Annotated in this window: 110 protein-coding genes and 4 pseudogenes (1 of these 114 running past the window's edge); 63 read left to right on the top strand and 51 right to left on the bottom strand. The window is 63.4% G+C overall.

All coding sequences use genetic code 11. The annotated features are described in order from the left end of the window. On the bottom strand, positions 1 to 352 hold the 5' portion of the coding sequence (locus FJW10_RS19110; protein WP_181177585.1) for a DoxX family membrane protein. Its footprint begins 20 nt before the window's first position; only the first 352 of its 372 coding nucleotides appear in the window; the start codon lies at positions 350 to 352; the stop codon falls past the left edge of the window. Positions 353 to 671: 319 nt separating this feature from the next. On the opposite strand from FJW10_RS19110, the gene FJW10_RS19105 reads away from it, so the two are divergent. Beyond that, complete coding sequence (locus FJW10_RS19105) at positions 672 to 1,109, top strand: VOC family protein (protein WP_140901218.1); 438 nt, start codon at positions 672 to 674, stop codon at positions 1,107 to 1,109. A gap of 128 nt (positions 1,110 to 1,237) precedes the next feature. Next, positions 1,238 to 1,633 (top strand): Rid family hydrolase, encoded by a 396-nt coding sequence (locus FJW10_RS19100; RefSeq protein WP_140901259.1) that lies wholly within the window; start codon positions 1,238 to 1,240, stop codon positions 1,631 to 1,633. Between the two features lie 225 nt (positions 1,634 to 1,858). On the opposite strand, the gene FJW10_RS19095 is transcribed toward FJW10_RS19100, so the two are convergent. Both FJW10_RS19095 and FJW10_RS19090 read right to left on the bottom strand, forming a co-directional pair. Continuing rightward, positions 1,859 to 3,151, bottom strand: coding sequence for an FAD-binding oxidoreductase (locus FJW10_RS19095; protein WP_140901217.1), 1,293 nt, complete (start codon positions 3,149 to 3,151; stop codon positions 1,859 to 1,861). A 120-nt stretch (positions 3,152 to 3,271) separates the two neighbouring features. Next, a complete protein-coding gene (locus tag FJW10_RS19090) occupies positions 3,272 to 3,628 on the bottom strand; it encodes a RidA family protein (RefSeq protein ID WP_246674309.1) in 357 nt (118 codons plus the stop codon). Between the two features lie 280 nt (positions 3,629 to 3,908). Here FJW10_RS19090 and hutC point away from each other — a divergent pair, with 280 nt between their 5' ends. The 9 genes from hutC (at position 3,909) to FJW10_RS19045 (ending at position 12,259) form a co-directional block, all read left to right on the top strand. Then, positions 3,909 to 4,685, top strand: coding sequence for a histidine utilization repressor (hutC, locus tag FJW10_RS19085; RefSeq protein WP_140833273.1), 777 nt, complete (start codon positions 3,909 to 3,911; stop codon positions 4,683 to 4,685). Next, entirely contained in the window at positions 4,682 to 6,004 is a 1,323-nt protein-coding gene (locus FJW10_RS19080; RefSeq protein ID WP_140901216.1) for a UbiD family decarboxylase, read from the top strand. Before hutC ends, FJW10_RS19080 begins: the two co-directional genes overlap by 4 nt. After that, on the top strand, positions 6,001 to 6,654 hold the full coding sequence (locus FJW10_RS19075) for a UbiX family flavin prenyltransferase (protein ID WP_140833277.1): 654 nt from the start codon (positions 6,001 to 6,003) through the stop codon (positions 6,652 to 6,654). Before FJW10_RS19080 ends, FJW10_RS19075 begins: the two co-directional genes overlap by 4 nt. Beyond that, the gene (locus FJW10_RS19070; RefSeq protein ID WP_246674308.1) at positions 6,644 to 7,426 is read left to right on the top strand and encodes an aspartate/glutamate racemase family protein; all 783 of its coding nucleotides are present in this window, start codon (positions 6,644 to 6,646) and stop codon (positions 7,424 to 7,426) included. The genes FJW10_RS19075 and FJW10_RS19070 overlap by 11 nt, the downstream gene beginning before the upstream one ends. 11 nt (positions 7,427 to 7,437) lie before the next feature. After that, the gene (locus tag FJW10_RS19065; RefSeq protein WP_140833696.1) at positions 7,438 to 8,544 is read left to right on the top strand and encodes an FAD-dependent oxidoreductase; all 1,107 of its coding nucleotides are present in this window, start codon (positions 7,438 to 7,440) and stop codon (positions 8,542 to 8,544) included. Continuing rightward, positions 8,528 to 8,830, top strand: a complete 303-nt coding sequence (locus FJW10_RS19060; protein ID WP_140833279.1) for a (2Fe-2S)-binding protein — start codon at positions 8,528 to 8,530, stop codon at positions 8,828 to 8,830. The genes FJW10_RS19065 and FJW10_RS19060 overlap by 17 nt, the downstream gene beginning before the upstream one ends. Beyond that, positions 8,827 to 10,224: an FAD/NAD(P)-binding oxidoreductase gene (locus tag FJW10_RS19055; RefSeq protein WP_140833281.1), complete on the top strand. Its 1,398-nt coding sequence runs from the start codon at positions 8,827 to 8,829 to the stop codon at positions 10,222 to 10,224. The genes FJW10_RS19060 and FJW10_RS19055 overlap by 4 nt, the downstream gene beginning before the upstream one ends. Position 10,225: 1 nt before the next feature. Beyond that, on the top strand, positions 10,226 to 10,756 hold the full coding sequence (locus FJW10_RS19050; RefSeq protein WP_140833283.1) for a TIGR02444 family protein: 531 nt from the start codon (positions 10,226 to 10,228) through the stop codon (positions 10,754 to 10,756). A gap of 108 nt (positions 10,757 to 10,864) precedes the next feature. Then, the gene (locus tag FJW10_RS19045) at positions 10,865 to 12,259 is read left to right on the top strand and encodes an amidase (RefSeq protein WP_140833285.1); all 1,395 of its coding nucleotides are present in this window, start codon (positions 10,865 to 10,867) and stop codon (positions 12,257 to 12,259) included. Positions 12,260 to 12,398: 139 nt separating this feature from the next. Here FJW10_RS19045 and FJW10_RS19040 read toward each other — a convergent pair whose 3' ends face one another. The 9 genes from FJW10_RS19040 to FJW10_RS19000 are packed head-to-tail and all read right to left on the bottom strand — an operon-like array spanning position 12,399 to position 22,410. After that, positions 12,399 to 13,424, bottom strand: a complete 1,026-nt coding sequence (locus FJW10_RS19040; RefSeq protein ID WP_140833287.1) for a 2-dehydropantoate 2-reductase — start codon at positions 13,422 to 13,424, stop codon at positions 12,399 to 12,401. Positions 13,425 to 13,427: 3 nt separating this feature from the next. Then, positions 13,428 to 14,951: an acyl--CoA ligase gene (locus FJW10_RS19035; protein WP_140833289.1), complete on the bottom strand. Its 1,524-nt coding sequence runs from the start codon at positions 14,949 to 14,951 to the stop codon at positions 13,428 to 13,430. Positions 14,952 to 14,986: 35 nt separating this feature from the next. After that, positions 14,987 to 16,765, bottom strand: a complete 1,779-nt coding sequence (locus FJW10_RS19030; protein ID WP_181177584.1) for a gamma-glutamyltransferase — start codon at positions 16,763 to 16,765, stop codon at positions 14,987 to 14,989. 10 nt (positions 16,766 to 16,775) lie between these two features. After that, on the bottom strand, positions 16,776 to 17,555 hold the full coding sequence (locus FJW10_RS19025) for an SDR family oxidoreductase (protein WP_181177583.1): 780 nt from the start codon (positions 17,553 to 17,555) through the stop codon (positions 16,776 to 16,778). Positions 17,556 to 17,568: 13 nt separating this feature from the next. After that, on the bottom strand, positions 17,569 to 18,579 hold the full coding sequence (locus FJW10_RS19020) for a transketolase C-terminal domain-containing protein (RefSeq protein ID WP_140833295.1): 1,011 nt from the start codon (positions 18,577 to 18,579) through the stop codon (positions 17,569 to 17,571). Further along, on the bottom strand, positions 18,579 to 19,538 hold the full coding sequence (locus FJW10_RS19015) for a thiamine pyrophosphate-dependent dehydrogenase E1 component subunit alpha (protein ID WP_181177582.1): 960 nt from the start codon (positions 19,536 to 19,538) through the stop codon (positions 18,579 to 18,581). Before FJW10_RS19015 ends, FJW10_RS19020 begins: the two co-directional genes overlap by 1 nt. Before the next feature lie 32 nt (positions 19,539 to 19,570). Then, positions 19,571 to 20,005 carry a VOC family protein gene (locus tag FJW10_RS19010; protein ID WP_140833299.1) on the bottom strand — a complete coding sequence of 145 codons (435 nt, stop codon included), beginning with the start codon at positions 20,003 to 20,005 and terminating at the stop codon, positions 19,571 to 19,573. 9 nt (positions 20,006 to 20,014) lie between these two features. Then, positions 20,015 to 21,034, bottom strand: coding sequence for a CobW family GTP-binding protein (locus tag FJW10_RS19005; RefSeq protein ID WP_140833301.1), 1,020 nt, complete (start codon positions 21,032 to 21,034; stop codon positions 20,015 to 20,017). Beyond that, positions 21,031 to 22,410: an amidohydrolase gene (locus tag FJW10_RS19000; protein WP_281405132.1), complete on the bottom strand. Its 1,380-nt coding sequence runs from the start codon at positions 22,408 to 22,410 to the stop codon at positions 21,031 to 21,033. Before FJW10_RS19000 ends, FJW10_RS19005 begins: the two co-directional genes overlap by 4 nt. Before the next feature lie 101 nt (positions 22,411 to 22,511). Here FJW10_RS19000 and FJW10_RS18995 point away from each other — a divergent pair, with 101 nt between their 5' ends. The 4 genes from FJW10_RS18995 to FJW10_RS18980 all read left to right on the top strand — a co-directional run bounded on the left by FJW10_RS18995 (position 22,512) and on the right by FJW10_RS18980 (position 25,717). Beyond that, a complete protein-coding gene (locus FJW10_RS18995; protein ID WP_181177580.1) occupies positions 22,512 to 23,192 on the top strand; it encodes a GntR family transcriptional regulator in 681 nt (226 codons plus the stop codon). 79 nt (positions 23,193 to 23,271) lie between these two features. Further along, positions 23,272 to 24,102 (top strand): ABC transporter substrate-binding protein, encoded by an 831-nt coding sequence (locus FJW10_RS18990; RefSeq protein WP_181177579.1) that lies wholly within the window; start codon positions 23,272 to 23,274, stop codon positions 24,100 to 24,102. A 61-nt stretch (positions 24,103 to 24,163) separates the two neighbouring features. After that, positions 24,164 to 24,940: an amino acid ABC transporter permease gene (locus tag FJW10_RS18985; protein WP_140833309.1), complete on the top strand. Its 777-nt coding sequence runs from the start codon at positions 24,164 to 24,166 to the stop codon at positions 24,938 to 24,940. Positions 24,941 to 24,943: 3 nt separating this feature from the next. Continuing rightward, the gene (locus tag FJW10_RS18980) at positions 24,944 to 25,717 is read left to right on the top strand and encodes an amino acid ABC transporter ATP-binding protein (protein ID WP_140833311.1); all 774 of its coding nucleotides are present in this window, start codon (positions 24,944 to 24,946) and stop codon (positions 25,715 to 25,717) included. Positions 25,718 to 25,744: 27 nt separating this feature from the next. Here the strand turns inward: FJW10_RS18980 and FJW10_RS18975 are convergent. Together FJW10_RS18975 and FJW10_RS30985 are read right to left on the bottom strand one after the other, a co-directional pair. Beyond that, a pseudogene (locus FJW10_RS18975) lies at positions 25,745 to 25,897 on the bottom strand (IS5/IS1182 family transposase); the annotation flags it as partial. A 49-nt stretch (positions 25,898 to 25,946) separates the two neighbouring features. Further along, on the bottom strand, positions 25,947 to 26,075 hold the full coding sequence (locus FJW10_RS30985) for a hypothetical protein (protein ID WP_281405131.1): 129 nt from the start codon (positions 26,073 to 26,075) through the stop codon (positions 25,947 to 25,949). 397 nt (positions 26,076 to 26,472) lie between these two features. Here FJW10_RS30985 and FJW10_RS31055 point away from each other — a divergent pair, with 397 nt between their 5' ends. The 8 genes from FJW10_RS31055 to FJW10_RS18935 all read left to right on the top strand — a co-directional run bounded on the left by FJW10_RS31055 (position 26,473) and on the right by FJW10_RS18935 (position 35,529). Continuing rightward, on the top strand, positions 26,473 to 26,805 hold the full coding sequence (locus FJW10_RS31055) for a DUF982 domain-containing protein (RefSeq protein ID WP_348639760.1): 333 nt from the start codon (positions 26,473 to 26,475) through the stop codon (positions 26,803 to 26,805). Positions 26,806 to 27,053: 248 nt separating this feature from the next. Beyond that, positions 27,054 to 27,272: a hypothetical protein gene (locus FJW10_RS18965; protein ID WP_140901212.1), complete on the top strand. Its 219-nt coding sequence runs from the start codon at positions 27,054 to 27,056 to the stop codon at positions 27,270 to 27,272. Positions 27,273 to 27,709: 437 nt separating this feature from the next. Next, complete coding sequence (locus FJW10_RS18960) at positions 27,710 to 28,453, top strand: Crp/Fnr family transcriptional regulator (protein ID WP_140833698.1); 744 nt, start codon at positions 27,710 to 27,712, stop codon at positions 28,451 to 28,453. Next, the gene (locus FJW10_RS18955; protein WP_140833315.1) at positions 28,453 to 29,523 is read left to right on the top strand and encodes an HWE histidine kinase domain-containing protein; all 1,071 of its coding nucleotides are present in this window, start codon (positions 28,453 to 28,455) and stop codon (positions 29,521 to 29,523) included. Before FJW10_RS18960 ends, FJW10_RS18955 begins: the two co-directional genes overlap by 1 nt. Positions 29,524 to 31,043: 1,520 nt before the next feature. Next, positions 31,044 to 32,804 carry a thiamine pyrophosphate-dependent enzyme gene (locus FJW10_RS18950; protein ID WP_140833317.1) on the top strand — a complete coding sequence of 587 codons (1,761 nt, stop codon included), beginning with the start codon at positions 31,044 to 31,046 and terminating at the stop codon, positions 32,802 to 32,804. A 12-nt stretch (positions 32,805 to 32,816) separates the two neighbouring features. Next, the gene (locus tag FJW10_RS18945; RefSeq protein ID WP_140833319.1) at positions 32,817 to 34,808 is read left to right on the top strand and encodes a protein-L-isoaspartate(D-aspartate) O-methyltransferase; all 1,992 of its coding nucleotides are present in this window, start codon (positions 32,817 to 32,819) and stop codon (positions 34,806 to 34,808) included. Positions 34,809 to 34,862: 54 nt separating this feature from the next. Then, complete coding sequence (locus FJW10_RS18940; protein ID WP_140754205.1) at positions 34,863 to 35,066, top strand: hypothetical protein; 204 nt, start codon at positions 34,863 to 34,865, stop codon at positions 35,064 to 35,066. 151 nt (positions 35,067 to 35,217) lie between these two features. Further along, positions 35,218 to 35,529 carry a hypothetical protein gene (locus FJW10_RS18935; protein WP_140833321.1) on the top strand — a complete coding sequence of 104 codons (312 nt, stop codon included), beginning with the start codon at positions 35,218 to 35,220 and terminating at the stop codon, positions 35,527 to 35,529. A 499-nt stretch (positions 35,530 to 36,028) separates the two neighbouring features. Here the strand turns inward: FJW10_RS18935 and FJW10_RS18930 are convergent, their stop codons facing one another. Beyond that, positions 36,029 to 36,319, bottom strand: a complete 291-nt coding sequence (locus FJW10_RS18930; protein ID WP_181177578.1) for a hypothetical protein — start codon at positions 36,317 to 36,319, stop codon at positions 36,029 to 36,031. Between the two features lie 149 nt (positions 36,320 to 36,468). On the opposite strand from FJW10_RS18930, the gene FJW10_RS18925 reads away from it, so the two are divergent. After that, positions 36,469 to 36,672, top strand: a complete 204-nt coding sequence (locus FJW10_RS18925; protein WP_140833323.1) for a DUF2934 domain-containing protein — start codon at positions 36,469 to 36,471, stop codon at positions 36,670 to 36,672. A 169-nt stretch (positions 36,673 to 36,841) separates the two neighbouring features. Here FJW10_RS18925 and FJW10_RS18920 read toward each other — a convergent pair whose 3' ends face one another. Beyond that, entirely contained in the window at positions 36,842 to 37,444 is a 603-nt protein-coding gene (locus FJW10_RS18920; protein WP_140901211.1) for a diguanylate cyclase, read from the bottom strand. Further along, complete coding sequence (locus FJW10_RS18915) at positions 37,434 to 37,646, bottom strand: hypothetical protein (protein WP_140901210.1); 213 nt, start codon at positions 37,644 to 37,646, stop codon at positions 37,434 to 37,436. The genes FJW10_RS18920 and FJW10_RS18915 overlap by 11 nt, the downstream gene beginning before the upstream one ends. Before the next feature lie 212 nt (positions 37,647 to 37,858). Here FJW10_RS18915 and FJW10_RS18910 point away from each other — a divergent pair, with 212 nt between their 5' ends. Next, positions 37,859 to 38,461: a response regulator gene (locus FJW10_RS18910; protein ID WP_181177577.1), complete on the top strand. Its 603-nt coding sequence runs from the start codon at positions 37,859 to 37,861 to the stop codon at positions 38,459 to 38,461. A gap of 52 nt (positions 38,462 to 38,513) precedes the next feature. Here the strand turns inward: FJW10_RS18910 and FJW10_RS18905 are convergent, their stop codons facing one another. Then, positions 38,514 to 38,945, bottom strand: a complete 432-nt coding sequence (locus tag FJW10_RS18905) for a hypothetical protein (RefSeq protein WP_140901209.1) — start codon at positions 38,943 to 38,945, stop codon at positions 38,514 to 38,516. Positions 38,946 to 39,280: 335 nt separating this feature from the next. Between FJW10_RS18905 and FJW10_RS18900 the strand changes: the two genes are divergently transcribed. Genes FJW10_RS18900 through FJW10_RS18890 form a run of 3 tightly spaced genes read left to right on the top strand, consistent with a single transcriptional unit; the run spans position 39,281 to position 44,271 of the window. Next, positions 39,281 to 40,336, top strand: a complete 1,056-nt coding sequence (locus FJW10_RS18900; protein WP_140833330.1) for a chemotaxis protein CheB — start codon at positions 39,281 to 39,283, stop codon at positions 40,334 to 40,336. Next, positions 40,290 to 43,862, top strand: a complete 3,573-nt coding sequence (locus tag FJW10_RS18895) for a CheR family methyltransferase (protein ID WP_140833332.1) — start codon at positions 40,290 to 40,292, stop codon at positions 43,860 to 43,862. The genes FJW10_RS18900 and FJW10_RS18895 overlap by 47 nt, the downstream gene beginning before the upstream one ends. A 34-nt stretch (positions 43,863 to 43,896) precedes the next feature. Then, complete coding sequence (locus tag FJW10_RS18890) at positions 43,897 to 44,271, top strand: response regulator (RefSeq protein ID WP_140833334.1); 375 nt, start codon at positions 43,897 to 43,899, stop codon at positions 44,269 to 44,271. Positions 44,272 to 44,282: 11 nt separating this feature from the next. On the opposite strand, the gene FJW10_RS18885 is transcribed toward FJW10_RS18890, so the two are convergent. Further along, entirely contained in the window at positions 44,283 to 44,645 is a 363-nt protein-coding gene (locus FJW10_RS18885) for a response regulator (protein ID WP_140833336.1), read from the bottom strand. 302 nt (positions 44,646 to 44,947) lie between these two features. Then, the gene (locus FJW10_RS18880; protein WP_140833338.1) at positions 44,948 to 45,442 is read right to left on the bottom strand and encodes a hypothetical protein; all 495 of its coding nucleotides are present in this window, start codon (positions 45,440 to 45,442) and stop codon (positions 44,948 to 44,950) included. A gap of 209 nt (positions 45,443 to 45,651) precedes the next feature. On the opposite strand from FJW10_RS18880, the gene FJW10_RS18875 reads away from it, so the two are divergent. Next, positions 45,652 to 45,975, top strand: coding sequence for a hypothetical protein (locus tag FJW10_RS18875; RefSeq protein WP_140833340.1), 324 nt, complete (start codon positions 45,652 to 45,654; stop codon positions 45,973 to 45,975). A 243-nt stretch (positions 45,976 to 46,218) separates the two neighbouring features. On the opposite strand, the gene FJW10_RS18870 is transcribed toward FJW10_RS18875, so the two are convergent. Then, complete coding sequence (locus FJW10_RS18870; protein ID WP_140833342.1) at positions 46,219 to 46,425, bottom strand: hypothetical protein; 207 nt, start codon at positions 46,423 to 46,425, stop codon at positions 46,219 to 46,221. Positions 46,426 to 46,651: 226 nt separating this feature from the next. Then, on the bottom strand, positions 46,652 to 46,924 hold the full coding sequence (locus FJW10_RS18865) for a hypothetical protein (RefSeq protein WP_140833344.1): 273 nt from the start codon (positions 46,922 to 46,924) through the stop codon (positions 46,652 to 46,654). A 189-nt stretch (positions 46,925 to 47,113) separates the two neighbouring features. Between FJW10_RS18865 and FJW10_RS18860 the strand changes: the two genes are divergently transcribed. The 9 genes from FJW10_RS18860 (at position 47,114) to FJW10_RS18820 (ending at position 56,315) form a co-directional block, all read left to right on the top strand. Then, on the top strand, positions 47,114 to 48,220 hold the full coding sequence (locus FJW10_RS18860) for an SDR family NAD(P)-dependent oxidoreductase (protein WP_140833346.1): 1,107 nt from the start codon (positions 47,114 to 47,116) through the stop codon (positions 48,218 to 48,220). After that, positions 48,217 to 49,290: an NAD-dependent epimerase/dehydratase family protein gene (locus FJW10_RS18855; RefSeq protein ID WP_140833348.1), complete on the top strand. Its 1,074-nt coding sequence runs from the start codon at positions 48,217 to 48,219 to the stop codon at positions 49,288 to 49,290. Before FJW10_RS18860 ends, FJW10_RS18855 begins: the two co-directional genes overlap by 4 nt. Next, the gene (locus FJW10_RS18850) at positions 49,287 to 50,579 is read left to right on the top strand and encodes a TIGR04295 family B12-binding domain-containing radical SAM protein (RefSeq protein WP_140833350.1); all 1,293 of its coding nucleotides are present in this window, start codon (positions 49,287 to 49,289) and stop codon (positions 50,577 to 50,579) included. Before FJW10_RS18855 ends, FJW10_RS18850 begins: the two co-directional genes overlap by 4 nt. Then, positions 50,564 to 51,664: a glycosyltransferase family 4 protein gene (locus tag FJW10_RS18845; RefSeq protein WP_140833352.1), complete on the top strand. Its 1,101-nt coding sequence runs from the start codon at positions 50,564 to 50,566 to the stop codon at positions 51,662 to 51,664. The genes FJW10_RS18850 and FJW10_RS18845 overlap by 16 nt, the downstream gene beginning before the upstream one ends. A gap of 2 nt (positions 51,665 to 51,666) precedes the next feature. Then, positions 51,667 to 52,794 (top strand): glycosyltransferase, encoded by a 1,128-nt coding sequence (locus FJW10_RS18840; protein WP_140833354.1) that lies wholly within the window; start codon positions 51,667 to 51,669, stop codon positions 52,792 to 52,794. Continuing rightward, positions 52,791 to 53,885, top strand: a complete 1,095-nt coding sequence (locus FJW10_RS18835; protein ID WP_140833355.1) for a glycosyltransferase — start codon at positions 52,791 to 52,793, stop codon at positions 53,883 to 53,885. Before FJW10_RS18840 ends, FJW10_RS18835 begins: the two co-directional genes overlap by 4 nt. Further along, positions 53,882 to 54,991 (top strand): glycosyltransferase, encoded by a 1,110-nt coding sequence (locus FJW10_RS18830; protein ID WP_140833357.1) that lies wholly within the window; start codon positions 53,882 to 53,884, stop codon positions 54,989 to 54,991. Before FJW10_RS18835 ends, FJW10_RS18830 begins: the two co-directional genes overlap by 4 nt. A gap of 23 nt (positions 54,992 to 55,014) precedes the next feature. After that, positions 55,015 to 56,049, top strand: a complete 1,035-nt coding sequence (locus tag FJW10_RS18825; protein ID WP_140833700.1) for a UDP-glucuronic acid decarboxylase family protein — start codon at positions 55,015 to 55,017, stop codon at positions 56,047 to 56,049. 80 nt (positions 56,050 to 56,129) lie between these two features. Then, a complete protein-coding gene (locus tag FJW10_RS18820; protein WP_140833359.1) occupies positions 56,130 to 56,315 on the top strand; it encodes a hypothetical protein in 186 nt (61 codons plus the stop codon). On the opposite strand, the gene FJW10_RS18815 is transcribed toward FJW10_RS18820, so the two are convergent. After that, entirely contained in the window at positions 56,316 to 58,064 is a 1,749-nt protein-coding gene (locus FJW10_RS18815; protein WP_140901208.1) for a hypothetical protein, read from the bottom strand. Between the two features lie 157 nt (positions 58,065 to 58,221). Here FJW10_RS18815 and FJW10_RS18810 point away from each other — a divergent pair, with 157 nt between their 5' ends. The 11 genes from FJW10_RS18810 to FJW10_RS18760 all read left to right on the top strand — a co-directional run bounded on the left by FJW10_RS18810 (position 58,222) and on the right by FJW10_RS18760 (position 67,118). Then, positions 58,222 to 59,325, top strand: coding sequence for an inositol-3-phosphate synthase (locus FJW10_RS18810; RefSeq protein WP_140833363.1), 1,104 nt, complete (start codon positions 58,222 to 58,224; stop codon positions 59,323 to 59,325). After that, the gene (locus FJW10_RS18805; RefSeq protein ID WP_140833365.1) at positions 59,322 to 59,918 is read left to right on the top strand and encodes a histidine phosphatase family protein; all 597 of its coding nucleotides are present in this window, start codon (positions 59,322 to 59,324) and stop codon (positions 59,916 to 59,918) included. Before FJW10_RS18810 ends, FJW10_RS18805 begins: the two co-directional genes overlap by 4 nt. A 15-nt stretch (positions 59,919 to 59,933) precedes the next feature. Then, a complete protein-coding gene (locus tag FJW10_RS18800; RefSeq protein WP_140901207.1) occupies positions 59,934 to 61,034 on the top strand; it encodes a glycosyltransferase in 1,101 nt (366 codons plus the stop codon). Continuing rightward, positions 61,034 to 61,837: a sugar phosphate nucleotidyltransferase gene (locus tag FJW10_RS18795; protein WP_140833369.1), complete on the top strand. Its 804-nt coding sequence runs from the start codon at positions 61,034 to 61,036 to the stop codon at positions 61,835 to 61,837. Before FJW10_RS18800 ends, FJW10_RS18795 begins: the two co-directional genes overlap by 1 nt. Before the next feature lie 2 nt (positions 61,838 to 61,839). After that, positions 61,840 to 62,601: a TIGR04290 family methyltransferase gene (locus tag FJW10_RS18790; RefSeq protein ID WP_140833371.1), complete on the top strand. Its 762-nt coding sequence runs from the start codon at positions 61,840 to 61,842 to the stop codon at positions 62,599 to 62,601. Then, positions 62,594 to 63,529: a beta-xylosidase gene (locus FJW10_RS18785; protein ID WP_140901206.1), complete on the top strand. Its 936-nt coding sequence runs from the start codon at positions 62,594 to 62,596 to the stop codon at positions 63,527 to 63,529. The genes FJW10_RS18790 and FJW10_RS18785 overlap by 8 nt, the downstream gene beginning before the upstream one ends. Positions 63,530 to 63,547: 18 nt before the next feature. Beyond that, positions 63,548 to 64,609, top strand: a complete 1,062-nt coding sequence (locus FJW10_RS18780) for a glycosyltransferase (protein ID WP_140833375.1) — start codon at positions 63,548 to 63,550, stop codon at positions 64,607 to 64,609. Further along, positions 64,609 to 65,601 (top strand): GNAT family N-acetyltransferase, encoded by a 993-nt coding sequence (locus FJW10_RS18775; RefSeq protein WP_140833377.1) that lies wholly within the window; start codon positions 64,609 to 64,611, stop codon positions 65,599 to 65,601. The genes FJW10_RS18780 and FJW10_RS18775 overlap by 1 nt, the downstream gene beginning before the upstream one ends. Positions 65,602 to 65,651: 50 nt before the next feature. Beyond that, on the top strand, positions 65,652 to 66,509 hold the full coding sequence (locus FJW10_RS18770; RefSeq protein WP_246674306.1) for a class I SAM-dependent methyltransferase: 858 nt from the start codon (positions 65,652 to 65,654) through the stop codon (positions 66,507 to 66,509). A gap of 60 nt (positions 66,510 to 66,569) precedes the next feature. Beyond that, a complete protein-coding gene (locus FJW10_RS18765; protein WP_140833379.1) occupies positions 66,570 to 66,788 on the top strand; it encodes a hypothetical protein in 219 nt (72 codons plus the stop codon). A gap of 144 nt (positions 66,789 to 66,932) precedes the next feature. Further along, positions 66,933 to 67,118 (top strand): hypothetical protein, encoded by a 186-nt coding sequence (locus FJW10_RS18760; RefSeq protein ID WP_140833381.1) that lies wholly within the window; start codon positions 66,933 to 66,935, stop codon positions 67,116 to 67,118. 104 nt (positions 67,119 to 67,222) lie between these two features. Here FJW10_RS18760 and FJW10_RS18755 read toward each other — a convergent pair whose 3' ends face one another. Continuing rightward, positions 67,223 to 67,783 carry a sigma-70 family RNA polymerase sigma factor gene (locus FJW10_RS18755; RefSeq protein ID WP_140833383.1) on the bottom strand — a complete coding sequence of 187 codons (561 nt, stop codon included), beginning with the start codon at positions 67,781 to 67,783 and terminating at the stop codon, positions 67,223 to 67,225. A gap of 154 nt (positions 67,784 to 67,937) precedes the next feature. Further along, a complete protein-coding gene (locus FJW10_RS18750) occupies positions 67,938 to 69,863 on the bottom strand; it encodes an APC family permease (protein ID WP_140901205.1) in 1,926 nt (641 codons plus the stop codon). Positions 69,864 to 70,037: 174 nt separating this feature from the next. On the opposite strand from FJW10_RS18750, the gene FJW10_RS18745 reads away from it, so the two are divergent. Further along, positions 70,038 to 70,580, top strand: coding sequence for a hypothetical protein (locus FJW10_RS18745; protein ID WP_140901204.1), 543 nt, complete (start codon positions 70,038 to 70,040; stop codon positions 70,578 to 70,580). A 40-nt stretch (positions 70,581 to 70,620) separates the two neighbouring features. Beyond that, on the top strand, positions 70,621 to 71,184 hold the full coding sequence (locus FJW10_RS18740; RefSeq protein ID WP_140833389.1) for a hypothetical protein: 564 nt from the start codon (positions 70,621 to 70,623) through the stop codon (positions 71,182 to 71,184). A 193-nt stretch (positions 71,185 to 71,377) separates the two neighbouring features. Here FJW10_RS18740 and FJW10_RS18735 read toward each other — a convergent pair. The 7 genes and pseudogenes from FJW10_RS18735 to FJW10_RS18710 form a co-directional block, all read right to left on the bottom strand. Then, positions 71,378 to 72,053 (bottom strand): annotated as a pseudogene (locus FJW10_RS18735) (SMC-Scp complex subunit ScpB). A 2-nt stretch (positions 72,054 to 72,055) separates the two neighbouring features. Beyond that, a complete protein-coding gene (locus FJW10_RS30980; RefSeq protein ID WP_246685876.1) occupies positions 72,056 to 72,298 on the bottom strand; it encodes a DUF1403 family protein in 243 nt (80 codons plus the stop codon). 31 nt (positions 72,299 to 72,329) lie between these two features. After that, positions 72,330 to 72,959 (bottom strand): annotated as a pseudogene (locus FJW10_RS18730) (DUF1403 family protein); the annotation flags it as partial. Between the two features lie 159 nt (positions 72,960 to 73,118). Continuing rightward, positions 73,119 to 74,564 (bottom strand): hypothetical protein, encoded by a 1,446-nt coding sequence (locus FJW10_RS18725; protein ID WP_140901203.1) that lies wholly within the window; start codon positions 74,562 to 74,564, stop codon positions 73,119 to 73,121. Positions 74,565 to 74,670: 106 nt separating this feature from the next. Beyond that, entirely contained in the window at positions 74,671 to 75,462 is a 792-nt protein-coding gene (locus tag FJW10_RS18720; RefSeq protein ID WP_246674305.1) for an AraC family transcriptional regulator, read from the bottom strand. A 262-nt stretch (positions 75,463 to 75,724) separates the two neighbouring features. Then, positions 75,725 to 76,039 carry a hypothetical protein gene (locus tag FJW10_RS30495; RefSeq protein WP_181177576.1) on the bottom strand — a complete coding sequence of 105 codons (315 nt, stop codon included), beginning with the start codon at positions 76,037 to 76,039 and terminating at the stop codon, positions 75,725 to 75,727. Between the two features lie 17 nt (positions 76,040 to 76,056). Continuing rightward, a pseudogene (locus tag FJW10_RS18710) lies at positions 76,057 to 76,980 on the bottom strand (DUF932 domain-containing protein); the annotation flags it as partial. Between the two features lie 819 nt (positions 76,981 to 77,799). Here FJW10_RS18710 and FJW10_RS18705 point away from each other — a divergent pair. Then, positions 77,800 to 78,087, top strand: a complete 288-nt coding sequence (locus FJW10_RS18705) for an AlpA family phage regulatory protein (RefSeq protein ID WP_140833449.1) — start codon at positions 77,800 to 77,802, stop codon at positions 78,085 to 78,087. Here FJW10_RS18705 and FJW10_RS18700 read toward each other — a convergent pair. From FJW10_RS18700 to FJW10_RS18680, 5 genes are all read right to left on the bottom strand, one after another. Next, a complete protein-coding gene (locus FJW10_RS18700) occupies positions 78,050 to 79,306 on the bottom strand; it encodes a site-specific integrase (RefSeq protein ID WP_140901202.1) in 1,257 nt (418 codons plus the stop codon). The two genes, FJW10_RS18705 and FJW10_RS18700, sit on opposite strands and share 38 nt — an antisense overlap. 292 nt (positions 79,307 to 79,598) lie before the next feature. Beyond that, positions 79,599 to 81,164 carry a glutamine-hydrolyzing GMP synthase gene (gene guaA / locus FJW10_RS18695; RefSeq protein WP_140833453.1) on the bottom strand — a complete coding sequence of 522 codons (1,566 nt, stop codon included), beginning with the start codon at positions 81,162 to 81,164 and terminating at the stop codon, positions 79,599 to 79,601. A 70-nt stretch (positions 81,165 to 81,234) separates the two neighbouring features. Beyond that, entirely contained in the window at positions 81,235 to 81,873 is a 639-nt protein-coding gene (locus tag FJW10_RS18690; protein ID WP_140901201.1) for a 5'-methylthioadenosine/S-adenosylhomocysteine nucleosidase, read from the bottom strand. A 3-nt stretch (positions 81,874 to 81,876) separates the two neighbouring features. After that, positions 81,877 to 82,338, bottom strand: a complete 462-nt coding sequence (locus FJW10_RS18685; RefSeq protein WP_140833457.1) for a PaaI family thioesterase — start codon at positions 82,336 to 82,338, stop codon at positions 81,877 to 81,879. Between the two features lie 94 nt (positions 82,339 to 82,432). Beyond that, positions 82,433 to 83,722 carry an RsmB/NOP family class I SAM-dependent RNA methyltransferase gene (locus FJW10_RS18680; RefSeq protein ID WP_140901200.1) on the bottom strand — a complete coding sequence of 430 codons (1,290 nt, stop codon included), beginning with the start codon at positions 83,720 to 83,722 and terminating at the stop codon, positions 82,433 to 82,435. Positions 83,723 to 84,049: 327 nt separating this feature from the next. Between FJW10_RS18680 and FJW10_RS18675 the strand changes: the two genes are divergently transcribed. Continuing rightward, the gene (locus tag FJW10_RS18675; RefSeq protein ID WP_140643940.1) at positions 84,050 to 84,727 is read left to right on the top strand and encodes an MIP family channel protein; all 678 of its coding nucleotides are present in this window, start codon (positions 84,050 to 84,052) and stop codon (positions 84,725 to 84,727) included. A gap of 68 nt (positions 84,728 to 84,795) precedes the next feature. Here the strand turns inward: FJW10_RS18675 and katG are convergent, their stop codons facing one another. Next, positions 84,796 to 87,009 (bottom strand): catalase/peroxidase HPI, encoded by a 2,214-nt coding sequence (gene katG, locus FJW10_RS18670; RefSeq protein WP_140901199.1) that lies wholly within the window; start codon positions 87,007 to 87,009, stop codon positions 84,796 to 84,798. Positions 87,010 to 87,184: 175 nt separating this feature from the next. On the opposite strand from katG, the gene FJW10_RS18665 reads away from it, so the two are divergent. Continuing rightward, the gene (locus FJW10_RS18665; protein ID WP_140901198.1) at positions 87,185 to 88,093 is read left to right on the top strand and encodes a hydrogen peroxide-inducible genes activator; all 909 of its coding nucleotides are present in this window, start codon (positions 87,185 to 87,187) and stop codon (positions 88,091 to 88,093) included. Between the two features lie 45 nt (positions 88,094 to 88,138). Here the strand turns inward: FJW10_RS18665 and FJW10_RS18660 are convergent, their stop codons facing one another. The 7 genes from FJW10_RS18660 to FJW10_RS18625 form a co-directional block, all read right to left on the bottom strand. Further along, positions 88,139 to 89,206, bottom strand: a complete 1,068-nt coding sequence (locus FJW10_RS18660) for a calcium:proton antiporter (RefSeq protein ID WP_246674313.1) — start codon at positions 89,204 to 89,206, stop codon at positions 88,139 to 88,141. 131 nt (positions 89,207 to 89,337) lie between these two features. Next, a complete protein-coding gene (locus tag FJW10_RS18655) occupies positions 89,338 to 89,961 on the bottom strand; it encodes a poly-gamma-glutamate hydrolase family protein (protein ID WP_140833484.1) in 624 nt (207 codons plus the stop codon). 10 nt (positions 89,962 to 89,971) lie between these two features. Continuing rightward, the gene (locus FJW10_RS18650; protein ID WP_140901196.1) at positions 89,972 to 91,738 is read right to left on the bottom strand and encodes an AMP-binding protein; all 1,767 of its coding nucleotides are present in this window, start codon (positions 91,736 to 91,738) and stop codon (positions 89,972 to 89,974) included. Positions 91,739 to 91,807: 69 nt separating this feature from the next. Next, positions 91,808 to 92,506 (bottom strand): ATP phosphoribosyltransferase, encoded by a 699-nt coding sequence (hisG, locus tag FJW10_RS18645; protein WP_140901195.1) that lies wholly within the window; start codon positions 92,504 to 92,506, stop codon positions 91,808 to 91,810. Then, positions 92,503 to 93,621, bottom strand: a complete 1,119-nt coding sequence (locus tag FJW10_RS18640) for an ATP phosphoribosyltransferase regulatory subunit (RefSeq protein ID WP_140901194.1) — start codon at positions 93,619 to 93,621, stop codon at positions 92,503 to 92,505. Before FJW10_RS18640 ends, hisG begins: the two co-directional genes overlap by 4 nt. A gap of 178 nt (positions 93,622 to 93,799) precedes the next feature. After that, positions 93,800 to 95,305 (bottom strand): histidine--tRNA ligase, encoded by a 1,506-nt coding sequence (gene hisS / locus FJW10_RS18630; protein WP_140901193.1) that lies wholly within the window; start codon positions 95,303 to 95,305, stop codon positions 93,800 to 93,802. 73 nt (positions 95,306 to 95,378) lie between these two features. After that, the gene (locus tag FJW10_RS18625; RefSeq protein ID WP_140901192.1) at positions 95,379 to 96,017 is read right to left on the bottom strand and encodes a DNA-3-methyladenine glycosylase I; all 639 of its coding nucleotides are present in this window, start codon (positions 96,015 to 96,017) and stop codon (positions 95,379 to 95,381) included. Positions 96,018 to 96,228: 211 nt separating this feature from the next. Between FJW10_RS18625 and FJW10_RS18620 the strand changes: the two genes are divergently transcribed. Further along, positions 96,229 to 96,969: a L,D-transpeptidase gene (locus FJW10_RS18620; RefSeq protein ID WP_140833497.1), complete on the top strand. Its 741-nt coding sequence runs from the start codon at positions 96,229 to 96,231 to the stop codon at positions 96,967 to 96,969. A gap of 372 nt (positions 96,970 to 97,341) precedes the next feature. Continuing rightward, entirely contained in the window at positions 97,342 to 98,262 is a 921-nt protein-coding gene (locus FJW10_RS18615) for a bifunctional 5,10-methylenetetrahydrofolate dehydrogenase/5,10-methenyltetrahydrofolate cyclohydrolase (RefSeq protein ID WP_140833499.1), read from the top strand. Here the strand turns inward: FJW10_RS18615 and glcF are convergent, their stop codons facing one another. From glcF to FJW10_RS18590, 4 genes are all read right to left on the bottom strand, one after another. Continuing rightward, positions 98,263 to 99,588, bottom strand: a complete 1,326-nt coding sequence (glcF, locus tag FJW10_RS18610) for a glycolate oxidase subunit GlcF (RefSeq protein ID WP_140901191.1) — start codon at positions 99,586 to 99,588, stop codon at positions 98,263 to 98,265. 9 nt (positions 99,589 to 99,597) lie between these two features. Then, positions 99,598 to 100,803, bottom strand: a complete 1,206-nt coding sequence (locus FJW10_RS18605; RefSeq protein WP_140901190.1) for an FAD-binding protein — start codon at positions 100,801 to 100,803, stop codon at positions 99,598 to 99,600. Between the two features lie 274 nt (positions 100,804 to 101,077). Beyond that, positions 101,078 to 102,574 carry an FAD-linked oxidase C-terminal domain-containing protein gene (locus tag FJW10_RS18595; RefSeq protein ID WP_140901189.1) on the bottom strand — a complete coding sequence of 499 codons (1,497 nt, stop codon included), beginning with the start codon at positions 102,572 to 102,574 and terminating at the stop codon, positions 101,078 to 101,080. Positions 102,575 to 102,737: 163 nt separating this feature from the next. After that, complete coding sequence (locus FJW10_RS18590) at positions 102,738 to 104,060, bottom strand: DUF3422 family protein (protein ID WP_140901188.1); 1,323 nt, start codon at positions 104,058 to 104,060, stop codon at positions 102,738 to 102,740. 207 nt (positions 104,061 to 104,267) lie between these two features. Between FJW10_RS18590 and FJW10_RS18585 the strand changes: the two genes are divergently transcribed. From FJW10_RS18585 to FJW10_RS18575, 3 genes are all read left to right on the top strand, one after another. Then, entirely contained in the window at positions 104,268 to 105,071 is an 804-nt protein-coding gene (locus FJW10_RS18585; RefSeq protein ID WP_140901187.1) for an FCD domain-containing protein, read from the top strand. A 21-nt stretch (positions 105,072 to 105,092) separates the two neighbouring features. Further along, a complete protein-coding gene (locus tag FJW10_RS18580; protein WP_140901186.1) occupies positions 105,093 to 106,229 on the top strand; it encodes an alpha-hydroxy acid oxidase in 1,137 nt (378 codons plus the stop codon). A gap of 113 nt (positions 106,230 to 106,342) precedes the next feature. Beyond that, positions 106,343 to 107,110: a metallophosphoesterase gene (locus FJW10_RS18575; RefSeq protein ID WP_140901185.1), complete on the top strand. Its 768-nt coding sequence runs from the start codon at positions 106,343 to 106,345 to the stop codon at positions 107,108 to 107,110. Between the two features lie 42 nt (positions 107,111 to 107,152). Here FJW10_RS18575 and FJW10_RS30975 read toward each other — a convergent pair whose 3' ends face one another. Beyond that, complete coding sequence (locus FJW10_RS30975; protein ID WP_263481599.1) at positions 107,153 to 107,284, bottom strand: hypothetical protein; 132 nt, start codon at positions 107,282 to 107,284, stop codon at positions 107,153 to 107,155. Positions 107,285 to 107,624: 340 nt separating this feature from the next. After that, complete coding sequence (locus FJW10_RS18565; RefSeq protein ID WP_140901184.1) at positions 107,625 to 108,323, bottom strand: type 1 glutamine amidotransferase; 699 nt, start codon at positions 108,321 to 108,323, stop codon at positions 107,625 to 107,627. An 85-nt stretch (positions 108,324 to 108,408) separates the two neighbouring features. Between FJW10_RS18565 and FJW10_RS18560 the strand changes: the two genes are divergently transcribed. The 4 genes from FJW10_RS18560 (at position 108,409) to FJW10_RS18545 (ending at position 112,585) form a co-directional block, all read left to right on the top strand. Continuing rightward, on the top strand, positions 108,409 to 109,056 hold the full coding sequence (locus FJW10_RS18560) for a hypothetical protein (protein ID WP_140901183.1): 648 nt from the start codon (positions 108,409 to 108,411) through the stop codon (positions 109,054 to 109,056). A gap of 132 nt (positions 109,057 to 109,188) precedes the next feature. Next, entirely contained in the window at positions 109,189 to 109,923 is a 735-nt protein-coding gene (locus FJW10_RS18555) for a 16S rRNA (uracil(1498)-N(3))-methyltransferase (RefSeq protein ID WP_140901182.1), read from the top strand. A 154-nt stretch (positions 109,924 to 110,077) separates the two neighbouring features. Next, positions 110,078 to 111,451, top strand: coding sequence for a glutamate--cysteine ligase (locus FJW10_RS18550; protein ID WP_140901181.1), 1,374 nt, complete (start codon positions 110,078 to 110,080; stop codon positions 111,449 to 111,451). 102 nt (positions 111,452 to 111,553) lie between these two features. After that, positions 111,554 to 112,585: a DUF937 domain-containing protein gene (locus FJW10_RS18545; protein ID WP_140901180.1), complete on the top strand. Its 1,032-nt coding sequence runs from the start codon at positions 111,554 to 111,556 to the stop codon at positions 112,583 to 112,585. The last annotated feature ends 220 nt before the right edge of the window (positions 112,586 to 112,805 follow it).

Below are 112,805 nucleotides of genomic sequence, written 5' to 3'. Positions count from 1 at the left end.
CCGCTATGAGCAGCAGTGCCGCCGCGAGCGAGAAATTGATCAGGATCATGTAAAAATGTCGGTCCCGTTCCGGCCCGCTATACATGAACATATTGTGGTAGAGCGGGGTCGCCACCACGAGGAAGGCGATCAGCACAGCGACTGCCGGCACTATCCAGTATCCGCCGATCAGCGCCAGGCCCGCCGCGGCCTGAGCCGCAAACCCGGCAGCCATGATCGGTGCCGGCAAAAGCCAGCCATAGCTGGTTTTCACCACCGTGATCCGCTGTTTGAAATGCAGGAAGTGCCGCGCGCCGGCAATCAGGAAAAACCCGCCAATGATGACCCGGCCAATCACCTCAAGTGTCGACACCCGCTCCTCCCTAAAAATAATATTTTTTCTACTACCTTAATATATCTCTTTAATCAAGATAGCACCCGAATTTGTCGATGGAGAACGCCTCTCTTGCCACTTGCCGGGATCCCGTTCCCGGGCCAGGGACACCAAGACGCTCCCTGCATCACCGCTCAAGCACTGGGTAAATGGCAGTGAAATCAATAGCATGACGACCATCAAGGCCGCTCATTGAGCAATCGCCCGTCAAAAATATTATTAACGATCATTTTTAATATGGAAATTGACTGCCTGTACGTATAGCAATGTCCCAGGCCGATCAATCGCGGAGGATACGATGAAGTTCAACCACAGCATGGTGCGCGTGCGCGATCTGGATGCTGCCCTGGACTTTTACGTGCACAAGCTCGGGCTCGTCGAACTGAAGCGCATGGAGAACGAAAAAGGCCGCTACACTTTGGTCTTCCTCTGCGCCCCCAACGATATCGAGGTCCTCGGAGGCAATGCGCCTCAGATCGAGCTCACCTACAATTGGGATATCGAGGACTATGGATCGGCCCGGAACTTCGGGCACCTGGGCCTGGAAGTGGACGACATCTACGCGGTCTGCGATCGGCTGGTGAAGGGCGGCGTTACGCTGAGCCGGCCACCGCGAGATGGTCGCATGGCGTTTGTCCGATCGCCCGACCTCATTTCGATCGAACTGATGCAGAAAGGTACGCCGCTACCGCCGGCGGAGCCTTGGGCGTCGATGCCCAATTCCGGTGCTTGGTGAACCGACCGCCTGAGGGCAAATAGGGCGCAACCGGCCGGGCCAATCTGACTTTGGACGCCCTGTCAGGTCGCGCAAGGGTCACGCCTCCTCCCATGGGCAGCATCACTCAACCAGAGGCAGAAATTTTCATGCGCAATCGAATCTTTTCCGGGGCCGCGTCCGAAGCCATCGCCGGTTACGCAAAAGCCGTCATCGACGGCAGGACCATCCACGTCTCGGGCACGACTGGACGCGATCCAGTCACAAACGAGTTTCCCGAGGACCCGGCCCAGCAGGCACGCAATGCCCTGTCGTCGATCAACGATACTCTTCGCCAGGCGGGATCGAGCCTGGCCGATGCCGTCGTCAGCCGCGTCTTCGTTACGGACGCCGAGGCGGCATCGGCCGTCGTACCGGTTCTTGGTGAGGTCTTTGGCGACATCAGACCTACAAGCACCTTTCTCATCTGCCAGATTCCTGCGTCCGGCGCGCGGGTCGAGATCGAGATCACCGCGTCCAGAGATGGCTCCGTAGTCCCGGGCTGAACGGATAGTTCAGGAAGCGGAGCGCTCCGCTTCCTGGCTGCGTGGCTACTGCTCCTGGCGACCACCCTTCAGGTCTGCCCGGCTGAGCTGTCGGATTAGCAATCGTCACCATTTGAGGCGGCTGAAGCGCCCATCATCAGATTGAAACCAAGACCCGGTTAGGCGCGAGCCCGCAACAAGTTGCGGCGAGAGGATCCCACCGCCAAACACCCTGTTCCGCAGTGCTTATATTGCCTTCGACGATACCCAGTTTTTTACGAAGCGCGTTGGCGACAAGGCCGAAATGTCGACGGGCGAGCGCCGGCCAGCGGCGAGATTCGAGAGGACCTTTCCGGCCATCGGCCCCGGCCCGAAGCCGTGGCCGCTGAACCCTGTTCCAACGAGCATGCCTGATACGCCTTCGACGGGACCCAGGACCGGAATGACATCCGGCATTGTGTCGATGATCCCCGCCCAGCAGGTCTCGATCCGCAGATCGGCCAAGATCTTGAAGAGCCGGGAAAACTCTCGGCTTGCCTGCTCCACGCGAAAGAATTCCGGACGCGGGTTGTCGCGGCTGGGCGGAAAGTCGGCGACAGGCAAGTGCGCCCGCGAGGGAAAGAGCCGCTTGATCGGCGCGAGATAATCTATCCGTGCCGCATCGGGATTGGACCTTCGTGTGGCCTCGTACCATCGCATATGACGCCAGGAATCGAGCCGCAGGTCGTATTCACCTCCCGCGACAGATATAACATAGGCTCCGTTCAGATCCTGCCGGATGCCGGTATGTTGACCCGAGACGCAGGCCGTTATGCGCGGTTCGGACCTCGCCACCGTTCTTGCGACCGTCGCCCGGATGAACTCCTGAGGCAGATCCAGTCCCGCCTTCCTCAACAGGACGGCACTCCCGGCTCCCGCGGCGATGATCACCATGTCCGCGCGGTAAAGCCGATCGCGGATCTGAACACCGGAGACTTTTCCAGCGCTGGTTTCGATGCGCGTGACCGGCTCACCGAAAGCGAATGCTGCTCCGGCTCTGAGCGCCGCTTCAAAAAATGCGCGGGTCGCTCGAGCAGGCTCGGCCTTCCCGTCACTGGGTGTGTACATCGCTCCGACCATGCCGCAATCGGTCGCCAGCTGAGGCACCAGCGCGTAGGTTTCCGTTGCCGACAGCATCCGCGTGTCGAGGCCAAATTCTTCGGCCGCGCGCTTCTGCCAGGCACGCCTGGAAACAAGATCCGCCTCGCTGAACGCCAGCGACAGGTTCCCGCCCTGCCGCCACCCTACCCGGCACCCCAGTTCCGCTTCGAGCCCTTCCCATATCGACAGGGCGCCGATCATCAATGCAAGCTCTCGAAAGTCGCGGTTCTGCTGGCGGACAAAGCCGAGGTTGCGGCCGGATTGCGCCGACCCAGGTGCGTCTCGCTCCACAAGCAGGACACGCATTCCATTCCTGGCGGCATAATATGCCGCGGAGCATCCGACGATGCCCCCACCAACAACGATCACGTCCCAGTCGCGTGTGGATATCGCTTCCATCAGGCCGCCGCGTCACTGTCTTCTGCAGAGAAAGTCGAATCGCTCGAGCGCCCGATCATCGAGGACCTTGGCAGGCATGCCGCGCGAAAGACATCTCATCCATCAATAATGGCTGACCGCTCACCGCAAGGCCGTGACCATGATTTCCACGGTAAGAGCAGGGTCCGCCAAGCGTGACTCCACGCAGGCGCGGACGGGCTTGCCGACATCGGCGACCCATGCCTCCCACACTGTATTGAGCTCGTTGAACGTAGCGGTGTCGGCCAGCCAGATCTGCGCACTGACGAGATTCGCTTTGCTGGTGCCTGCTTGGGCGAGGTGATGATCGATCCTTTGAAGTATCTCTTTTGTCTGTGCGGTGACGGTACGGCCGCGCGTCTGGACCGCGGTTAGGCCAGCCAGAAAGACGAAGCCACCCGCCTCCACGGCAAGGCTCATGCGATTGTTCTCGTCATGTCGAACGATGCCGCTGCTCATTCCCACCTTCCTACACCAGAGGGTATTTCAAATTCATATATTATATTTCTAGCTATATGATAGGGTAAGTGATTGGTTGCCGTTGTCAAGCGGGGCAGGATTTGCAACTTGGCGAAGCGACATGGTTTCCCCAACGGCCTCAGATTTCGCAGATTTCCGTTAAATTGGCCGCTAATTCCAGCCTCGCCATGATCAACGCGAATTAAATGACGCTGGACAATCCGCCCAAACTCGTCGTATCAATCCGCCCAACATATGATATTACAATGGGAGCGAGAGGATGGCGAACGAACTTCAAAACTCGCAGCCCCTTTACGAGCAGATCAAGACGGCCATCGAAAAGCGCATACGCGGAGACGAATGGCCCGCCGATTTCCGGGTGCCTTCCGAAGAATCTCTGGCCGAGGAATTCGGCGCCTCCTCCCTGACCGTGCGCCGGGCCCTGCGGGAGCTTCAGTCGGAAGGCATGCTCGTTCGCATCCAGGGTCGCGGCACTTTCGTCGTCGGGCCCCGGATGCAGTGCGCCATATTTGATCTGCCCGACGTCTCGGAGGAAATCGCCCTCAGTGGCGGCGTGCATACCAGCGAAGTGCTCTTTCTCGGCTTTGTGCCCCCCGAAAGTCCGTTCGCCGGCATGCTGCCCCTGCCCTACGACGGTCCGGTCTGCCATTCACGCCTGCTTCACAAGGAGGACGGAACGCCCATCCAGATCGAGGATCGCTTCGTCAACCCGGCGGAAGCTCCCGACTATCTGAAGCAGGACTTCACCCGCATCACGCCTCACGCCTATCTCCTGCGGGAAACCGAAGTGACCTATGTCGACAACACGATCCGGGCGATCCGGGCCGACGAAGAAAGCAGGCGTGCCCTCGAGATCGACGGCAACCAGCCCTGCCTTCTGCTCGATCGCCGTACGTGGCGCGAAGGCGTGCCCGTGACCCGCAGCCGCTTCCTCTATCCGGGCGATCGTTACCGGTTGCGCAGTTCGCATGAAGCCACCCCGAACCGCGGCACCACGCAGCAGCGCAATGCCGCGGCATCCAGGAGAATCCGATGAGAGACTACGTTGCCCGCTTGCGTGAACGCGGCGACCTGCTTGTTGTGGGCAAGGAGATCGACCCGTTCCATGAACTGGCTGCCGTCACCCATGTCGCCCAGAAGCGCTGGGGCAAGCCGATCCTTTTCACCAACGTCAAGGGCACACGCTTTCCCGTCGTTACCAACGTTTATGGCTCGCGCGAGCGCTTGGCAGAGGTGATCGGTATCGATTCCACCGATTTCTGCCGCCAATGGAGCAATCTTGCCAATCTCGGCTCGGCAAGCGTCGGCGAACCCTTCGTCAAGGTCGATGACCCGGAACTGACCGAATGCAAGCTGTCTGATCTGCCGCTCATCACATACTCCGATCGCGACGCCGCGCCCTATTTCACCTCGGCCATGTTCATTGCCAAGGATCCTGAGACGGGGATCGGCAACCTGTCCTATCACCGCTCGATGTATGTGAGCGACAGCGAACTGCGCTGCCGCCTGGCGCCGCGCCATCACCTCACCATCTATCATGAGAAGGCAGAGAAAATGGGCAAGCCGCTGGAGGCGGCGATGTTGATCGGCGCGCCGGCGACATCCTTCCTCACCGCCGCGGCTCCGCTGCCCTATGACGTGGACGAACTCCAGGTCGCGGCGCGGCTGAAGGGCAGCCCCATCGCCATGCGCAAGTGCAAATATATCGACCTTGAGGTTCCGGCCGACACCGAAATCGTCATCGAGGGCCGCTTCCTGCCAAACGAGCGCCGGCCCGAGGGCCCGTTCGGCGAATTCATGGGTTACTACGTCCCTGAAGGCCCGAATGCGGTGTTCGAGGTTTTGGGGGTGACGGTGCGGCGCGACGCCATGTTCCACAGCATCCTGTGCGGCTCGGCCGAAGAGGTGCTGACGCTGGAACTGTCGGTGTCCGCCAACATCTTCCAACGGTTGAGCGCGGCACTGCCCGGCATTCTCGATGTCACCTGCCAGCCCTTTGTCAATCATGCCGTGATCAAGGTCGACCAGCAGTTCGAGGGCCACGCCCGCCAGGTAATGCTCGCCACCATCGGCGCCGAGCCGATCTGGGCCAAGGTGGTCACCGTCGTCGACGAGGATGTGGACATCTACAGCATGGATGACGTGATGTGGGCGACCTTGACCCGGTGCCGCCCAGACAAGGACATGATCATCATTCCCGACACGCCTTCCTTCTATCGCGACGAAGCCAAGGATCATTGGGGGCGCCTGCTTGTCGACGCCACCAAGCCGTTCCACCGCAGGGCCGAATTCGAACGCAAGAAAATCAGGCTTGCCGACAAGGTCGATCTCGCGAACTGGTTCGAAAACGCGTGAGCGGACCTGCTTCATACTGGCATGGCGGCACGGGCGAGCCACAGCCTCCCCGCATCATCGTCGGCATCAGCGGCGCCTCCGGCGCCGTCTATGGCATCAGAGCGCTGGACCAGCTCAGGGCCGCCGGCGTCGAAACCCATCTGATAGTGACGCGGTCGGCGCATCTGACGCTTTCCCAGGAACTCGGCATGCGTCCTGCGGAGATCGCCGAACGGGCCAGCGTCTACCACAATGTTCAAAACATCGGCGCCTCGATTTCCAGCGGATCCTTCCGGACGCTCGGCATGCTGATCGCGCCCTGTTCCATCAGGACGATGTCCGAGATCGCCACCGGCGTCACCTCCAGCCTGATGAGCCGCGCGGCGGACGTGGTGTTGAAGGAACGCCGTAAGCTTGTTCTGATGCTGCGCGAGACTCCGCTGCATCTCGGCCACCTTCGGACAATGACCGCGCTCGCCGAGATGGGTGCGATTATCATGCCGCCCGTTCCCGCGTTCTACGCCAGGCCACGCTCGCTTGAAGAGATGGTGGACCATAGCGTCGGCCGCGCGCTCGACCTGTTCGGCATCGACAGCGGCAAGGTGGCGCGGTGGGATGGAATGAGCGTCGACCGCGAAGCCTGCCCGAAACCCGGCGGCGATGCCTCCTGAAGCAGAGTCCTTACCGATGCAACCTGTCATAAATATCGAGCAAACCGCTGATCGCCCGCGCCGCCGTCCGGTCCACGGCGCGCATATCGGCATTATCGTGCTCGACACCGGGTTCGAGCGCCTTCCGGGTGATGTCGCCAATGCCCTGACTTGGCGTTTCCCGGTACAGTATCATGTTGTCACCGGAGTGCGCCCACAGGATGTGATCGAGGGCGCGCCCGAAAAGGCCTTGCCGGCTTTTTACGACGCTATCGACCGGCTGACCGAATTGGGCGTGGACGGCATCGCCACCAGTTGCGGGTTCCTGGCGATGGTACATCCGCAATTGCGCGCCTACAGCGGAGTGCCGATTGCCTCATCGAGTCTGATGCAGATTCCACTCGTGCTGCAGACATTGCCGGCGGATAAGACTGTCGGCGTCATCGTTTCGGATCGCAAGTCCATCACGGACGAGCATTTCATAAATATCGGTGCTCCTGTCGGCCTTCCACTCGGCGAGCTCGCCTTTGACGGGCCGATCCGCGCCAACATGCGCAACAACGCCTCCCGGGTCTCCTATGCGGCACAGGAGCGCGACGCTCTGGAGACTGTGGAGCGCATGCTCGCCGAAACGCCGTCGATAGGCGCCCTGGTCAGCGAATGCGCCAATCTTCCTCCCTATTCGCGGGCAATCGAGAAGACCTTCGGCGTGCCTGTCTACGATGTCGTGTCGCTCGTCGAGTGGCTTCACGCAGGCTTGAGGCCTCGCGGTTTCCACCCGGAAACCTCCTGAAGCACACCGCGATGGAGGCGTACGACCTGATCGTCGTGGGTGGCGGCCTCGTCGGGGCAGCCCTTGCATGGGGCGCGCAGACTGCAGGAGCCAACGTCGTCCTGCTCGATGAAGGCGACCAGGCCCATCGCGCCGCTCGCGGCAATTTTGGCCTTGTCTGGCTGCAGGGAAAAGGCGTCGGCACCCCGCCCTATATGCAGTGGTCGCTGCACGCAGGGCGCATGTGGCCGGGATTTGCCGCAAGGTTGAGCAATGCCGTTTCTTTCGACATCGGATGGCGGCAACCTGGCGGGCTGCAATTCTGCTTTAGCGAGGCGGAGCTGAACAAGCGCCGCGACGTCATCGCGCGCACAAAGGCCGATGGCGGCGACATCGACATGTCCATCCTCGACCGCGCCGACTTGCAGGCCCTGCTGCCCGGGATCGGCGACGACGTGGTTGGCGCTTCGTTTTCCTCGCTCGATGGCCACGTCAATCCGCTGTATCTGCTACGCGCGCTGCAACAAGGGTTGCAGGACGCCGGCGGCCGCTATCACCCGGGGTTCCGGGTCGAGCACATCGCCATCGAAAGAGATGGGTTCAAGGCAGTCAGCCGCACTGGCAGGGTCGCCGGCAGGCGGATCGCCCTGGCCGCTGGTCTGGGCGCGGCCAACCTCGCCAAGCATGTGGGGCTTTCAATGCCGGTGAGGCCCGAGCGGGGACAGATTGTCGTCACCGAACGAATTAAGCCATTCCTGCCCTATGCCACCAACTGCATCCGGCAATCGGTCGAAGGCACGGTCCTGCTGGGCAGCAGCCATGAAGATCGCGGTTTCGACGAAGGAACAGATGTACCCATCGCAGCCGCGCTGTGCAGGACGGCAGCCCGCGTCTTTCCGGCGCTTGCCGAGGCCACGGTGGTGCGCAGTTGGGGTTCGTTGCGCGTCATGACGCCTGACGGCCTCCCCATCTACGAGGAATCCGAGCGTTTTCCAGGCGCCTTTGCCGTCACCTGCCACAGCGGCGTCACCCTCGCCAGCGTCCATGCGCTGGAGATCGGTCCGGCGCTGGCGAAAGGTCGGCTGCCCGAACATCTTTCGAGCTTCACAAGCGGCAGGTTCGATGTTCACCAGGGTTGAACGAAGCTCCGCATTGCCCCCGGGCGGTAGTGTCCTCGATTTCGAGGGCTCCCAGGTTCCTTTCCGGTCCGGCGATAGTGTCGCCGCTGCGCTGCTGGCAGCCGGGATTTCGCCCTTCAGGGAAAGCCCTGTCGATGAAAGTCCGCGCGCGCCCTATTGCATGATGGGCGCGTGCTTCGAGTGCCTGGTCGAGATCGACGGCAAACAGAACCAGCAATCCTGCCTGACAAGGGCCCGCCCCGGCATGGCCGTCAAGCGCCAGCACGGTGCGAGGTCGCTCGTATGAATGACCCGTGGGACGCCATCGTGATCGGAGCCGGACCTGCCGGAATGACGGCGGCCGCAACGCTGTCCGAAGGCGGCGCCCGCACGCTCGTTATCGACGAACAGTCCGCGCCCGGCGGCCAGGTCTACCGCGCCGTCGAACGCAACGCGGACAATGCGGCCCTTTTGGCTGTGCTCGGCGCGGACTATGCAGGCGGCGCCGCGCTGACGGTCAGGCTGCGCGCCAGCGCGGCTGAGTTGCACTTCGACACGAGCGCCTGGCGCATCGATGCCGACGGCACAGTCTGGATCAAAGCTGACGGTAAGGTCGAGCAGCTGCAGGCAAGGACCCTCGTCATCGCCTCGGGCGCGATGGAGCGGCCGGTTCCGGTGCCCGGCTGGACACTGCCGGGAGTCATGACGATCGGCGCCTTGCAGATCATGCTGAAGGATGCGGGCCTTCGCCCCTCCGGACGCCTTGTGCTGGCCGGCTGCGGTCCGCTCTTCTACCTGTTCGCGGTCCAGTGCCTCGAAGCCGGCATTTCCGACCTGGTCCTTCTCGACACTGCGGAGCGCGCCAATCTCATCCCCGCGCTGCGGCATCTGCCGAAAGCCGTTTTCGGCCACGGTCCGGGTTACCTTCGGAAGGGCCTGGGACTGATGGCTGCGTTGCGCCGGCGCGGCGTGCAGATCCACCGCCGGGTTTCCAACCTCCGTATCGATGGCGCCGAGCGCGCAAGCGCCGTCAGCTTCCATGCCGGCACTCGCCCCTTCCGCATCGAGCTCGACCTGATTGCCTTGCATGAGGGCGTGATACCAAGCCAGCAGATAGCCAGGTCCATCGGCTGCGCCCATAAATGGGATGAAGGGCAACAGTGTTTCCTCCCCGTCCTCGACCCGATGGGGGAAAGCTCCATTCCTGGTATCTTCGTCGCCGGCGACGGCGGCGGCATCATAGGCGCGACGGCCAGCGCCGATGCCGGCGCGCTGTGCGCGCTGGCGATCCTCAAACGTCTCGGCAAGATTACCGAAACTGAATTTGCAAGACGAAAGGCCGTCGCGCAGCAGGCCCTCGACGCCCACCTGACGATCAGGCCTTTCCTCGACCGGCTCTATCGTCCGCGCGACGAAGTGCTCGCTCCGCCCGACGAGGTGGTCGTCTGTCGTTGCGAGATGGTTCGCGCCGGCGCCATTCGCGATGTCGTGCGGCAGGGCTGCGTCGGCCCGAACCAGACCAAGGCCTTCGTGCGATCAGGCATGGGCCCTTGCCAGGGCCGCATGTGCGGTCCCACTGTCAGCACCATCGTGGCCCGCGAAACCGGCCAGACCCTCGACGCGACAGGATATTATCGTGTCCGCGCGCCGCTCAAGCCTGTCACGATCGGCGAACTGGCCAGCCAATACGGAGAGGAATGACGTGAGCGACCGGCCCTCCTCCGCACAAGCCGCATGGGCGTTCATGCTCGATTTCTATCGGCGCCAGGGCGTGCCGGAAGCTTGCCTTGTCCTCCAGGACGAGGCGGGCGTCGACGTGGTGGAGATGCTGATGCTCGTTCATGCCGACATAACTTTGGGCAAGCGCCTTTCGGGCGGAGAGATCAAGGCGCTGCGAGCCGGAACCGCGGGTTGGCGTAAAGACGCGGTGCTGCCTTTGCGCGCCATAAGGCGCAAACTGAAGGCCGCGCGCCAGGACACCGCTGAAAGTGCGAAGGAACAGCTTCGTACCGAGATTAAGAAGGCGGAGTTGCAGGCGGAACGGCTGCAAGTCGATTTCATCGCACGCTGGCTGGAGAACGCGGCCGGCGCCGGTCCGGCACTGGAAGCGACCCTGTCGGACCTTGTTCCGGCACGCAGCCGAAACAGCGCGATCGAAAGCGCGCTGGCGCGCATTCTCGCGGCGGCAGAAGCTGCCCGTGTCGCCTCCCCGCACCCACCGGCCGATCGCTAGACGTCGTGTCACGCCTAGAGGATCGCGCGGTGCCGGACGAAAACCGATTGAATCACCCACGGCTTTGACGATTTCGCAGGCCGTATGATTGCAGGAGACTGACTTCCGATGACCATTCCGGCCGATCCGCTCGATCGCGGTGGCATAAGCCACTTCGGGCGCCGGCTGCGCGCCGGCGAGACGACAGCCGTCGCCGCGACCGAAGCCTATCTGGCGCGGATCGCCACCCTCGATCGCCAGTTGCAGACCTATGAACACGTGGCGGCATCAGCCGCGTTGCAAGCCGCCAAGGCCGTCGACGAGGCATTCGCCCGTGGTGCCGATTTCGGCCCCCTGATGGGCGTGCCCGTCGCGGTCAAGGACATCATCGCCGTCGACGGAATGCCGACGACGGCCGGCTCGGATATCGATGTCTCTGACCTGATCGGCGGCCCGGGCGGCTTCATGCGCGGCCTTGCCGCCGCCGGCTGCGTCGTCATCGGAAAGACCAAGGCCGTCGAGTTCGCAATGAGCGGCACGGGCGCCAATTACCGGCGGGGCACGCCGCGCAATCCCTGGGACGCCGCCGTGTTTCGACTGACTGCCGGCTCTTCAAGCGGGTCGGCGGCCGCCGTCGCGGCGGGCCTTTGCGGATTTGCCATCGGCACCGACACCGGTGGCTCGATCCGCGGTCCGGCTGCGTTCTGTAGCGTGTTCGGCCTGAAGCCAACGGCGGACATCTGGCCGATGGATGGCTGCTTTCCGGTTTCTGCGACGCTCGACACCATCGGTCCGCTGACCCGTTCCGCCGAGGATGCCGCTATCGTCTTCGCCGCTCTTTGCGGCACTCCCGTACCATCAGCCGCAGCGATCGAAGGAGTAAAGCTCGGCCGGCCCCGGATCCTTTTCGGCGACCGTCTGGACGGCCGTGTGGCGGCGAGGCTCGAAGACGCCTTGTCGGCACTTGCGGCCGCCGGCGTCACCATTGTGGAAATGGATATCCCGGAACTCGCGGAGATCGATCCGCTCTTCCGCACCATCAGCCTAGCCGAGATGGTCGCTTCGTTCGGCCGCGAGCGGTTCCACCGCACGAGTGAATTCATGAACCCGGACATCGCCGCCAGCATCGCCGCTGGGTTCGAGATCACGCCGGACTCATATGCCGCCGCGCGCCGGCGCCAGCAGGAACTCGTCCGGCTCAGCACCACCTGGTTCGACGGAATCGATGCCTGGGTCGGACCGGTCAAATGGAAGTTGCCGCCGGCATTTCCGGGAGATTTCACGTCCCTTTCTGCATCCGCTGCTCTTCTGGAGGCCTGTACCGGCCCGACCCGATCGGCGAATGTCCTCAGCCTCTGCGCGGCGAGCCTGCCGCTCCCGCACGTTCCGTCGGCATTGCCCACAGGTTTGCAGGTGATCTGTCCCGGCAGGGCAGACGAACGGCTTCTCTCCCTCGCTCGTGGGTTCGAGACGGTTCTGGGACGTTCGCCCTCCCCCGATCTTTCGGATTTCGCGAGTCCGTGACTGCCGCCGCTTCAATGAGCTATCACCAGAACCGCTGAGGAAAAGGAGAAACCCACACGAAGGCAGAGTTCATGAGACGAGGGCAGCGAACTGACCCACGCCAAAGTTGGGCGCCTTCGTATATTGGCTTCAGCCGGTTTCAGCCCGCGGCGCGGATAGAGTCTTCGATAGCAGGCTTTCGATCGTAGAGGCCCAGAACCTGGCCTTGCAGGCGAAGCAGCGCGGCAACGATATCGAGAGTAGGCGTCGGGATGGAGAGCCTGCGCGCCAATTCCTGCACCGACGACACCAGAGGATCGATCTCCATTGGCCTCCCCAATTCCACGTCGTGACGGGTCGAGGGCTTATGGCCGACAATATCGGTACCACCCTTGATGCGTTGTTCGATAGCGACGCCGAAACGCGCGCCAATCGCCTCGCCGATGGCCTTGCATTCCACCATGATGTCATGGATCAGGCCTCGGCACGCCGGATCGGCGCCAATCACATCCAGGCTGGCCCCGGTCAGCGCCGACACCGGGTTGAACGAGGAATTGCCCCACAGCTTGATCCAAATCTCGTCGCGCAGCCTGGCCTTGCGCGGCGCCCTCAGCCCGCCCGCTATCAACAGCTCCGACAACAACCTCAGACGCTCTGTGTCCGATCCGTTCGGCTCGCCCAGCGTGAAGCGGTCGCCTTTGGAATGGTGGATGACACCGGGCTCGGGAACGTCGCAGGCCGGATAGACCACGCAGCCGATGGCGCGCTCCGGCCCCAACCCCTTCCACTGCGCCCCGCCCGGATCGATGCTCTCCAGCCAGGTCTCGTCGAGCGCCGTGCCGGTGTTGGCGCCATGAAAGTACCACCACGGCAGGCCGTTGACCGCCGGCACCACGGCGGTGTCCTTGCCCAGCAGCGGCGCGAACTGGCCGACAACCGGCGGCACCGCATGCGCCTTCATGCCGACGATGACAAAGTCCTGCTCGCCGAGATCGCGCGGATCGCTGCTCGCTCGGACGCGCCACACCGTCTCCTCGCCATCCTTGATCAGCTTCAACCCGTTGGCCTGGATGGCCGCCAGGTGCGACCCGCGCGCCACGATCGACACGTCGGCGCCCGCTCTGGCCAGCGAGGCCGCCAGATAGCCGCCGATAGCGCCAGCCCCAAAAACGCAAACCCTGGTCATCTTTCAGGCCTCGCCCAAGTTGAGCAGCTTGGCCAGCCCGATGCGCTGCACCTTGCCCGTCGCTCCCTTGGGCACCTCGTCCAGGATGACAATCCTGCGCGGCACCTTGTAGGCGGCGAGCGTGCGGCCGGCGAAGTCCTGCAACTCGCTCGCCAACAGGCTCGCCCCCTCGATCAGCACCACCGCAGCCGCCACCTCCTCGCCGAGCGCCTTATGCGGCATGGCGAAGGTCACCGCCTGGCGCACCGCCGGATGCTCCAGCAGCACATCGTCCACCTCCAGCGGCGACACCTTCTCGCCGCCACGGTTGATGATCTCCTTGATGCGGCCGGTGATCTTCAGGTAGCCGTCCTGGTCGAGAAAACCCTGGTCGCCGGTGCGGAACCAGCCATTGGTGAAGCTGGCCGCGTTGGCGGCCGCATTGTTCTCGTAGCCGGCGGTGACGTTGGCGCCCTTGATGCACACCTCGCCCTCGACGCCAACGCCGAGCTCAGTGCCTTCGCCATCCAGGATGCGGATCTCCGGACCGGCCGCCTTGCCGACATGGCCGGGCTTCTGCTCGCCCGGCGGCAGCGGGTTCGACGCCATCTGGTGCGCCGCTTCCGTCATGCCGTAGGCCTCGATCACCGGGCAGCGGAAGGTCTCCTGCAACTGCTTGAACACGGCCGGCGGTAGCGAGGCCGAGGACGAGCGCACGAAGCGCAGCGCCATGGCCTCCACCGCTTCCGGGTTGCGCTCAGCGCGCTGCAGGATCGCCTGGTGCATGGTCGGCACCGCCGAATACCAGCTCGGCTTCTCCTCGCCCGCCCAGCCGAAGAAACGCAGCGCGTTGAAGCCGGGCGTGCAGCACACCGAGGCACTGGCCGTCATCGAGGCCAGCACCACCGCCATCAGCCCGTGGATGTGGAATAGCGGCATGATGTTGAGGCAATGATCATCCTGCGTCAGCCTCAGCGTGCCGGCGATGTTGTTGGCCGAGGCATGGACGTTGGCCTGCGACAGCGGCACCACCTTCGGTCGCGAGGTGGTGCCGGAGGTGTGCAGCACCAGCGCCTCGTGCTGCGGTCCGGGCGGCACACAACCGGCCTCCTCGTCCCACAGACTGAAGGCGCCGGCGGGCGCGCCCTCGGCGATCCTGATCTCGGCGACCGGGATGCCCAGACGGGCGGCGGCGGCGCGCACCGGATTGTCCGACCCCGGCTCGACCAGCACTAGCCTGGGCCTGAGGTCGGACAGGTAGAACTCGTATTCGGCCTCCTTGTAGGCCGGGTTGAGCGGGGCGGCAGACAGGCCCGACGCCACCGCCAGGAACGACGAGGCCATCTCCGGCCCGTTCGGCAGCACGATCGCCACGCGGTCGCCCGCGCCGATGTCGCGCGCCGCGAGCTGCCGGTGAATGCTTCCCACGAACGCCCGGAGTTCCCCATAGCTCAGCCCGGGACGGCCGGGCGCACTCAGCGCAAGAGATGCATCCGGCGCACTGCGTAGGAGAGTGAGGACTGTGTTCTTCACGTCGGTGTTTCCCATTGGCTTGGCGGTCTCGCTGGCTATTGCCGGCGCGGCTACCGGCTGATGGCGTAGTGGCTGCGCCGTAGGTCGGCGCCGGAGCCCAGCACGCGTCCGTCGGACGAAGGCGGCGTCAGATCGAGTGACACGGCGACGCCGCTGGCGTCGAATTCATAGTCCGGCCATGGATGAATCCGGTGGCCGAGCGCGGCCAGCTTCGCCCGCGTGTTTTCACGGATGCGGGCTTCGACGCTGAGCCGTCCGACGTCATGGAAATGCGGAAAGAAGGAATCCGGAAAGGCAAGGCAGGTGATGCGTGGCGCCTCCACCGCCTGCTGCGGTGACATGTCACGATCTACGATGTTGAGGAACGTCTGCAATATTCCTTGTGGAATGACGTCGCCGCCGCTCGACGACAGTGCCATGACCCGCCGCTCGGCTCCGCCGAGGCTGAGCGCGAGCGCCGGCGACGGAGTCAGCCGCGGCCGCCGGCCCGGCCCCAATGCCGCCGGATGCGCGGCGTCCAGCCTCGACTGCACGCCGCGCGGAGACACCATGATGCCAAGGCCCGGCACGATCGGATTGCCGTCGATCGTGTCGCTGGCCGAGCAGCTGAAGGCATTGCCCTTGGCGTCGACAATGGTGAAGTTGGTAGTGTCGCGGCGCTTGTTCTGCCTGAGGCTACTTGGCGCAGGCAGGGCAAGCGTCGGCAGGTCGGGCAGCGCCTTGGCGGGGTCCACCAGCGCGCGCAGCCGCTGGACATGCTCGTCCGACAAAAGCTCCTCGATCGTCGTCGTGGCGAAATTCGGGTCGCAGTAGAACTTCTCGCGGTCCGAGAAGGCGAGTTTCATCGCCTCGGTTAGCAAATGAAGGTATTCGTCCTCACGACCGGCGAGAACGGCCGCGTCGAAGCCGGCGAGCACCGACAGCGTCTGTAGGATGACGGGTGCCTGGCTATAGGCGCCGCCCGTGAACATGCGCCAGCCGCGATAATCGTAGCTCTTTGCAGGCGCGACCTCGTTGCGAAAACCGGCCAGGTCTTGCAGCGTCATCCAGCCGCCATTGCCATTCACCCAAGCCACGATGCGTTCGGCGACCTCGCCCTCGTAGAAAGCCTTGCGCACGGCTTCCAGCGCCTGCTCGCGGTTTCCACTCTGCTCGGCGGCGGCGAGCCGCTCCAGAAGCAGCGCGAGGTCCGTTTGTTTCAGCCGGTCGCCCTCGCGCGGCGCCCTGCCCTGCGGCCAGTAGATGGCGCGTGAGCTCTCCCAGTTCCGGAACGTCGCGCCCATGAGCTCGTAAGCCAGCGCCGTGCGCCGGTCGAGCACGAAGCCCTCCCTGGCGTATCGGATGGCGGGTGCAGCGACATCGGTAAACGACCAGGTGCCGAAACGCGACAAGGCCGACAGCCAGGCATCGACGGCCGCCGGCACGATGGAGCATGGCGCGCCGAGCGGCATGTCGCCCTTGTGCCGCTCCAGATACGCTTCGAGCGTGACGCTCTCGCTCCATGTGCCGACGCCGCTGATCGACCAGACCTGGTCGGACCCGGCCTGCCGCACCAGGATCGGCGCCACGCCGCCGAGATTGCACATGTCGGCCTGGATGACGTTGCTGGCGAGGCCCGCCGCGACGCCGGCATCGATTGCCGTGCCGCCACGCTCCAGCACGTCGGCCGCGATCATCGCCACCAGGGGGTGGCCGGCGACCACCGAATAGTGCTCGCCGACGAGCGTCGGCCGCATGGATTCCGGCGGCGGGAAGATGTTGGGCACCGGCGAGGTGTTGTTGCGCATGCCGCCGGCGGCGTCGTCGACGGCCTTGTCCATGATCGCCATGCTTTCTCTCCTAGGCGCTGAGCATGGCGCCGGCATCGACGCGCACCGTGGTTCCAGTGATCGCCGCGCTAGCGGGCGAGGCGAGATGCACGCAGAGCGCCGCCACCTCGGCCGGCGTCACCAGCCGCCGCGCCGCGCCGCTATGGGCCATGTCCAGCCAGATTGCGTCGGCATCGGCGCCGGTGCGTTCGGCGATGCGGCGCGCGACGTCCCTGAGCATCGGGCTGTCTACATTGCCCGGGCACACCGCATTGACCCTGATGCGTTCGCCGGCGAATTCCGCCGCCATGCTTTCGACGAAGCCGATCAGGCCGAACTTGCTGGCGCAGTAAATGGAGGCACCGGCCTCGCCGCGCAGGCCAGCGGTGGAAGACACGAACACGAAGGCTCCGCCGTCGCCGCGCGCGCTCATGCGCCGGGCGAACGCGGCGCCGATGTGGAAGGCGCCGTCGAGATTGACCGCCATCACCTTGCGATAGACGTTCCAGTCTATGTCGACGACATTGCCGTCCGCATTGAGGCCGGCGGCGTAGACGACGCTGTCGGCCTTGCCGACAAGCTCGGCCAACCTTTCGCAGGATGCGGGATGGGTAACGTCGCAGGCGACGGCGCGATGCGCTCCGGCAAGATCCGTCAAGGCGCCAGCCGCGGCCTGCTCCTGAAGATCGACTGACCAGACCGTGGTGCCCTGCTCGGCAAAGGCGCGCACGCAGGCCGCGCCGATGGCGCCGGCGCCGCCGAGGACCACCACGACATGCCCCGGAGGCAGGATGTTTGCTGCAGTGTTCATGCCGACCTCACAATCACGACACCGCCGCCATTTCGCGCAGCACGCGCGCGATCGAGGCCGGCCCCGGCACCAGCGCCTCCTCGAGCGAAAGCGCGGCGGGAATCGGAACGTCGGGCACGGCATGGCGGCGGATCTGGCGCAGCGCCGTCGGCCCGAGCTTTTCCAGCACGCGCACGACCACCTCGGCCGAAAGGCCGAAGGACAGATAATCCTCGTCCACCACGAGCAACCGGCCCGTCCTGGCGGCCGACGCCGCGACCGTTTCCGTGTCGAGCGGAACGATGGAACGCAGGTCGATCACCTCCGCGTCGATGCCGTCTGCAGCCACCTCGGCCGCCGCCTCCATGGCATATTCGACGCCGGCGCTGAGCGTGACGAGGGTGATATCGCCGCCCTTACGTGCCACCTCGGCTTTGCCGATCGGCGTCACGAACGCATCTTCCGGCACCTCGGAGCCTGTCAGGAAATCCTTGGCCTTCTTCAGGAGCAGCCCCTTGTGCTCGATGAAGACCACCGGATTGTCGGAACGTATGGCGGCCGCCATCAGACCTTTGTGGTCGCGCACCGAGGCCGGCGCCACGACATGCATGCCGGGCAGATGCGCGAAGGTTCCCCACAGGCACTGCGAGTGCTGCGCGGCGGAGCCGATGTTGCCGCCGGCGGTCTTGATCACCATGGGCATCTTCACCCGCCCGCCGGACATGTAGGGGATCTTGGCCATAGCGTTGTAGATCTGCTCCAGGCAGACCCCCATGAAGTCCACGAACATGATCTCGACCACCGGCCGCAATCCAGCCATCGCCATGCCGACGCCCATGCCGGTGAACGACATCTCGGAGATCGGCGTGTCGCGCACGCGCATCGGGCCGAAACGTTCGAGGAGATCGCGGCTTGAGCCGAACACGCCGCCCGAGCGGCCGACGTCTTCGCCCAGCAGCACGACGCTTTCGTCGCGCGCCATTTCCTGCATCAGGCTTTCGGCGACGGCCTGCGAGGCGTTGATCTTGCGTATGCTGGCCGTCATCACATCACCTCGGCAAAGACATAATCCATCGCGCCGGCCGGATCGGGCATGGCGTCGGCGCGTACATCGGCCAGCATCGCCGCCATCTCCTCTTTGGCCTTGGCGCGGATGGCGTCAAGTTCGGCTTCGGTCGCCGCGCCGCGCTGCAGCAAATCCGCGCGGTAGCGCAGGATCGGATCCATCTCGACGCGCATGCGCTGCTTTTCGGCGCGCTCGCGGTAATTGTCATGATCGCCCTCGTAATGGCCTCTGAAGCGATAGCAGGTCGCTTCCAGAAGCGACGGCCCGCCGCCCTTGCGGGTGTGCTTGGCGATCTCCGCGAAAGCCTGCGTCACTGCGTCGACATCCGTCCCGTCGACGCGCCGGCCGGTGATGCCGTAGGCGCTGGCGCGCTCGGCGATGGTCGGCGTGGCCGTCACGTCGCGGAAACGCACGGAGATCGCATATTCATTGTTCTCGACAAGGCACACCAGCGGCAGGCCCCAGGCGGCGGCCATGTTCAGGCATTCGTGGAAGGTGCCGTGGTTGGTGGCACCGTCGCCGCAAATGCCAACGGCGATGTGGGGCAGCTCCATCATCTTGAACTTGTAGGCATAGCCGAGCGCCACCGGCAGCGACGCGCCGACGATGCCCGTGGCCGAGAAGTGATGCTCGGGGTCGAAGGGATGCATATGACCGCCCCGCCCCCGGCACAGCCCCGTTTCCTTCTCGAAGATCTCCGCCATAAGCGCGCGCGGCGGCACGCCCTTGGCGAGCGCGTGAAAATGATTGCGGTGCGTGCTGACCACCGCGTCATTCGGCGTCAGCGATTGCGCCAGCGCCACCCCGATCGCCTCCTGGCCGATGCCCGTGTGCAGTTCGCCATGAATCTCGAGGGTCTGCACGCCTTCGAGGCAGGCCTCGTCGAAGGCGCGCATCCGCGCCATGGTCCGAAAGAGTGAGATCGGGTTCAGCTTCATGGGTCTTGTTCCGATGTCCTGGCCGGCCATGCTCAGCCGCCGTCTTGGGTGAATTCGAGCAGTTCGAGGAAGGAGCCGCCGGGTTCGCGGCAATAGGCGGACCGCCCTTCGGGAAAGATGGTGACGTCGCCGATCGCGACAGCGCCCAGCACCGCGACTTCGAACAGCGCTTCGTCGACATTCTCGACCGTCAGGCCGACATGGCCGGAGCCGGCCGACAGCGGCCTCGCCTGCGCCGGCGTGTCGCAATGCAGGAACTGGATCAGCTCGAGGCGCGGGCCGTCGGCGAGCGTGAGCTGCGCGAGATGGCAGGACAGGCGCTCCACGCCCATCATGCTCTGGATTTCGCGCGCCATGTCGCGCTCCTCGAAGACGAGCTGGTAGCCGAACGCGCGGCGATAGAAATCGACCGAAAGATCGAAATCCGCGACGGCCAGCGAAATATGATCGAGCCCTTTAAGTTTCATTGGAAGCTCCTAGCCGCGCGCGCTGCACGGCGTCCCGGCATCCGCGACAAGATCGCGAAGATCCTCGCGGATCGCATCGCCCGCCTCAGCCGGAAAGATGGCGACTATGGCGCGCGGAGCCGTCGGCGCTACAGCCTCCAGGAAGCGCGGCAGCGCCACCATATGGCGCACGGCATGGATGGCGACTGGCCTCGCATCACCGCTAACGTCGACGATGCCCTTCAGCCGCGCCAGGTTTTCACCATGCCGGCTGGCCATCGCCTCCAGCGCCGCGAGCAGGCGCGAAAGGTCGAGCCTGGCCGGCACATCCATTGCAAGCGAAGCGAAGGCGCAGGAATGCCCGGCCGCCGCCATGGACATGGCGCAGCGGGCACGGAAAGCCGGCGCCGGCGCGAAAAGCTGGGCGATCAGTGCATCGTTGGAGGCGGCCGGCTCGACGCTGGTCACCCCGAGCGCATCCAGGGCGCGACGGGCACCTGCCTCGCCAGCCTCGCCGGCAATGTCCAGCTTGGTCATCAGGACCCGGTCTGCCAGCGCCAGTTGTGCCTGCGCAACGGCGTGCCCGAACGACCCGTCCGGACCCAGCACGCCATCCGCGGTGGCCACGAGCGCCGCCAGCCGGTAGCGCGACAGACGTAGCGGATCGGCAAGAAAGGCCTGCAGCAGCGGCGCCGGATCGGCAAGGCCGCTGGTTTCGATGATGACGCGCCGGAATGGCGGCAACCCGCCGGCCGCCACGGCCTCGTCCAGCGAACGCAGCGCGCGCGCCATGTCGCCCTGCGCCTGGCAGCACAGGCAACCGCCCGGCAGCACGACGATGTTCTCATCGACGGTCTCGACCAACAGGTGATCGAGACCGATCTCGCCGAACTCGTTGACGATGACGGCCGTGTCGGCAGCCTGCGGCAGCGCGAGCAACCGGCGTACCAGCGTGGTCTTGCCGCTGCCCAGGAACCCGGTCAGCACCGCGACCGGCGCCGTCTCCTCGCGCGCAAGACGCAGGCTCTTCGGATCTGGCAGCGCGTTCATTCCACCCAGCTCGCGTTCCAGAAGCTTTCGGGGCGATGGCGCATCGTCTCCAGCGCGCCGAAGGCCGGCTCGCCAAGCGCCTTGCCGTCGACACGTCCGGCAAGTTCCGCCTTCGCCGCCTCGACGACGGCAGGATCGGCAAGCAACCGCACGGTGGCGATGGCCAGCGCCTCCGACGCCATCAGCGGGCCGGGATGGCTGGCCTCGTGGCCCGACAACGCCGTGAGCGCCCAGTTGTGCAACGGCACTTCCTCGGGAAAGGCCCAGTTGACGCGACCGAGCGGAATGCGCCAGCTCGCCTCGCCGTCGTCCTGCCCGTAAGGATCGAGACCTTCGGTGTGGAGCCTGATCCCGTCATCGAGCGTGAAGCCACCATTCGGACGGCACGCCTTCGCCAAGGCCTGCATGAAGTCGCGCCCCTCGCCCGTCCAGCGCGGCGGACCGACCAGCTCCAACGCTGATTGGAGGGCGTGTGCGAGCGTGTCGTTGGGCAGATAGCCGCGCGTGCCGGCGATGAACTGATGGCGAAAGGCGACGCCCGTCATCTCGGCCGCCTGCCCGGCCACGCCGATTGCGAAATCGAACACCGCCCTGGCGCGCTCGAAATCGGCGTGGCGCGCGGTGAGCCACAGCCGCGCCTCGTCTGGCGTCACATTGGGGATATGGCCGGCAACGCGCAGCACGTGCTCGAGCGAGGCATCTGGAAAATGATGGGCGCGCAGCCTTTCGAGCGACTGCACCGCGAGTTCGGCCGCGTCGAGCGCGTTGCGGCGCCGCGTGCCTCCGCCGTGGCCGGATTCGCCGAGGAAGACGATCTCACCGTTCATCACCGACTGGCAGGGGCGTGAGATCGCGCCGTTCTGGTAGTCGCCATGTGAGGTCAGGATCGCGTCGATGCCGTCAAAGGCGCCGAGGCCAAACATCGCGATCTTGCCCCAGACGATCTCCTCGGAGGGCGTGCCAAGCACGACGACACGCCCTACAAGACCGGCTTCCCGCACAGCCAGCGCGGCGGCGATGGCCGCACCGCAATTGGCCGGCCCGATCAGATTGTGACCGCAGGCATGTCCCGCCGCCCTGCCGGTGCCGCTGCGATAGGCGACCGCCGCGTTGTCGGTGGCCGGCAACGCGTCATATTCGGCCAGCAGCGCGATCGCCGGCCCGCCCTCACCCGCCTCCGCGCGAAACGCCGTCGGCAGGCCGCAGACGCCGCGCTCGACCCTGAAATCGTGCTTCTCCAGCCAGTCGCATAGCGCGCCGCTGGCGGCGAACTCCATGTTCCCGAGCTCTGGGTTTAACCATAAGTTATTGAATTTGCTGATGATATTCGCTTGCAAGAGCTTCCATTGCCGCCGCGTGTTTTCGATCAGATTCATTTCTGTTTTCTGTAAACTGTTGACAGTCTTCAGGAGATTGTGGTTGATTTCTCCAACGCTGTCAAACGCCATTCACCGGCCCCGTGACACGGAGAAACAACTTGGAGCAGGGTTTTCACGCGGTCCCGACGCTCACCCTGGTTACCCAGGTGAAGGAGCAGATTCAGCGCGCCATCACCAATGGCGAACTGCTGCCGAACCAGCGTCTTGTCGAGGGTGAAATTGCCCAGAAGCTCGGGGTAAGTCGTGGTCCCGTGCGCGAGGCCGCCCGGCAGCTGGAGCAGAGCGGGCTGCTCATCTCGCTGCCCCGGCGCGGCTTCTTCGTGCGCCAGTTCGAGGCGCGAGAGATCGAGGACCTCTACGAGTTGCGTGAGTGGATCGAGGCCGCTGCGGTGGAATCAGCCGTCCAGCGCGCGACGGCCGATCAGCATCAATTGCTGCGCGCCACGCACAAGAACCTGATCGCACGCGCCAAGTCGGGTCAGCAGTCCGAATTGATAGAGGCCATCATCGAGTTCCACCGGTCGATCTGCGCGCTTTCCGGTAACGCAAGGCTGCTGCGTCTGTTCGACGAGATGACGGTCGAGGTGCGGCAAATCCTATCTGTCCTGAGCGTCAACCTGGACGAGACCGGCTACCCCGTCGAAGCGCAGGAATCGCTTCTCGACGCGATCGAGGCGCGCGACGGACGCCGTGCCGGCAAGGAGATCAGGAACCTCGTCGCCCAGGCGGGCAAAGAGGTCATGCACAATTACAGGCGCCGCCAGGCGGCCGCCGATTAAGCAGGCCGAGTCTGGCGCCTGGCACCACGAAACCAGCAATACCGACCGCCAAAAGGCGACGGCCATGGGAGGATGGAAAATGTGGACTATCGGAAGAATCGACAGGTTATGCGGCACCGGCCTCGCCGGACTGGCACTGGGCGTCATGATGGCGTCTGGCGCGCAAGCCGCGCCCAAGGCGCCGGAGAACATCGCCAAGGCCGGCAAGATCGTGTTCTGCACCGAACTCGCCTACGCGCCCTGGGAGATGGTCAACCCCGATACCCAGGCGCCGGAGGGCTTCGACATCGATATCGCGGCAGCGCTCGCCAAGACGATGGGCGTCAAATCGGAACACAAGAACATCGCCTTTGATGGCCTGATCCCTGCCCTGCAGGCAGGCCAGTGCGACGCCATCATCTCGGGCCTTGCCGACAAGCCCGAGCGGCGCGAAGTGGTGGATTTCGTCGACTACGCCATCTCCGGCAATGCGCTGATCGTGCGTGCCAAGGATGACGCCGCCTTCAAGACCCTGGAGGATCTCTCCGGCCACAAGGTGTCGGTCGCCGTCGGCTCCGCGCTCGAGGGCGAACTGAAGAAGGCCAACGAGGCGCTCAAGACGGCCGGAAAGCCTGAGATCAACATTCTCTCGCTGCAAAGCGGCACCGACGCCTTCCAGCAGCTCACCGCCGGACTGGCCGACGTTTATCTCGGCTCGACCGACCAGGCTGGCTACTTCAACAAACAGAAGCCGGGTCTGCTGAAGCTCGCCAGCCCGCAGCTCTTCTCGCTGACCATCGGCGTCGCCACCCTCAAGAAGGACAAGGAACTGCACGATGCCTTTGAGGCCGGCCTCAAGGAGATGAGAGACACTGGCGAATACAAGAAGATCCTCGACGCCTGGGGCTTCGAAGCAATGGGCATTCAATAACATCCTTTTCGGCCGGCGACCCGTGGCTCGCCGGCTGTTTTTTGAATTCGAGTGCCAGCCCATGACCGGCGATATAAATATCGATAGCACCTTCTTCCTGAAGTATCTTTTCAATCCGCCGGCGATCGTGTGGCGCGGCCTGTGGCTGACGATCTGGATTTCTATCATCGCCCAGGCGCTTGGCGTAGCGGTCGGCCTGATGATTGCGCTCTGCATGCGTTCGAAACACGCATGGCTGCGCTGGTTTGGGAAATTCTACGTCTGGATCTGGCGCGGCACGCCGATGCTGGTGCAACTGGTGTTGATTTACACCGGCGTCGCCGCAGCCGGATTCTATAAATATCCCGACATCCAGATAGGGCCTTTCACCTTTACCGGTCCCCTGCAGGCCGCGTTGATCGCGCTGTCGCTCAACGAGGCCGCCTATATGGCCGAAATCTTCCGCGCCGCGCTCGCCTCCATCGACAAGGGGCAGTTCGACGCCGTTCGAGCTCTCGGCATGCGGCCTTACACAGCCATGCGCTGGATCATCCTGCCCCAGGCCGCGCGTATCGTCATTCCGCCGTTGGGTAATGAATTCACGCTGATGATCAAGGGCACTTCGCTGCTCGCCGTCATCGGAATTCGAGAGCTCTTCGGGACCATCCAGCAATTGAACGCTGCCACTTTCCGCACCTTCGAGCTCTTCGTCATCGCGGCGATCTGGTATCTGGCGCTGACGACGATCATGGGCTTCGTGCAGAAGCGGTTGGAGGCCCATTACGGCCGCCATGACCTGCCCGCGAACGGCGAGGGGAGACCGTCCGGCTTCCGCAGCCTGTTGTCAGGGCAGCGCTGAGCCATGGCGAAGGATGCGACCCCCCTCGTCTCGCTCCGGGACGTGCGAAAATTCTACGGCAATTGGGAAGTGCTGTGCGGCGTTTCGTTCGATGTAAATCGCGGCGAGGTCGTGTGCCTGATCGGTCCTTCCGGTTCCGGCAAGACGACGCTGGTGCGCTGCATCAACCACCTGGAGAAGATTCACTCCGGCCGCATCGTCGTCGACGGTCAACTGATCGGCTACCGCGAACAGAAAGGCCGCCTTGTCGAGGACTCGGAAAAGCGGATTGCCGCGCAACGGCAGAAGATCGGCATGGTCTTCCAGCGGTTCAACCTCTTTCCCCACCTGACCGCGCTGGAGAATATCACCGTGGCGCCCTTGCGCGTGCAGGGACGCGATCCCGGCGAGGTGAAGCGCGAGGCGCACGATCTGCTTGCCCGTGTGAAATTGGCAGACAAGGCCGGCAACTATCCTTCCCAACTATCGGGCGGCCAGCAGCAGCGCGTGGCCATCGCCCGCGCACTAGCTATGAAACCGGCCGTGATGCTGTTCGACGAGCCTACCAGCGCCCTCGATCCCGAAACGGTGGGAGAAGTGCTCGACGTGATGAAGGCGTTGGCCGAATCCGGAACCACGATGATCGTGGTTACGCACGAGATGGGTTTCGCACGCGAGGTGGCGGACCGCGTCGTAATGATGGATCACGGCGCAGTGGTCGAAATCGGTCCCGCGGCTCAGATATTCACAAATGCCGTGGAGGAGCGGACACGCTCTTTTCTCAAGGCACTTCATTGAGACTGACATCATATCTTGGCCCGTGCCACCAAACACCTCTTCGATCCGCTTGCGGCAGCGCTGTCTGGCTTCATAGACCGGATAGCGCTTCGTGCGGGCATCGATCGCTCTCACGTGAAGCTTTTGGGTTTTGCTCAGATGGCCGTCGATGGCGATATGCGGCGTGACCTTGCGCAGGCGACAGGTTCCATGTCATCCGCATTTCGCCTGCGAAAGCCGAGGCGTCGGACTAGAACGTGACGAGATGCACCAGACGCAGGTCCGAAACCAGTTCGGCAAACCTGCCTTCGACGACATCAGTATCTTCCGATGTCTTGCCGGGGCTTCCATGATTGTCGCCGAGACAGGTCAATGCCATCCTGTAGCGGCCTCCAACCCAAGGCTCGAAGTGTTCGACATGGCCTGTCATCCCGCGCGGTGGCAGCCATTGAGGCCAGGCCGCGGCATCGATAAAGGCGCTGTAGATTTTTCGGGCAAGGCCGCGACAATGCGCGAAGCCGAATCCGTTCTCCGTTGGGATCGTGCCGTTTGGGCATGTCGATTTCCGTTTGTGCTGTGACGATCGACGTTGCTGCTAGTACGACCATTCCACAGGTGAGGTTGGCGATGGCTCAAGTCATTGCTCTGGTACGATCGGAAGCGGCAAAAGGCTGCGAACTCGGCCACTTCACGCAAAGTCGGCGCACGCTGAAGCAGCGCTCCTTGCTTCGCCCGGCGGTGAACATCTCCTCCACCGAGAGGCCGGCACGGAAAACGTGGATCACAAACGCCCCTTCGTCACACAATCCCCCACGCCCGGAACCTTCCCCTGCCCGTCATCTCGCGCAGCCCGAGTTCAGCCCGGCAGGGTTGATCGTGATCGGGTGGTGGTAACCGTGCTGGATGCGGCGGACGTGCTTCTGCATACCTGGCCGCAACCGAACTCCAGCGCGCGACATCATGCAATAAGGGCATGTTTATCGGTGTTGCGGGACCGCCACGCGTGGCACGCCAGGCCTTCGTCGCTGCCGCAAAAGACGCAAGGATTTTCCTTGCGACCAGACTTGAGGCCGGCGCTATTTTCGCCTGCGAGCTGCGCCTCAGGTTAAAGCGACTCTTTCCGGTTCGGATAAATTTCAGCCCTGGCTTAACAAAACGCTGGCAGCCAAAGAGAGCCGGAGGGCTCGCCTAACTCTACCCCCAGGCGAGGCGGGCCCTTTTCTGCCGATCGGACCCTTGCTGCGCCAAAGCTTCCAAAGAATTTCCGCCTTCCTCTCATGGGTTAATGCGTGGCCGCGAAGCTGAGCGCAATTATCAACTGCAAGACTATAAAAGCGCAGCTAAGGGAGGTTGCGGCGTGATCAAATATCATCCTGTGCGGCTCAACGAACTCATCGAACATTACATGGAAACGCGTCTCTCGCACCGCTCGCCGGTGTCGGTGGCCGCGGCCACTCGTGCCATCTTGACGGTTATGCCGGATTGCTCGGTCGAGAGCCCGCAATTGAGCAACATGATCGCGCGATCGGCCGTAAAGCACGGCCATGCGGTGAGCTTCGACTTGATGAGCATCTGATCCGGCGACGAACGCTCAGCGTCGGAAGATGCCGGCAATGGCTGGCGTGTCATTTCCGATATGTGACGCGCCAGTTCCGTGGGATCGTAAGGCTTTTCAAACCTGCAACTTTCGCGCCCTAGCCGATGCGAAAACCAATTGCAGCCGCCGTCGCAGCAATTCGTCCGGCGACAAAGTCGATGGTTCCGACGCGATCCCGACCGACAATTCCATCGCTGGTCGCACAGGACCGATGACAGCCAGACCGAGCGCAGCGAGCGCTTTGGTGATATTCTGTGCCAGAAATGCTCCTCTTCCATTTCGAGGACACGAGCACCGGCGACCTTCTTGTCCGTGGGTCTGCCTCCCTCAAGTGGGAGTCGCGGCCCATGCTCGACATTAACATAGGTAAGGTCGTTGCCGGATCATTCTGTGTATCACGGAACAAGAGGATAAGGATGAGGCGACCTCTGATCCGCAAGCTTGAGAAATTCGCTCGGCTTTCGCACGCCGACAAGGAGATGCTGATCAAAATCGCGGCGCAACGCGTTCGGCGTTTCTCCGCCCGAGAAGACATTATCCACGAAGGCGAGAAGCCTGAATTCATCAATCTGATCAACGAGGGCTGGGCTTGCCGCTATAAAACCCTCGAAGACGGGCGCCGGCAGATCATTGCGTTTTTCCTCCCCGGCGATCTGTGCGATCTCAACGTCTTCATCCTCAAGGAGATGGACCACTCGATCGCTGCCATCACGCCGGTCGCCATTTCGGAAATTTCGCGCGCGGCCTTCGACGAGATGACGATCGGGCACTCGCGCATCACTCACGCACTGTGGTGGGAGATGCTGGTCGCGGCGGCGATCCAGCGCGAGTGGACGGTCAATCTCGGCCAGCGCGATGCGCTCGAGCGGATGGCGCACCTGTTGTGCGAGTTGTTCATCCGGCTGGAGGCTGCCGGCTGCACAAGCAATAGCAGTTGCGAATTTCCGTTGACGCAGACGGAGTTGGGCGAGACGCTGGGTATGTCGACGGTTCACGTCAATCGTACGCTGCAGGAGTTGCGCGCTTCGAACCTCATTGTGCTGAAGGACAGGACGCTCACCATTCCCAATCTCCAGGCATTGCAGGATGTCGCCCTTTTCAATCCCAACTATCTGCATCTTGATCGCGAAGGCAGGCATCTCGATGCTAATGAGGAGTGATGTCCAAGGGCCCGCCCAACAAGCCGCTTGAACGCGGTCTGGCCGATGTCAAGGCGAGCATGCGCGAGCATGCGCGTGCGGAGGCTCGACTGCGTGAGAGCGAGGGGAACCTGCAGGATTTCGGAGAGGCCGCCTCGGACGTATTATGGATCCGCAACGCCGAGACGCTGCAGTTGGAATACCTGACGCCCTCCTTCGATGCAATTTACGGGATGAGCCGTGAACAGGCCTTGGCCGGCGACAACTTCGCCACTTGGATCGAGCTTATCGTGCCCGAAGATCGCGAGCATGTGCTGGGCCACATCGAGCGCATTCGCGAGGGCGAACGCGCTACCTTCGAATACCGCATATGCCGGCCGGCCGACAACGAGATGCGCTGGCTGCGCGATGCCGATTTTCCGATGCGCAATGAAGCGGGAAAGGTCGCCCATATCGGCGGCGTCGGCCAGGACATCACGCGTCAGCGGGAAGCCGAGGAACGGCAGCAGGCGCGCTTCGCTGAATTGCAGCATCATGTGCGCAACACGCTGGCCGTCATCCGTTCGATCGTTCGGCGTACGATGGAAAAAAGCCAATCGCTGGACGAGGCGGCGGCTCATCTGGAGGGTCGCATCAACGCTTTCGCCCGCGTGCAGGCAGCCATCACGCGTCGCCCGTCCATCGGTATCAATCTGGCGTCGATCATCGCGGAAGAATTGCGCGCCGTAGGTGGCCGGGAAGGCGAGAACCTGACGATCAAAGGCCCGCCCGTGGCCCTGGCTCCGAGGGCCGCCGAGACACTGGGTCTGGCCATTCACGAGTTGGCGACGAACGCGCTGAAGTACGGAGCACTTTCAAGTCGCGGGGGCCGCATCGACATCGAATGGCAGCTGGAAGAAGACACGCTCCGCTTCGCATGGAGCGAAAACAGTCCTCATGATTTCAGGCCAGCCGAGCGGCGCGGTTTCGGTTTGGAGGTGCTGGAGCACACCTTGCCTTACGAGCTCGGAGCGACGGTGGACTTGCGGATCGCTCCGAGCGGTCTCAATTTCATGGCTGCCATACCGCTTGAGGCCATCGGCAGCCAGTAGCACCAGAGCTATCGGCGGCTGGATTGCCGCTCTATCTCCTTCAACGCAATTCCGACAGGAAAGCCGCTCACTTTCCTGGGGTCCTCAGCGTGTGGCGGTATCCGTCAGCCGTTTCGCAAAAGCGGGCCTCGTCCTCGTCTCTCTGGCGGCCACCAAGCACTCCGGCGACGGCCGCGATGAAAGCGCCGATCACCAGCGACAAAGTTCCGATTAGCGCGGTCGTGGCGCTCGCCTTGTGTGCCTTATCGGCAGCCGCCTTGGCCTTGTTCTCGCATCCTCGACCCGCGCCAAGACGTCGTCGACCCGCTTTTGCGCATCAGCCCGCGGAAGACCCGTGCGCGACGCGACCAGACGGGCGAGATAAGCCTTGTCGTCCGCGCTCATTTCCCCGTTCGCGGCGCCGACCGCCAGTATGCGTGACGCCTGGGCTGCGGTCCGTGTTGTTTTGGGGCGCGCCAGCCGCGGGAGGCGCCGCGGCGGCTGCGTTGTCGGCCGACCGGAACAACGAGTCGACGAAATATCCTGCCAAGTCATTGGCGGATGGCGTTGCCGTCCAGACACCTTCAGCATAGCGGATCGATCCGAAATTTGCCCGGCCACGGCCGGGCGCTTTTTTAGGCCATGGAAACACGGTCCTTGGGAACAAAGGCAATAACGGTTGTTCGGTGCCACCAAGACCAAAGGAAGCCTTGCCCCATGAGCACGCGGATATCCCTTATCTTATCGGCGACCGCAGCGTTGATGCTTGCCTTTCCGGCCGGGGGCGGATGCCTTGGCTTGAGCTATCTTGGGCCGGCGTCCGTTCCTTCCCCTGTTCCGCTTGCCTGGGAACGGTTCGGCGTCGCTCGCGAGGATGCACGAGCGGGCACCTCTCTCGGTGCCGGCATGCGAGATTTTCGGCGCCACCAGCGCGGCAGGAACTCGGCCATCAGGCTTTTGAATAAGGCTCTTCATCCATTCACCATGGAACGTTTCACAGGCGAACAGATCCCGGCCCCAATTGTTCCGGATCGGCGCGATGTCGTCACGCGACGTCTTCAGTTGAAAGTCAATTCGGACGGGAGTTGTGCGCACGCAACGCCATTGCGGCCATTGCGGTGTCGAGCTTTCGCGCCAGTTCGAGCATTCGAGAAGGCGCTTCCTCGACTATCAGCGCCTCCAACGCCAGGATCGTCTGGCGTTCCGGCGTTATCGCCTCGGACAGTTCCTGTTCCGATCTCAGTGCTTGACGAAACTTCCGTACCACAGCCGGACCCTAACATGCGTTAATACCTGCCCCACTAACCCACTGACGGAGAAAAAGTTCCTGCTCCGCCCATCCGCTGGACCGGCGACCGTCTCTTCGCCTGCCGGAATCGGCCAGGAATCCCTCCAACCGCCTCTTTAAGGGCACCACACTGCAGTGGCGCCCAATCCTGCGCATCGGGTTGGTTCCCAGTGGCTGTCGGCCCGGCCCGATCCGATGTGAGGGAACCAACCGCAGGTCTTGCTGGTTCGGGCAGCGATAGCGGAGCCTCGCCATGCCCAATGCAGCCGAAATTCTCGTCGACACCTTGATTGCCTGGAACGTCGAAGTCGTGTTCGGGCTCCCCGGCGGCGGCATCAACGGCGTCATGGAGGCGCTGCGCAAAAGCCAGGACAGGATATCCTTCGTCCAGGTGCGACACGAGGAATCGGCCGCGTTCATGGCTTGCGCCTACGCCAAATGGACAGGCAGGCTCGGCGTGTGCCTGGCAACATCCGGACCCGGCGGCACCCATCTTCTCACCGGCCTCTACGACGCCAAGCTCGACCAGGCGCCGGTGCTGGCAATCACCGGCATGCAGTTCCATGACCTGATCGAGACTTTCACGCAGCAGGATGTCGATCTTACTCGAGTTTTCAACGACGTCAGCGTCTACAACGTCCAGGTCTCGGACGCCGCGCATATGGAGAACGTAGCAAGCCTCGCCTGCCGCACAGCGCTTGCCCGCAAGGGCGTCGCCCATCTTTCGATCGCCAGCGATATCCAGGAACAGCCCGCCGACGCGGCCAAGCGATCCAAGCGCAACCGCGCGGCGCACACGCCGCAGGACATGTTCGCACCTCACTGTCTCGCGCAAGATGCGGAGTTGGACAAAGCCGCGGCCGTCCTCAATGATGCAGGGCGCGTGGCGATCCTAGCGGGGCGCGGAGCCATCGGCGCGGCGGTGGAGCTCGAGGAAACGGCGCGGCTGCTGCAGGCGCCGATCGTCAAGGCGCTGCTCGGCAAGGCGGTGCTGCCGGACGACCATCCCTACACCACCGGCGGCATCGGCATTCTGGGCACCTTGCCATCACAGGAGGCGATGGAGACGTGCGACGCCATCCTCATCGTCGGCTCGACATTCCCCTACATCGAATATTATCCGCAGCCGGGCACAGCGCGTGGCGTCCAGATCGATTGCGACGCGCAGCGTATCGGCCTGCGCTTTCCGGTCGAGGCCGGCCTGGTCGGCGATGCGGCCGAGACATTGCGCGCCCTCAACAAGCGGCTGAAGCAGAAAGGCGACGGCGAATTCCTGGCGGCCGCGCAAACCGCGATGCAAAAATGGCGCGAGATGATGCGCCAGTCAGAAGATGGCGCGGCGCATCCGCTCAAGCCGCAGCGCATCGCGCGCGCCTTCGGCGAACGCCTTGCCGAGAATACGGTACTGGCGACTGATTCCGGCCAGAACACGGAACTCGCCGCCCGCGATGTCGATCTCCGCGCTGGGCAGGCCTTCGGCGTCTCGGGCGCGCTCGCCTCCATGTCCTGCGGTCTCAGCTATGCGATCGCCGCCGGCATCGCCTTTCCCGGCCGGCCGATCGCGGCGATCGTCGGCGACGGCGGGCTTGCCATGCAGCTCGGCGAGTTTTCCACGGCGGTGCGCTACGGCATCCCGCTGAAAATCCTGGTCATCAAGAACAACATGCTGAACCAGATCGCCTGGGAGCAGATGATGTTTCTCGGCAACCCGCAATTCGGCTGCGAATTGCAGCCGATCGATTTCGCCAAGGCCGCCGAGGCGATGGGCGGAAAAGGTTTCAGCATCGAGCGGGCGGAGGAGGTCGAGCGCGTGCTGGACCAGGCTTTCGCCACCAGCGGCCCGGTGATCATCGAGGCGCTGGTCGACGCCTATGAGCCGATGATGCCGCCGAAAATGCCACCCGACTACGCCAAGAACTTCCGCAAGGCGCTGCCTCAGACTCCGGGTCGCGGTGAGATCGAGGAAAACGTCGCCCGGGAGCCAGCCAAGACGATGATGGAGGCAGGACAATAGGAGGGAATTCCGATGCTCGATCTTTCCCGCGAGCGCCGTCGGATGGTCGATGTTCATCTCGGCCGCCGCGGCATCCATGATCGGGAAATCCTGGCGGCGATGCGCGAGGTCCCCCGCGAAGTCTTCGTGGATCCCGGCTACGAGGAATTCGCCTATGAGGATGGACCGCTGCCGATCGCGGAAGGCCAGACGATATCGCAGCCTTACATCGTTGCCTTCATGCTGGAGATGGCGGAAATCGGCCCGGGCGACCAAGTGCTCGAGGTGGGCACAGGATCGGGCTACGCAGCCGCCGTCATGAGCCGGATCGTCGACCATGTCTACACGATCGAACGCCACACAGCGCTGGCCGAAACCGCACGGCACCGCTTTCAAAGACTAGGCTACGACAACATCGAAGTTCGGACCGGTGACGGCACCAGAGGCTGGCCGGAAGCGGCGCCCTTCGATGCCATCGTGGTCGCGGCGAGCGGGCCGGGCGCGCCGCTGGCCTTGCAGCAGCAGCTCCACGTCGGCGGCAGGCTGGTCATCCCGGCGGGCGACGATCCCGACGAGCAGCGCCTGCTCAAGGTAACCCGCACGGGCGCTTCGACCTACAGCGAGGAGGATTTCGGCGGGGTGCGGTTCGTCCCGCTCATCGGCGAACAGGGCTGGCGGGAGGAAAGCCGCCCGGCGACTGTCCGCGCGATTCCACTGGCGCGCCAGCGCAGCCTCCCGGAAATGATCGCCGCGGCCGCCGAGCCGCTGCCCGACTTCAACGATCCCGGCTTTGCCGAACCGTTCGACCGCTTCGCGGACCGGCGGATCGTCTTGCTCGGCGAAGCCAGCCACGGCACATCCGAATTCTACCGGGCGCGCGCGGCAATCACCAAAAGGCTGATCGAGAGACACGGCTTCACCATCGTGGCGGTGGAAGCCGATTGGCCCGATGCGGCTGCGATCGACCGCCATGTTCGCGGTAAGAGCACTTCCGCTGGCGCCGAGCGACCCTTCCAGCGCTTTCCGACCTGGATGTGGCGCAACACCGACGTCGCGGCATTCGTGGAGTGGTTGCGCGAGCACAATGACAAGATCAAGGCACTCCAGCCGCAAGCAGGCTTCTATGGCCTCGACATCTACGACATGCGCGGCTCGATCGCCGCCGTCCTGGAGTATCTCGACCGCGTAGACCCGGAAGCGGCAAAGGTTGCGCGCGAGCGCTATGGCTGCCTGACGCCTTGGCAGACCGAGCCGTCGACCTATGGCCGCGCCGCGCTGACCAGGGGTTACCGCGAATGCGAGGAAGCGGTTCTCGAACAATGCCGCGAGATGCTGGCGAGGCAGCTTGACGATACCGGACAAGACGGCGACGACCTCTTCGACGCCGCGCAGAATGCCCGTCTCGTCGCCTCCGCCGAGCATTATTACCGCACCATGTATTATGGCGGCCCGCAATCCTGGAATTTGCGCGATACTCATATGTTCGAAACGCTGGAGCATATCCTCGATGCGGGGGGCCCCAACGCGAAGGCTGTCGTTTGGGCGCACAATTCGCATATCGGCGACGCGCGCTACACCGAAATGGGCATCTCGCGCGACGAAGTGAATATCGGCCAGCTCTGCCGGCAGAAGTTTGGCGATGCCGTGGCACTCATCGGCCTGGGCACGCATGCAGGCACCGTCGCGGCAGCGACCGACTGGGACGGAGACATGGAAATCAAGTCGGTGCGGCCCTCTCGCGAAGACAGCTACGAGCGGCTCTGCCACGACGCCGGCATTCACCGGTTCCTGCTTGACCTCGGGCACGACCCGGACCTGCGCGACCGCCTGACCGAGCGCCGGCTGGAACGATTTATCGGGGTGATCTACCGGCCGGAAACCGAACTGCACAGCCACTATGCCGACGCCTCGCTGGCGCGGCAATTCGATGCCTTTGTGTGGTTCGATGAAACCAACGCGGTCACGCCGCTCGGACCCGAGCACGCTGCCGAACGCGTGCCGGAAACCTATCCGTTCGGCTTTTGACGCTGGAACCTTCGGAGCTTCCCCGGGTTCGGAAAAACATAGCGAGGAACAGCCATGAGTGGAAACCAGCACCCGAAATCGAAAAAACCGAGCAACGCCGACATGGCGAACGATCCCGGCATCGGCACCTCCAAGGGCACCATCAAGGAAGGCGACGAATTGGAGCACGGCGAGAACACCGTTGAGGGAGATGTCGAAAACGACACCACCTCCGCGGGCGGAATCAACCCGCGCCAGAAAGTCCGTACGAACAAATAAATCCATTCGTTCCTACGTTAGACACAACGTTGCATCTTTCACAAACGAACAGCAAACAAACCAGAACTCGCGCATAGCTCAATTGGAACATTGGTAGGAGTCTCTTGTTTGAAACATATCGCAATCAGGCGATCAAACAGGAGACTTCCCCATGATTAAGCTTCTCTCGGCTTCGGCCGTCGCAATTGTCCTGGCTACATCCGCAATGGCCCAATCGAGCGGTTCCGGTACTGGGACCGGCGGCACCGGGACTGGCACCAACAACACAGGCGCCACGACCGGGACCAACGGCATGAACAACAACGGCAATGGCGGCACGGTCGATCCGAATGCCACAAACAGCACGACGACAAACGGGTCCGGCGGCATCGGCGACCGCTGCAAGGACGCGAGCGGAAACGACATCCAGAACAACACGGCCAGCGGGAACACCACGTCCGACACGCAGAATTGCAACAAGTAAGCCCTAGCCTTTACGCGGCCGGAGGCCCGTCCGGAAAGGCGGGCCTCCGGCCCTGCTACAGTGCCGGCCCGGCCACGTCTCGCGGTTAGAAAGATAAGGGCAGAAGGAGTGCTGGAACTTGTTGTCGCAGACTTGCGCTCGTTCCCGCGACCGTTGGTGCGATGATCGCTGTAGGGGATCAGCTCGCCGATCGAGAGCTGGTAGCCGTATTTGTCTCTTTCACATCCGAAGGCGGCGCCTGGTAGCAATCTACCCCAGCGCAGCAGGCGCTGGTGCGTCGATGCCGGGACGCTGAGCAAGCTCGTCAGGACATTTGCCGTCAGGGGAAGCTATGCCATCGCCGGAGCGGACGTGGCCCGCCCGTTCCCGCAGATGTTCGCTCGACGCTGTTCATGGCCGCCGATCCGCCATGGTTGCGGCGGCTCCAGATGGTTCCAGAGCCTCACAATCCGCCGCCGGATCGTCGACGGCGGCCAGTCTCCAAACTTAGAAGTCATAGCTATGCTTCACGACGTCGGCGGCGCCGTTCATTCCGTCGCATAAGCGCGGGGCTGACGACCGCTCCTGGGCGCTCGGTCGCCGGGCTGGGCGTCGGCTGCCGCGGCGGATTGCGGCCATCCGATTGATGGGTCTTGTCCTCGACCTCGCCCTGTTTGCGGTTGCGGCTTGGATCGACGTGAGGTCTGTCGTTGCTGGCGGCGTCCTGGGAAAATTCGTCGCTCGGATCCGGATCGGTGTTGGCGGGATATTTCGTGGCGCCGGTCTCGCGACGGTTCTGACTGTTCTTCATGGCTCTATCTCCGGTTGGATGAAAGATAACACCGGCGCGAGAGCGGCGTTCCAACAGCTGGGCAGTCCGTTTCAAGTCCGGTGGAACAAACCTCCAGGCATCCGATTAGGCGCAGACAATGCAGTTCAGCCGTGCGAGAGGAGCCAGGCATGGACAGGGAAGAACGCATCAGGCAACGCGCCCATGAGATCTGGGAGCGTGAAGGCCGCCCTCAGGGCCGCCAGCAGGAACACTGGGATCAAGCCGTGCAGGAGATCGAGTCGGAAGGCTCGGAAGTCGAGCGCGGTCCGGTGGCGCCCGATCCCGCAGTTGGCGCCGGCTCTGATCCGGCCGCCAACCGGCCAGGCGGCTGAAACACGTCGGCCCGGGCATGCGTCGTATCCTAATTGCGCTCGGCATTCTGGTGATCGTTCTGGTCGCCGTTTGGGTCTGGGCTGACCAAAACGGCGGGCGCCCGAGCGGTGGCGCCCAGCAGCCCTCGCCGCACGCTATCGACCAGAACGGCTGAGAGGACAGCCAGCCTCAGCGCGTCGCCGTGTCGCCGGGCTCATGCCGCCTTGCTTTGTCCGGCACCAGCCGGCCTGAGTTGGCGCGCAGGCCTCTGAAGAACTCCTCCACATAGGGCAGCAGCTCGAACAGCACGATCACGATCATCACGACGGCAATGTATATCACCGGCAGTTGCTGTTCTTTCCAGGTCAAATCGAAGCGAGCCTTTTCCGTTCCGGCGCCGAACAGCGCCAGGAATTGGCCCCAATGCAGCGCCACCACGATGACCAGACCCGTCAGCGGGATCATTTCCAGGAAGCTGTGCACATGCTGCTCGATCGGGCTCACCGTGCGCGCGGTGGTCGCATAGCGAACGTCCCACAGCGCCGTCGCTTCGTGGAGGAAGAAGGTGACGATCATCACGGCGATCACCAAGGCATTCACCTCCAGGAACATTGCCGCAAGCAGCGGGATTCCAACCTCGGCGAACATCAGCAAATGAATGAGCGATTCCTTCGCACCGGTCGTCGATTCGATGTGGGTGGCGCGATGGCAGAGCCAGTCGGCAAAGCCCGCAATCAGCCAGACCGGCAAGACGAAATACATTAGGATGAGCACCATCGGATCAGCTAGCACCGGGTGTCTCCCTATTCTCCGCGCCGCGCTCGAGCTTTGCAGCCTCGCGATCGAGCACGTTCGGCTCGTTGCCGTATTTCAGCATCAGCGCCAGCACCAACCCGCTTGGAATTCTCGCTCTTTCCGGAAGGTCGCGGACACATTCGGCATTTTCGACCCCGTTGTCGTCCCTGGGAGCTTCGCCGTGCGAAGTCATAGTCATGGTTCCCGGCCGGCCTCACGCCGAACCGCAGGCCGACGGAATGGTTCCATGCCTGTCGGATCCGGATCGCGCGCGCAGTTAACGGCTGGAACGGTTCACCCATCGCCGCGTTCTACCAATTGGGTTCCCTGCGACCTCGTGGATACACGCGCCTGGTATCGACGCGCGACTGAGGTCTCACCACAATGAGAATATGAACTAAGGAGCTTCGTGTGCGAAACCTCAGGGGACTTCACCTCTTGATCGCGGAAGACGAGTGGCTGGTGGCCAGCGATCTGGCGACTTTCTACGCTGACATGGGCGCTATCATCCTCGGACCGGCAGCGACAGTGGAGCAGGCCGGGCGACACGCAAAGGCGGCGGACGCAGCGATTCTGGATATCAATCTGCATGGCCGCCACGTTTTCCCGGTAGCGGATGAATTGATGCGGCGCAACGTGCCTTTCGTCTTCTTCAGCGGGTATGACGAGATCGCCATCCCCGAGCGTTTGCGTTTCGCGAGCAGCCTGAGCAAGTCGTCAAACCGCGCTGTCGTGGTCGATGCGCTGTTCCAGCCGGAGCCCTCTGCAGAGCCATTGACCGTCGCGCAGCCGGCGACCGCGGCGGAGGACGTCGTGGCGCTGCTCCCCAAACTCCGGCTCACCGCGCGTCTGCTGTTGGACGATGCCGGCGCTTCCGACCGCCTTGTCCAGCACACTTTGGAACAGGCGCTTGACGATATCGACAAAAGGCCCGAAGGGTCGTCGATCGCCGACTGGCTGAACACCATCATGCGCAGGATGGCGCGGTTGCGCGGAGCTTGCCTGCTGCACTGATCTCAGACAGCCGAGCCGCCGGCGAGCTGCGTTCGCCGGGCGACCAGCATTGTCAATGCGTCAGGCGGCTTCTGAGCCAGCCGAGAATCCGGTTGCCTTTTATGATCCGGCGGACCCGCGCGGCAGCCCAGGTGGCTTGCATCGTCGCGCCGGCATGGCAGCTGCACACGACGTCATGCAATTGCCAATCGGACAATTCGAAAAAGCGCTTCGCCTCGCCGTAGGTGTCGGACTGCAAGCCGGCCGCGCGCAGCAACGGATCATCGAACGCAACCGCGATCGGCGATCCGTCCGCGCGCACGCGTTCGCGAACCTCGGGATCGACATATTCGGTGCCCGTTAGCGCGGACAGGCACCGAAGGGGATTGCGGTCCAGCAGTTCCGCCCACCGCTCGATCCGCTGCGTTCTCGTTGCAAGCGGAATCAATTCAAGCCGGTCGACGGCTGCCACCGATTGAAGTTCATATGAGGTCTGATGCTTCATTGCTGTCTCCTGTGGTTTGGGGGCCGATATCTGCACGGCGCGGCAGACCTGCCGGGCCGGAAGCACGCGCCTGCAAGGGACAGGCGCTGGCCGATCAGGGTGTTGTTCACCGATCTTCGACAAACGCCTGGCGTGGCGCCTGAAGCGAACCCGAACTGCCAGTCCTCCGCTATGTTCCAGCCATCCTCGCGATGATGAGCCTGGGCCGGCAGCGAATGGAACTTCGTGCAGATTGCAGGGTTGAACATCTGACCAGTCGTTTCAACCGCTGAACCGCGGTGGCGCCATCACTGCATCGGGGCGGTTCTCAGCCAAGCTTGGAGGCTTGTTGGCGAATGGCCCGTTCCAAAGGCCCATCGAACAACCACAATATCATCGTCATCGGGGCGTCGGCCGGCGGGATCGAGCCGCTGAAGCGGATTGTCAACGACCTGCCCGCCGATCTGCCGGCCGCCATTTTCGTCGTGGTGCATATCGGCCAGGTCAGCTACCTGCCGGAGATCCTAGACCGCGCGGGCACGCTCGAAACGAAGCCGGCCAGGAACGGTGAAGAGTTCAGGACTGGCTGCATCTATGTGGCGCCACCCGGCTTCCACCTTCTCCTTCACGATGGCCATATGATGCTGCGGCGCGGCCCGCGCGAGAACCTTGCCCGGCCGGCCATCGACCCCTTGTTCCGCTCGGCGGCGCTGAGCTACGGTGCGAGTGTCATCGGAGTTCTGCTTTCGGGTTCGCTTTCCGACGGCACCGCCGGGTTAAGGGCCATCAAGTCCGTCGGCGGGCTGGCTGTCGTCCAGCACCCCAAGGACACGCTGGTGCCGGGGATGATTGAAAGCGCGCTGCGCTATGTCGACGTCGACCACTGCCTGCCCGCTGCCGAGCTCGGGCCTTTGCTGGCAAAGCTTGCGGTCGAGCCGCCCGGAGAATCCTTTCCTCCCCCGCCTGTGGTTAGATTGGAAGCGGCCATTGCCGCGCAGGAGCATTCGACGATGCAAGAAGCGGATCGACTTGGCGAATTGTCAGTGTTTACATGCCCGGAATGTCACGGGCCGTTGTGGGAGATCGAAGACGGTGACATGCTGCGCTATCGGTGTCATACCGGGCATGCCTTCACCACCGACGCGGTGATGGAGGTGCAGGCGGTGGAGGCCGACGATATCCTGTGGAGCCTGCTCCGCTCGCATCAGCAGCGGGCGGCGTTTGCCAAGCGAATGGCAGAGCGGGAGCGGGCGAAGCTCCGCTCCGAACTCGCCGCCGAAATGGGCAGGCGGGCGAAGGAATATGAGGCGGATGCGGCTGTGATCGAACGCATCCTCGAAAGCAGGCGGGTTCAGGTAAGGGGCAATGGCGAAGTCAGCGCGGAAGGCAAGTACTCACAAGGCAAGGGTTAGTTCGCGCGACGATGAAAAACAGCCGGCGTCCTTCCCCATTGTCGGCATCGGCGCATCGGCGGGTGGGATCGCGGCATTGCGGAGCTTTTTTCCCGAGGTGCCCGCCGACAGCGGCTTCGCCTACGTGGTCATCCAGCATCTCGACGCCGAGCATGAAAGTGCACTTGCCAGCATCCTCCAGCGCTCAACCGCGATCGCAACGCAAACAGTTGCCGAAAGCGTAGAGATCAAAGCCGATAACATCTATGTGATCCCGCCAGGTGTTTCGGTGAGGATTGAAGAGCGGCGCTTTCACTTGGTCAAAATCGCGGCCGAGCGCGACAAACGGGCGCCGATCGATGATTTCTTCACCTCGCTTGCGCAGGAGCAGGCCGAGAACGCCGCCGGAATCATTCTTTCCGGAACCGGCAGCGACGGCACCGTCGGCCTGAGAGCTATCAAGGAGCGCGGCGGACTGACCCTTGCGCAGGAGAGCGCCGAATATGACGGGATGATGCGCAGCGCCGTCCAGAGCGGCCTGGTCGACATGGTGCTTCCCGCGGAGGAGATGGCCGGCAAGCTGGTCAGCTATTTCACTCACGCGAGCCGCACCGAAACCGAGCGGGATCGGCGCAAGCGCGAAGTGACCGAACAGCTTTCGCGCATCGTCGCCCTGCTTCGCTCGCGCACAGGCCATGATTTCAGCGGCTATAAGGACAACACCATTTTGCGGCGCATCCAGCGCCGCATGCAGGTGCTGCAGATCGACGATCCCACCGTCTTCTATGAGCGGTTACGCGAGGACCCGCAGCAGGTCGATCTTTTGTTCCAGGACCTGTTGATCGGCGTCACCAGCTTCTTCCGGGACCCGCAGGCTTTCGACGCTCTCGAACGTGTGGTCATTCCCCGGCTGCTCGAGAGCCGCAAGCCTGGCGAGACGATCAGGGTATGGGTGCCGGGCTGCGCCACAGGCGAGGAAGCCTATTCGATCGCTATGCTCTTGAAGGAAAACGCGCCGCGCGGCGCCGCCTCGCCCAACTTACAGATCTTCGCCACCGACATCGACGAGCGCGCGCTGGAAGTAGCGCGCGCCGGTCGCTACTCGGCGACGATCGCGCCGGACGTTGCGCCGAAGCGGTTGAAGGAGTTCTTCTCGCGCGAGGACGGTACGTACCGCATTTCCGCCGACTTGCGGGAGATCTGCCTATTTTCGGCGCACAATCTCTTGCGAGATCCGCCGTTTTCCAAGCTCGACCTGATCGCGTGCCGCAACCTTTTGATCTATATGGGCCCGGAACTGCAGGAGAAGATCGTCCCGATCTTTCACTACGCATTGCGCAACAACGGCTATCTCCTTCTCGGTTCCTCGGAGAACGTCACGCGCCATCCACAGCTGTTCTCGACGGTAGATAAGACAAACCGCATCTTCCAGAGGCGCAACGGGGCCACCACACATCGGTTGCCGGAATTCCCGCTCGCTGCCGCCGGGAGATCGACGGATCCAAGTGCGCGCCGGCGGGCAACGACCGAAACCCTGCAGGAAATCGCGGAGCGTTTGATCGTCGAGCGCTATTCGCCGGCATATGTGATCGTGAATGCCGCCGGCGAAATGATGCACAGCTCAGGCGGCACGGGCAAATATCTGGAGCTCGCTGCCGGCGCCCCCAGCCACAGCGTCTTTTCCATGGCGCGTCGCGGGTTGCGCATGGATCTGAGGGCCGCGCTTCACAAGGCCGTAAGCACCGGACAGGTGGCAGTCCAGAATAAGATCAGCGTCGGCACCAATGGCGGGCGTCAGACGATCAGCCTGGCTGTGCAGCCGCTGCCGGGCGATGGTTCTTCCGACCCCCTCTATATGCTGGTCTTCCGGGATGTCGGCGGGATCAAGCCTGAAGCCGAGTACGAGGCCATCCACATAACCGACGATGTTGAAAGCGCCAATGTCAGCCAGCTCGAAAGGGAGCTGAGGGAAACCAAGGAGCGTCTGCAGATCACGACGGAGGAACTCGAATCCTCCAACGAGGAGCTGAAATCCTCGAACGAGGAGCTTTCCTCGATCAACGAGGAGTTGCAGTCGTCCAACGAGGAACTGGAGACCTCGAAAGAGGAGCTCCAGTCGATCAACGAGGAGTTGCACACCGTCAATGCCGAGCTCAGTCTGCGCGTCGACGAGCTCACCCGCGCCAACAACGATGTGGCGAACCTGCTCGAAAGCACGCAGATCGCCACCGTCTTCCTCGACCGGGACCTCTGCATCAAGAACTTCACACCGACCGCGCGCGACCTGTTCCGGCTGGTGGAAAGCGATGTCGGACGGCCGCTGGCGCATGTCCGTCCGCGCTTCCCGGCCGACGGCCTGCAGGCCGACATGGAACAGGTGCTGCAAAGGCTTGGCACGATCGAGCGGCAGATCGAGGGCATGGACAACGGCAAGAGCTATATCATGAGGGTGCTGCCCTACCGGACAGTCGACAACATCATAGCGGGCGTGGTCGTCACCTTCGTCGACGTTACTCAGATCACGCAGGCCGAGAAAAGGATCGGCGCACTCTCGCATGACCTGCGCAACCGCGTCGAAAGCCTCGGGACCCTGCTCGACCTCGTGCCGATCGGCATCTTCATCGCCGAGGATGACGCTGGCGTGCAGATCCGCGCCAACCGGCGCGCGGCGGAGCTGTTGGGTCGGCCCGCTGCCGGCACCAAGCTGATATCCGTGCCCGCAATCCTGCCGCTGACGCTCAATGGAACCAAGATAGGCACCGACGACCAGCCACTGCTCAAGACAATGCGCACCGGCAGGGCAATTCCCGGCTATGAAGCCAGGGTCCAGCATGAAGACGGCACCGCAATCGACGTCATGATGTCGGCCAACCCGCTGTTCGACGAAAAGGGCAAGGTCCGCGGCGCCATCGCGGCGCTGGTCGACATATCCAGCCACAAGGAGGCCGAGCGCAGCCAGGAAAGGCTGCTGCACGAATTGCAGCACCGCGTGAAGAATATCCTCGCCACGATCACCGCGCTGACATCTCGCATGGTTCGCACATCCAGTTCGATGAGCGATTTTTCCACATCCTTCCAGCAGCGGCTGCAGGCAATGGGTCGAACGCACGACGTGCTGTCTTCCTACAACTGGACAGATGCCGATCTCGAGCAGTTGCTGCGGGCAGTGCTGTCGCCTTACAGCAGCAAGCTGCGCCAGAATATCATCATCCTCGGAAACCCTTTGCAGCTTGGCGCGAGCGCGGCCGCGACACTCGGCATGGTATTCTTCGAGCTTGCCAGCAATGCCGCGAAATACGGGGCCCTATCGACAGAGGACGGTCGCGTCAAAGTAGCCTGGAACACCGACAGGCCGGGCATTCTGTCGATCCGCTGGAGGGAAATCGACGGACCTGTCGTCGAAGAGCCGCCAAGGCGGAATTTCGGAACGAGCTTCATCCAGCAGAGTTTGGAGTACGAGCTGGGAGGGAAGGTCGATCTAAGGTTCGAACGCTCCGGACTTGAATGCGACATAGAGATTCCGCTGGCGTCAGGCAAAGGTCGCTGACATTTGCCGCTGAGCGATGAGGAGTGGACACAACATGCTCTTGTCCGGCCTGAATGTCCTCGTGGTCGAGGACGTATTTATGCTTGCGGAGGATCTCACCGACCGGTTGACGCAAGCAGGATGCACAGTGATCGGCCCGGCACCTACGGTCAGACAGGCGCTTGCACAAATCGATGGTGTTGCCCTGGACGGAGCCGTGCTGGATGTAAACCTTCGGGGGGAGCAAAGCTTTCCGCTGGCCGAGCATCTCACGCTCGGCCGTGTCCCTTTCATTTTCCTCACCGGCTACGACAGCACCACTGTCTTTCCCGACCAGTTTCGCGACAAGCCCAAGCTGTCGAAGCCGGTCGATTACAACCTGTTGATCGAAGCGGTGTCGCAGTTCCGCAAGAGCGATGCGCCGGACTGAGAAAGCCTGGCCTACGACATGGTGCGATCGCCTATCAACCGGCTCGCAAGCTCGACCAGATGCCGGATCGGCGCAGGCTTCGGCAGAAAAGGCGCGCCATGGAAGACAGGCGACTGGAAGGCCGGATCGTAGCCCGAATGCACGACAAAGGGCACACCCGCCTCCTTGAGGCGAGCGGCGGCGGTCCCCCTTTGGCCGTCGAGCAATTGGATGTCGATGATGGCCAGATCGGGCTGGTTGTCGTCCAGCCAGGTCGCGGCTGCCCGTTCCGAGGCCACGCAGGCCACCTCGAAGCCGAGCGCCTTTAAGCCATCCGCCACGTCGCAAGCGATCAGGTATTCGTCTTCAATGATCAGTGCCAGGGGCGCTTGCATGACGATCTCCTCTGACACGCTTACTTCCTCCTGGCAAACGGCTTGTTATACTCCGCCGGCCCGGGAAGCGTACGACGTTTCGTCCGCAAACGGCTGCGCGGCTGCCGATAGGATTCGGGCCGGCTTGATCCAAGCCTGCGTCCTCGCCCCGGCTGAGCTGGATCACATCGAGGTCTGACAAGGCCGCGCGGGCCTCGAACAGGCGAAGAAATTCCGGCCTCAGCCCATCGCCGCGTGTGGCGGCAATCGCGTGCAGGGGCATAAAGGTCTTTATCGTCCGATCCTTCACAGACTTGCCTCCATCACAATGCGGCGGCCTTTTCCCGCCTTGCCTCATCGAAATCGATCGACAAGATTACATCGCCGTCGCCGCCGCGAACCCGAACCGCCCAGCCCTCCCGCCGAGCTTCGGCAGCCGGATCGTCGAGAAGATCGATCGCGGAGCGCAACGCTTCATCATGAACAGCTTCGAGGTTGGGCAATTCCACCCCTTCTAGCCGCCTCAAACTGCCACCGTCACGATATTCGAATGTGTAGAGATCCTGGCCCACGTCGGTTGGCCTCTCGACGGCGGGCCGGACGGCATCCACGGACCCGTCCCGGCTGCCTTGCGCAGACCGGCCGCCGAATGCAGCACACTGAACCATCAGCTCTTTGGCGCGATCGACAAGCGCGGCATCGCCGGGCAACGGGTCGGACACAACCATGGTGACAGCGATCTTTTCCCCGCCCTCGCCGAGAAATTCGACCGTCACGTCTCCAGGACCGACATGTATCGCTGTGTCGAGAACTTGCATTCCTGCCTCTTCGTCTCCGTGTCGAGGACACAAAGCTCCCCTGCTCCTGAAAGTTCCGCCCGAGTTCACGAATCGGCTTGGATAGCCGCGCCCGACATCCCGCAACGCTCGCGATGAAACTCGAAGGCAGCGCCTGATCGATATCCGTCTTAATGGCGCGGTTGGAACAGCGCGGCCGGAAGCAGGTTTGGAAACAAAGGAGGCGCCGAATGTCACCCAACCAACGCACGCCCGCCGAAGCCCGCGGCGAAATCCAGGCCGGCAGGACGCAGGATAAGACCCCTGGGTTCGACCCTGCGGCGGCGCCGCAGGAGACGGATGCCGAGGCCGGCGATGTCCCGACTTCCGCCAAGCCGGCATGGCCGCGCGAACCGAGCTTCACCAATCAGGCAAGTTTTGCCAACGCGATGCGGCCGCCAGAGAACGCGCCCGGCCTGCAGCCGCGCAGGAACGGCCCGGTGCTGGTGATCGTGGCGCTGGTCGTCCTGGCCGCGGTTGTGTTTCTGCTCGCCGCGATCTTCCGCCAGGTATGAAAGGAACATCGTTCCCCGTCCCAGGTTTGATAGCGCAAGGTGGTAATTGCGATGCCGCGCTTGAGAAGTTTGTTTCGTCATCTATGGCGCTGGAAAGCGCAGCCGACCACGGACCCGTCTCCGGTGGACGCCATCGTGCGGCTGCTCCGCGACGCCGAAAAGCAAGGCAGATCCCGGCGTTCGGGATAACGGCTGAAAGCGTCCCTCGGCTAGCGTCTCCGGCGGATCGAGCAGTCGCCGCAGTCAGTCCCCGTCATAGATATTCTCGTGGATGATGCCGAGGATCTGCAGCTTCACCGTTTCGCGGGCCTCCGGCCGCACGAAGGGCATTAGAAGGTTGACCGTCTCCTCCACCCGCCGCGGCAGGTCGGCGCTCGGATCGCTCAGATAACTGCCATGGGCGTACAGGTTTTCGGTCAGCTTCTTGTTCAGGTCGGAAAAGAGTCCCATGGTCATTGCTCCTTGCTGATCCAACAGCCGGAGCGCCCACGCGGTTCCCACTGCCGACGCCATTCGGGAACCCCGCGCCGGGGATGGCTACGATCTTGGAACGACGCCCAGGCCGACGGACAGCCGCTCGATTGAGCGCAGCGGAATAAATGCGGCAGCCTGACCCCGCCTGCCGCGCGCCATTATAGGGCCTCCTCCCCTCCAACGGCGCCAGGTTTTCCGCCTCTCAACCTTTCTGGCTGCGCTCGACGAACTTGTTGAAGCGGCTCGTTCCACCGCTGCCGGCTTTATCCTGATGCAGGAAGGCGAGATCGTTCTCGTCGAAGATGCGGAAGAATTCGTCCCATTCGATTGGCTCGAGCGTGTCTTCGGGCTCGCCGAAATCGATGCGCAGAATGCCGCCCTTGCCTTTCGTGCGAACGACAGCCGGCTGGCCATTCCGTTCTTCTACCCACTTGCGGATTTCGTCGTGATTGGTGGTCGTCTTGGCCTCGGACATGGACTTTCCTTTCTGCAGCGGGGACCGATGAGCGGTCCTAACGGCAGCCAACAGGCAATGTTCCAGATGGTGGAACGGCTCCTTGTCGAAGCTGCGGCACCTCCTGCGACGGGAACTTTGTTGAAGCAGGGAACAAACCTTTTGCCGCGCAGTTCGGGGCGCCGAAGCCAAGTCCACAAGGGAGTCATCGTGAAACGTGTATTGGTTACGGGAGGTTGCGGCTTCATCGGCCGCCACGTCGCCCAGGAACTCACCGACCATGGTTATCAGGTGCGCCTGCTCGATGCGCTTGTCGATCAAGTGCACGGCGCCGAAGCCATCAACCTCCCTGTGGGGGCCGAACTGATCAAGGGCGACGTGCGCGACCGCGACGCTGTCGCCGAAGCGGTTTCCGACGCCAATGCCGTGATCCATCTGGCGGCCGAGGTTGGCGTCGGCCAGTCCATGTACGAGATCGCCCGCTATGTCGGCGCGAACGATCTCGGCACCGCGGTGCTGCTGCAGGCATTGATCAAGCATCCGGTCGAGCGGATCGTCGTGGCGTCTTCCATGAGCATCTATGGCGAAGGCCTCTATCAGACTCCGGACGGCGAGCGGATCGACAATGCGCGCCGAAAGCCTGCCGATATAAAGGAGGGCCGCTGGGATTTGGTATCGGTGACCGGCCAAGCACTGTCGCCTCTTCCGACGGACGAGGAGAAGCGGCCCGATCTCGCCTCGATCTACGCGCTGACCAAATATGCGCAGGAACGCGCGGTGCTGATCTTCGGCCAGGCCTACGGCGTCGATGCCGTTGCACTGCGCCTGTTCAACGTGTTCGGCGCCGGACAGGCGCTTTCCAATCCCTATACCGGGGTCCTCGCCAATTTCGCTTCGCGCCTCGCCAACGGCAAACAGCCGACGATCTTCGAGGACGGTGAGCAGAAGCGCGATTTCGTCCATGTGCGCGATGTCGCCACCGCGTTCCGCCTGGCGCTGGAGCAACGCCAGGCAGCCGGCCACGCCATCAACATCGGCAGCGGCCGAGCCTATTCGATCAGCGAGGTGGCCCGGCTGCTTGCCAAGGCCATGGGCGTTCCGAAGCGCCCCGCCGAAATTCTCGGCAAGGCGCGCTCCGGCGATATACGCAACTGCTTCGCCGACATTTCCAAGGCGCGCGAACTGCTCGGCTTTGAGCCGAAGCATCGACTGGAAGATTCGCTCGGCGAATTCGCGGCATGGGTTCGCAACAGCGTCGTTATCGACCGCGGCGCGGACATGCGGCGCGAGCTGGAAGAGCGGGGATTGGTCTCATGACCCAGGGCCATCGGCATCCGCGCAAGGCACCGATAGCCGTCATTGGCGGCAGCGGCTTCATCGGCTCCAATCTGGCCGACAGCCTGCTATCCGACGGCGAGGCCGTGCTGGTCGTCGACAATCTCAGCCGTCCGGGCGTCGAGCAGAATCTCGACTGGCTGGCGCAAAAGCACGGCGACAGGCTGAGCGCCAAAATCGTCGACATACGCGATGCCAGCGCACTGGCAGCGGCGCTGGCGCCGGCAAAGGCGATCTTTCACCTCGCCGCCCAGACCGCCGTGACGACCAGCCTGACCGATCCCGCGCAGGATTTCGACATCAACCTCAAAGGCACGTTCAACGTACTGGAGACCGCTCGCAGCACCGGCGCCCCGGTAGTCTTCGCCAGCACCAACAAGGTCTATGGCAGCCTACCCCAGATCGCGGTGCGGCAAGCCGATGATCACTACGAGCCGCTCGACGAGAAGGTGCGTGCGAGCGGGGTCGATGAGAAGGTAGGCCTTGATTTCTGCACGCCCTATGGCTGCTCGAAGGGCGCGGCCGATCAGTATGTGCTCGACTATTCCAAATCCTACGGACTGCCGACAGCGGTGCTGCGCATGAGCTGCATCTACGGGCCGCGCCAGTTCGGCACCGAGGACCAGGGCTGGGTCGCACATTTTCTTTTGAGCGCCCTGTCCGGCCAGCCGATTACCATTTACGGCGACGGTCGGCAGGTGCGCGACATCCTGCACGTATCCGATGCCGTGGCTGCATATCGCGGCGTGCTCGCCAGGATCGAGGACGTCAAGGGCCAGGCATTCAATCTGGGCGGCGGTCCGCGCAACACGGTCAGCCTGCGCGTGCTGCTGGCGCAAATCGCCGACATGACCGGCAGCGACATCGCGATCCGCCATGACCGCGAGCGCCTCGGCGATCAGCCCTTCTTCGTCGCCGACACGCGCAAGCTGCAAGCCGCGATCGGCTGGCAGGCGCATGTCCCATGGCCTGAAGGCGTCCGCGATCTCGCCAGCTGGTTGCTGCGGCATCGGCTCCAATCGCGCCCCGAAGCCACGAGGTATGTCGCATGAAAGTCGCCTTGGTCAATCCTCATTGGACCTATGAGCACAGCATCTATTTCGGCTGCCGCCAGCCGCATCTGCCGCTGGAGCTCGGCTATTCAAAGGGAATGCTGGAAGCCGAAGGGCACGACGTCCTGATGCTGGATGGCTTGCTGCAGGGGTTCGACAACGAGGCCCTTGCCGAAAGCGTCGCGGCTTTTCAGCCCGACATGACCGTCGTGACCACCGCGCCGACCTACCTGTTCTGGCGCTGCGCGCCGCCTGAATTGCGCGTGCCGGCGGAGTTCCTCAACCATCTCGCAGGACGCGGCGGACGCACGGTGGCGGTCGGACCGCATGGCTCGGCGACGCCGGGCCCTACCTTGCGCAAGCTGGGCGCCGATCTCGTCGTGCGCGGCGAATGCGAGGAGGTGGTGACGGAGCTCGCGCGGCAAGACGACTGGGGCGAGGTTGTGCATACGGCTCGCCTGGAAGGCGACGTACCGGCCTGCAATGGCGGCGTGCATGCCAGCACGTTCGTCGATCACCCGGCGCTCGCCTGGCCGTCCGACTGGATCGCCGCGCATGGCCATCATCATCACAGGTTCGATTCCGTCCAGAGAGGCGCCGGCGCCGAGGTGGAGGCGTCGCGCGGCTGCCCTTACAATTGCAGCTTCTGCGCCAAGATCGATTTTCGGGATGCCTATCGGCGCCGAAGCCACGACGCCGTCATGGCCGAGATCGACGGGCTGATCGCGCAAGGCGTCGGCTACATCTATTTCATCGACGAGATTTTCCTGCCCCAGAAGGCGCTGCTGGAAGCGCTGGTCGATCGCGACGTCCAGTTCGGCGTCCAGACTCGCATCGACCTCTGGAAGCCGGAACTGCTCCGGCTGCTCGGCGAGGCCGGTTGCGTCTCAATCGAGGCCGGCCTTGAAAGCCTGACCGTCGAGGGTCGGGCGATGCTTGCCAAGCGCTGCCGGCTGGATACCGACGATTTGGCCGCGCTTCTGGTCGACGCCCGTCGCCACGTGCCTTTCGTCCAGGCCAATCTGATCGGCGTGGTCGAGGACGACCCGGCGCTGGTGGATTATTGGCGCAAGCACCTCATCGACCACGGCGTCTGGGCGAACGAGCCCGTGCCGCTCTATCCCTATCCGAGCTCTCCCAGCTACCGCGAACTCTGGGGCGAACCCGACGACCTCGCCTGGGAACGCGCGCATGAGCACTACCTCGCCTCCTTCCGCTCCTTCAGCGACATCCAGGACCAGCGCCCGCATGCGCTGGCTGAGTTGGAGTCCTCATGCTGCAGTCACTGATTCACCGTCCGCGGCGCATCCTGATGACGACCGACGCCGTCGGCGGCGTCTGGCGCTATTCGCTCGACCTGGCGCGCGAGCTGGCGGCCGGAGGCGACAGCATCGTGCTCGCCGGGCTGGGACCCGAACCTTCTCCGGAGCAGGCGCGGGAGGCGAGGGCTTTCGCCACGCTGGTTTGGCTCAAATCCCCGCCGGACTGGATGACGCGCGACGAAAAAGATCTCGACAGCTTGCCGGGCGAACTGCGAACCCTCGTCCAGACCTATGCGATCGACCTCATCCATCTCAATGCACCGGCGCAAGCGGCCGGCCTTGATCTGGCATGTCCTGTCGTCGCGGTCTCGCATTCATGCGTGGCAACCTGGCTGCACGCGGTGCGTGGGCAAGCGCCAGCGGACGCTTGGTCGTGGCAGCGAGATCGCAACAAGGCCGGATTCGATCGCGCCGAAGCCGTTGTCGCTCCGAGCCGAAGCCATGCCGAGATCCTCCAAGTCTGCTACGGCGCGATCGAAGGGTTGAGCGTCGTCCATAATGGCGCCCTGCCCGGCCCGAGGCCGGGACGGCGCGAGCCTTTCGTCTTCGCCGCTGCGCGATGGTGGGACGAGGGCAAGAATGCGGCATCGCTCGACGCCGCCGCCGCGCTCTGCGACTGGCCCATTCAGGTCGCCGGCCCGCTCGCCGGGCCTGACGGACAGCGCGCCCGTTTCGATAACTGCGTCTCGTTCGGGCCAATGGACCACGGCAAAGTTCGCCGGCTGATGAGGCGAACCGGCATCTTCGTTTCGAGCTCCATCTACGAGCCTTTCGGTCTGGCAGCCCTTGAGGCCGCGCTGTCGGCCACGCCGCTGGTGCTCGCCGATATCGCGACCTACCGCGAAATCTGGGACGGCGCGGCCATGTTCTTCAATGCGCGCGATCCACATGCGCTGGCCGGCTGCATCGAGAACCTGTCCCACGATGAAAGTTTGCGGCGCAAGCTGGGCAGGCGCGCGGCGCGGCAGGCACGCAAATTCTCGCTGGGCAAGCAGGTGAGGGTGATGCGCGACGTCTACAAACGGGCGGCGCTGACCGCAGCGGGGCGTTGACCATGCGTTTTCTATTCTACACTCATTCGGCGGTTTCGGACTGGAATCACGGCAACGCGCATTTCCAGCGCGGCATCATGCGTGAGCTTGCCGCACGCGGCCATGAGGTGGTCGCGCTCGAGCCCATCGATGGCTGGAGCCGGTCGAACCTGCTCGCCGAGCAAGGCCCCTTTGCCGTCGAGCGCTTCCGCAAGGATTTTCCGGAACTGAGGGTAGTGGCCTATGCCCCTGGCTTCGAGCACGAAGCTCGGTTGGCCGGCGCGGATGTCGTGATCGTCCACGAATGGACGGACAAGGATCTTGTCGCGCGCATCGGACAAGCGCGCGTGCTGAGCAATTTCACGCTACTGTTCCATGACACTCATCATCGCGCGGTATCGGCGATGCAGGCGATCGCTGCGCTTCAGCTCGAGCATTATGACGGGGTGCTGGTCTTCGGCGAAGTGCTACGGGAGAGCTATCTTCGCGCCGGCTGGGGCAAACGGGTGTTCACCTGGCATGAGGCGGCGGACGACCAGCTGTTCAAGCCATGCCCGGAAATCGACCCCGCCTTCGACCTCGTGTGGATCGGCAATTGGGGCGACGATGAACGCAGCGCCGAGATCGCCGAGTTCCTGATCGAGCCGGCGAGCACACTCCGGCTGTCGGGAACCGTACACGGGGTGCGCTATCCGGCCTATGCCAGCGCCGCGCTTGCGGAAGCTGGGCTGCGATATGATGGCTGGATTGCCAATGCCGACGTGCCAAAAGCCTTCGCTCGTCATCGCGTCACCATGCACATCCCCCGCAGGCCTTACCGGGAGAGCCTGCCGGGCATTCCCACCATTCGCATGTTCGAAGCGTTGGCCTGCGGGATTCCGCTGGTCTCGGCGCCGTGGTTGGATGTTGAAGGGCTGTTCCGCGCCGGCACGGATTTCCTGTTCGCCCGGAACGGCGCCGAGATGCGAGGACACCTCCGCGATGTGCTGAACGATCGCCAGGGTGCAGAAGCACTGACCGCATCCGGCCTGGAAACCATCCTGGCGCGACACACGTGCCGGCACCGCGCCGACGAGCTGTTCGACATCCTGGCCGTATGCGGCAATCGCGCGGCGGCGGAAATCAAGCCTGCAAGGGAGGCCGCCGCATGAAGATAGCCTTTTACGGATCGAGCCTTCTGTCATCCTACTGGAACGGCGCCGCCACCTATTACCGCGGCTTGCTCAAAGCCCTGTCGCAGCTCGGCTATGACATCGTCTTCTATGAGCCCGACGTATACGATCGGCAAAAGCATCGCGATATCGAGGCGCCGGACTGGTGCAGCGTCGTCGTCTACGAGCCAACAGCGCATGCGCTGATGCAGGTCGCCTCGCGCGCCGCGCAGGCGGACGTCGTGGTCAAGGCAAGCGGCGTCGGCTTCGAAGACGATGCGCTGCTGCGTGCGGTTCTCGACAATGCCCGCCCCGACGCGCTGACTGTCTTCTGGGATGTCGACGCGCCGGCGACCCTAAGCGAGTTGCGCAACGATCCCGAACACCCGTTGCACCAGGCGTTGAAGAGGATCGGCGTCGTGCTGACCTATGGCGGCGGTGACCCGGTGGTCTGGGACTATCGTGCGCTCGGCGCGACGGAATGCGTGCCGATCTACAACGCGCTCGATCCGGAGACGCATCATCCAGTCCCCACAGATCCGCGCTTTGCCTGCGACTTGGCTTTCCTCGGCAATCGGCTGCCCGACCGTGAGGCGCGTGTCGACACATTTTTCCTCGATCCGGCCCGCGGGCTCGGCGGCCAGCGCTTCCTGCTTGGTGGCTCCGGTTGGGGGGACAAGCCCTTGCCGGCAAACGTGTCGTGGCTCGGCCATGTCGGCACGCGCGATCACAACGCCTTCAACGTGACGGCGAAGGCGGTGCTCAACATCAGCCGCGACAGCATGGCGGCCAACGGCTTTTCGCCCGCAACCCGTGTCTTCGAGGCGGCAGGCGCGGGTGCATGCCTGATCACCGACGCCTGGCTCGGCATCGAGATGTTCCTAACACCCGGCGAAGAGATACTGGTCGCCCGGGACGGCGCCGATGTCGCAGAGATCATGCGCACGCTGACGCCGAAGCGGGCCAAAGCGGTCGGCGCGGCAGCGCTGCGGCGCGTTCTGGCCGAGCACACCTACACGCTAAGGGCTCAACTGGTGGAGGACATCTTCAAGGCGCATTTCGAGCGCCGGGCAATGGAGGCCGCGCAATGACGAAACCGCTCGACATCGTTTTCCTCGGGCTTTCACTATCTTCGTCCTGGGGCAACGGCCATGCGACGACTTTCCGGGGACTGCTGCGCGCGCTCGACGAACTCGGCCATCGCGTCACGTTTCTTGAACGCGACGTGCCCTGGTACGCGCATCACCGGGACCTGCGCGATCCCGATTTCTGCGTCTTGCGCTACTACGACACTGTTTCGGAGCTGCGCTGCAACCACCGGCAGGAGCTGCAGCGGGCCGACGCAGTGGTAATAGGCTCCTTCGTGCCGGAAGGCAGGGCGATCATCGACGACCTTGCTTTGCTGTGCACCGGACAGTTCTGCTTCTACGACATCGACACGCCAGTGACGCTGGCGCGGGTTGCCGAGGATGATTGCGACTATCTGGCCCGCAGGCAAATCTCCTACTTTGACATCTACTTCTCGTTCACGGGCGGACCGACGCTGGAGCGCCTCAAGTCGGAGTTCGGCGCCCGCCGGACGGAGCCGCTCTACTGCGCCGTCGATCCGAAGCGACACCATCGGACCAGGCACGCGATCGAATGGGACCTTGGGTATCTTGGCACATACAGCGCGGACCGGCAGCCCGCCCTCGACGCGCTGCTGCTGGAGCCTGCGCGGCGCCTGCCGGACCGCCGCTTCGTCGTTGCCGGCTCGCAATATCCATCCGACATCGCCTGGCCGGGAAATGTCGAGCGGATCGAGCACCTGCCGCCCTCCGAGCATGCCGCCTTCTACAGCCGCCAGCGTTACACGCTGAATCTTACCCGGGCATCGATGATTGCCGCTGGATGGTCGCCCAGCGTGCGGCTCTTCGAGGCCGCTGCTTGCGGCACGCCGATCATCAGCGACCGCTGGCCCGGGCTCGATGATTTCTTCCCGGAATCGGCGATCGAGACGGCGGCAAGCACCGCAGATGTCGAGGAGATCCTAAGCGCCAAATCCGAGCGGGCAAGGCTCGATTTGGCCAGGGCAGCGCGGGAGGCGGTGCTTTCAAGACATACCGCCATGGCGCGGGCACGTGAATTCGTTTCGGCGCTGACGCCGTCTGTTGAAACGCGTCCGGCGATCGATCTGGACGTCGAAAGTGCAGCATGAGTGACAGACAGGAGACCATCGAGATGCGGCGATCAAAAAGGGCTGAAAAAACACGGACGGCGCTTGTTGCCGGCGGTGCCGGTTTCCTCGGTTCGCATTTGTGCGAGGCGCTGCTGCATGACGGCTATCGCGTGATCTGTGTCGACAATTTTCTCACTGGCAGAATGGAGAACATCGGTTCGTTGGTTGGCCTGGCGCGCTTTAGGTTGATCGAACAGGATGTTTGCACGCCGCTGGAACTCGGCGAGCCTGTCGATCGCGTTTTCAATCTGGCCTGCGCGGCATCGCCGCCTCGTTATCAGGCCGACCCGATCCATACGACACGCACCTGTGTGATCGGGACCCTAAATCTTCTGGAGCTCGCCGCCAGCAACGGTGCCCGCTTCCTGCAGGCGTCGACCAGCGAAGTCTATGGCGATCCGGAACAGCATCCGCAGCGCGAGGACTATGTCGGCCATGTCAACTGCACGGGACCGCGAGCCTGCTATGACGAGGGCAAGCGCGCCGCCGAAACGCTCTGCTTCGATTATCTGCGAGCCGCTATGGCCGATATTCGCGTGGCCCGCATCTTCAACACATATGGGCCAAGGATGGACCCTGCCGACGGCCGCATCGTCTCGAACCTGGTCATGCAAGCGATCGAGAAGCGGCCGCTGACGATATTCGGGGATGGCCGACAGACCCGCTCCTTCTGCTATGTCACGGATCTGGTCGAGGGACTGCGCCGCCTGATGGATGTCGATCCAAATCCGCGCGAACCGGTCAATCTCGGCAATCCCGGAGAGTTTTCGATCCTCGAGCTGGCAAGATTGGTGCGCGAACTGACCGGCACCAGATCGCCCGTGAAGTACCTGCCTTTGCCGCAGGACGACCCGCGCCGCCGACGCCCCGACATAGGCCGCGCAAAGGCGCTCCTCGGCTGGTCGCCCGAGGTGCCCCTAAAGCAAGGCCTGCTGCAGACGATCGCCTATTTTTCAAATATCGACGATCTGGCGATCGAGCCCGTGGTCGCGATCGACAGAACGGGTGGAGGAAAGCTGCAGAACCTGCAGCTCTGAGACAGCGGCATCTTTTCACCGGGGCGGAACAACCAACCGACATCGCGGTTGGGCATGACAACCGCGATGGAGGAAGAACTGTGCAGTCGAAGCGATCAGTCAAGGACATAGAGCAGATGGCGGCGGTGGAGACGGCCGCATTCCTGCGGAGGGCTTCCATTACCTATCTCGAGTGCTGCGTCAGCCTGATGATGACGCATCTGCAACGCGAGGAAGTGGCAACCATCCTGGAACAGGAAGCCGACATGCTGCGCAGGCTGGACTGATCAAGTCTTCAAGCGCTCGGTGAACCGCGAAAGCCTGATCTGGTAACGGTCAGCGGCCCGAATGGCCTTCACCCGATCATGGCCGTCTGCAGACTGTGCGGCTATCGTCCACAGGCCAAGCTGCAACGCGAGATAGCAGGGCTCCATGCGATCGACCAGGGAACGATCGACGGCACGCGACATTTCTGCCTCGATGCCTTTGATGAGCCGCGCAAGCTCCGCGTCGCAAAGCTCATATTCAACCCTCGCGCCTGCAATGTCCCACGCTATATCCTGACAGCCGACGATGTCGTGCGAGCGGCAGTGGTCAACGGCATCTGTCTTGAGCACGGTCCCGTCCTGGCGAACCAGAAACTCCCATGGATGAAGGCGCCCGTCGATCTCGATCCTCCCCAGCACGGGCTGTGGCGGGTAGCGGGCGAACCAACCCGCCAATGCTTGGGCCTGACCTTCCCCCAAATCTTCCCTGCAGTTTTGTACGGCCATGGCCACGAGCTTTTCCGGCGACGCGCCGGCCTCGTCGGTCGGCAGCTTGGCGGCGCGCCAGCCGAGATAGCGCCCGAGCCAGTCGATCAGCATATCTCTGGGCAGCCCTGCCCGGTCCAGCCTGCCGGCATCGATCCAGCACTCGACCAGGAAACCGTGGCTGATACCGGCAGGCTGAGCGCCAAAGCCCGCTTCGTGGAGTGCCTTGGCCGTACGCAGCTTGCGCTGGCCGGCCTCGCCGAAACCTGCGAACTTGACCAGCCAACGCTCGCCGCCGGCTAAAGCCATGAATTTGCGCCGCTCGAATGCCGGGAATATCGGGGGCCAAGCGCTGGTCGGCACTGAAAGAACTTCGCGCCATGCGCCGCCTGAAATTTCATGAAGCTCGACATCGGCCCTGCCGAGCAAATGTCCTATCCAGTCCCGCAGCCCCGGGCTGACCGCGCCATCAAAGGCGTCTTCGAAATCCGCGACATGACTTTGGCACTGCGACAAGGCAGCGACAGTTTCGGCAGTAGCTTGCGCGCCCGGCCCGCCGCGGTGGCTCGGGAACAGATGAATGCGCTCATGGCCGATGCCGTGCCGGCGAAGCCAGGCAATGACAGCATGAAAGGAACTGCCGGAGAGGCCCGGACCTTCATCGACGATAGCAAATTTGGCCTGCGGTCTGTCGAGCCAAGAGCGTAGGAGTTCGGATGCGGCGCTTATGTGCCGGGAAAACGGATGGCCGATCGGTCGCAGGCTGATAGGCGGCGGCGCATGCAGGGCGGCGGCGACCATCGCCGCGAGGCCGAGACCGATGCTGCGGATGCCGATGACGCATGTGTTCGCATCGAGGCCCGACCCCAGCGCCGCAAGCAGATAGGTTTCCGGGTAGAGGGCGTACAGCGCATAGCCCTCAGCCGGTCCGGTGGTTATTGCGCTGCCGCAGTCGATGGCGGCAAGCTTTGCAAGCAGCGCCTCATCCAGCGCTCCGCTTCGAGCAAATTTTTGTTGCCAGGACCGCAGCACTTCCTGCGACAACTCGACGAGAATTTCCGACCCCAGCTTCTGCCTCGACGAACTGCTGTCGCGGCCTGTTATGTCGAATTCCGCATCGGCGAGGCCCTGGAGAAGTTCAGAGACGGTGACGAATAGATCGACCACAGCGGCGTGACGTTCGAGGCCGGCAGGCAGATCGCCAATAGCTCCAGCCGCGGCCAAGACAGCCTTCCGGAGCTGTTCTGCGCTATGCGTTCGCTTGTGGTCGCCGAAGACGATCATACGGCTCCTGCCTAGCTGTCTGGCCGCCAACGCGAAACGGCGCCTGTTTGATCCGCAATCAGGCTCACCAATTTTTCGCGGCGCGAAGGAACATTCGAGGCCGCTCCCGGTTCGGCGGCGAGGAACTTACCTCCAACTTAAACGAGGCAGTGGTTTCGTGACATCGAAGAAAGTTCGTATCGGCATTGTCGGCGTAGGCAACTGCGCATCATCCCTTGTGCAAGGTCTCTCCTACTATCGCCACGCCAATGGCAACGAGCCGATCCCCGGACTGATGCATGCCGATCTCGGGGGCTACCATGTCGATGACGTCGAGGTGGTCTGCGCCTTCGATGTTGCGAAAAACAAGGTTGGGCGCGATGTGGCGGAAGCGATCTACACCGCGCCCAACAACACCTTCCGTTTCGCCGACGTCGCTCCGATCGGGGTGCGCGTTGAGCGCGGCCCGACGCTGGACGGAATCGGCAAATATCTGCGCGATGAGATCGAAGAGTCGGGTGAACCGGTCGCGGACGTGAGCGCACGACTCAAGGAAAGCGGGACCGAGGTGCTCATATGCTACCTTCCGGTCGGCTCCGAAGAGGCTGCGCACTTCTATGCCGAATGCGCACTGGACGCCGGCTGCGCCTTCGTCAATTGCATTCCTGTGTTCATTGCTTCACGACCGGAATGGCGTCAGCGCTTCGAGGACCGCGGCCTTCCCTTGGTCGGCGACGACATCAAGAGCCAGGTCGGTGCAACCATCGTGCACCGGCTGCTCGCCAATCTCTTCCGCGAACGCGGCGTGCGCATCGACCGCACCTATCAGCTCAACTTCGGCGGCAACACCGACTTCCTCAACATGCTCGAGCGCGAGCGGCTGGAATCGAAGAAAATCTCGAAGACGCAGTCCGTCACCAGCCAGCTCGATGTCCCGCTTGAGGCCGGCAACATCCATGTCGGACCCAGCGACCACGTCCCGTGGCTGACCGATCGCAAATGGGCCTATATCCGGGTCGAGGGCACCACCTTCGGCGGGGTGCCGCTCAACGCCGAGCTCAAGCTGGAGGTTTGGGATTCGCCCAACTCGGCAGGCGTCGTCATCGACGCTGTCCGCTGCGCGAAACTCGCCCTCGACCGCGGCATCGCCGGCGCGCTCACCGGGCCTAGCAGCTACTTCATGAAGTCGCCGCCGGAGCAGTTCACCGACGCGGAGGCGCGCCTGCGCACGCTCGCCTTCATCGCCGGCAATGACGAGCCGATGCTGGACGCCGCCGAATGACCACCACGTTCTTTCTCATCCGCCATGCGGCGCACGATCACGTCGGCTCGTACCTGGCCGGGCGGCTCGAAGGCGTTCGCCTCGGCGAAGCCGGCCAGGCGCAGGCGCTGCAGCTCGCGCGGCGGATGGCGCGAGAGCCGCTCGCCGCGATCTTCAGCAGTCCGCGCGAGCGCACGCTCGAAACGGCGAAGCCGATCGCCATCGCTTGCGAGATTGAGAAGATCGCGATCTGCAAGGAACTCGACGAGATCGACTTCGGGGAGTGGTCCGGCAAGACCTTCGAAGAGCTGAACGGCGATGCAAGCTGGCGACTTTGGAACGACCAACGCCAGAGCGCCCGCACGCCAAGCGGCGAGACCATGCTGGATGTCCAGCACAGGATGATCGGCCTGATGGACGCATTGCGCGCGAATGGGCAGGGCCAGTGCATCGCGCTTGTCAGCCATGCCGATGTGATCAAGGCGGCTGTCTGCGCGATCCTTGGCCTGCAACTCGGCGATTGCTTTCGCTTCGATATCGCGCCGGCCTCCATCACAACGGTCGTCCACGGCGACTGGGGTTCCAAGCTGATTCGTTTGAATGAAATCGCCTGACGGGAGCGGTAACCGATGCGCATGGTTATTTTCGGTCTCGCCGTCACCTCCTCATGGGGCAACGGACATGCCACGCTCTGGCGCGGACTGATTGGCGCGCTGGCGCCGCTTGGCTGGTCGATCACCTTTTTCGAGCGCGACACACCCTACTATGCCGGCGCCAGGGACATCGACCGATTGAACGGCGGCGATGTCGTTCTCTACCCGGCCTGGGAGGATATCCGCCAAGCGGCCGAGACGGCGATACGGCAGGCCGACGTCGTCATCGTCACCTCCTATTGCCCAGACGCTATCGAGGCCTCGCGGCTCGCCAACGATACCTGTCGCGGGCTGAAAGTGTTCTATGACCTCGATACACCGGTGACGCTGGCGAGCATCGAGCGAGGTGATCATCCAGCCTATTTCGAGCCGGACAGCTTGTCCGATTTCGACTTGATCCTGAGCTATACCGGGGGGCCGGCCATCGATGCGCTGAGGGCCATCCTGGGCGTGCGCCATGTGCTGCCGCTCTACGGCCATGTCGACCCAGACCGGCACCGGCCGGCGCAGCCAAGGTCCGAATTCGCCGGCGACCTGTCCTACCTCGGTACCTATGCCGAGGACCGGCAGAAAGCCGTGGAAACACTGCTCGTCGCTGCCGCCGCCCGGCTTCCGGACCGCCGTTTCATCATCGGCGGGGCGCAGTACCCGCAGGACTTCCCATGGAGCAGCAATATCTTTTTCGTCAGGCATCTGCCGCCCGCCGATCACCCTGCCTTCTTTTCCTCCTCGCGCCTGACGCTGAACGTCACCCGCGAGTCGATGGCGCGAAAGGGCTGGTGCCCGTCAGGCCGTCTGTTCGAAGCAGCCGCCTGCGGCGCCGCGATCATCTCCGACAACTGGGCAGGCCTCGACAGCTTCTTCACGCCGGGCAGCGATATCCTTCTGGCGCACAGCACCGGCGATGTCGTTGCCGCGCTTGGCCTGTCCGACAATGAGATCGCGACGCTCGGCCGCCGCGCCAGGGAGCGCGTCCTCGACGAGCACACATCCGCGCATCGTGCCGCCGAACTCGACCGAATCCTGAACGACGCTTTCGCGTCCAAGGCGAGAGGGACAATGGAGGAAGTCGTCTGATGTTGGGCATCGTGCCTGCCGCCGGTCGCGGCAGCCGCATTCAGCCGCTGGGCTTTTCCAAGGAGCTGCTGCCGGTCGGCAGCCGGCTCGACGGGCAGACCGAGCGCCCATGCGCGGTGAGCGAATATCTGGTGCGGCGGATGGTGCGCAACGGCGTCGACCGCATCTGCTTCATCATCGGTTCCGGCAAGTCGGACATCCTTGAATATTACGCCGCCGGCTATGGCGATGCCGCAGCAATCTTCGTGGCGCAGCCGTCTCCGGTTGGACTATGCGACGCTATCTTCCGCGCCGCGCCGCTCGTAACGCCGGAAGAAACGGTCTTGATAGGCCTGCCCGACACGATCTGGTTTCCTGAAGACGGCTTCTGCCATCTGGCCGACGACCGGCTGTCCTTCCTGATGTTTCCGGTCGATCGCCCGGAACTGTTCGACGCCGTCGTGCTCGATGGCAACGGGCGGGTCGAGCAGATCCAGGTCAAGCAAGCGGACGCCGCGACAAACTGGGTCTGGGGCGCCTTCAAGATGCCAGGTCGTATCTTCCACCAGCTTGCTGCGCTTTGGCGCCAGCGCGACGGCATCGACGAGTATTTCGGCACTCTGGTCAACGCCTATCTCGCCGGCGGAGGCGAAGCCTACGGTGTCAAGGCCGGGACTGCCTATGTCGATGTCGGTACTTTCAACGGCTACCGCACGGCGCTCAGGCTGCTCGAAAGCAATGATGCCGTCGATGATCTGACCCTGACGATATTCGCATCACAGGACCGTTCGGCAGTGCCAACCGTTCCAGGCGAAGGAGCTTAGCCATGCTGCATTCCAGCACGGAAATACGTCGCCGCATCGACGCATTAGGGCCGTGGTTTCACAATATGGAACTGGCGGGCGTGGAGACCGCTCCCGATCATTTCCTTGGCAACTACCCGCTGATCAAATGGCGCAAATTCGCGGATGCCATTCCGACTGATCTCTCGGGCAAGTCGGTGCTCGACATCGGCTGCAACGCAGGCTTCTACTCGATCGAAATGAAGAAACGTGGGGCCGATCGCGTGCTCGGAATCGACTTCGACGAAGCATATCTCGCCCAGGCGCGCTTCGCCGCCGAGATCGCCGACTGCGACATCGAGTTCAGGGAACTGTCGGTCTACGACGTCGCATCGCTCGGCGAGCGCTTCGATATCGTGCTGTTCATGGGTGTGCTTTACCACCTGCGCCACCCGCTGCTGGCGCTCGACCTGATCCGCGCGCATGTCGCGAGCGACCTGATGATCTTCCAGTCGATGCAGCGCGGCAGCGGCAAGGTCCTGCCGCTTGAGCAGAACTACCATTTCTGGACACGCGACCTCTTCGATCAGCACGAATTTCCGAAACTGCACTTTATCGAGCATCGCTATGCGGACGATCCCACCAACTGGTGGATCCCGAATCGCGCCTGCACCGAAGCGATGCTGCGCAGCGCCGGCTTCGAGATCGTGCTTCACCCTGAAGACGAGGTCTATTTCTGCCGCGCGGCCGGCAAGCCGGCGGACGGCGCCGCCGTCTATCCAGCGAAAGGAGAGGCCGATGATTGAAGCTGCCATGATCTGGAACGAACCGAACAACAAATCGCATTGGGATCCCGAGCTCGATCCGGACTGGAGCCGTTTCGCCGCAATGGCAACCCTGGCAGCCGATGCGATCGATCGGGAGAATCCGACCCTCACAAAGGTGCTGGGCGGCATTTCGCCGATCGATGCCGGCTTCATGACGCGCATGAAGGATTTCGGCGTGCTCGACCATGTCGACGCTGTCGCGGTGCATGGCTTCCCGCTCGATTGGAACCTTTGGCAGATTCATGAATGGCCGCAGAAGCTTGGCGAGATTGCCGCTGTCACCGATCTGCCGATCTGGGTCAGCGAAGTCGGCGTCTCGACCTTCGGCGCCGAGGAGATCCAGCTCTGGGGCCTGCGCCGCACCGCCGAGCTGCTGCTCGATATCGCGCCGCGGGTGCAGTGGTACAGCCTCTATGATCTGCCGCGTTCGTGGGAGGCGACAACGCGCCATCGGGAAGCGGAAGGTTCGTCTTATTACAGGCATTTCTACATGGGCCTGCTTCGCGAGGACGGCACGCCCAAGCCGGCGCTCGAGGAATTCGTGCGCCACACCCCGCAAATGGGCCTGGTCCAGTGGTTCCATTACGAGGACCATCGGCTGGACGACGCTGTGGCCTGGATGGAACGGCTGGGTGTCACCCATCTGCGCACCGGCCTGTCCTGGGCCGACAGTTTTCGGCCGAATGCGCTGGACTGGTTCGACCGCCAGATGGAAGCGCTCGCCGACTTCAACGTCACGGTCACCTTCTGCTTCACGCCGGAACATCGCGGGCTTCAGCCTCATCACACCAGCCCGCCCCAGATCCCCGAGGAATTCGCCGAGTTCTGCGCGGCGATGATCCGACGCTACGCTCCCGCGATTGGCGACGACATGGCAGAAATGCAACGTGTGTCGGCGGCATGGTGAGGCCCGGCTCGACCAGCGATGACACTGACAGTCCTCAACGTCGCCTACCCTCTCGCGCCCGTCGGGCCGGATGCGGTCGGCGGGGCCGAGCAGGTGCTGTCGGCGCTGGATCGGGCGCTCGTTGAGAAAGGCCACCGTTCGGTTGTCGTCGCCTGCCAAGGGTCAAGCACGGCCGGCGTCCTGGTGGAAACACCAGCCGAAACAGGCGTGCTCGACGAGGCGGCGAAGAAGCGTGCCCATCAAGCGCATCGTGATGCGATAGCAGCCGCTCGGGCGCGCTGGCCGATCGACGTCGTTCACCTCCACGGGATCGATTTCGACGCCTATCTGCCTGGCGATGGTCCTACCCTGGTGACACTGCACCTGCCACTCGGCTGGTACCCGCCCGAGGTGCTTGCGCCGTCGCGCGAGGACTTGTGGGTGCACGCGGTCTCGCAGGCGCAGCACAGGACGGCTCCGGCAGGGTCGAGACTGGCGAAGCCTATTCCAAACGGCGTTGACATCGCCGCACTGAACCAGCCTCGGTCGCGGCGCAATTTCGCGCTGGTGCTCAGCCGCATCTGTCCGGAGAAGGGCGTCCATCTCGCGATCGAGGCAGCCAAGCGCGCGAGCGTCTCCCTAGCAATCGCCGGCCAAGTCTATCCTTATGAGACCCATCTGCGCTATTTCGCCGATGAGGTCCGTCCTCGGCTCGATCGGCAGCGGCGTTTTCTTGGGCCACTCGGGTTTTGCGCCAAGCGGCGCTTGCTCAACGCCGCCCGCTGCCTGGTCATTCCCAGCCTTGCCCCAGAGACAAGCTCGCTTGTCGCGATGGAGGCGCTTGCCTGCGGCACGCCGGTCGTCGCGTTCCCGAACGGCGCCCTTCCCGATGTCGTCCAGCATGGCAGGACCGGATTCCTGGTCAATGACATCGAGGAAATGGCGAAGGCCATCGTCGCTTCCGGAGCCTTGGACCGCGAAGCATGCCGAGCCGAAGCGCGCAGCCGCTTCTCGCTTGAGCGCATGATCACATCCTACATGGATGCTTACGAAGCACTGGCGAAGCTTGGCACCCGTCGCGCCTTGCTGGGAACCGCCTGATGGGCGGTCTGCGCACTGAGATCATCCGTGATGCGAGAGCGTTCATGGACCTGGAGCCTCATTGGTGGCAGCTCTGGCGCCAGAGCATCTCGGCCACGCCGTTCCAGTCTCCCGCCTGGCTCATTCCCTGGTGGCAGACATTCGCCCCCGGCGACCTTGCGGCCATTGCAGTGTGGAGCGGAGGCGCCCTCGCCGGCTTGGCGCCGCTCTATGTCGAAAGGCATGATCGCGGTCAGCGCCTGCTTCCCATCGGGATTTCGCTGAGCGACTACCTCGATATCCTGTGCGTGCCGGAGCTGGAGGCGAAGGCTGGCGCCGCCATTGCCGACGCGGTGCTCTCGCTTAAATGGTCGCAGTGGATCCAGCCTGACCTCTCGGCCGATGCCCTATCGATGTGGCTCGAACTGCCGAATACCGAAGCAAGCCGAGCGATGGCGCACGCCGCCTGTCCCGTGCTCCTGCTCGACGGCGATCGAACTCTGGCCCGTTCGGTTCCGGCTAGACGAAGACGCCAGTTGCGCCGCGCCGAGCGAGCCGCCCGGCGTAGAGGCGCCGTTGTCGTCAGCCGCAACGAGTCCGATCCGCAGATGTTTCTCGACGAGCTGGTCCGACTGCATGGCGCACGCTGGGTCGGTCATGGTGGGGGCGTGCTGTCCGACATGGCTGTGGAATTTCACCGTAAGGCCCTGCCACGACTTGCCGATAGCGGTGTGGCACGATGCCTGACGATCCAGATCGGCGATGCCATCGTCGGCGCCTATTACGGATTTCATCATCGCAATCGAGCCTATGCTTATCTCGGCGGTTTCGATCCGGCCTATGCCGACGAAAGCCCCGGCGCGATTCTGATCGGCCATGCCATAGCGGGAGCCGCCCACGAAGGCGCGCGCGAGTTCGATTTCCTGCGCGGCCGGGAAAGCTACAAATACGGTTGGGGCGCAAAAGACCGCTGGACGGCGCAGAAGGTCTGGACCCGGAGCGCGCCACAGTGAATATGGCGAGGCAAACCGGCGCGATTGCCAGACGCCTGCTGCAGGATTGCATGGCCGACGGCCTCTCCGTCGACAACGCGCTGGCCAGATTGGCCGTCTATGTGGATAAGTCGACCAGCGCGGCGCAATTGGCGAATATCGCCCTGGACATGCGCCCGAGCCAAGCTTCCGAGCGATGCTGGCTGGAACACATGGCCACGAGACTTCGGGACAAGCCCTCGGCCTTCGACGACGTGCGTAGGACCGCTGCCTGCGTGTCTCATGACCGTACCAACGGCGAAACGGCCGCCATGACCATCGAGCGGCTGGCCGGCGCCTTCGATCGGGCGGCGGCTATCTCCCCGGCAGCCAGCGTGCAACTGTCGTCGCTTGGCGACGAGGACAGGCTTTCGGCCACGACCGGCGAGATTGCCTCGTGGTTGGAACGGCACGGCATGCTCGGCACCCGCAAGCACATACTGGACATCGGCTGCGGCATCGGACGCCTCGAACATGCGCTTGGCGCCATGGCGGGATCTATCGTCGGCATCGATATTTCGCCCAGAATGATCGCCATCGCGCGTCGGCGGTGCGCCGGCGTCGCCAACGTGGAATTCCGCCTGACCTCGGGCATGGATCTCGGCGACTTCGCCGATCAAAGCTTCGACGACGTGCTGGCTCTCGACAGTTTTCCTTACCTGGTGCTTGCCGGTGTTGCCGAGCGGCATTTCGGCGAGATCGCGCGTGTGCTGCGGCCAGGAGGAATGGCGGCAGTCCTCAACTACTCCTATCGGACATCGGACATCGATTCCCGCGATATCAAACGTCTTGCCCGTGCATATCGCATGGAAGTCTTGGTTGACGGCGAAATGCCTTTCGGCAGTTGGGACGGCACGGCCTTCCTTATTCGCCGTGACGGCGGAACATAACGCGCGAGCGGCAGTTTGGTCGCCGGACAGTTTCACGCAGGCAGACCAGGGAGAAGAACAATGGCGTCCGGCGGTAAGAAGCATATGGGCCGCGGCAGCCAGGGCAAGAGCTCCGGAACCGGAGCGAAGACAACGCTCGCAAAGGACATGGTCGGCGAGAACGACATCCTGTCGAATCGGGACAAGAAGCAGCATACCGAGCAACGCGGTCTGGACGGCAACCGGGTCAAATCCGATCAGTACCAGGACCACGCAGCGAACCGTCTCCCGAAGGATTGAGCGCATGCTCGCGGATCGCCTCTTGCCACGAAACCCGAAGACAGCGATCCGGAAACCCCACAGCTTGCGGCGAACGCCTTGCAAAGGACGGTCGAGTATGACTCAGTGAGTTCTGAAGGGGCCCTCTATTGTTAAGAGAATGCAATGTCTCGCAGGAGCCAGCGCGATCTGTGCGCCCAGGCAATCCAGAGCTTGGACCAGGAGATCGCATCCCTGTTGATCGCCATCGAGCGGGAGAAGGTCCCTGACCGGCTGACCAGGCTTGCACTCGAACTGCAGAACGCGCTGATCGAAAAGCGCAAAGGCGATATGACGGCTGAGCGCGGCTGAAGACGTCGCCGGCAAGGATGCTGCACCGTTTCACGCCGAAACGCCCTATCTCTTTGTTTTTACGCAATTCCGGACGGAAAACCGCTCATACTCTCGGCGCTGCTCTAGCGTCTTGCGGCTTCGGTATCCCAATGGTCGTCCGAAAATTGACGTCGTCGCTCGATCAGCGCCCGCGGCGAGCTTTCCCCGAGGAACTCAAGAACACCGGCACGAGCACGATTGAGACGGCTTTTGACGGTGCCGACCGCGCAACCGCATATCTCAGCAGTTTCTTCGTAGCTTACGCCCAGCACACCGATCAGCACCAGAACCTCACGCTGATGGGACGGCAGTTTCTGGATGGCTTGATGCACTTCCTTGCTTTGGACGGACCAATCCTGCGACGGCTCCGAAATCGGCCGGCTGGAGGCGCAGTCAAGCAGCCCAGGAGCCTCCCTGGCCGCGGCTTTGATGCGCGTGTAATGCGTGTTGCGCATTATCGTGAAGAGCCAGGACTTCAGGCGCGTGCCCGGCTCGAACTTGTCCAGGTTGGCAAGTCCCTTGGCCAGTGTCTCCTGCACGAGATCGTCGGCATCGTCGGGCGCCCGACAGAACGTTCGCGCAAAAGCCCGCAAGGCAGGAATAAGATCGACGACGGAGATCTCACCGCCGTCAGGGTTCGACAAATTATGCTCTCTAGATGACAATTTTCCGGACCCAGCAAACAGGAGTGGATGAGATGCAGACTAGGGAAAATGCCTGAGAAAAAGGAACGTTCCTGTTTCCATCGTTCGGCCGAAACTTTTGGCCAAGGGGCTCCATCGATGGAGCGGCAACATTTCAATGGGTCGCTTCGATCCTCGGTTCCTCGACATACCAAGGCATGGAAATGATCGCGATGTCCGATCCGCCGAACTCGAGCAGTTTGGCGTGCAGTCGGCGGGCGCGATGGGTATGCAGGATGTACTGCCACCAATTGGGCGGCACGACCTCGGGAAGCAGCACCGCAACGGTGCGGCCATCGAACTCCTCTCGCAGCACCCCGATCTCCTTCAGCAATGGCTCGTACATCAGCCGGTAGTCGGCATTCAGGAGAACGAGGCGGGGCGGGCGCAGGCCAGCCGCCTTCGCCGGCGCTTCCACATCCTTCGACCACCTCCCACGAATTGCGCGCTCTTCCTCGCTCTCTCCACCCGACAGACGCGCCACATGGACGGCAATGACATCTTTCGATACCTGAAAGGCAAAGGAGAGCGCCTTGTCCGCCATCCTGTTCCATCGCTGAGTCACGACGAGAACGACAGGCGGCTGAGTGTTGCCGAGATTGAGCTTTCCGGGCTCGCGCAAACCGGCCTCAAGATGGTCGTAATAGCGCCGCACCAGCCGCAGGAGCAGGATAACCAGAGGAATAACGATCACCGTTATCCAGGCTCCCTCCCTGAATTTGGCGATGACGATCACGGCGAGCGCCACGGCGGTGATGGCGCCGCCGAGCGCATTGATCGCCAGATGCATGCGATCGCCAGCGCGCTTCGGGCCCCTCTCCATCCGCAACGCCCTCACCCAATGCAGCACCATGCCGGTCTGCGACAGCGTGAAGGTCAGAAAGGCGCCGATGGCGAAGAGCGGGATCAGATGGTCGGTGATGCCGCCAAACACCACCAGCAGCAGCCCCGTGGTCAGTCCGAGGTAGAGGATGCCGACAGAGAAAACCAGCCGGCGGCCGACCATTGCGAAGGGCCTGGGAAGATACCCGTCTTCAGCCACCATGCGGCAAAGGCGGGGAAAGTCGACGAAGCTGGTGTTGGCCGAAAGCGCCAGCACGCAGAGCAGGCTGCCGATGGCGACGTAATAGAAAATACCGTCGCCAACCACGGCATGCGCAAGCTGCGAAAGAACGCTTTGATAGCCGTCCTTCTCCTGGTCCATCGCGCCGATGCGATAGCGTGCCGACAGGAAGGCGATACCGCCGAGCAAGAGCCCCAGGATCAGGCAGATCGCCGCCAATGTGCGGCGGCCGTGCCTGACGGGCGGATCCTTGAAGGCGGTCATGCCGTTGCTGACCGCCTCGACACCGGTCATCGCCGTGCAGCCGCTGGCGAAGGCGTGCATCAAGAGCAGCAGGCTCACGCTCCCGGTCTGCTGGGGTAGCGGCGGCGGCGGAATCGCCGGCGACGGCTGACCGCCCGATAGGCTCGTCTTCCAGACACCTATCGCAAGGATCGCCAGAAAGCTCGCCACAAAGAGATAGGTGGGCAACGCAAACAGCCGCCCGGCATCCAGCGTGCCGCGCAGGTTGACGATCGTCACCAGAAGCAGGATGCCAAGGCAAAGCCACAGCGTGTAGGAGTGCAGCGAGGGTAGCGCCGAAACCAGCGCGCCGACGCCTGCGGAGATGCCGACGGCAACGTTGAGCACGTAGTCGACCATCAGCGCAGAAGCGGCGAGCAGGCTGGCATTGCGGCCAAGGTTTTCGCGCGAAACGATGTAGGCGCCGCCATTGCTGGGATAGGCCGCAATGGTCTGGCGGTAAGAAAGATAAAGGACGGCGAGCAGGCCGACTATGGCGCCCATGATCGGGCCGATATAGCCGAGGCCGGCCGCGCCGAGCGGGATCAGGATGGTGAGTGCCGCTTCCGGACCATAGGCCGAGGAACCCAGCCCATCGAGGCCCATGGCCGCCACGCCTTCGAAAACGCCGATCTTGCGCTGCGACCATTCCTGATTGGCCAGCCGGCGGCCAAGAATCCATCCAAGTATCGACATGTCACGATCCCGAGAAACGTCTCCCGAAGAGTGCGGAGGGAAGAATGTTCCTCGACGACCGAGCGCGCGACTGGAGGCGCTTGGCACTTCGGTGGAGAAACCGAGTATCGGCTCGCCTCAACGATTCCCTCGCGACCGAAATAGTCCAAGCCGCCTTCACGCGCAAAATGATTCGTGACCGAAGCGATCCTCAGAAATATTTCGTTGTATTTTTTTGGCTTTGTTGCAACGGATCGGCCGTCAACAACCTGGAAACGAAGCGGAATTTCTTGCGCTTGGATTCCGCCTCTGGGCGCGGCCCAGAACGCGCAGGCCAAGCTCGACGCGGCAAACGCCCAACTGGCCGCCGACCAGAGCAAGCTCACCGGCCTCACTCAGCAGCTCGCCGACCTCAACGCGATCGCCACGACTGGCTTCACGCCCGAACAGCAGGCGGCTCTCGATGCGCAGATCGCCCACGTTCAGGCGCAGATTGATGCCCAGAACACCGCAATCACAGCCGACAACCAGTCGGCCACCGATGCCCCAGGCCGCATCTGGAAGCGCACCGCCTCCCACCGATGCATCTTTGGACGCCGCCCTTGCCGGCATGGCCAACAAGGCGGTCGACGCGGACGTGACGGCTGCGGCGAAGGCCATGCTGGCGAGCAAGATCGACGCGCAGGCCGCTGCCACGGCGACGACGACGGCCACGACCCCATAAGGGTCCCGCCATAACAAGAAGATGAAGCCGTTATCATGGAAGACGATCCATCCCGTGGCGAAGGACTATGTCTCCTCAATGGCAGCGATGTTCAGCGTCGCCAATGCCGATATGAAGGCCTGTGTACAGTCCCTCATCGACGAAGGTGACCTCACTCCGTGGCATTCGCGCCCAAAGTGGGAAGGACGCCTCGGCGTGCACAAAGGGAAGGCCCTCGGATCGAGCGTGTCGCTGCATGAGCTCACTCTCGCAAACCTCATGCTCTCGATCACGGGCGCGGTTGCGAATTCGAATGGTCAGAAGGTCTTCAAAACCTTGAAGAACAAGGAACTCCATTGTTCCGAGGCCGAGATGAAGGCTCATCTTGCCAGCCTCTGCGCGGAGCATAAGGGGAAATGCGCTATCACCGGTCTTACGATGCATCTGCATGGGCAGGACGATTGCGATAGCGATATGCTCGTCTCTCCGGACCGGATTGACAGCTACGGCCACTATTCGATCGGCAATGTTCAGCTGGTCTGCCGTTTCGTGAATTTCTGGAAGATGGCCCAGGATAATAACCGCTTTGCTGAACTCCTGGACCGTGTGGTGGCCTACCGGCACGCAGATACGTTGTAGCCAGACCACAGATCGTGCATTCCGTTGCTGCGTCGTCCGGCGGGGCATCAATATCTTTCCGCCAATCTTGTCGAAGGCGACAGCATCGCCGTTCATGACCCCGATCATCGGCTGCCACACGATCAGTCGTGCTGATCGTGATACCACCTGTCGTTAAGGGCGCAGCGACCCGCTCAAAACGCTTGGTCCTCAACTATATCCTCTCGCCCTCCCCGTTAGCCAACCCGGCTGGAATATCGCCGGCCAGCAGCTTCTCTTTCGACAGCAGCCCTGCGTCCTCGAGCGCCTCGAAATCCGGCAGCTGGCGCAGCGTGTCGAGCCCGAACTGCGACAGAAACGTTTTGGTCGTTACATAGGTGTAGGGCGCGCCCGGCTGCGGGCTGCGCGGCCCTGCGGCGATCAGCTGCTGCGCGCGCAGCACGCCGATCAGGTCGCGCGACACCTCCTTGCCGAAGAAGGAAGACAGCTCGCCACGGGTGATCGGCTGGAAATAGGCGATGCACATCAAGACAAGCGCCTCCGCCTGCGATAATTCTTTCGCCTCCTGTCCGGCTGAGCCGAATGCACTGCGGATAACATCTCCAAAGGCTTTTTTCGTGCGGTGCTGCCAGCCGCCGGCGACAGACACCAGCTCATAAGGGCGGCCGGAGAGCTCGGCGCGGATGTCGTCGATGACCAAGTCGAGATTGCAGCTTCTGCCTACCACGCGCCAGCACCTCGCGCGGCCCCGGTTCGCTGGCGGCAAAGATCACCACTTCGACGCGGCCCATCCACTCGCGCCAGCGCAGTTCCGGCGGCAGGTGCTCGAGCTCAGTGTCCAGCAGTGCCGGTTGCTCGTTAGGCTTGCGGCGAACGGAGGCTTGGCTCATCGCTACAGCCCAAACAGCCGGAGGTCGAACAGCCGGCGCGTCGCGAAACGCGACAGGTTTTTCGTGGTCAGCGAGCCGGAGACGGCGTCTTCGTTGAGCAGCAAAAAGATCACGTCGCCAGCGCCCTTGGCGCGCAACTTTGACGCCACCGCCAGGAGTTTCTCGGTCCGGCGTGACAGCTCGGCGGCCAGCCGGCAGGCCTCGGCCGACCGCCTGAACCAAAGCAGCGCAGACCGCCCGTTCAAAGCCTTTTTCGCCAGGCCGGATGCGCTTGCCGCCAGCCTCGCCGCGAAACGCCGGACCAAAGGCTTGCGCCATCAGGAGTGGCAGCGGCCGTGGCCAGCGCAGCGTTTGCGCCAGCACCAGATCGGCCAGCCACCAGGCTAACAGCTCCGCATCGGGGCGCACGGCGACGACGCGAGCTGCGATCGCAGCGGCGGCGAACGGCGCTGGCCGCGGCGCCTCCAACGGATCTCCGATGTCCTTGGAAAGGTCGGCGAGCGCCACATTATCCAAATGAATCCCGAGCTGGTCGAAGACCTTTTCAAGCCGGTCGGGGGTAGCGGCGGGCGGCTGCGCGGCCAGTTGCCGCCAGGCGCCAAAGACGGTGCCGGCGGGACCGGGATCCGCGCCAACCGGTCGAAGATACCAGGCATCACGCAAGGCGGCTTCATCCTCGGCACGGTCGGCAAGTCGCATGCTGGCGGCAGCGCAGCGAAGCGCCAGTCGCTGGCGCCAGGCGCCGGCCCAGGCAGGCTGCGCCCGGGCAAGCGTGTCGAGCGCGCCCAGGGCGGCGCCGGCCTGGAAGGCGGCGTCGACGTCATGGAGCGCGCCGCCGGCGAGCGCCCAGGGCGGGACGGTCGGCGGCGCGACGTGACTAGCGGTCGCGGGGTCAAGGCGAATCATGATTTCGAGGTAAAATGCCGGTGCGCTTTATGCCATCAATTTCGCGCTAAAACGCACAGCCCGTCGTCGGCACAAGACGAATGATAATCTTGCAATATCAATCCTTTAACTGGAAGGCTGAAAGCCATCGGACCCAAGCTTCCGACAGCGCACAGCCTGTCAGGAAAGAGCCCATTCGTCATCGGCAGCGGTGATCATGCCCTGCCCCAATCGTCTATGAAGATCAAGCCACGATGGGTCGGTCACGAAGCTTGTCAAACTGCCACATGCCTCGGCGAGCGGAGTAGCGCCAAGGCGCTCCACAACAACGTCGGCGCCGCCGGTCGGACTGGTCAAAAACCGCTTGCAGGGATCATCGGCGCACTCAATTACCCGGTGTCCCCAAGCGCCCGAAACGTCGTCAGTCGCGAGAGCTTGCCGAAGATCGGAAGCGATGCCCGCAGCCCCGAGTGCCCTGTGAACCACATGGCGCATCAATGGGTAGAAGACTGGCTGGTGGCTGCCTCCGAGGACCCGCACCCTGGGCAGAATAGAGACGACCAACATAGCCGTCAGAAAATTTGGAATGAGGGTACGATCTGCCAACCGCGGCACGATGTCAGAGGCCGTGAAGCGGGCGACCTTCCTACCGTTCGAAGGATCGATCAAATCTCCCGCAGCAAGTCGCAGCGGGAGACGCTTGCCACTATGATAGAACCAGAAGAAATCAGTGGACCGCGTCAACCACCCACTCCAGGGGCCGGTGGCCAGCCGGTCGAGTTGCGCGAGGATGTTTGGAGCGAGCGTCGGCTCTTCAAGCAGGCACGTCCGAAGCCAGGAACCTGCGTCTGACAGATGATCCGCCACCAGGTCGGAAATGTCCTCGTCGTCGATCTGCAGAAATGCGAAACGGCTTCCGAAGAGCTTTGGCCAAAGCACCTGATTAGCAGCCTTGATGGCATGCGCTGGCCGCTGAAATTCAATGCTCGGCAGGAAATCGCGAAGCTGCGCCGCTTCGGCTTGCGGACCTGGCTCGACAGGCACCAGCTCAAATCGGTAGGATCCGGGTCCACTCAAAAGATTGTAACCGACCAACTGGCTTCTGCTGAGGCCGAAGACGTTGACAGGCTTGCCGTCAACGGCGAGCCAACCGGGTCCTTTACGCGATCTTTCAACGAGACTTACCGTTGAAACTGCATAGGACACATAGGTTGAGCAGCCGTGCGCGCCGAGGCCGAGCATGCTGAAGATATGCGTGTAATAGGCTTCCGGGTCGACGAGCAGAAGCAGATGAGGCCCTGTCTGCAACACGCGTCGCCGTTCCAGATCACGGCAGATTTGCGCGGCAGCATCGGCGAAGAGCCCAGATCGCAGCGCCGCTTTCCTGATGACGCCCAACAACTTGTCGAGGGCCTGCCTCCGGGCATCGGGTAGTGACCCCGACGCCGGCGCCTCAAACAGGCGAAAGGCGTAGTCGCGTACCGGCCGAGAGCGAAACGGCCTCATCCAGGGATAGAGTGACTCCAGCGCCTCGAGGACAGCCCATTTCGCATCCAGCTCTTCCGTTACTTTATCCACCTCACGACCCGCCCTCTCCTCCAGTTGCCAAAACAGGCCTTCGCCCATTTCAGCATCGCATCAATTCTGATCGCACCATAGCTTCCAACACCAAAGCATGTTTTGCGGCTGCGTTCCGATTGTCAAATCTTTGCTGCCAACGGATATGGTCGGGCTAGATCCTACATCTGCGCCGGAATTCCATGGGTGAAACGCCGAACGCTTGCCGGAAGGCATTGGTGAAGTGGCTTGAGCTCCCGAAGCCGCACTCAAGCGCGATCTCGGTTGCCGACAGGTTGGTCGATCGCAACATGCCGGACGACTTCTCCAGGCGTCGTTGAGCGATGAACGCATGCGGCGTCTTGCCTGTCGACTGCTTGAACGCCCTGCAGAAATGGAACCGGCTGACGCCAAGCTCCCTTGCCAAGGCAGCGAGCGTCAGGTTTTCGCCCGATAGCGAGCCGATCATTTCCAAGGTACGCTTGAGGTCGAATGGAGACAGACCGCCTTTCAAAGGTTCTTGATAGGCGCCATTCAGCCTCACCATCTGCACAAGCAGTAGTTTGGCCTGGCTCTCCACCATCGCGGCGCTGATCGGATCAGGTTGCTTGAGCTCGATCGCGATCCTCTGCAACGCCATTTCGACCAGAGCGTCTCGAAATCCTATTGAGGGCGGTAAGGCCGTCTGGCGGTGTCGCGCCGCTTCCCCGAACATTTCTTCAGCGAACTCCTGCTCAATCGAAACCAGCAGGAAGGAGGCTGTTTCATCGCCCTCGTCCCAACCGGTCCAGTCAATGCCCGCGGGCGCGAACACGACCGAGCCAGGATGGCGCGGTGAAAAGGAGATGCGGCGTCCGTCGACGAAGTTCTCGCCGTTGCGAGCCGCGCCGTGCAAATTCAACAGAAACACATGTCCCGGGCAAAAGATCTTTGTCTCCTGGCGCTTGAGGCCGGTTCTCTTGACCATGTCCACCCGCACCTGTCCCCAGCTTTCACACTGATGAGTAAGCGTCCGGTGCTGCGAAGGACGCATTCCGTTCGGTTCAAAGCCAAGCCATGCACGATTCAAAGTGGTTCTCGTACTTTCGTCACGTCAGTTCTGTTGTTCTGCCGAACCTTCGATTGCCAAACAAATCACAGATAACTCTGGGTTGGTAGAAGATGTGACTTTATTGAAAAAATCGCAACCAGTGGAAAGCCGCCAATACCCGGCCTTCCTACGACTTGCCTCAGTCAATGCCGATCCGACCGAACATTAGACTATTCTTAAAACCTGTCGGTACCGCGCATTGCCATCTCACGATCTCAAGGGGATGTAGAGGCATACTGCGATGCGTGGACTCGATGACTTTCTGACTGAGTGCGACAACGCCCCACGCATCAACGAACTTGCCGGCTTCTTTGCCGCGACAGCTGCGGGCAAGAATGGGGTTCCTCTGCGCAAACCAGTCGCCGACAATCGCCTGCTGAAGCAAGACGATCTCCTGCGCGACCTGGTCAGCCTGCACGCGGCGCGGCAAGGCTTTTTCGACCGGCACTATCACGGCAGCATTCCTTACAGGTTGGAGGAAGAATGCCGGATGAGCGCCGGCGCCGCCTCGTGGGCGAAGCGCGACGAGGCATGTTTGGAGTGGCGGATGGTGATCTCCTCGAAGTCCTCGACGCCCCAGAGATTGCGGTTTTGGCAGACGGCGCGGAGGTAGAAGCTCGCCATGCCGAGCGTCTTGGAACCAACCTCGGAATTCCAGCAATAGAAGCCGCGAAAGAAGAGATCCGGCGCGCCGTCGGGCAACCGACCTGCCTCAATCGGATTGAGATCGTCGACCAGAAACAGAAAGACATCGCGGTCACTTGCATAGAGCGTCGTGGTATCCTTCGTCACATCAACCCTGGGATTGTATGTGCTTGATGACCAGTCCAAGATGCCTGGAACTTTCCATCGCGTGTCGCCGGTGCCGTTGCCTGCAATGCGCTGAACGGCACCAACCAGCTCATGGTCATGGATCCGGCCGTAGTCGACACCGGTAACGGCGCGGAGTTCCATGCGACCGTTGTCTGTCTCAAGCGTCTTGATCTGCTCGGCTCGATGTGTGGCCAAGCCGTATTGAAGATTGAGGCCGGCCAATGAGGCCGGGAGCTGGCGCAGGTAGGTCGCCGGCGCGCCGATCAGGCCAGCAAGTTGCCCAAAGCTCCAATGGGTCGGCGCCAATGGCTCGGCTGAACCAGGCAGGACAAGCGACAGGCGCTCAGCATTGTCACGGCTCGCTTCGACACGAACCGCCGCGGTCTCAACGGTCCGTGTTCTGCTTCGTTCGCTGCGGGTTTGCACGGACGCGAACAGATCTGACAACGAAAGAAACTTTTCATCGTCAGGTCGGGAAAACCATTCCGACGACACGCGACCGATACGCTGGCCCCGACCGACATCGACTTTGTAACCGCCGTTGACGTCACGAGTTGCATCCAGGAACTCAACATTGCTCATCGGTTATCTCCCTGACGGACGACCGAGAGCCTCTCCCTCGAACCCAATCCGTCACGACACAGACCGACCTGACTTTCACTCTAATTTGGCACTGCGGGGCGGTTCGGCTCACCACGCGGGTCGCGTGGCGGAGACCGGTGCGAGAAGCGCCCGAGCGCCGCCGACCGTCACTTTTGATTGACAGTCCACTTGCCGAAAGACGGCGCCTAAGGATAACGGCGTATAAACCGCAGTCCTGTGCGCGCCCGTGACAATGACGATTGTCGCGCGCAGGACGGAGGAAATTCGCCTCCGCCGCGGGCGGTGATCAGGACAGCCGTAGGAGCGTCAGCATAGCGCCGGCCGCAGGGCGGGACGCGGGACCGACTGTCCCCGCCTGCGGTGGTCCGCATGAGGCCTGTGGATGGCCATTCTGCATCGTGACATATCTGTGGTGCGTCCCTGAGTATTCTGTCGGACGCCTGCTGCTACATCTCGACCTGGATCGTCCGCGCGTGGACGCCGTCCTAAATGCACGCCATCGCCGCCGCTTGCCGGCCGAGCTAAAGCTCCACCTTTCGAGTATTTTGTGTAGTATATTCAATGGCTTACGGGGAAGCCCGATGGTACCGACTATTCCAGATTTTCCAGCCGTCATTGCAACGTTCGGCACGTGCCAACCTATTGCGAAAATCGTCGCCCAACTAAATTGAAACAAAACGAGCGACTGTCCGAATTGCACGCCGAGGCGCGCTGGTGTCCGACAGGGAGCAACGGCGGCTTCCATCTTTCCAGATCTATTGCTCTCTATCTCCTCATTTGAATCAGAGGAGACGCAATGTGAGCACTCACGCGATCACGCCGATCAAGAAAACGATCCGGCGGCGGGAACTGCGCGAGATCGTGCCTTTGGCCGATAGCACAATTTACGAAATGGAGAAGCGCGGTGAGTTTCCGCGCCGCTTCGCGCTGACCCCTCGTTGCGTCGTTTGGGACTTGGCCGAGGTCGAGGCGTGGTTGCGGGCTCGCCGGGCGGTCCCTATCGAGCGCGCCAAAGCTCCCGATGTAAATTTGCGAAAGACCGCTCCTGTCAAAGGGCTGGATCGGGCTCAAAGCCGGTCATCGTAGGCGGAACGAGCACGACCGGCCGTTTCCTTCCTTCAGCCCATGCCTCTACGATGTCCGACCACTCTTGCATCATGTGCCTACGCTGAATTTCATATTCGGCTTTGTTGTAGACGCCGCGCGACGAGCGCCCGTCCTCGTGGGCCAGGCTCTTTTCTATCCAGTCGCTATTGAAGCCCAATTCATTCAGCAGGGTTGAGCCCGTCCGCCGGAGGTCGTGGACGGTGAACGGCTCAAGTGGCAGGCCCTCGTTATTAGCCTGTTCGGCGACCGAATAAGTCACGCGATTGAAGGTTGCGCGCGACATCGGCGCATCCGCATCGTAGCGAGATGGCAGCACGAAACGCGAGTTGCCTGAACAGGTTTTCAGCGCAATGAAGATATCGAGCGATTGCCGTGACAAATAGACATTGTGAGCCTTCGATCGCTTCATCCGCTCCTTGGGGATGGTCCAAACCGCGTTTTCGAAGTCAACTTCATCCCAAGTCGCGTCCTGAAGTTCGCTCTTCCGCACCATCGTGAACAGGATGAGACGAAGGCCGAGGCGAATGGTCGGTAAGGTGGCGACCTTCTCCAGCATCTTGAGCATCACGCGGATTTCAGATGGGGAGAGCGAGCGATCTCTCGGAACGAAATTGGCGATCGATGCCGGGCCGACGTCATCGGCCGGATTGGGCACCTTCTCGCCATGAAGGATGGCAAAGCCGTAGATTTGCTTGAGAATATCACGGACGTGGATTGCCGTGGCAGGCGCTCCGCGTTCGACGATCTTGGCACACTGGGCGCGAAGGTCGTCCGGTGTGATTTCAGTCAGCAGCCGATTGCGCCAAATCGGCAGTAGCTCGCGATCGAAGATTGAGCGCCTCATCGATCGAGTGCTATCCGCCATTGGCGCGGAGCTCAGCCACTTCTCACCAAATTGGCCAAAGCTCTTGGCTTCCTTCAGTCGGCGCTTCTGCCGCTGCTTCTCGATAGCGGGAGATTGACCATCCCTCACCGCGCGACGCGCATCGAGGCACTTCTCCCGCGCCTGGGCCAGAGAGATGCCGTCGCGGCCGTATTTACCAAGATAGACGGTCTCGCGGCGGCCATTAAGCCTGTAATCGAGGCGGAACGAGATTGCGCCACTCGGCATCACGCGGACATACATGCCGTCACGGTCCGCCACTTTGTAGATTTTTTCTTTTGGTTTCAATGCCTTGAGAGCGGCATCCGTCAGCATCCCGACTGCCTTTCAAAAAGTACCGTCACAGGTTTTTGGAGGGTTTCAGACAGGAATTCTTCTTTATTTTCAGCATCTTGAGCTGAAAAAAGTACCGTCACTAGCCCTATGGACCGCGACGGTACTGTCAAAAATTCCGTTTGGCAATATGTCGGAGGGCCGTCAGCCGGTACCGCAAAGCCAAAGAGTGTGGGCCGATAGCCAGCGAACGTCTTTGGCCGAAAACATTTTTGATTTCAGTGACTTAAATCAAAGTCTGGCGCAAATTCGGCGACGTTGGGATGGGCCTGAATCATTCCCACTCGATTGTGCCGGGCGGCTTAGAGGTCACGTCGTAGACGACGCGGTTGATACCCTTGACCTCGTTGATGATGCGGGTGGCGGCCGCACCCAGGAAGTTCATGTCGTAGTGGTAGAAGTCGGCCGTCATCCCGTCGACGGAGGTCACGGCACGCAAAGCGCAGACGAATTCGTAGGTGCGGCCGTCGCCCATGACCCCAACCGTCTGCACCGGAAGCAGCACCGCGAAGGCCTGCCAGATCGCGTCGTAGAGTCCGGCCTTGCGTATCTCGTCGAGATAGATGGCGTCGGCCTCGCGCAGGATCTCCAGCTTCTCGCGCGTGATGCCGCCAGGGCAGCGTATGGCGAGGCCGGGACCGGGGAACGGATGGCGGCCGATGAAGCTTTCGGGCAGGCCGAGCTCCTTGCCGAGCGCCCTCACCTCGTCCTTGAACAGTTCGCGCAGCGGCTCGACCAGCTTCATGTTCATGCGCTCGGGCAGGCCGCCGACATTATGGTGCGATTTGATCGTCACCGACGGGCCGCCGGAGAAGGAGACGCTTTCGATGACATCGGGATAGAGCGTGCCCTGCGCCAGGAAATCGGCGCCGCCGAGCTTCTTCGCCTCGTCCTCGAACACTTCGATGAACAGCCGGCCGATGGTCTTGCGCTTCTTTTCGGGATCGGCCTCGCCTTCCAGCGCCGAGATGAAGCGGTCGGAGGCATCTACCAGGATCAGCGGCAGGTTGTAGTGCTGGCGGAACATCTCCACCACGCTTGCCGCCTCGTCCTTGCGCATCAGGCCATGGTCGACGAGGATGCAGGTCAGTTGGTCGCCGACCGCTTCGTGGATCAGAAGTGCGGCGACCGAAGAGTCGACGCCGCCCGACAGCGCGCAGATGACCTTGCCCTTGCCGACCTGCTTGCGGATCGTCTCGACCGCGTGCTCGCGATAGGCGCGCATCGTCCAGTCGCCCTCGATGCCGGCGATGTTGTGGACGAAGTTCCTGAGCAGCCTGGCGCCGTCCGGCGTGTGCACCACTTCCGGATGGAACATGATGCCGTACATCTTGCGCTCGATATCGCCGAAGATGGCGAAGGGCGAGCTTTCCGACTTGCCGAGCACCTTGAAGCCCGGCGGCAGTTCGATGACGCGGTCGCCATGGCTCATCCACACCTGGTGGCGCTGGCCGGGCGCCCACAGGCCTTCGAACAGCGGGCTTTCCTTCTCGATCTCGACGAAGGCGCGGCCGAACTCGCGGTGGTTGGAGCTTTCGGCAACGCCGCCCATCTGCACGCAGAGCGCCATCTGGCCGTAGCAGATGCCGAGCACCGGCACGCCGGCGTCGAAGACGATCTGCGGCGCGCGCGGGCTGCCGATATCGGTGGTCGAGGCCGGACCGCCCGACAGGATCACCGCCTTGGGATTGATGCGCTTGAAGGCTGCTTCGGCCGATTGGAACGGCACGATCTCGGAAAAGACGCCGGCCTCGCGGATGCGGCGGGCGATAAGCTGGGTGAACTGGCTGCCGAAATCGACAATCAGTACGGTGTCGGTGTGATTGGCTGTCGTCGTCATGGCGAGCCTTTAGAGAAAGAAACGAGTCGGCGCAATGGGCTCAGCGCTGCGGCTTTCCGTCCTTTTTGGCCTATCCCAGCCGGATCGCGCCGGAGACGACCGCCTGCTCCAGCAAGTCGATGGCAGCGGCCAGCTTCTCGTCGATCACGTGCAGATATTCCGTCCAGTCGTTGACGTGCCTGAGATCGGCCGCGCCGTCGGAAATGCCGCGCAGGCCGACTAGCGGCACGCCGAACAGCTGGCAGGCGCGCAAGCAGGCGAAGGTCTCCATGTCGACCATGTCCGCATCGATGGCATCATAGGCGGCGCCGGAAATGATCGCGCCGCCGGTCGAGAGCGAGGCGGCCTTGACCCCCGGGATGACGAAAGGCAGCGGCACCGTCACCGGTAGGTCGAGGAAAGGCGTCGCGCCCTTCTCGAAGCCGAGCGGCGAAGCGTCCATGTCGCGATAGCTCACCGACACGACCTGGTAGATCTCGGCCTGTTCCAGCTTGCGGCTGCCGGCCGAGCCCAGCGAAACGACCAGGTCCGGAAGCGCTCCCTCGGCCTTCAACGCCGCCAGCTCGGCGCTCAGCCTGACACCGGCCTCGACCGGGCCGACGCCGGTCAACAGCGGCGTGAACAGGTTTTTCAGGTGCGGGCCGTATTCGGCCTCGACCGCCATGACGAAGAGAACCGCCTTGCCGGCAATCTGAACTGCACCCGCCATGGATCAGCCTTCTATTCCGTCGCGGCCGACCACCGTCATCATCGTGCCGGTCATGGTGGCGATCAGCTTGGCCTCGCCGTCGCCGGCGAAGGCATAGGCTTGGCCGTCGGCGACGATGATGGTGCGGCCGGGTTTGGTCACGGAACCGCGGAACAGGAACCGCTCGCCCCTGCCCGGCGCCAGGAGATTCACCTTAAACTCGATGGTCAGCACGCTGGAATTCTGCGGCATCAGCGAAAACGCGGCATAGCCGCAGGCCGAATCCAGCGCGGTCGAAATGACGCCGGCATGCAGGAAGCCATGCTGCTGGGTAAGCGAGGCGGAATAAGGCATCTCGATCTCGATGATGCCGGGCGTCACCAGCGTCAGCTCGGCGCCGATGGTGGCCATTGCCTCCTGTCGGGCAAAGGACGCCCTGACGCGTTCCTCGAAGTCGGGAGCGGGTACGATCTTGGCTGCTGCCATGGCGCTTCGCCTCATATTTGCTGGCGAAGCTTATTGCAGAGCCAGGCAAGACAGGCAATCTTTTATGTTGCAGCGCAGCAAAGGGCGGACATCCTCAGGCAGTCCGGCGCAAGGCGTGGAAATAGAACCCGTCAGTGCCGCTCAGCGCCGGGGACAGCGAGATGCCGCCGTCTTCGGCGATACGCGCGGCCCCTTCATGGCCAGGGAAGCGGCCATCCCAGAGCTGACGATGATCGACCGGCGCGAAACCTTCATGGCGCTCGCGGAAGGCCGCGACCTGCTCGCCGTTCTCGGCATCGAACACCGAACAGGTGATGTAGACCAGCAAGCCGCCCGGCTTGACGAAGGCCTGCGCCGTGTCGAGGATCGCCTGCTGCTCTCCCTTGCGGGCATCGAGCTGCCTTTCCGTCAATCGCCATTTGGCGTCGGGCCGTCGCCGCCAGGTGCCGCTGCCGGTGCAGGGCGCGTCGATCAGCACGATATCCATATGGTTGCTGAGCGGCGCAAGCTCCGCGGGCTTGCTGACGACCTGGACGTTGCGGTTGTGCGAGCGGCGGATGCGCTCGAAGATCGGCGCCAAGCGCACCTTTTCCGCGTCATGGGCAAAGAGCTGGCCCCGATTGTCCATCTCGGCCGACAGCGCCAGCGTCTTGCCGCCGGCGCCGGCGCAATAGTCGAGCACCTGCATGCCGGGCGCGGCACCGGCAAGTGCCGCGGCAAGCTGCGAACCCTCGTCCTGCACTTCGAACCAGCCTTTCTGGAAGGCCGGCTCGGCCTGCACGTTCGGGTGCCGGCCGTCGCCGTCGATCGGCGGGATACGGATGCCGTGCGGCGCGATCGCCGCAAGCGCGGCACCTGTACCCTCAAGCTCGGCCAGCACCTTGGCGCGATCGGCCTGTAGCGTGTTGACCCTCAGGTCCAGCGGCGGGCGTTGCGCCAGGGCGGCGCCTTCCTCGACCCAGGCGTCGCCATAGGCTTGCTCGAGCAGCGGCGCGCACCAGTCCGGGATATCGGCGCGCACCACGTCGGGCGCGTCGGCGAGCCGGCGCCCGGCCGCCGCCTTCAATTCGGACGCGCTGAGCAGCGGCGGCGCGAATTTGTCGCCGTCCAGTGCATCGTTGAGCGACTGTGCCGTCTGCCCCCACTCCAACAGAAGCGCGCCAAAGCCGATGGCGCGCGGCATGTCCTCGCCGAACAGCCAGCCGGCGGAGCGCTTGCGGCGCAGCGCGTCATAGACGATGTTGCCGATCGCCGCGCGATCGCCGCCGCCGGCGAAGCGATGCGACAAGCCCCAATCGCGCAAGGCATCGGCCACCGGCCGGTGGCGCCGGTCGACGTCTTCCAGAACCTCTATGGCCGCTGCCAGCCTTCCGCCCAGTCGCATTCCGTTTTCCGTTTACACCACAAAATTGGCTCCAGTCCGCTCTTAAAGCGTTTCAGGCCCGGATTGAAAGAGTTCTGTTCGCGTTGGCTGTGAAACCACGTTTCAAACCGGGCGATTTCGCCGAACGGTTTTCAAAACGGGGCGGCGCCGGAAAACATGAACAATACGCCAGAATATGAAAGGTCTCTAATGTCTTTGACTGGCGGGTACAAGCAAGCTCCTTGGCTTAACCCCTTGGCTTTTCAAGTGTTGTCCGCGGGAATACTCTTCCGGCAGTGATTCGCGGCGCGGGAAACGCGCTTTGACGGGTCCTATGAGGAGAGGGCAATGAAGACTTATCTGGCAGAAGTTCTCGGCACGTTCTTGTTGGTGTTCATCGGCACGGCTTCCGTGGTCACGGGCGGTTTCGGCGGCGCGCTGCCGCTCGGACAGGAAGGCATCGGCCTGGCGTTCGGCATCGGCCTGATCGCCGCGGCCTATGCGATCGGCCCGATCTCGGGCGCGCATCTCAATCCGGCGGTGACGCTCGGCGTGTTCCTGGCGGGGCGGATGCCGGCCAAGGACGTCGTCCCCTACTGGATCGCGCAGGTCATCGGCGCCATCATCGCCTCGCTGGCGCTGTGGATCATCGTTTCCGGCCAGGCCGGCGGCCACACCGGCGGCTTCGGCGCCAATGGCTGGGACGAGACGAAATGGGGCATGAGTTCGGCCTTCCTGTGGGAGCTGATCGGCACCTTCACCTTCGTCACCGTGATCCTCGGCGTCACCAACGCCAAGCACACCACGGCCTTTGCCGGCCTGGTCATCGGCCTGACGCTGGCAGGGATCCACTTCGCCATGATCCCGGTGACCGGCACCTCGGTCAATCCGGCGCGCTCGATCGGCCCGGCGCTGTTTTCGGGAGGTGCCGCGCTCAGCCAGCTTTGGCTGTTCATCGTCGCGCCGCTGATCGGCGGGGCGATCGCCGGCGTCGTCGCCAAGGCCGGCATCTTCGAAAAAGACTGATAGTTCTGGATAAATGCAAAAAAAGGCGCGGGCATGACCCGCGCCTTTTTCGTTGGGAGGATACGATCTTACTTCGTGGCGATGTCGAAGCGGTCGGCGTTCATCACCTTGGTCCAGGCCTTGACGAAATCCTTGACGAACTTCGCCTTGGCGTCGGCCGAGCCGTAGACCTCGGAAAGCGCGCGCAACTGCGCGTGCGAGCCGAAGATCAGGTCGGCACGGGTGCCGGTCCACTTCACTTGCTTGGTCTTGCGGTCGCGCGCTTCGTAGACCTCATCCGAGCCCGGCTCTGAGCCGGCCGCCGGATCCCAGATGGTCGCCATCGATAGCAGGTTGACGAAGAAGTCGTTGGTCAGCGTGCCCGGCCTGTCGGTGAAGACGCCGTGCTTGGAGCCGCCGGCATTGGCGCCGAGCACGCGCAGGCCGCCGACCAGTACGGTCAGTTCGGGCGCCGTCAGCGTCAACAGTTGGGCGCGGTCGACCAGCATCGCTTCCACCGACATCGGCAACCTGCCTCTGCTGTAGTTGCGGAAGCCATCGACGGTCGGCTCCAATGCCGCGAAGGAGGCGACGTCAGTCTGCTCCTGCGAGGCATCCATGCGGCCCGGCGTGAAGGGCACTGTCACCTCGGTGCCGCCGTCCTTCGCCGCCTTCTCGATCGCGGCGACGCCGCCAAGCACGATGAGGTCGGCGAGCGAGACCTTCTTGCCGCCGGTCTGGGCTGCGTTGAACTCCTTCTGGATGGCTTCCAGCTTGCCGAGCACCTTGGCGAGCTGGGCCGGCTCGTTGACCTCCCAGTCCTTCTGGGGCTCAAGCCGGATACGGCCGCCATTGGCGCCGCCGCGCTTGTCCGAGCCGCGGAAGGTCGAGGCCGAGGCCCAGGCGGTCGAGACCAGCTCGGAAACCGACAGGCCGGAGGCCAGTATCTTGGCCTTGAGCGAGGCAATGTCGGCCTCGCTGACCAACTCGTGGTCGATGGCCGGGATCGGATCCTGCCAGATCAGCTCTTCCTTCGGCACGAGTGGGCCGAGATAGCGCACGACCGGGCCCATATCGCGGTGGGTGAGCTTGAACCAGGCGCGGGCGAAGGCATCGGCAAACTGTTCCGGATGCTGGTGGAAACGGCGTGAGATCTTCTCGTAGGCCGGGTCGAAGCGCAGCGCGAGGTCGGTGGTGAGCATCGCCGGCGCGTGACGCCTGGAGGGGTTGTGCGCGTCCGGAACGGTACCGGCGCCGGCGCCACCCTTCGGCGTCCATTGATGGGCGCCGGCCGGGCTCTTCGTCAGCTCCCATTCGTAATTGAACAGATTGTCGAAGAAGTTGTTGCTCCATTTGGTCGGCGTCGTCGTCCAGATGACTTCGAGCCCCGAGGTGATGGCGTCGCCGGCGATGCCGGAGGCATATTTGCTCGACCAGCCGAGGCCCTGCGCCTCGATGCCCGCGCCCTCCGGCTCGGCGCCCACCAGCGAGGCGTCACCGGCGCCGTGCGTCTTGCCGAAGGTGTGGCCGCCGGCGATCAGCGCCACGGTTTCCTCGTCGTTCATGGCCATGCGGGCGAAGGTCTCGCGGATGTCGCGCGCCGCGGCGATCGGGTCCGGCTTGCCGTTCGGGCCTTCCGGGTTGACGTAGATGAGGCCCATCTGCACGGCGCCGAGATGGCCGCGAAGCTCACGGTCGCCCGAATAGCGCTCATCGCCAAGCCATTTGGTTTCGGAGCCCCAATCGACGTCTTGCTCCGGCTCCCACACATCGGCGCGGCCGCCGGCGAAGCCGAAGGTCTTGAAGCCCATCGATTCCAGCGCGACGTTGCCGGTGAGGATCAGAAGATCGGCCCAGGATATCTTGCGGCCGTATTTCTGCTTGACCGGCCACAGCAGCCGGCGCGCCTTGTCGAGATTGGCGTTGTCCGGCCAGCTGTTCAGCGGCGCGAAGCGCTGCTGGCCGGCACCGGCGCCGCCGCGGCCGTCGCCGATGCGATAGGTGCCGGCGCTGTGCCATGCCATGCGGATGAAGAGCGGCCCGTAATGGCCGAAGTCCGCCGGCCACCAGTCCTGCGAATCCGTCATAACCTTGTGGAGGTCGGCGACCACCGCATCGAGGTCGAGGCTCGCGAACTCCTTGGCGTAGTCGAAATCGTCGTCCATCGGGTCGGAGAGATTCGACTGCTGGTGCAGGACAGCAAGGTCGAGCTGGTTCGGCCACCAGTCACGGTTGGTCCGGCCGGCGGATCCATGCGCCACGGGGCATTTTCCAGCGCTGTTGTCGTCGGTTTTGGCGTCCATCTTAGTCTCCGATTCTGCCGAGGTTTTTTGCCGAGGTTGAATTTTGCCGAGGTTGATTTTTCCCGAAATTCTCGGGGGCGGCCGCTGGCCGCGCCAACCTGGAATGATTCCAGACTAGGCCGGCCAGCCGATAAAGACAAATTGCCTTTCCTGTTTCATTTGATAGGATTTGCTTATGATTGGCCTCACTGTCCGGCAGATGCAATATTTCGACGCGCTGGCGCAAACGCTGCATTTCGGCCGCGCCGCGAAGCTTGCCGGCGTCAGCCAACCGGCGCTTTCCGCGCAGATCGCCGAGATGGAAGAGCGGCTGAACTGCCTGTTGTTCGAGCGCGGCGGCAAGACAGTGCGCATGACCGACGAGGCGCTTGCCTTGCAGCCGCGTATCGAGCGCATTCTGGCCGACATACGTGACGTCGAGACGACTGCCCGGCGCGGCCGCCTTGCCATGGAGGGACGCTTCCGGCTGGGCATCATTCCGACGGTCGCGCCCTACCTCCTGCCGCATGTGCTGCCGGAGTTGAGAAAACACTACCCTTCCCTCCAACTCGAACTGCGCGAAGCGGTGACCGCGTCGCTGGTCGAGGACGCGACGTCCGGCCGGCTCGACGCCTTCATCGCGGCCTTGCCGCTCGATCAGCCGAAAATCGTCACCGAAGAACTGTTTCCCGACCGCTTCTTCCTCGCCGTTCCCGCCGGCGATCCGGCCTTCGCCTCGCCGCCGGTGCCGCCCGAGAGCCCGGCGCTGGAGCGGCTGATGCTTCTGGAGGAAGGCCACTGCCTGCGCGAGCAGGCCCTGGCCGTCTGCGGAAATGTGCGGCCGGTGGCGATGGCAAGCTATGGCGCGACCAGCCTGACGACGCTCTTGCAGATGGTGGCGCATGGGCTCGGCGTCACGCTGGTGCCGGAAATGGCGGCAAGTGCCGCCGGCGTCATGCCGGATCTGAGGGTCGTGCCGTTCCAGGAGCCGATGCCGCAGCGCATGATCTGCATGGCCTGGCGCCGCAACAAGGTGCGCCAGGACGAGTGCGTGGAACTGGCGAGGATCATACGCGGGCTGGATCGGGCGGTGCTGGGGGTATGAAGCCGCGCTTCGACGCGTCTCCATCCCTGCGCCCGCTAGCAGCCTTCACGGCACAAAGATCAGAAACACATAGGTAAAAAACACCACGACATGGACCATGCCGGTCAGGAAGGTCGTCCTTTCGGTGCTGAAGCTCACGCTGCATATGAAAAGCGCCAGCACCAGAAGCACGGCATCGGAGGCTGGAAGCCCCAGGGTCAGCCCCCTGCCCGTCAGCAGGCTGGCCGCCGCGACCGCCGGTATCGTCAAACCGATCGTGGCGCAGGCCGAGCCCATCGCGACATTCAGGCTGCGCTGCAGCTCATTCTTGAAGGCGGCGCGGATCGCCGAGATCGCCTCCGGCATCAAAACCAGTGCCGCGATCATTGCTCCCACGATGCTGTCGGCCTGGGTCACCTTATAGGCCGCGAGCGCATCCTCCACGCTCGCGGCGACCTGCTCTGCGAGCAGGACAATGCCGATGAGCCCGCTCAGCAGCAGCAGGGCGCTGACGGAAATGCTTTTGTGGGAGGCGGTTAGCATCGGAACGCCGTGCGCCTGTCCCTGGACGAAGTCCTCCCGGTGCCGGACGGTCTGGGCAAACACGAAGCTCGCATAGAGCAACACCGAAAGGACGCTGACGAAACCAAGCTGAGCCGCCGAAAACGTGCCGGGATCCGTGGCCTGGGTGTAAGTCGGAAGAATGAGCGTCATCACGGTCAGCGCGATCAGAACCGACAGGTAGGCGCTGGTCCCTTGCCGGAGGATCGCCTGCTTGCGATAGCGCCAGCCGCCAAGCGTGAGACAGATGCCGACAACGCCAGTGGAGGTGATCATCACCGTCGAGAAAACGGATTCGCGCGCCAGGGTCGGGTTGTTTGCTCCATGCAGCATCATCGAGACGATGATCGACACTTCGATCGCCGTCACCGCAAAAGTCAGCACCAAGGTTCCGTAGGGCTCCCCTATACGCCGGGCGAGCGCCTCGGCGTGGTCGAGCACCACGAAAATGGTGGTGAACATGATGGCGCTCGACAGCGCTCCAACGAGTATCCTGGCGTTCAGCGACCCTTCGTCGACCGAGAGGCCGCTGGCCCTGACCGCGAGAGCCATCGCCAGCGCGGCCAACGGCATCGTGTAGGAAGTCACCGACCGCCGGTAACCAGTCATTCAAGCCCCCCGAAGGCCATGCGTTTGCGCGAACTTAGCCGAAAAGCGCGCGGGGAGCACCTCTCATGGGCATCTTTGCCCGCCAAGCGTACCGTTCAAAACTCGATTGAGGACCGGGCATCATTTCTGGCGTCGAATGCCTCGATGGCCTTGCGAACCGCCCCACAGAATCTTTCCAGAAGTTCCGGCTCGTTCCCCATGCGACGGCGCAGCGAGAAGGGCACTTCCAGCTGTGCGCCTTTGCCCGTCAGTCCTCGGTTGACGATGTTCGAATCCTGGACACCCGGAAACGGATGGTTATCCTTCTTTGTCTGGAAGCCGGCCTCCTGCAGACGCCAGGCTATCTCTGAAACCAACGCGGCATCCTTGCCGCCCATGTAGACTGTCGCGAGATCGTCCCGATCCTGGCGACCGTGGATAGCGACGACAGTGGACTTCGTCCGCAACAGTTCCAGCGCGGTTGCCTCGTCAAAATTCCTGGATGTTATGTGCAGCTCCCGGTTGCTTTCCGGCATGAGCCCTTCAAAGCAATACATATCCAGATCGCCCCCTGCTATCGTCTCGGCGATCAGGGAGGTGCGGGGCTCGATCTTGCCGCCATGCGGGGCGATGACGATGGCACTACCGGTTCGCGCGCCGCGCCGGACGACTATGCGATAATCTATGTTTTCGATTTTGGCGGCTTTCAGCGCCGCAAAATTTGGAAACTCGTTGTCCATAAATGCCGTTTCACGCCGTCTTCTGCGCCACCAATCCCAATTCCTCCACCATCGCCTCGCGCATTAGGAATTTCTGCGGCTTGCCGGTCACCGTCATCGGCAGCTCGGTGCGGAAGCGGATGTGGCGCGGCACCTTGTAGTGCGCGATCTGGCCGGCGCAGAAGGCCTTGATCTCCTCGGCGGTGGCGATCTGGCCGGGCTTCAGCACGATCCAGGCGCAGAGCTCCTCGCCATATTTATCGTCCGGGATACCGAAGACCTGAACTTCCTTGATCTTGGGATGGCGATAGAGGAATTCCTCGACCTCGCGCGGATAGACGTTCTCGCCGCCGCGGATGACCATGTCCTTCACCCGGCCGACGATGTTGCAGTAGCCCTCGGCGTCGATCGTGGCGAGGTCGCCCGTGTGCATCCAGCCGTCGGCGTCGATCGCCTCGCGGGTCTTGTCGGCGTCGTCCCAATAGCCCTTCATCACCGAATAGCCGCGCGTGCAGAGCTCGCCAGGCTCGCCGACCGCGACGGCGGCGCCGTCGGCGCCGATCGCCTTGACCTCGACATGCGGATGGATACGGCCGACGGTGGAGACGCGCTTTTCCAGCGGATCGTCGACGCTGCTCTGGAAGGAGACGGGACTGGTCTCCGTCATGCCATAGGCGATCGTCACTTGCGCCATGTGCATGAGCGACACCACCTTCTTCATCACTTCGATCGGGCATGGTGAGCCGGCCATGATGCCGGTGCGCAGGCTGGAGAGGTCGAAGCTGGAAAAATCGACATGGTCGAGCATGGCGACGAACATCGTCGGCACGCCGTACAGCCCCGTGCAGCGCTCCTGCGCGACCGCTTTCAGCGTCGCGCCGGCATCGAAGCCCTCGCCCGGGAAAATCATGGCGGCGCCCTTGGAGACGCAGCCCATCGTGCCCATCGACATGCCGAAGCAATGGTAAAGCGGCACTGGGATGCAGAGCCGGTCATCGGCGGTGAGCCTGATCGCCGAAGTGACGAAATTGCCGTTGTTGACGATGTTTGAATGCGTCAGCGCCGCGCCCTTCGGCGCACCCGTCGTGCCGCTGGTGAACTGGATGTTGATGGCGTCGCCGGGCTTCAGGCCTTCGGAGATGCGGTCGAGGCTGTCATGTTCGTCACGCCCGGCCATGGCCAGCACATCGCCGAAATTGAACATGCCGGGCGAATTGTCGTCGCCCATGCGGACGACGATCTTCAGCGCCGGCAGTTTCTTGGCCTTGAGCTTGCCGGGCTCGGCGGCGGCGAGCTCGGGCGCAAGCGTTCCGATCATGCCGAGATAGTCGGATGTCTTGAATTGGGCGGCGGTGACGAGCGCCTTGCACCCAACTTTGTTGAGAGCATATTCGAGCTCGGTCAGCCGGTACGCCGGGTTGATGTTGACGAGGATCAGGCCGATGCGCGCGGTGGCGAACTGCGTCACCAGCCATTCCCAACGGTTCGGCGACCAGATGCCGACGCGGTCGCCTTTTTCCAGACCCAGCGCCAGGAAGCCGGCGGCCAAGGCGTCGACCGCGTCCGAGAGCTCGCTCCAGGTGAAGCGCTTGTCCTGGCCAACGAAAACGGCGGCGTCGAGCGTGGCGTATTTGCTCACCGTTTCGGAAAACAGTTCGGGAATGGTCTTGTCGAGCAGGGGCACCAAGCGATCGCCCGATACATGCGCCTTGCCGCCCAGCGGGGCAATGAAGGTGCCGCCGGCGCCGCGCCCGCGCAGATTGGTGGCGTTCATGAGCTCGTCGAGTTTGATCGCCATCGCCGTCTCCTCCCGGGATAAGCCAGCCTATCAGCCTGCCGGGATGGTGGAAACCCGCGAAGGTATGGGTTACGCGACCAGCGCCGCCATTTTGGCGGCGATTTCCTGCAACCGCCCCTCATCCGCCATATCACGAACCTTCTTCGAAGCCACCAGGCAGGCCTGCGACTTCAGGATCGTGCCGTCGCCCAGCACCTTGAGGTGGTTGGCGCGCAGCGTCGAGCCGGTGGTGGTGATGTCGACGATGACGTCGGCCAGTCCCGCCGCCGGCGCGCCTTCGGTGGCGCCGAGGCTTTCGACGATGCGGTAGACCTGGATGCCGTGCTTGAGCGAAAAGAACTGCTGCGTCAGCCGCCAGTACTTTGTAGCTATCCGCAAGCGCCGGCCGTGGCGCTGGCGGAAATCGGCGGCGACGTCGTCGAGATCGGCCATGGTATCGACATCGAGCCAGATGTCGGGCACGGCGACCACGACATCGGCATGGCCGAAGCCCAGGCGGGCGACGATCTCGGCGCGCGCTTCCCAATCGGCGAGGTTCTCGCGCAAAAGGTCCTCGCCGGTGATGCCGAGATCGACCGCGCCCTGGCCGATCTCGCCGGCGATCTCGGACGCCGACAGGAAGGCCACCTCGACATCGTCGAGGCCGTCGATGCGCGCACGGTATTTGCGGTCGTCCCCAGGTAGCGTGACGGCCAGGCCGGCCTTGGCCAGCACTTCGAGCGACTGCTCCTTGAGACGGCCCTTCGACGGGATCGCCAGCGTGATCATTTCGCGCTCTCCCGCAAGGCTTCGATACGGTCGAGCCAAACCGAAAAGCCGACGCCGGGTATCGGCTTCTTCGCGCCGAGCAGCGTCAGCAGCCGATCGTAGCGGCCGCCGCCGGCCAGCGGGCGGTCGCCGTCACCGGCGGCAATCTCGAAGACCAGGCCGGTGTAGTAATCGAGCGGACGGCCGAAGGCGGCGTCATAGCGGATTTGCGCCGAGGACAGGCCATGCGCCTCGATCGCCTTGGCGCGGCCGGCGAAATTCTCCAGCGCCGGTCCCAGCGACAGGCCGGCATCGGCGGCGAATTTCTCGAGCGCCGCGGTCGCGCCGCTGAGCGCGACGTCGATCTCGAGAAAACCCTTAAGCGCCGAGAACGCCTCGTTGGATAGGCGGACGCTGCGCAGTTGCGCTTTCTCGATCAGACGCCGCGCGATATCGGCAGGCGCGCGGCCGGACGATGCCGACAGCCCGGCCTCCTCGATGCCGGCAGAGATATGCGCGGCGAGGCCTTCCGCATCGCCGTCGAGCACAAGCAAGGCGACCGGACCGGAGAGCTGGCTGTTGCGCGGCGGATTGGCGAGGTCGGCAAGGGCTGCCTCCAGCATCGGCGCCGAGCCGAAGGCGCGCGCGAGCCGCATGCGCCAGCCGCGCGGCAAGCCGAGCGCGGCCAGCACCGCCTCGAACAAAGTCTGGTCGCCGAGCGTGATGGCAAGTGTCTGGCCGGGCAGCACCAGCGAAAGCAGCGCATGCGCATCGGCCAGCGAGCGGGCGTCGGCGGCGGCCGTGTCGCGATCGCCGAGGTCCTCGATGCCGGCCTGGAAGAATTCGTTGCCGCCCTCGCGGCGCTGGCGGAACACTTCGCCCAGATAGGAATAGCGGCGCGGCGTGCCGGCCTGGCTGGCGATGTGGTCGAGACAGACCGGGATGGTGAATTCGGGCCTGAGGCACAGCGTCTTGCCGGTCTCGCTCTCGGTGAGGAAGATGCGGCGGCGCAGATCCTCGCCGGCCATATCGAGGAACGGATCGGCCGGCTGCAGGACAGCGACTTCCACGGCGTGGGTGTCGCGGGTGGCGAAGAGTTGGACGATGTCTGCGGCGATGGCGGGACGGGTGGTCATGGATAGGTAGGGCGCGAGGCACCCCCCTCTGGCCTGCCGGACATCTCCCCCGCAAGGGGGGAGATCAGCAGTTTTGGGCTCGGCTCCCATTCTCCAACGCTGGAGATTGGCGAAAGCATACGCGACATCCAATCTCCCCCCTTGCGGGGGAGATGTCCGGCAGGACAGAGGGGGGTGTTCAAGCGCCACCCTTCGCGCGATCAGCAGCCTGCGCCGCAAGTATCTTCTGCACCTCGCCAACCAGCTCCCCCTCCGCCACCGTCACCTGCGCCGGCCGTGCCGCCCGCCATTCGGCATTGTCGGTGATCTCGGCCGACATGCGGGCGCCTTCGATCAGGTCCTTGATCTGCAGTTCGCCCTTGGCACGCTCGTCGCCGCCCTGGATGATGGCGACCGGGCTGCCGCGGCGGTCGGCGTATTTCAGCTGCGCCTTCATGCCGGCGCCGCCGAGATACATTTCGGAGCGGATGCCGGCGGCGCGGAGGTCCGCGACCATCTTCTGGTAGCGGCCGAGGCTTTCCGTATCCCTGTCCATGACCAGCACCACGACCGGGGCAATGACATCCGAGATATCGAGCTTGCCGAGGTTCTTCAGCGCCGTCATCAGGCGGGAGACACCGATGGAGAAGCCTGTCGCCGGCACCGGCTCGCCGCGAAAGCGCGAGACCAGCCCATCATAGCGCCCGCCGCCGCCGACCGAGCCGAAACGAACGATCTGGCCTTCGTCATTGGGGATCTCGGCCAGCAGCTCGGCTTCGAAGACCGGGCCGGTGTAGTATTCGAGGCCGCGGACGACTGAACGATCCATGGCGACACGGTCTTCGCCATAACCCGCAGCCCTGACCAGAGCCTCGATCGTTGCGAGTTCGCCAATGCCTTCCTGATAGACAGAGTTGGCGCCTACGCCGGAATCCTGGCCGGCCTGGCCGTTCCTCGCCGTTGCAAGAAGCACCGCTTCGGCCTGTTTGTCATTCAACCCGGCGCCCTTGGCGAAATCGCCCTCGCCTTCCTTGCCGCCATCCCAGCGCCCCGGGCCGAGCAGCAACCTCACGCCTTCCGACCCAAGCTTGTCCAGTTTGTCGATGGCGCGCAGCACCGTCAGCCGGCGCCCCGCATTCTCGTCGCCGCCAAGTCCGATCGCCTCCAGCACGCCGTCGAGCACCTTGCGGTTGTTCACCCGGATGACGTAGTCGCCGCGCTTAATGCCCAGCGCCTCCATGACATCGGCCATCATCATCGCCATCTCGGCATCGGCGGCGACGCCCGGCGTACCAATCGTGTCGGCGTCGAACTGCATGAACTGGCGGAAGCGGCCGGGGCCGGGCTTCTCGTTGCGGAACACCCAGCCGGAGCGATAGCTGCGATAGGGTTTTGGCAGCTTTTCAAAATTCTCGGCGACGAAACGCGCTGTCGGCGCGGTGAGATCATAACGCAGCGACAGCCACTGGTCGTCGTCGTCCTGGAAGGAGAACACGCCTTCGTTCGGCCGATCCTGGTCGGGCAGGAATTTGCCGAGAGCATCGGTGTATTCGATCATCGGCTGGTCGACCGGCTCGAAGCCGTAGAGCTCATAGACCGAGCGGATGGTCGCCATCATCTTCTCGACGGCGCGGATGTCTTCGGCGCTGCGGTCGGCAAAACCGCGCGGCAGCCGCGCTTTCGTCTTTTCCGATTTGTCGGCCATGGGATGATCTACTCTGGTCAATGGGCGCGCGTTTCCTAAACGATGCTGCTTGGAGCGGCAAGGGTTAGCGCCTCTACTTCGGCCTCTTGAGCCTCTTGCGCTCTTTCTCCACCTCCGTCCGGCAGTAGCAGCCTTCGAGATGGTCGTTGACCAGGCCCATGGCCTGCATGAAGGCGTAGACGGTGGTGGGACCGACAAAGCTCCAGCCGCGCTTCTTCAACTCCTTCGATATCCTGACCGACACCGCCGTCGTCGGATTGGCGCGCAGATGCGCGACGTCGACGATTTCGGGCCGCTCCTGCGAGCCCGGCTCGAACTTCCAGAACCAGGCGGCCAGGGAGCCGAACTCGTCCACCATCTCGCGGGCGCGTTTTGCGTTGTTGATGGTCGAGACGATCTTGCCGCGATGGCGGATGATGCCGGCATTGCCGAGCAGGCGCTCGACATCCGCGTCGGTGAACGCCGCCACCTTGTCGAAGTCGAAGCCGGCGAAGGCCTCGCGGAAATTCTCACGCTTGCGCAGGATGGTCAGCCACGACAGGCCCGACTGGAAGCCTTCCAGGCAGATTTTCTCGAACAGCCGGCGATCATCCGTCACCGGCCGGCCCCATTCGTGGTCGTGATAGTGGAGATAGTCGGGCAGGTTGCCGTGCCAGAAGCAGCGCGCCTTGCCGTCGGGACCGTCGAGAATGCCGGCATGTTCAGTTGTCATCGCTACCAAATCCGTCCGTTAACGCGCCTCAGCGCCAAGTTTACGGTGGCTTTACCAGATTCCTGAACCGGCCGGTAACCACACCAAAAGGTTTACTGACAAAGCGGCATTTTACGCATTCCGATTCATGCTTTGCTTGCCGCTACGCGCCAAGGATCGCGAAGCCGAGGCCCTCCCGCCCGGACGAGTTCGACGATCAAGGTGCGTTCCGATGAAGACAGCGTTTTGTTCCCTGCTTGGCGCGGTGGTCATTCTTGCCGCCGGCGCCACGACCTCCCTTGCCAATGACCGGTACGCCGACCGACCGCCGGTGATGGTGAGCCCCGACCTTTCGGCGCCCTGGGTGCTGCAGCTTGGCCGCGCGCCGGGCATCGTGCGCCCGGCCCGGCAGGCAACGCAGCAGCCGCTGCGCCGCCTCTTCCAGGCACAGCCCGACCAGCAGCGCACGGCGGCCGTGCAGCAGCCGGCCAAACGCATGGTGATGCGGCCACAGATCAACCCGATCTACCTGCCTCAGGAAGTCGCCTATGACGGGCCGGCGAAGCCGGGCACTATCATCATCGATACGCATCAGAACTTCCTCTTCCTGGTCGAGAAGAACGGCAAGGCGCGACGCTACGGCGTCGGCACCGGCAAGCCCGGCTTCGAATGGTCGGGCACGCACAAGATCACCGACAAGAAGGTGTGGCCGGACTGGCGCCCGCCGGCGCAGATGATCAAGCGCGAGGCGGCCAAGGGCCGCTACCTGCCGACTTACCTGGCCGGCGGCATCGAGAACCCGCTCGGGGCGCGCGCGCTCTATCTCGGCACCACCGAATACCGCATCCACGGCACCAACCAGCCCTGGACGATCGGCGGCGCGGTGTCTTCCGGCTGCATCCGCATGCGCAACGAGGACGTCGTCGACCTTTACGAACGCGTGAATGTCGGAACCACGGTCGAGGTGATATAGTCGCAGCGAATCAGCCGGTTAGACGGCGCAACGCTTTTAGTCTCCTGCTGTTGCCGCCAAGTCATAGTACGATCCCGCGGGATGTGCTTAAACCGGTGACAGAGTTTACGGGGGACGGGCCGTGTGGGGATACGGCCGGTCACGAAAGGGCAGCGCGGGCAATCGCGCTGCCCTTTTCGTTTTTTGAGTTTTTCTTCTGATGCAGGGCGCGGCAAGTCGCCTCGAAAGCAGGCGGTTTCGCTTTCGGGGCTGATTTCCCGGCGCTCCTCTGCTATTGCAGCGCACAAAATCTTAGTTGTTAGGCAATTCCAGACAGAAAGCCGCTCCAGCGCCTGTCCCCTGAATTGCTCAAGAAGGCAAAAGGTGCCAGCCATGATCCGGACCGACGACAGCCGCTATCTGAAAGGCGGCCCGGTCGCCCAGCGCATCGTCGCTTCCGTTCGCGAGGACGCGGCGATCGCCACTGCCGAGGGTTTTCCGCCTAAGCTGGTTTCGATCACCGTCGGCGATATCGCGGCGGTCGATGTCTACGTGCGCAACCAGCGCGCCAAGGCAGCGCTTGCCGGCATCGGCTTCGAGGAGCGGCGCTTCGCCGCCGACATCACCGCCGGCGAGTTGGAGGCCGCGATCCATGGCCTCAACGCCGATCCGCGCGTCACCGGCATCATCATCCAGCGGCCGGTGCCGGCGCATATCCCGATCAAGACGCTGCAGGCGGCGGTACATCCGCTGAAGGACGTCGAGGGCATGCATCCGGCCTCGATCGGCAACATCGTCTACAACCAGCTCGATCTGGCGCCCTGCACGGCGGCGGCCTCGGTCGAACTGCTGAAGGAGACCGGCCTCGAGCTCAAGGGGCTCGAAGTGGTCGTCGTCGGCCATTCCGAGATCGTCGGCAAGCCGATCGCCTTCCTGTTGATGAGCGAGGGCGCGACGGTGACGGTGTGCCACCACATGACGCGCTCGCTGGCGGCCCATGCGCGCCGCGCCGATGCGCTGTTCGTCGCCGTCGGCAAGCCCAGGCTGATCAAGGCCGACATGGTGAAGCCGGGCGCTGCCGTCATCGACATCGGCATCAATTCCGAGGTCGGGCCTGACGGCGAAACCCGTATCGTCGGCGACGTCGATACCGACAGCGTCAAGGAAGTGGCCTCCTGGATCACGCCGGTGCCGGGCGGCGTCGGCCCGCTCACGGTCGCGATCCTCTTGCGCAACACCATGGTGGCGCTCAACCGCCAGCGCGCGCTCTACCGCGCCACCTACGGCGTACCGGATCAGCTCGCGGCGGAGTAGTTATTCCGCGGCGATCAAACCGCTGCCGGAAACGCCTTCCGGCTTCGGACCGCCATAGGCCCAGTCGAGCAACTTTATCGTGTGCACCACCGGCAGCTTCGCCGCGGAGGCGATCTGCGCGATGCAGCCGATATTGCCGGTGGCGACGATCTCGGCGCCGGTCGCCTCGATGTTTTTCACCTTGCGGCCGCGCAGCTTGGCGGAAATGTCGGGCTGCAGGATGTTGTAGGTGCCGGCCGAGCCGCAGCACAGATGCCCCTCGCGCGGCTCGCGCACGACGAAGCCGGCCTTGGCCAGAAGCTCCTTCGGCTGACGCGTGATCTTCTGGCCATGCTGCATCGAGCAGGCGGAGTGATAGGCGACGACCGTGCCCGGCTTGCGCGCCGGCTCCGGCAGGTCGAGGGAGGCCAGATATTCGGTGACGTCCTTGGCCAGCGCCGAGACGCGCGCCGCCTTTTCGGCATAGGCGGGATCCAGACGCAGCATGAAGCCGTAGTCCTTGATCGTCGTGCCGCAGCCGGACGCGGTGATGACGATGGCGTCGAGCCCGCCCTGGTCGATGGCGCGTGTCCAGGCGTCGACATTTTGCCTCGCCGAGGCTAGGGCGGCCGCCTCGCGACCCATGTGGTGAACCAGCGCGCCACAGCAGCCCTCGCCTTCCGGCACCACGACCTCGACGCCGAGCCTGGTCAGCAAGGAGATGGTCGTTTCATTGATGGCGGGGTCGAGCACCGATTGCGCGCAGCCGGTCAGGATCGCCACACGACCACGCCGTATGCCTTGCCCGGCATGCGTGCCTGGTTTCATCATTGGCGATGCCGACGCGATCGAGGACGGCGCGAGCTTCAGCATCGCGGCGACCGGCTTCAGCGCCGGCAGCTTTTCGAACAAGCCGATGAACGGCCGGCCGAGCCCGGCAAGCTTCAACGCGGCGCGGAAGCGGGTCGGGTAAGGCAGCACGAAAGCCAGCATGGCACGCGTCAGCCGGTCGAGCAGCGGCCGTTTGTAAGTCTCCTGGATATGCGCGCGGGCATGGTCGACCAGATGCATGTAGTTCACGCCAGAAGGGCAGGTCGTCATGCAGGCAAGGCAGGACAGGCAACGATCGATATGGGTGACGATCTCCTTGTCCGCCGGCCGACCGTTCTCCAGCATATCCTTGATGAGGTAGATGCGGCCGCGCGGCGAATCCAGCTCGTTGCCGAGCGTCACATAGGTCGGACAAGTGGCGGTGCAGAAGCCGCAATGCACGCATTTGCGCAGGATCTTTTCCGCTTCCGCGACATGCGGGTCGGCGAGCTGCGCTGCTGAGAAATTGGTCTGCATGTCGCGGTCCTAACCCATGCGGCCGGGGTTGAGAATCTGCTTGGGATCGAACTCGGCCTTCAGCCGCGCCGACAATGCCGCAAGATGCGGCGGTTGCGGCTCGAACACCGGTAAGGCCGCGCGATGCGGGGCGGACGCCCGCACCAGCGTCGCGTGGCCGCCGCCATGCTTGCGGATCAATCCGCGCAGCAACTCGGCCTCCGGATCGTCCTCGCGCATCGACAGCCACACCAGGCCGCCCTGCCAGTCGTAGAACGCGTCGACCGCCGCTTGCATGCGCAGCGCCATCACCATGTGATGCGCCTCAGACGGCGCCATCGAGGCGCGCCAGACCGGCCGTGCGCCGCCATCGGCGAAGGGTGCGCAGTCGCGGATATCGCGCCAGATCGTCTTCGACGCCTCGCCCGCGATCTCTTCGAGCGGACCCGCCGTGCCGAGCAACTGCTTCAACGCCTCGATGCGGTAGACGACCGAAGGCCCAAAACCCTCGACCCGCAGCAGCGTGGCGGCATCGCTGCCGTGCTTGCCGCCTGCGACCTTCGCGGCGATGCGCTCCGGCAGATGCGCGGCGCTCGACACTTCGGCGCTGGAGCCGAGCGCCAGCGCCATGGCAGCGGCCGCTGCATCGTCGAGCAGGCCGCGGATGGCAAGGGTCACTTCGGTTTCCGCCGCCGGCAGGATCTTGAAGGTGACGTCGGTCAGCACGGCGAGCGTGCCCCAGCTTCCCGCCATTAGCTTCGACAGGTCGTAGCCGGTGACGTTCTTGACCACGCGGCCGCCCGATTTGAACGCCTCGCCGCGCCCCGAAACAGCGGCAACGCCAAGGATATGGTCGCGCGCCGCGCCGGCCTTGAGGCGACGGGGACCGGAGACGTTCGAGGCAAGCAGGCCGCCGATGGTGCCTTTACCCGGGTCGCCGCCGTGCAGCGGGCCGTAGTCCATCGGCTCAAACGCGAATTGCTGGCCGTTTTCGGCAAGCAGTGTTTCGAGTTCGGCGAGCGACGTGCCGGCGCGGGCCGACAGCACCAGTTCGGCCGGCTCGTAGAGGGTGACGCCGGTGAGTTTCGACAGGTCGAGTGTATGCTCGGTCTGCAGCGGACGACCGATGCCGTGCTTCGAGCCGTGGCCGAGGATTTCCAGCGGCGTTTCTTCCGCCGCTGCCCATTGGACCGTGGAGAGGATTTCGGCGGGTGTGGATGGGGTGAAGGTGGTCATGGCTCCAGTTCCTCGCTCCCCGCAAAGCGGGGGAGAGGTGGCTCGGGCGAAGCCCGAGACGGCGACAGGCCGCGTTCCTTCGCGCCCCCCTCTGTCCTGCCGGACATCTCCCCCACTTGGGGGGAGATTGGCAATTTTTGCCGCCGCGCCTCCCTCGCAACGTCGAAGATTGGCGAAGGCTGCGATGACAGCTGATCTCCCCCCAAGTGGGGGAGATGTCCGGCAGGACAGAGGGGGGCGCGAAGGAACGCAGTCATCCGAAATTGACCGCCCATCAAAACCTCGGAATATCCGGAAACGCCACCTGTCCGCGATGCACATGCATCCTTCCCAGCTCCGCACACCGGCGCAGTTGCGGAAACACTTTGCCGGGGTTGAGCAGATGATTGGGATCGAAAGCGCATTTCACCCGCATCTGCTGGTCGAGGTCGACCTGATTGAACATTTCCGGCATCAGGTCGCGCTTCTCGACGCCGACGCCGTGTTCGCCGGTCAGCACACCTCCGACCTCGACGCAGAGCCGCAATATGTCGGCGCCGAAACTCTCGGCCTTATCGAGTTCGCCCGGCACGTTGGCGTCGTACAGGATCAGCGGGTGCAGATTGCCGTCGCCGGCGTGGAAGACATTGGCGACGCCGAGACCATATTTCTCGGAAAGATCGCGCATGCCGGCAAGCACCCTCGGCAGTTCCTTGCGCGGGATGGTGCCGTCCATGCAGTAGTAGTCGGGCGAGATGCGGCCGACCGCCGGGAAGGCGGCCTTGCGGCCGGCCCAGAAGCTCAGCCGTTCCTCCTCGGATTGCGAGATGCGGCAGGTGGTCGAACCATTGCGATAGGCGATCGCCTCGACTAGGCCGATCAGGTGATCGACCTCGACGCCCGGACCGTCGAGCTCGACGATCAGCAGCGCCTCGACATCGAGGGGATAGCCGGCATGGACGAAATCTTCCGCCGCGTGGATCGCCGGGCGGTCCATCATCTCCATGCCGCCCGGGATGATGCCGGCGCCGATGATGTCGGCGACGCACTGGCCGCCCTCTTCGCTGGTCGGAAAGCCGATCAGCAGCGCGCGCGCCGTCTCCGGCTTCTTGAGGATGCGCACCGTCACTTCGGTGACGACGCCGAGCAGGCCTTCGGAGCCGGTCATGACGCCGAGCAAGTCATAGCCCTCCTGGTCGAGATGGCTACCGCCGAGGCGCACCACCTCGCCATTCATCAGCACCATCTCGATGCCCAGCACGTTGTTGGCGGTGAGCCCGTATTTCAGGCAGTGCACGCCGCCGGAATTTTCCGCGACGTTGCCGCCGATCGAGCAGGCGATCTGGGAGGATGGATCGGGGGCATAGTAAAAGCCCTCCTGCTCGACGGCGGTGGTGATGCCGAGATTGGTGACGCCGGGCTGGGCGACCACGACGCGGTTCGGATAGTCGATCGCCAGGATGCGGTTGAAGCGGCTCATCACCAGCAGCACGGCATCTTCGAGCGGCAGCGCGCCGCCCGATAGCGAGGTGCCGGAGCCGCGCGGCACGACGCGAATGTTGCGCTCGTTGCAGTATTTCAGGACGCGGGAGACCTGCGCCACCGTCTCCGGCAGCACGACGACCAGCGGCAGTTGCCGATAGGCGGTGAGGCCGTCGCTTTCGAAGGCGCGCATTTCATTGGCCGCGTCGACGACCCCCTCGCCCGGCACGATGATGCGCATGTCGGCGACGATCTCGGCGCGACGGCGCAGCGTTTCGGCATCTGGCTTGGGCATGGCTAGGCCGGACATCGGGCAGCCTCATCTGGCTTTGACTGGTCAAAATCCTTTACCAGTTCGTCGCATCCGTTGCAAACGCTGCTTTGATCGCGTTCCACGCCAACCGTAAACGCAAGCTTCCGCAGCGGCAATCTGCCGCTGCGGCCCGGGTCGGGTCCGAATGAAGCTTGGCTGCTTATTCGCCCGGATGCTTCGCCGGCTCCGAATGCATCTTGCGTACGCGGCGTACGCCCCACCATACAAGCAGGATGGCGACCGGCACGGAGGCCGCGGTAACGACTTCCGGCGCGAAAGCGTGGCCGAAGACCGAGGCTCCCTTGGCGAGATAGCCGATGAGGCCAACGACATAGTATGACACGGCGGCGACCGAGAGGCCCTCGACGGTCTGCTGCAGGCGCAGTTGCAGCCGGGCGCGGTTGTTCATCGAGGCGAGCAGGTCGCGGTTCTGCTTCTCCACCTCGACATCGACCCAGGTGCGCAGCAGCGTGGTGGCGCGGGTGAGTTTTCGCGACAGGTTGGCCTGGCGCTCCTCGACCGAGCGGCAGGTGCGCATGGCCGGCGCCATGCGCCGCAAGAGGAAGCCCGCCCAGGTGTCGTAACCCTGCACCGGCTCTTCATCCAGTGCTTCCAGTCTTTCGGTGACTATGCCGTCATAGGCGCGGCTGGCGCCGAAGCGATAGAGGCTGGATGCGGCGTCGGCCTCGAGCTCCGCGGCAAGTTCGGTAAGATCGGCGAGCAATGTCTGGCTGTCGCGGGTTTGGACCGCCTTCATTTCCAGCGTGGTCTGCGCCAGGCGGTCCTCGATGCGACGGGCGCGGCCGGACAGCGTCAACGCCATCGGCAGGCCAAGCATGGCGAGCGTGCGATAGGTCTCGATGTCGATCAGGCGCTGCGACAAGGCGCCGGTGCTGGCCGGCGTCAGGCCGCGATCGAGCACCAGCATGCGCGTCAAGCCGTCGCCGTCCTGGCGGAAATCAGTGATGATGGCGGCGGCGCCTCGCTCGACCAGCGAATAGCACAGGCTGGTCGGGTCGAAGCCGGCAACCAGTCTTTCGCTCGTCTGCGTCCATTTGCGGATTTCGAGGCGGATGCCGGAAATCACGGTGCCCGGTGGCGAAAAACCGTTGCCGAAGGGCGAATCCTCCTGCGCTCGGGCGTTTTCGGCCAGCGGCCCTTCCCAAAGATAGGTCGAGAATTCCGTGTGCCGCTCCCAGCGCAGCGTGCCCTTGCCCCATTTCATGGCATGGTGGCGCGCATTGCGCTCGGGCGCGGCGATACCCAGCCGCCGCGACAGCTCCGAAAGCACGGCATGGTCGACAGCGGCGCCGCCCTCGGTCATGAAGGAAAGCTGGATCAGCACCCGCGGTTTCTCGATCAGCGGGTGCGGACGCGCATGGACTTCGCCCAGCGCGCCAGGTCGCCCCTCATGCGCCGGGAAGCCCATCACGCTGCCTTGGGCGCGCGGCTGGAATTCGAATTTGGACGTCTCGTCCGACACGGCTGGTCCCCCTGGTTTCGACCCATCGTGCAATCCGGTCGTCTTGCGGCAATCGGCGGGACGCGTAAACAGCAAATATTGGCGTCCGGAGAGGCTGAAGCGCTACGAACTCTGCGACCAGACTGGACGAATTGGATAAATAATTTGACCAGTTGGCAACAGAGGCTTTAATCTGGATCATCTCCATCCCGTTCTCCAGGCGTCTCTTTGAGCGACATTTTCTCCAGGATCGAACATTCGCGCACCGCCGACGAGGTGGTGCAGCAGATCGAGAGCCTGATCCTCGAAGGCGTGCTGCGCACCGGCGACCGGCTGCCCGGCGAGCGCGAGCTGGCGCGCCAGTTCGACGTGTCGCGGCCGATCCTGCGCGACGCGCTGAAGGCGCTGGAGGGCCGTGGGCTGCTGACGACCAAGGCCGGTGGCGGCACGCATGTCGCCGACGTGATCGGCCAGCTCTTCACCAAGCCGGTGACGGACTTGATCTCCACGCACCGCAAGGCGGTGACGGATTATCTGGAATACCGGCGTGAGATCGAGGCGGTGGCGGCCGAGTATGCGGCTCGCCGGGCGACGCCGGAGGATCTGGCCTTGCTCGACCGCATCATGGCGCGCATGGACGAAGCGCACCGGACCGGCGACTTCGACGACGAGGCGGAAATCGACGTCGAGTTCCACCATGCGGTGTGCGAATGCGCGCACAACATCATCCTGCTGCACACGCTGCGCTCCTGTTACCGGCTGCTCTCCGAGGGCGTGTTCCAGAACAGGCTTCTGGTGTTCGGCGTGCCCGGCGCGCGCGAGGCACTGCTCGCGCAGCACCGTGCGATCCATATCGCGATCAAGACCGGCGATCCGATCGCGGCGCGCAAGGCGGCGATGGACCACATCACCTATGTCGAACGCTCGATGGCGGAAGCCGAGCGCAGCGGCGACTGGCAGCGCGTGTCCAGGCTGCGCCTCAGACAGCGCTCGGACGCCGGCGACATCGAACCCACACGAAGACGCTCCTAAGCACAGATTAGCGGGACAACCATGAGCGAAATCCTCACCATCGCCGACCTCAAGGACCTGGCACGCCGCAGGGTGCCGAAGATGTTCTTCGATTACGCCGATTCCGGCGCCTGGACGGAGAGCACCTACCGGGCCAACGAAGAGGATTTCGGCAAGATAAAGTTCCGCCAGCGCGTGCTGGTCGACATGAGCAACCGCTCGCTGGAATCGACCATGATCGGCGAGAAGGTGGCGATGCCGGTGGCGCTCGCCCCGACCGGGCTTACCGGCATGCAGCATGCCGATGGCGAGATGCTGGCGGCGCAGGCGGCAGAAGCGTTCGGCGTTCCGTTCACGCTATCGACCATGAGCATCTGCTCGATCGAGGATGTCGCCTCGGTGACCAAAAAGCCGTTCTGGTTCCAGCTCTACGTGCTGCGCGACAAGGATTTCGTGCTCAACCTGATCGACAGGGCCAAGGCGGCGAAATGCTCGGCGCTGGTGCTGACGCTCGACCTGCAAATCCTGGGACAGCGCCACAAGGATGTCCGCAACGGGCTTTCGGCACCGCCCAAGATGACGCTTGCCAACATCATCGACCTGGCGCTGAAGCCGCGCTGGTGCCTGGGGATCGCCGGCACCCCGCGCCGCACCTTCCGCAACATCGTCGGCCACGCCAAGGGCGTCGGCGACGTCTCTTCGCTGTCGTCCTGGACGAATGAGCAGTTCGATCCGCAGCTGTCGTGGAAGGATGTCGCCTGGATCAAGGAGCGCTGGGGCGGCAAGCTGATCCTGAAGGGCATTCTCGACAAGGAGGACGCCTTGATGGCGGCGCAGACCGGCGCCGACGCGATCGTCGTCTCCAACCATGGCGGACGTCAGCTCGACGGCGCCGCTTCCTCTATCTCCGTGCTGGAAGAGATCGCCGACGCCGTCGGCGACAGGATCGAGGTGCATATGGACGGCGGCATCCGCTCCGGCCAGGACGTGCTCAAGGCGCTCTGCCTCGGCGCCAAGGGCACCTATATCGGCCGCCCTTTCCTCTATGGCCTCGGAGCCATGGGCAAGGATGGCGTCACCAAGGCGCTCGAAATCATCCGCAAGGAAATGGACATCACGCTGGCGTTGTGCGGCAAGCGTCTGGTGACCGACATGGGCAAGGATCAGCTTCGGCGCTAGCGCGCGGCGAGCGCCTCATCGCGGACATGGCAAGGACAAGCTGCGGCGCTAGGGCGTTGTTCATCGATTGGTCCTAGCTTGCGCGCGGCGACCAACACGAAAAGACAGGTTCCTTGACCGAAACCGGCATCCACTACCTCGACGCAAGCGGGCCGGAAGGCATGCGGCTTTATGCCATCGGCGATGTGCATGGGCGGCACGACCTGCTCGCCGCCATGCACCGGCGCATCGAGAGCGAACTGGAATATGCGCCCGCGTCCGACTGGCGCATCATCCATCTCGGCGACTATGTCGACCGCGGACCGGACTCCAGGAGCGTCATCGATTTCCTGATCGAGGCGCAGAAACGCGATCCGCGCAACATCATACTCGCCGGCAACCACGACATCGGCATGCTCGAATTCCTTGCCGATGCCGAGCCGGACGGCCTGTTCATGAATTACGGCGGCGTGCAGACGGCGCAATCCTATGGCGTGGATCTGCTGCGCGACGGCCATTGGTTCGGCAAGGCGGAAGCGATCGCGCGGGGACATATGGCCCTGGTGAAAGCGGTGCCACGCAGCCATGTCGATTTCCTGCAATCGCTGGCTTTTTCGGTGAGTTTCGGCGACTTCTTCTTCTGCCATGCAGGGATAAGGCCGGGCGTGCCGCTCGACCGTCAGAGCCAGCAGGACTTGATCTGGATCCGCGATGCTTTCCATGACCACCCCGGTCTCTTTCCCAAGGTGATCGTGCATGGGCACACGCCGGTACCCGTGGCCGAGGTCAAGGCCAACCGCGTCAATGTCGACACGCTTGCCTGGAAATCCGGAACGCTGAGCGCGCTCGCCATCGATGGCGGCGACAAACGCATCATCGCCGTGCAGGGAAAGGCGTTTTAGGCGCTACCCCCGGCGCGGATGTGCCTCAGATTTTGTCGGGATCTAGTTCAGCGAGGCGGTGACGCCGTAGCCGTCGACGGCCCGGTGGTTGGTCGCTGCGTCGGCGGCATAAATGCCCAGGCCGCAGAGCACGATGGCAGACAGCATGACAAAAGACAGGAGAGCTGCTTTCACGGACGTCATCTCTGGTTAAGCTTTCTGCATCTGGGCACGAGGCGGTTACCAATGCGTTGAAACGATAAAATGCGTCTCAATGTTTCGACGATTTCGCGCTTCTAAGCAGATTCTGTATCGCCGGTGTGTCGGCTGGATCACACAAAAGGTTCATGGCGGTTGCACCGACGATACAAAGCGCGCCCTCTTAAGCGAGCGGCCGGACACAAACCAAGAAAGAAGAATGTTGTCCCCAGGCGGAAACCAGCAAGCGTGCCAATTATGCCACGCCTCGTGCTGGACCGGCGCCGCTTAGGTGTGTTGAGGCCAGGCCGGCATCAGCTGAGTATCGGGCAAGCCTTTAGATCGTCGCCACCCAGGCGCGGGCAATCGCCAGCCCGGCGGCGTCGGCGTCGGCGCCATTGCGGGCCAGCTCGTCGTCGAGCCGGTCGTTCCAGTCGGGATGGCGCTCGGCGATCATTCCAGCGAAGGACGTGCTCCAGTCGCGCACCATCGGCGTATCCGCCTCGAAGTGGAACTGGAAGCCATAGACGGCGCGGCCGAGGCGGAAGGCCTGGTTTTCGGCGATTGAGCTGCCGGCCAGCCGCACGGCGTTTTCCGGCAGGCCGAACGTGTCGTCATGCCATTCGAAGATCGGGAATTTCTCGGGCAGCGCCGCAAGGACCGGATCCGATTTGGCGGCCGGTGTCAGCGACACCTTATGCCAGCCGAACTCGGTGGCGCCGCCGATCTGGTTGGCGCCACCAAAGGCGCGCGCCACAAGCTGGCTGCCAAGGCATATGCCGAGCACCGAACGATCCTTGTCGGCGAAATCGCGGGTCAGGTCGAGCAATGCAGGGAAGTAGGGGCAGATCTCGTCGTCGAGCGCGTTCTGGGCGCCGCCCAACATCACCATGGCGTCATGCTCGCTGCTGTCCTGCGGCAGCGCTTCGCCGTGGTAAGGCTTGCGCAGATCGATGTCGGCGCCGGCTTCCATAAGGGCGGCGCCGATCTGGCCAAGGCCCTCATTGTCGAAATTCTGGACGACCAAAACCCGCATCGAAAACCTGCTGACATGAAAATGCTGGGGCGAGCGATATCATGCTGCCCGTGTTTCAGCCAAGATGCGCAGCGGAGAGAAAGATATGCCACTGCAGAACCGGGTCGATCCCTTCGGCGCTATCCATGCCGTGCCGGAACGAGGCCTGTTCACCGGCAATCGCGGCATCATCCATGACCCGGAGACGAAGACGCTTCTGAAGAAGCGCTGGGCCTTGCCGGCCTGGATCATCTGCGTCTGCCAGTTCCGCAATGTCCGGCGCGAGCCGATGGGCCGCAATCGGCCTGGCGGCAAGGCCGGGTGGACCGAGCTCTTCTTCCTCGACGAGGTGACGGCATTGGCCGCCGGCCATCGGCCCTGTTTCTTCTGCCGGCGCGAACGGGCGACCGATTTCGTGAGCCGCTTCGGCGAAGCGTTCGGCATTGAACTCCCCCGCGCGCCGATGGTCGACAAGCGGCTGCACAAGGAACGGCTGGCCTCGGGCGGACAGCCGCCCGTCGTGACCACATCGCAGCTTGGCGCCCTGCCTGATGGCACGATGATCGCGGACGGCGACGTGGCTTATGCGCTGCGCGCCGGCGCGGCACGCAAATGGTCGTTCGCGGGCTACGCCAGTCCAATTGGCTTCGATCGCCTGGACGACCGGCCACTGCGCCTGCTGACGCCGGCGACCAGCATCGCGGTGTTGCGGCAAGGCTTTGCGCCAGCCTGGCATCCGACCGCCGATACTTGACGACGCCCAGCGCCTCGCCCATTGCCAGGCAGATATTGTGGGATGTCCCGTGAATATCTGCTTAGATTCCCTTGTTTTTCGCAGGTTCTGATCGCAAAACCGCGAGACACTTTTGCGGAACCTGCTTGGGCCATGCGCGCCAATTACAAAATGCAACGCCTGTTCGTGCCGGACGATCTCGGGCCCGGCCTCGAATTCGACGCTGGACAGCAGCAGAGCCACTATCTCGCCCATGTACTGCGGCTCGGCGAAGGCGCCGAGGTCCTGCTTTTCAATGGCCGCGATGGCGAATGGTCGGCTTCGATCGCCGCGAAGTCCAAGAAGGCGGTCCGGCTGAAGGTGCTCGAGCTGCAGCGGCCGCAGCCGCCGCTGCCCGATCTCGTCTATTGCTTTGCACCGCTGAAGCAGGGCCGGCTCGATTACCTGGTGCAAAAAGCCGTCGAGATGGGGGCCGGTGAATTGCAGCCGGTCATCACCCAGCACACGCAGGTGGCAAAGCCCGGCATCGATCGGCTGCGCGCCAATGTCGTCGAGGCGGCCGAGCAATGCGGAATCCTGGCGGTGCCGGAGGTGCGCGAAGCGGAAAAGCTGGAACGGCTGCTTGCCAATTGGGACAAGGAGAGGCGTCTGATCGTCTGCGACGAGGATGCCTCGACCAACAATCCGCTGCCGGCCTTGCAAGCGGTGAGTGAGAAGAAACTTGCGCTTCTGGTCGGACCCGAGGGCGGATTTTCCGACGACGAGCGCAAGATGCTGAGAGCCTTGCCTTTCGTCACCGCCATTCCGCTCGGGCCACGCATCCTGCGCGCCGACACGGCGGCGGTGGCAGCATTGGCGGCGATCCAGGCGACGATCGGCGACTGGTAGGATCTTTCCTTCTCCCCTCGTGGGAGAAGGGAAGGCGAGCCACGCAGATCAAATCCAGTTGAGCCGTGGCTCAGGATTTTTCGCTTGATCGGCTACTGACATTTCGTCCATCTAGCGCCCGGCGGTCGACCGACCGCTGCGGAGGGCATTTTTTATGGCGCGCGACACAACCGATACCCAGCCCATCGAAGGCATCGACGAACTGGTTGGCTATCTGGCCGCCGGCAACAAGCCGCGCGACAAATGGCGCATCGGCACCGAGCACGAAAAATTCCCCTTCTATGTCGACGGCAACGCGCCGGTGCCCTATGGCGGCGAACGCGGCATCCGCGCCATCCTCGAAGGCATGCAGCAAAAGCTCGGCTGGGATCCGATCATGGATGCCGGCCGCATCATCGGCCTGGTCGAGCCGACCGGCCAGGGCGCGATCTCGCTGGAGCCCGGTGGACAGTTCGAACTGTCCGGCGCGCCGGTGGAATCGATCCACCAGACCTGTCGCGAGGGCAATGCGCATCTGGCGCAGGTGCGCGAGATCGCCGAACCGATGGGTATTCGCTTCCTCGGCCTTGGCGGCAGCCCGAAATGGTCGCTTGCCGACACGCCGAAAATGCCGAAGTCGCGCTACGAGATCATGACCCGCTACATGCCGAAGGTCGGCACCAAGGGCCTCGACATGATGTACCGCACCTGCACGATCCAGGTGAACCTCGACTTCGAGAGCGAAGCCGACATGCGCCGCAAGATGCAGGTGTCGCTGAAGCTGCAGCCGCTGTCGACGGCGCTGTTTGCCAACTCGCCCTTCACCGAGAGCCGGCCGAACGGCCTGCAGAGCTGGCGCGGCGACATCTGGCGCGATACCGACAACCAGCGCTCCGGTATGCTCGAATTCTGCTTCTCGCCCGATTTCGGCTTCGCCGACTACGTCGAATGGGCGCTCGACGTGCCGATGTATTTCGTCATCCGCGACGGCCATTATCACGACATGACGCGCTACACGTTCCGCCAGTTCATGGAAGGCGCCGCGCGCAACGAGATTCCCGATGGGCTGCCGACGATGGGCGATTGGGCAAACCATCTCTCGACCCTGTTTCCCGACGTGCGCTTGAAACGTTTCCTCGAAATGCGCGGCGCCGACGGCGGCCCGTGGCGGCGCATCTGTGCCCTCCCCGCCTTCTGGGTCGGGCTGCTCTATGACGAGCAGGCGCTGGATGCCGCCGAGGCGCTGACGGCGAGCTGGACCTACGAAGAAGCCCTGGCGATGCGCAACGCCGTGCCGGAGCAAGGCATTGCGGCGCCATTCCGCAATGCCACCCTGCGCGACGTCGCCCGCGACGTGCTCGCCATCTCGCGCGTGGGGCTCAAGAACCGCGGCAAGAAGAACCGCGACGGCTATGACGAGACCTCGTTTCTCAACACACTCGACGAAGTGGTCGCGCGCGGTACGACCAGCGCCGAGGAGATGCTGTCGGCCTATCACACGCGCTGGGGCGGCTCGATCGAGCCGGTGTTCATGGAGTATGCCTATTAACCGTCGGGGTTCCGCGTGACGGTGGCGCGACGAAAGCCGCTTCAATCAGGAATGGAAACGAACTAGGTTTCTTCCACGAGGATGTTCTCGGAGGAGATGCCAATGCCTTCCTTGTTCGACATATTCGCTCAAGCCCAGAACGGCGCCGGCATGCAGGCGCTGGCCCAGCAATACGGGCTTTCGATGCAGCAGACGCAGGCCGCGGTGCAGGCGTTGCTGCCCGCCTTCTCGCAAGGGCTGCAGCGCAATACCGCCGATCCCTACGGGATGGGCGCCTTCATGACGGCGATGGCAAGCGGCCAGCACGCCAAGTATTTCGAGGACGCCACGAGGGCCTTTTCCCCGCAAGGCATCGATGAGGGCAACGGCATTCTCGGCCATCTGTTCGGATCGAAGGACCTGTCGCGCGCCGTGGCGAGCCAGGCCGCGCAGGCGACGGGATTGAGCCAGCAGGTGCTGCAGCAGATGCTGCCGGCCTTGGCCTCGATGATGATGGGCGGGCTGTTCAAGCAGACCAACAATCAATTGAGTGGGGGGCAGATGCAGGCCGCCGGCGGTTTCGGTGGTGGCAACAATCCGCTCGGCGAGATCATCGAGGAGATGATGCGGCAGAGCGGCGTTGCGCCGGCGCCGCAGCAACGCCAGGCGCCGCAGCCCGCGCCCAATCCCTATGGGGAGAACCCGCTCGGCAAAGTGCTGCAGGACATGTTCGGCGGCGGCGGGCCGCAGCCGCAAAACCAGCCCCAGCAGGCGCCCAGTCCGTACGGCGAAAACCCGCTCGGCAAGGTGCTGCAGGATATGTTCGGCGGCGGTGCGGCGCAGCAGCCGCAGCAGACTCAACCACAGCAGACGCAAAGCCCCTATGGCGGCAACCCGCTCGGCAAGATCTTCGAGGAGATGCTGCGCCAGGGCGGCGGCGGTTTCGGCATGCCTGGGGGACAACCGGCGCCCCAGCCGCAGCCGCAGCAAAGCGCGCCGCAACAACCGCAGACCAACCCGAGCGGCCGGCCGCGAAATCCGTTCGACGACATCTTCGGCAAGATGTTCGAGACCGGTGCCCAGCAGCGCGACGAATATGAAAAGAATGTCGGGACGATCTTCGATCAGTTCAAACGCGACATGGACCGGCGCTAGGTAGCGCGTCGACGGCGAGGTCGTCATCCACGGGCGGAGCGACGCGAAGCGGAGCGTAGACCCGAGGATCCATGCCGTTACCTTCGCCGAAGGGTGCAGCGGAGCAGAATTCTGCACAGTACATCAACGTCACGGCATGGATTCTAGAGTCTTTCACGTTTTGACGGATGCGTATCCGGAGTTTGCGAAGTAGTTGCTGCATTCGGCTGCCTCGATAGTT

The sequence above is a fragment of the Mesorhizobium sp. B4-1-1 genome (assembly GCF_006439375.1).
Classification (GTDB): Bacteria; Pseudomonadota; Alphaproteobacteria; order Rhizobiales; family Rhizobiaceae; genus Mesorhizobium.
Note: the sequence above shows the minus strand (reverse complement) of the source record. Positions and strands in the feature narration are given on the sequence as shown.

Excerpts from the sequence above, each read along its gene's own strand:
- FJW10_RS19095 (WP_140901217.1), bottom strand. The coding sequence starts at position 3,151 with ATGGAAGCGATATCCACACGCGACTGGGACGTGATCGTTGTTGGTGGG.
- FJW10_RS18780 (WP_140833375.1), top strand. The coding sequence starts at position 63,548 with ATGACACTGACAGTCCTCAACGTCGCCTACCCTCTCGCGCCCGTCGGG.
- FJW10_RS18815 (WP_140901208.1), bottom strand. The coding sequence starts at position 58,064 with ATGATCGTCTTCGGCGACCACAAGCGAACGCATAGCGCAGAACAGCTC.
- FJW10_RS18875 (WP_140833340.1), top strand. The coding sequence starts at position 45,652 with ATGTCACCCAACCAACGCACGCCCGCCGAAGCCCGCGGCGAAATCCAG.
- FJW10_RS18900 (WP_140833330.1), top strand. The coding sequence starts at position 39,281 with ATGGCCCGTTCCAAAGGCCCATCGAACAACCACAATATCATCGTCATC.
- FJW10_RS18660 (WP_246674313.1), bottom strand. The coding sequence starts at position 89,206 with ATGCCGTTGGCCGCGCTGGCGATGGCTCTCGCGGTCAGGGCCAGCGGC.
- FJW10_RS19000 (WP_281405132.1), bottom strand. The coding sequence starts at position 22,410 with ATGAATCTGATCGAAAACACGCGGCGGCAATGGAAGCTCTTGCAAGCG.
- hutC (WP_140833273.1), top strand. The coding sequence starts at position 3,909 with ATGGCGAACGAACTTCAAAACTCGCAGCCCCTTTACGAGCAGATCAAG.
- FJW10_RS18915 (WP_140901210.1), bottom strand. The coding sequence starts at position 37,646 with ATGACTATGACTTCGCACGGCGAAGCTCCCAGGGACGACAACGGGGTC.
- FJW10_RS18550 (WP_140901181.1), top strand. The coding sequence starts at position 110,078 with ATGGCGCGCGACACAACCGATACCCAGCCCATCGAAGGCATCGACGAA.
- FJW10_RS19045 (WP_140833285.1), top strand. The coding sequence starts at position 10,865 with ATGACCATTCCGGCCGATCCGCTCGATCGCGGTGGCATAAGCCACTTC.
- glcF (WP_140901191.1), bottom strand. The coding sequence starts at position 99,588 with ATGCAGACCAATTTCTCAGCAGCGCAGCTCGCCGACCCGCATGTCGCG.
- FJW10_RS18950 (WP_140833317.1), top strand. The coding sequence starts at position 31,044 with ATGCCCAATGCAGCCGAAATTCTCGTCGACACCTTGATTGCCTGGAAC.
- FJW10_RS18870 (WP_140833342.1), bottom strand. The coding sequence starts at position 46,425 with ATGGGACTCTTTTCCGACCTGAACAAGAAGCTGACCGAAAACCTGTAC.
- FJW10_RS18985 (WP_140833309.1), top strand. The coding sequence starts at position 24,164 with ATGACCGGCGATATAAATATCGATAGCACCTTCTTCCTGAAGTATCTT.
- FJW10_RS18725 (WP_140901203.1), bottom strand. The coding sequence starts at position 74,564 with ATGGGCGAAGGCCTGTTTTGGCAACTGGAGGAGAGGGCGGGTCGTGAG.
- FJW10_RS18825 (WP_140833700.1), top strand. The coding sequence starts at position 55,015 with ATGCGGCGATCAAAAAGGGCTGAAAAAACACGGACGGCGCTTGTTGCC.
- FJW10_RS19030 (WP_181177584.1), bottom strand. The coding sequence starts at position 16,765 with ATGGCGATCATGGACAAGGCCGTCGACGACGCCGCCGGCGGCATGCGC.
- FJW10_RS18720 (WP_246674305.1), bottom strand. The coding sequence starts at position 75,462 with ATGGTCAAGAGAACCGGCCTCAAGCGCCAGGAGACAAAGATCTTTTGC.
- FJW10_RS18880 (WP_140833338.1), bottom strand. The coding sequence starts at position 45,442 with ATGCAAGTTCTCGACACAGCGATACATGTCGGTCCTGGAGACGTGACG.
- FJW10_RS18640 (WP_140901194.1), bottom strand. The coding sequence starts at position 93,621 with ATGACCACCCGTCCCGCCATCGCCGCAGACATCGTCCAACTCTTCGCC.
- FJW10_RS18830 (WP_140833357.1), top strand. The coding sequence starts at position 53,882 with ATGACGAAACCGCTCGACATCGTTTTCCTCGGGCTTTCACTATCTTCG.
- FJW10_RS18605 (WP_140901190.1), bottom strand. The coding sequence starts at position 100,803 with ATGACCACCTTCACCCCATCCACACCCGCCGAAATCCTCTCCACGGTC.
- FJW10_RS18790 (WP_140833371.1), top strand. The coding sequence starts at position 61,840 with ATGCTGCATTCCAGCACGGAAATACGTCGCCGCATCGACGCATTAGGG.
- FJW10_RS18865 (WP_140833344.1), bottom strand. The coding sequence starts at position 46,924 with ATGTCCGAGGCCAAGACGACCACCAATCACGACGAAATCCGCAAGTGG.
- FJW10_RS18625 (WP_140901192.1), bottom strand. The coding sequence starts at position 96,017 with ATGACAACTGAACATGCCGGCATTCTCGACGGTCCCGACGGCAAGGCG.
- FJW10_RS18925 (WP_140833323.1), top strand. The coding sequence starts at position 36,469 with ATGGACAGGGAAGAACGCATCAGGCAACGCGCCCATGAGATCTGGGAG.
- FJW10_RS19080 (WP_140901216.1), top strand. The coding sequence starts at position 4,682 with ATGAGAGACTACGTTGCCCGCTTGCGTGAACGCGGCGACCTGCTTGTT.
- katG (WP_140901199.1), bottom strand. The coding sequence starts at position 87,009 with ATGGACGCCAAAACCGACGACAACAGCGCTGGAAAATGCCCCGTGGCG.
- FJW10_RS18890 (WP_140833334.1), top strand. The coding sequence starts at position 43,897 with ATGCTCTTGTCCGGCCTGAATGTCCTCGTGGTCGAGGACGTATTTATG.
- FJW10_RS18850 (WP_140833350.1), top strand. The coding sequence starts at position 49,287 with ATGAAAGTCGCCTTGGTCAATCCTCATTGGACCTATGAGCACAGCATC.
- hisS (WP_140901193.1), bottom strand. The coding sequence starts at position 95,305 with ATGGCCGACAAATCGGAAAAGACGAAAGCGCGGCTGCCGCGCGGTTTT.
- FJW10_RS18785 (WP_140901206.1), top strand. The coding sequence starts at position 62,594 with ATGATTGAAGCTGCCATGATCTGGAACGAACCGAACAACAAATCGCAT.
- FJW10_RS18770 (WP_246674306.1), top strand. The coding sequence starts at position 65,652 with ATGGCCGACGGCCTCTCCGTCGACAACGCGCTGGCCAGATTGGCCGTC.
- FJW10_RS18675 (WP_140643940.1), top strand. The coding sequence starts at position 84,050 with ATGAAGACTTATCTGGCAGAAGTTCTCGGCACGTTCTTGTTGGTGTTC.
- FJW10_RS18750 (WP_140901205.1), bottom strand. The coding sequence starts at position 69,863 with ATGTCGATACTTGGATGGATTCTTGGCCGCCGGCTGGCCAATCAGGAA.
- FJW10_RS18960 (WP_140833698.1), top strand. The coding sequence starts at position 27,710 with ATGAGGCGACCTCTGATCCGCAAGCTTGAGAAATTCGCTCGGCTTTCG.
- FJW10_RS18940 (WP_140754205.1), top strand. The coding sequence starts at position 34,863 with ATGAGTGGAAACCAGCACCCGAAATCGAAAAAACCGAGCAACGCCGAC.
- FJW10_RS18945 (WP_140833319.1), top strand. The coding sequence starts at position 32,817 with ATGCTCGATCTTTCCCGCGAGCGCCGTCGGATGGTCGATGTTCATCTC.
- FJW10_RS19025 (WP_181177583.1), bottom strand. The coding sequence starts at position 17,555 with ATGAACACTGCAGCAAACATCCTGCCTCCGGGGCATGTCGTGGTGGTC.
- FJW10_RS19035 (WP_140833289.1), bottom strand. The coding sequence starts at position 14,951 with ATGGGAAACACCGACGTGAAGAACACAGTCCTCACTCTCCTACGCAGT.
- FJW10_RS18800 (WP_140901207.1), top strand. The coding sequence starts at position 59,934 with ATGCGCATGGTTATTTTCGGTCTCGCCGTCACCTCCTCATGGGGCAAC.
- FJW10_RS18795 (WP_140833369.1), top strand. The coding sequence starts at position 61,034 with ATGTTGGGCATCGTGCCTGCCGCCGGTCGCGGCAGCCGCATTCAGCCG.
- FJW10_RS18840 (WP_140833354.1), top strand. The coding sequence starts at position 51,667 with ATGCGTTTTCTATTCTACACTCATTCGGCGGTTTCGGACTGGAATCAC.
- hisG (WP_140901195.1), bottom strand. The coding sequence starts at position 92,506 with ATGATCACGCTGGCGATCCCGTCGAAGGGCCGTCTCAAGGAGCAGTCG.
- FJW10_RS19015 (WP_181177582.1), bottom strand. The coding sequence starts at position 19,538 with ATGAAGCTGAACCCGATCTCACTCTTTCGGACCATGGCGCGGATGCGC.
- FJW10_RS19055 (WP_140833281.1), top strand. The coding sequence starts at position 8,827 with ATGAATGACCCGTGGGACGCCATCGTGATCGGAGCCGGACCTGCCGGA.
- FJW10_RS19010 (WP_140833299.1), bottom strand. The coding sequence starts at position 20,005 with ATGAAACTTAAAGGGCTCGATCATATTTCGCTGGCCGTCGCGGATTTC.
- FJW10_RS18835 (WP_140833355.1), top strand. The coding sequence starts at position 52,791 with ATGAAGATAGCCTTTTACGGATCGAGCCTTCTGTCATCCTACTGGAAC.
- FJW10_RS18565 (WP_140901184.1), bottom strand. The coding sequence starts at position 108,323 with ATGCGGGTTTTGGTCGTCCAGAATTTCGACAATGAGGGCCTTGGCCAG.
- FJW10_RS19105 (WP_140901218.1), top strand. The coding sequence starts at position 672 with ATGAAGTTCAACCACAGCATGGTGCGCGTGCGCGATCTGGATGCTGCC.
- FJW10_RS18980 (WP_140833311.1), top strand. The coding sequence starts at position 24,944 with ATGGCGAAGGATGCGACCCCCCTCGTCTCGCTCCGGGACGTGCGAAAA.
- FJW10_RS18895 (WP_140833332.1), top strand. The coding sequence starts at position 40,290 with ATGGCGAAGTCAGCGCGGAAGGCAAGTACTCACAAGGCAAGGGTTAGT.
- FJW10_RS18805 (WP_140833365.1), top strand. The coding sequence starts at position 59,322 with ATGACCACCACGTTCTTTCTCATCCGCCATGCGGCGCACGATCACGTC.
- FJW10_RS18655 (WP_140833484.1), bottom strand. The coding sequence starts at position 89,961 with ATGGACAACGAGTTTCCAAATTTTGCGGCGCTGAAAGCCGCCAAAATC.
- FJW10_RS18620 (WP_140833497.1), top strand. The coding sequence starts at position 96,229 with ATGAAGACAGCGTTTTGTTCCCTGCTTGGCGCGGTGGTCATTCTTGCC.
- FJW10_RS18765 (WP_140833379.1), top strand. The coding sequence starts at position 66,570 with ATGGCGTCCGGCGGTAAGAAGCATATGGGCCGCGGCAGCCAGGGCAAG.
- FJW10_RS30985 (WP_281405131.1), bottom strand. The coding sequence starts at position 26,075 with ATGGCATTGACCTGTCTCGGCGACAATCATGGAAGCCCCGGCAAGACA.
- FJW10_RS19005 (WP_140833301.1), bottom strand. The coding sequence starts at position 21,034 with ATGAACGCGCTGCCAGATCCGAAGAGCCTGCGTCTTGCGCGCGAGGAG.
- FJW10_RS18990 (WP_181177579.1), top strand. The coding sequence starts at position 23,272 with ATGTGGACTATCGGAAGAATCGACAGGTTATGCGGCACCGGCCTCGCC.
- FJW10_RS18930 (WP_181177578.1), bottom strand. The coding sequence starts at position 36,319 with ATGAAGAACAGTCAGAACCGTCGCGAGACCGGCGCCACGAAATATCCC.
- FJW10_RS18680 (WP_140901200.1), bottom strand. The coding sequence starts at position 83,722 with ATGCGACTGGGCGGAAGGCTGGCAGCGGCCATAGAGGTTCTGGAAGAC.
- FJW10_RS19040 (WP_140833287.1), bottom strand. The coding sequence starts at position 13,424 with ATGACCAGGGTTTGCGTTTTTGGGGCTGGCGCTATCGGCGGCTATCTG.
- FJW10_RS18775 (WP_140833377.1), top strand. The coding sequence starts at position 64,609 with ATGGGCGGTCTGCGCACTGAGATCATCCGTGATGCGAGAGCGTTCATG.
- FJW10_RS18690 (WP_140901201.1), bottom strand. The coding sequence starts at position 81,873 with ATGGCGGGTGCAGTTCAGATTGCCGGCAAGGCGGTTCTCTTCGTCATG.
- FJW10_RS18665 (WP_140901198.1), top strand. The coding sequence starts at position 87,185 with ATGATTGGCCTCACTGTCCGGCAGATGCAATATTTCGACGCGCTGGCG.
- FJW10_RS18855 (WP_140833348.1), top strand. The coding sequence starts at position 48,217 with ATGACCCAGGGCCATCGGCATCCGCGCAAGGCACCGATAGCCGTCATT.
- FJW10_RS18700 (WP_140901202.1), bottom strand. The coding sequence starts at position 79,306 with ATGCTGACGGATGCCGCTCTCAAGGCATTGAAACCAAAAGAAAAAATC.
- FJW10_RS19065 (WP_140833696.1), top strand. The coding sequence starts at position 7,438 with ATGGAGGCGTACGACCTGATCGTCGTGGGTGGCGGCCTCGTCGGGGCA.
- FJW10_RS18760 (WP_140833381.1), top strand. The coding sequence starts at position 66,933 with ATGTCTCGCAGGAGCCAGCGCGATCTGTGCGCCCAGGCAATCCAGAGC.
- FJW10_RS19090 (WP_246674309.1), bottom strand. The coding sequence starts at position 3,628 with ATGAGCAGCGGCATCGTTCGACATGACGAGAACAATCGCATGAGCCTT.
- FJW10_RS18935 (WP_140833321.1), top strand. The coding sequence starts at position 35,218 with ATGATTAAGCTTCTCTCGGCTTCGGCCGTCGCAATTGTCCTGGCTACA.
- FJW10_RS18595 (WP_140901189.1), bottom strand. The coding sequence starts at position 102,574 with ATGTCCGGCCTAGCCATGCCCAAGCCAGATGCCGAAACGCTGCGCCGT.
- FJW10_RS18650 (WP_140901196.1), bottom strand. The coding sequence starts at position 91,738 with ATGGCGATCAAACTCGACGAGCTCATGAACGCCACCAATCTGCGCGGG.
- FJW10_RS18555 (WP_140901182.1), top strand. The coding sequence starts at position 109,189 with ATGCGCGCCAATTACAAAATGCAACGCCTGTTCGTGCCGGACGATCTC.
- FJW10_RS18580 (WP_140901186.1), top strand. The coding sequence starts at position 105,093 with ATGAGCGAAATCCTCACCATCGCCGACCTCAAGGACCTGGCACGCCGC.
- FJW10_RS18905 (WP_140901209.1), bottom strand. The coding sequence starts at position 38,945 with ATGAAGCATCAGACCTCATATGAACTTCAATCGGTGGCAGCCGTCGAC.
- FJW10_RS19100 (WP_140901259.1), top strand. The coding sequence starts at position 1,238 with ATGCGCAATCGAATCTTTTCCGGGGCCGCGTCCGAAGCCATCGCCGGT.
- FJW10_RS18615 (WP_140833499.1), top strand. The coding sequence starts at position 97,342 with ATGATCCGGACCGACGACAGCCGCTATCTGAAAGGCGGCCCGGTCGCC.
- FJW10_RS19070 (WP_246674308.1), top strand. The coding sequence starts at position 6,644 with ATGCCTCCTGAAGCAGAGTCCTTACCGATGCAACCTGTCATAAATATC.
- FJW10_RS18955 (WP_140833315.1), top strand. The coding sequence starts at position 28,453 with ATGTCCAAGGGCCCGCCCAACAAGCCGCTTGAACGCGGTCTGGCCGAT.
- FJW10_RS18685 (WP_140833457.1), bottom strand. The coding sequence starts at position 82,338 with ATGGCAGCAGCCAAGATCGTACCCGCTCCCGACTTCGAGGAACGCGTC.
- FJW10_RS18560 (WP_140901183.1), top strand. The coding sequence starts at position 108,409 with ATGCCACTGCAGAACCGGGTCGATCCCTTCGGCGCTATCCATGCCGTG.
- guaA (WP_140833453.1), bottom strand. The coding sequence starts at position 81,164 with ATGACGACGACAGCCAATCACACCGACACCGTACTGATTGTCGATTTC.
- FJW10_RS18545 (WP_140901180.1), top strand. The coding sequence starts at position 111,554 with ATGCCTTCCTTGTTCGACATATTCGCTCAAGCCCAGAACGGCGCCGGC.
- FJW10_RS19060 (WP_140833279.1), top strand. The coding sequence starts at position 8,528 with ATGTTCACCAGGGTTGAACGAAGCTCCGCATTGCCCCCGGGCGGTAGT.
- FJW10_RS18885 (WP_140833336.1), bottom strand. The coding sequence starts at position 44,645 with ATGCAAGCGCCCCTGGCACTGATCATTGAAGACGAATACCTGATCGCT.
- FJW10_RS19020 (WP_140833295.1), bottom strand. The coding sequence starts at position 18,579 with ATGACGGCCAGCATACGCAAGATCAACGCCTCGCAGGCCGTCGCCGAA.
- FJW10_RS18845 (WP_140833352.1), top strand. The coding sequence starts at position 50,564 with ATGCTGCAGTCACTGATTCACCGTCCGCGGCGCATCCTGATGACGACC.